Source organism: Streptomyces sp. NPDC047002 (assembly GCF_040704505.1).
Taxonomy (GTDB): Bacteria; Actinomycetota; Actinomycetes; order Streptomycetales; family Streptomycetaceae; genus Streptomyces.
In genome coordinates this window covers 1-113989 of the sequence record NZ_JBEYWC010000023.1, presented here as the reverse complement: position 1 = coordinate 113989, position 113989 = coordinate 1, and the positions used below count along the sequence as shown (strand labels likewise).

Below are 113989 nucleotides of genomic sequence, written 5' to 3'. Positions count from 1 at the left end.
GCCGGCCACCGGCCGCCCGCGCCCGACGCGGTGTCGGCCTTCATCCCTCCCGGGGTGCAGCGGCTGCTCGCCCGCCTCGGTGACCAGGCGCTGGCCGTGTTCACCGCCGACTGGACCCTGATCACCTGGACCCCGCTGTGGGCGGCCCTGATGGGCGACCCCTCGGGGCGGGCCGCGGACGACATGAACCTGCTGCGGGTGATCTTCCGCCGCGAGGACACCAACGCGAGCTTCGGGGACCATCCGGCCCATGTGCTCAGCGAGACCCGGCAGTACCGCGCCGACCTCGTCGCCGACCTGCGGGCCGCCGTCGGCCGCTATCCGAAGGACGCGAAGCTGGCGGCGCTGGTGTCCGACCTCAGGGCGGAGAGCCCGGAGTTCGCCGAACTCTGGGCACGCGGCACGGTCGCCCGCCACGACGCGACACGGAAGGTCGTCCACCATCCGGTCGGCGACATCACCGTGGACTGCGACACCCTGACGGTCCCCGGCGCCGACCTGCGCATCCTCACGTACACCGCGGCCGCGGGCTCACGGGACGCGGAACTCCTCGACTTCCTCCGCGTCACCCGCCCGACCAGCACCAGGGACCACCCCCGATGAGCGCACGACCGCGGCCCGCTCTCGTACGCCGCCACCAGGCATTTTGGTATGTCCTCAGGTGAGGACATACAGTTCGGGGAGACAGGCCGTCGCGCCGGGGCCACCGGCCCCTCGCGATGCCTCCTCCCTCCCAGGAAGGTGTTTCCCATGTCCGCAATCCTCCCCGTACGCCACCTCGGTCCCGGGGGACCCGCCGTCGGAGCCGTCGGCTACGGCGCGATGAGCTTCGGGGACTTCTACGGCCAGAGCGACTACGACAAGGACCTGGCGGCGCGCGGCATCCTCGACCGGGCGGCCGAGCTGGGCGTCACCCTCATCGACACCGCCGACGTCTACGGACCGAGCGAGGAGATCCTCGGCCGGGCGCTGAAGGGGCGGCGAGACGCCTTCGTGGTGGCCACCAAGTTCGGCATCGTGCCGCCGACGGACACCACCCCGGGCCGCATCGACGGCACCCGCGCCTACCTGCGCGGCCAGGTCGAGCAGTCGCTGCGCCGGCTCGGCACCGACCACATCGACCTGTACTACGCACACCGGATCGACCCCACGACCCCGATCGAGGACACCGTCGAGGCGATGGCCGAACTGGTGGCCGAGGGCAAGGTCCGCCACCTCGGCCTGTCCGAAGCGGGAGCCGACACGCTGCGCCGCGCCGCGGCCGTCCACCCGATCGCGGCGCTGCAGACCGAGTGGTCCCTGTGGCAGCGGGGCATCGAGGACGAGGTCCTGCCGACCGCCCGCGAGCACGGCATCGCGATCGTCCCCTACAGCCCGCTGGGCCGCGGCGCCCTGACCGCGACGCTCACCACCCGCGACGAGATGGCCGAGGGCGACCACCGCCGCCGGATGCCGTGGTTCTCCGAGGAGAACTTCGACGCCAATCAGCGCGCCCTCGCGCTCGTGTGCCGCATCGCCGCCGACGTCGGGGCCGAGCCGGGACAGGTCGCCCTCGCCTGGCTGCTCCACCAGGGCGACGACGTCGTGCCCATCCCGGGCACCCGCCGCGTCGCCTACCTGGAGAAGAACGCCGCGTCGGCCCATGTCCCCCTCACCGCGGGCCAGGTCGCGGAGCTGAGCACCATCCGCGTCGACGGCGCGCGGGAGGACGAGGAGTTCACCGCGCCCAACTGGTTCGACGGCGTCACCCCGCCCCGCCGCGCCTAGACCGCGCGCAGCATCGAACGCCTGACGGCTTCGGATCCCCCCGGTGGGCGACGGGCCTCGGGTCCTGCCGGCCGTCCGACTGTAGGCTTGCCGCAGGCGGCGGGCCCGGCGGGACGCCGGACCGTGCGAGGAGGCACTCGGTGGAGACGGCGGAACGGCCCCGGGTGCTCTTGGTGGACGCGGCACCCGGGGGCCTGCTGGGGTGCGAACTGGAGCGGTTCCTCGGCCACGGGCTGGCTGTCACACTGAATCTGCGGCGCGTCGCCGATCCGGGCGCGGTACGCCAGGAGTGGGGCGGCCGGGTGGAGTTCACCGACTTCGACCCGTTCGACGAGGCGGAGCTGACCGCGGCCGCGGTGCGGGCCGACGGGGCCGGGCACCACGCGGTCAAGTCCCGCGCGGGCGTGCCGATGCGGGAGGCGTTCCTCGCGGCGGCGGCGGGCCGGGCGCCGGCCGCGCGGCTGCGGGTGATCGGCAGGGCCGGGGCGGGCACGGACCATGTGGACCTGGCAGCCGCCGCCCGGCACGGCGTGGCGGTGACCCACACACCGGGCTCCAACGCGACCGCAGTGGCGGAGTTCGCCCTGTCCCAGCTCCTCGCCCTGGCCAGGAGGCTCCCCACGCTCAACGAGGCGTCGCACGGCGGGCGGTGGAGCGCCCCGGCGGGCGAGGTACCCGAACTGGCGGAGCTGACCCTTGGCCTGGTGGGCCTCGGCAGGACGGCACGCGCTCTGGCCGGGCGTGCGGCGGCTCTCGGGATGGCCGTGCGGGCCTGGACGCGGCGTCATGACCGGGCGTCGGGCGACCCCGTGGACAGGGCCGAGTCCCTCGCCGGGCTGCTGGCCACGAGTGATGTGGTCTCTCTGCACGTTCCGCTCGGCCCCGGGACGTACGGCCTGCTCGGAGGGGCCGAACTGGCGCTGATGCGGCCGGGATCGATCCTGCTGAACACCGCAAGGGGTGGCATCGTCGACGAAAGAGCCCTGGCCGACGCCTTCGCGGATCCGGCGCACCCGCTCGCCGCGGCGGCCGTCGACACCTTCGAGTACGAGCACGCGGCCTTCGCCTCGCCCCTCTTCGGGCTGCCGAACGCGCTGCTCACGCCGCACGTCGCGGGGATGACGCGCGGTGCGATGGCCGCCGCGGCGCGTGGCTGCGCCGACCATGTTGCGGCGCTGCTTGCGGACCGTGCGGAGCGGGTGCCCGTCGTGCGGGGCTGAGGACGTGTCCTGCGGTGTGGCGCGTCTAGGGTTGCGGCATGGAGATGTGGAGGGGCCGGCGGGGGTGGGGGCTTGTGGTGCTCGCCGTGCTCGTCGTGGTGGTGGCGGGGACGTGGACCGCGGTGGCCGCGGGCGGCGGGGAGGCCGCCGTGCAGCGTACGGACCGGGTCATGGAGATGCCGGGCGCGCGGATCGACACCTCCTTCTTCGTCGCGGGCGAGGACGCGGGCCGGCGGCCCGCCGTGCTGCTCGCGCACGGCTTCGGCGGCAGCAAGGACGATGTGCGGGCGCAGGCCGAGGGCCTCGCGCGAGGCGGGTACGCGGTCCTGACGTGGTCGTCGCGCGGCTTCGGCAGGTCGACGGGGAAGATCGGGCTCAACGACCCCGCGTACGAGGTGAAGGACGTCTCGCGGCTGATCGACTGGCTCGCCAGGCAGCCGCAGGTGCGGCTCGACGGGCCGGGGGACCCGCGGGTCGGCGTGACCGGCGCGTCGTACGGCGGCGCGATCTCGCTGCTGGCCGCGGGCCACGACAGGCGGGTCGACGCGATCGCGCCCGAGCTCACGTACGGGAACCTCGCCGACGCGCTGATGCCGGGCGGCGTCTTCAAGAAGCTGTGGGCCGGGATCTTCTTCTCCTCGGGCGGCGGCTGCACGCGCTTCGAGGCGAGCCTGTGCGCGCTGTACGACCGGGTCGCCGTCTCCGGCACGCCGACGGCCGCCGACCGTGCGCTGCTCGAACGGCGCAGCCCCTCGGCCGTCGCGGACCGCATCGACGTGCCCGCCCTGATCGTGCAGGGCCAGACGGACTCGCTGTTCCCGCTCGGCCAGGCCGACGCGATGGCGAAGGCGCTGCGCCGCAACGGGGCGCCGGTCGCCGTCGACTGGAGCGCGGGCGGCCACGACGGCGGCGACCAGGAGACGGGCCGCATCCAGGCGCGCGTGGCCTCCTGGTTCGACCGCTACCTGAAGCAGGACAAGGGCGCCGACCCGGGCCCCGCGTTCCGGGTCAGCAGGACCGGCGGGATCGACTCGACGGACGGCGCGGCGCGGCTGCGGGGCGCCGCGGCCGACCGCTATCCGGGCCTCGGCGGCGACCCGGTGCGGGTGCCGCTCGCCGGCGGGCCGCAGACGTTCGCCAACCCGGCGGGCGGCAACCCGCCGTCCGTCTCCGCGGTGCCGGGCCTCGGCGGCGGTCTCGGCGCGTTCGCCACCGGGGCAGGGACCGGGGCCGGGGGCGGTTCGGATGCCGGGGGCGGTTCTGACGGCGGGGAAGGCGGGGATGGCGGCGGAGGCTCCGGGGGCGGTTCGGACTCCGGGGACGGGTCCGGCGGTGGGGACGGGTCCGGCGGGGGCGGTGCGGGCGCGGCGAGCGGGCCGGCCGCTGCCGGGCTCGGGCTGTCGTTCGACTTCCCCGGCCAGTACGCCTAGTTCGTCTCCGCCCCGCTCGGGCACGCGCTGCGGATCACCGGCGCGCCGACCGTCCGGCTGCGCGTCGCGTCGAGCACGGGCAGCGCCGTCCTCTTCGGCAAGGTCTACGACGTCGCGCCCGGCGGCGGGCAGCAGGTGCTGCCCTCCCAACTCGTCGCGCCCGTACGGGCCGACGGCGCGCGCGACGGCAGGACGGTCGACGTGGCGCTGCCCGCGGTCGACCACCAGGTCGCCGCAGGGCACCGGCTGCGCGTCGTGTTCGCCGCCACCGACCTCGGCTACGCCTCGCCCGCCGAGCCCGCCACGTACCGGGTCTCGCTCCTCGGCGGCGGCATCGCCGTCCCCACGGACCCCGCGCTCACCACGGGCGCGGCCCCGCTGCCCCGGTGGGTGTGGGGCCTGCCGCTCGCAGGACTCGTCGCCGCGGCGGCCGTGCTGCTCGCCGGGCGGCGCGGGAGCGCGGCGCCGCCGCCGCTGCCTGAACTCGCCGGCGTACCGCTGCGGATCACCGGCCTGACGAAGCGCTACGCGCGCTCCGCCGACCGGTACGCCGTGCGCGACCTGTCGTTCCTGGTCGAGAGGGGCCAGGTCCTCGGCCTGCTCGGGCCCAACGGCGCGGGCAAGACCACCACGCTGCGCATGCTGATGGGCCTCATCACGCCCGACGCCGGCGAGATCCGGGTCTTCGGCCACGCGGTGCGGCCCGGTGCGCCGGTGCTCTCCCGGGTCGGCGCGTTCGTGGAGGGCGCGGGCTTCCTGCCGCACCTGACCGGCCGGGCCAACCTGGAGCTGTACTGGCGCGCCACGGGACGCCCCGCCGCGGACGCGCACCTCGACGAGGCGCTGGAGATCGCGGGCCTCGGGGACGCGCTCTCCCGCGCCGTGCGCACGTACTCGCAGGGCATGCGGCAGCGCCTCGCGATCGCGCAGGCCATGCTGGGCCTGCCGGAGCTGCTGATCCTCGACGAGCCGACCAACGGCCTCGACCCGCCGCAGATCCGCGAGATGCGCGACGTGATGACCCGGTACGCGGCGGGCGGGCGCACCGTCATCGTCTCGAGCCACCTGCTCTCCGAGGTGGAGCAGACCTGCACGCACCTGGTCGTGATGCACCGCGGGCGGCTCGTGCAGGCGGGCCCCGTCGCGGAGATCACCGGCTCGGGGGACACGCTGCTCGTCGGCGTGGCGGGCGAGGTGCCCGCTGCGGCCGTCGAGCGGATCGCCGCGCTGCCCGGGGTCGCATCCGCCGTGCGCGCCGACGGCGGCCTGCTCGTACGGCTCGACGGCGCGACGACGAACACACTGCTCGCCGAGGCGCTCGGGCTCGGCCTGCGGCTGACGGGCGTCGGGCCGTACCGGCGCCTTGAGGACGCGTTCCTCACCCTCATCTCCGAGGGCGCGGGCGAGTTCACCGCCCCAGGGCCCGAGCCCGTCGTCCGAGGAGGTTCCGCGTGAGCGCGCGGGGAGAGTCGGCCCCCGGGTACCTGGCCCGCCGCACGCTGCCCGTCGCGGTGGAGTCCGTACGGCAGTTGAGGCGCCGCAGGACGCTCGTGACGGGCCTGGTGCTGGGGCTGCTGCCGTTCGTGCTGGCCGCGGCGTTCGCGATCGGCGGCACGCCGGGGGCGGGCGGCCGGGTCACGCTGATGGACACGGCCACCAGGTCGGGCGCGAACTTCGCGGCGACCGCGCTGTTCGTGTCGGCGGGCTTCCTGCTGGTGGTGCCGGTCGCGCTGTTCTGCGGGGACACCGTCGCATCGGAGGCGGGCTGGTCCTCGCTGAGGTATCTGCTGGCGGCGCCCGTGCCCCGCGCGCGGCTGCTCGTCAGCAAGCTCGCCGTGGGCCTGTGGATGAGCGCGGCGGCGATCGTGCTGCTGCCGCTTGTCGCGCTCGCGGTCGGCACCGCGGCCTACGGCTGGGGCCCGCTCGAACTGCCCACCGGCGGTGCGCTGCCGCCGGGCCTCGCGCTGACCAGGCTCGCGCTGGTCGCCGCGTATGTGCTGGTGTCCCAACTGGTCACGGCGGGCCTCGCGTTCGCGCTGTCCACCCGGACCGACGCGCCGCTCGGCGCGGTCGGGGGTGCGGTCGGCCTGACCATCATCGGCAATGTGCTCGACGCCGTCACCGCGCTCGGCGACTGGCGCGCGTTCCTGCCCGCGCACTGGCAGTTCGCCTGGATCGACGCGCTCCAGCCGCAGCTGGAATGGTCCGGCATGCTGAAGGGTGCCGCGGTCTCCGTGGCGTACGCGCTGGTCCTGTTCGCGCTGGCGTTCCGCGGTTTCGCCCGCAAGGACATCATGTCCTGACCCGCGGGGTGGGGTGCGCCAGGCCCGGCGCGCCCCTCACGCGGACGCGCGGCTGAGATGGCGCAGCTGGATCTCGGCGAGCGCCCGGCGCTCGGCCTCCATGGTGGCGAGGCCCACCGCGGCGCGGCGCGCGTCGACTCCGTCGGGGTCGGCGACGGGGAAGGGCCGCCCGAGCGGTGAGTAGCGGGTGCCGTACGGCTGGGGCCTGCCCAGCTCGACCGCGCAGTGGTCCGTGGCGTACGCGGCGTGGATCGGCGGGCACTGGCCGCGCTCGACCGCCGTCGTGATCAGGTCGCGGCACCGCAGCTGGAGCGGCAGGTCGTCGGCGTGCAGCAGGATCATCAGGGCCGCCGTGGACGCCTCTGCGCCCACCAGGCGGGCCGTGGGCCAGCCGTGCTCGTCGAGGATCTCCCGCAGCGCCGCCGTGTTCGCCGCCCGGCACCGGGCGAGCCGTCTGCGCGTGTGCGCCCCCGGCAGCCGCTGGGCCGCCGCGGTCAGCGCGCCGTCCTGGGCGACCCGGTCGACGAGTTCCTCCGCGAGGCCGTCGTAGTCGGGTACGGGGTCGAGTCCCTCACGCCCGGGAGCGAGGTCCTCGCCGCCGTCCGCCGCCGCGCGCTCGCCCGCGAGCGCCGAGCAGTCGGGGCGCCCGGGCCGATCGGGGTGTCCGGGGCGCCCTGAGGAGTCGGGCCGATCGGGTTGCCCGGCTCGTTCCGGGCGGTCCCCGCGGTCGGGGCCCGGCGCGGATGCCCCGCCGCCGTCCCGCCCGTGCGTGCGCCGTGGGTGCGTCACCGGTCGCCTCCGCCCTTCACGTCACGGCCCCGGCCGGCGCCGGACCCGCGAGGCCGACGGTGGCCCAGACCGTGCGCCCCCGGCCGCCGGGTTCCGGTTCGGCGCCCCACGCCCTGGCCACCTTCTCGACGAGGAACATGCCGTGGCCCGCCGGCATCCCGGCGGCAGGACCCGCGTCCCGCACCTCCACGCGCACGCCTCTCGCGTACACCCGGGCCGTGCAGCTCACCTCGGAACCCTCCGTGCGCAGCACCGCGTTGGTGACCAGCTCGGACACCACGAGCTCCGCGAGCTCGCACAGCTCGCGCGGCACGCCGCCCTCCGCCAGCTGTGCGCGCACCCGGCGCCGCGCGGCGCCGACCGAGGCAGGTCTGCGCGGATACACGTGCGTGAGCGCACCCGGGCGGGCGTCGGATAACGCGGCGGGCGAGGACAACTCCACCGGTCGGCCCGCGCGTTGCTGCTGTGCACTGTGTTCCTTGATACGCACCACGCGCTCACTATGCGCGCTGACTCGGTCACGCCGCAACCGACTGTCTGATAATTTCAGAATGCTTGTCTGCTCCCTGGATTGCTCACGGAGCACCTGTCAGACTCGGACGGGTGAGGTGGTGTCAGGTGGTGACGGCGTGGTGAGCGATGTCCGGGCGGTCCCGGCCGTCTCCGGCTCCGCGGGCAGCGGCAGTTCGCCGACCGTCCTGCGGATCGTCCTGGGCAAGCGCCTGCTCGCGCTGCGGGAGGGCGCCGGCGTGTCCCGCGAGGCCGCGGCCGCCGTGCTCGACGTGACCCCGCTGACCATCCGGCGGATGGAGAACTCCGAGGTCGGCTTCAAACTCCCGTACGTACGGCTGCTCCTGGACGCGTACGGGGTGCGCGGCAGCGACGCGGAGCAGTTCGTGGAGCTGGTCAAGGCGGCCAACAAACCCGGCTGGTGGCACCGCTACCGGGACGCCGTGCCCGGCTGGTTCAGCGCCTACGTGAGCCTTGAGGACGAGGCCAGCCTGATCAGGACGTACGAACCGCACTACGTGCCGGGGCTGTTGCAGACCGAGGAGTACGCCCGCGGTGTGCTCGGCGCCGGTGTGCACCGCAGCCCCGAGGAGCTCGACCGGCGGGTCGCGCTGCGCGTCAAGCGGCAGCAGCTGCTGACGAAGGCCGGCGCGCCCGTGCTGTGGATCCTGCTGGAGGAGTCCGTGCTGCGGCGCCCGGTCGGCGACTCGCCCGAGGTGATGCGGGACCAGGTCGACCGGCTGCTCGACGCCATGGCCCTGCCGAACGTGACGCTCCAGCTGATGCCGTTCGCCATCGGGCCGCACCTGGGCGCGTTCGGCCCCTTCCACCTCTTCCGCTTCGACGTCACGGAGCTCCCCGACGTCGTCTACACCGAGAACCTGACCGGCGCCGTCTATCTGGACCGGCGCCCCGACAGCGCCGCCTACCTGGAAGTGCTCGACAGCCTGTCGGCGCGTGCGGCCTCCGTCGCCGAGACGAAGGCCTTCCTCCGGACCCTACGCAAGGAGCTGTGATGCGCGAGATCTACAACGGCATGCCGTCCGACGACCTGGGTGCCGACGGCTGGGAGAAGCCCTGGAGCGGTCCGAACGGCGGGAGTTGCGTCGAGACGAAGCAGCTCGCCGACGGCCGGGTGGCGGTGCGCCAGTCCACGGACCCGGACGGGCCCGCCCTGATTTGTTCGGACGATGCCATGGCGTGCTTCGTCGAAGGCGCGAAGAATGGCCTTGCCGACTTCCTGCTGTAGGCGCACCACCGGGGCATCACCAGAAACGGACGGACCAGATGACCGACCTCGACCAGGCGTCGCTCGACGACATCGACACCAGCAAGCCGCATCCGGCGCGGATGTACGACTTCTACCTCCAGGGCAAGGACTACTACGAGGCGGACGAGATCGCCGGGAACAAGGTTCTCGAGGTCTTTCCGACCATCAAGACCACTGCCCGGGTGAACAGGTCGTTCATGCACCGCGCCACGCGCTTCCTGGCGGGCGAGGCGGGCATCAGGCAGTTCCTCGACATCGGCACGGGCATCCCGACCCGCCCCAACCTGCACCAGGTGGCGCAGGAGGTGGCGCCCGACTCCCGGGTCGTGTACGCGGACTACGACCCGGTGGTGCTGCGGCACGCGGAGGCGCTGATGCGCAGCACGCCCGAGGGCCGCACGGCGTACATCCAGGCGGACGTGCGCACCCCCGAGTCGATCGTCGGGGCGGCCGAGCTGCACGAGACGCTCGACCTGTCGCAGCCGGTCGGCCTCTCGCTCAACGCGCTGCTGCACTTCGTGCCGGACGAGAACAAGCCGTACGAGATCGTGCGCCACCTCGTCGACCGGCTGGCCCCCGGCAGCTATCTGGCGATCTCGCACTGCACCGACCACTTCGCCCCCGAGATGTGGGCCGAGGTGGTCGAGGTCTACCGCAAGGGCGGCATACCCGCGCAGCTGCGCTCGCTCGACGAGGTGACCCGCTTCTTCGACGGGCTCGACGTGGTGGAGCCCGGCGTGGTGACCCCGCACAACTGGCGCCCGGACGGCACGACCGTGCCCGGCACCTCGGACGAGGCCGTGTCGATGTACGCGGCGGTGGCCCGCAAGCCGTGACGCCGTACGGCGTCACGGGCGGCGAAATCGGCACGGCCGGGCGAGATGCCCGGGCCTGAGGGGAGTTCACGGCCATGGCGCCGCACACGGATCCTTCGCGGCAGGACGGCGGGCGGCGGCCCTGTGCCGCGGCGGTGCCGCCCCTGGTGCGCGAGGTGGTGCGCGCCTACCTGTCGCTGGCCGACGCTGCGGCGCCAGGGCTGGTCCAGGGCCTGTACCTGACGGGTTCCGTCGCGCTCGACGACTTCGTGCGCCCGCGCGGGGACATCGACTTCGTCGCGGTCTCCGCCGTGCCGCCGTCGCCCGCGCAGACCGCGGCGCTCCAGCGGGCGCACGCGCACCTCGCCGCCCGGGTGCGGCGGCCGTTCTTCGAGGGGCCCTACGTCACCTGGGACCAGCTCGCCGACGACCCGTCAAACGCGGCGCCCGGCCCGTACGCGCACCGGGGCGGCCTGCTGCCCGCGGTCGGGCACGGCAGGCAGCCCGCCACCTGGCAGGTCCTCTCGCGGTACGGGGTGACGATGCGCGGCCCCGAGGCGCGGGACCTGACGGTGGACACGTCGCCGGGCGAACTCGCCCTGTGGGCGCGCGACAGCCTGGCGCGGTACTGGCGGCCGTGGTGGGAGCGCGGCTCGCGCCCGCTCGGCCAGGAGGGGCTCGCCTGCCTCGGCGCGCGGGCGGCCGCGTGGGGCGTGCTGGGCGTCAGCAGGGCCCATCTGGCGCTCGCCAGGGGCGAGGTGGCGTCGAAGACGGCGGCGGGGGAGTACGCGAGGACCGCGTTCGGGGCCGCGTGGCACCGGGTCGTCGACGAGTGCCTGCGCAGCCGGCGCGGCGAGGGGCGCGGCGGGCGCTACCCCACGCCGCTCGGGCGCCGAAGGGACGCGCTGGCCTTCGTGGACATGGTGATCGAGGACGCGCTCGCCCGGTTCTGAGCGCCCGGGGTCAGGGCTCCTGGGGTCCGGGCGCCCGGGGCGGGTGCGCCGCCCGGCTCAGACGCTGTCCTTCTCCGGCTTCTGCCGCGCCTCCCGCTCACCCGGCTGCTGCGGCTTCTGCTGCTCCGGCTCGGCGTCCCCGCCGGGCTCGTCCTGCCCGTCCTCTTCGAAGTACGCGTCGAGCACGGCGTCGAGCCGCTCGGCCCACTCCTTGAGCACGCCGCGGGCCGGGGCCTCGGCGTCGGCCTCGTACGACCGGTGGGTGCGGGTGTGGACGACCACGCTCAGCCGCTTGCCGAAGCGGGGGACGGCGACCTCGACCGCCCCGATCTCGTCCCAGCGGAAGTCGGCCTCCTGGTCGTCCAGGGTGAAGCGGACGCCGGCGCGGCCGGCCACGATGGAGGACCGGCGGTCGGCGGCTTCCAGGGACGGGCCGCCGTCCGGCCCGGGGGACGCGTCGGCGCCCGGCCCGTCCCGGTCCTCGGCGGCGGCCGGCTCGCCGTCCGCACCGGCCCCTTCGTCCGCGGCTCCGGCGGCCGCCTCCGGTCCTTGTGCGCGGGACGCGTCGGCGGGCCCCGTGCCGTCACCGGCCGCCGCGGCCCCGGGCGTGCTGCCGGGCTGCCCCGGGCCGGCGGCCTGCGCCTCCTGCCCGCTCTCCTCTGCCTCCGGGGCCGCCTCGGGGGCGCGGAGGTTCACGAGGCCGGGCACCTGGGCCGGGTCCGTGGCGGCCCCGGCCACCACGGGCTGGACGTTCGTATCGCTGCGCTGCTCCACGGCCGGAAGTATGGCGGAACAACCTGTGCGGGGAAAGCCGCGCAGGGCACGCCTCGGCAACGACTCCGGCGCCCGGAACACACCGCTCCGACGGATCCGTCGCGGAACACACCGCTCCGTCCGGATCGGTCCCGCGCCGCCGCGCTGCTACGGTGCGTCACCGAAGCGTCGCTCGATGTGAAACCGGGAGTGCGTGTGAAGGTCGTCTGCGTCGGCGGCGGGCCCGCCGGCCTCTACTTCTCGATCCTGATGAAACTGCGGGACGGTGGCCACGACATCACCGTGTACGAGCGCGACCCGGCGGGCTCCACCTACGGCTGGGGCGTCACCTACTGGGCGGGCCTGCTGGACAAGCTGCGCGCGGGCGACCCCGTCTCCGCGCGCGCCGTCGAGGACGCCTCGGTGCGCTGGAGCGACGGTGTCGCCCACCTCAGGGGGGCGACGACCAGGCACCACGGGGACGAGGGGTTCGGAATCGGCCGCCACCGGCTGCTCGACCTGCTCGCCGGGCGCGCCCGCGACCTGGGGGTCCGTGTCGTGCACGGGCGCGAGGCCGAGCCGGGCGAGATCGCGGACGGCGCGGCGGGCGCCGGCCTCGTCGTCGCGGCCGACGGGGTGCGCAGCGCGCTGCGCACCCGCTGGGCCGGGCATTTCGGCACGGAGGTGGCCATCGGCCGCAACCCCTACATCTGGCTGGGCACCACCCAGGTCTTCGACGCATTCACCTTCTCCTTCGTCGAGACGCCGCATGGCTGGATCTGGTGCTACGCGTACCGCTTCAGCGCGGACGCCAGCACGGTCGTCGTGGAGTGTGCGCCCGAGACCTGGCGCGGCCTCGGCCTCGACCGGCGCACGGAGGCCGAGGGCCTCGCCCTGCTCGGCGACCTCTTCTCCGACGTGCTCGAAGGGCACCCGCTGACCGGCAGGGGAGGCGGCGCGGGCGCCCCCGCGCAGTGGCTGGCCTTCCGCACCCTGACCAACCGCACCTGGCACCGGGGCAACGTCGTGCTGCTCGGCGACGCCGCCCACACGACCCACTACTCGATCGGCGCCGGCACCTCCCTCGCCCTGGAGGACGCCCTCGCGCTGACGGCGTCGCTGCACGCGGGAGGGGCGGCACCGGCCGCGGGCGGCGCCGGGCTCGACGCCGCGCTCACCCGCTACGAGAACGTCCGCAGGGCGGAGCTGCTCTCCGTGCAGAGCGCGGCGCGCTACAGCGCCCGCTGGTACGAGGAGCTGCCGCGCTATCTGCGGCTCCCGCCCGAGCGGATGTTCGCGCTGCTCGGCCAGCGGCACTCGCCGCTGCTGCCGTACGTCCCGCCGCAGCTCTACTACCGGCTGGACAGCGCGGCCGGGCGCATCGAGTCCCTGCGCAGGCTCAAGCGGTGGCTCGGCCCGCGGCTCGCCGGGTCGCTGCACGCCCGCGCGCGGAGCTGACGCGACGTCAAAACATCGTTTTCCGGCCGACTTTCGGGCGTCGGGAAACGGCCGGAGGCGGGAAGCGGCCGCGGGCCGCCCGCGCGCCAACCGACACCTTCGGCACGTACGGGCGCGCCCTGGCAATCGGTCACCGGGGGAGTGCACACTACCGATACGGCTCCGACACGTTTCTGACGCATCGTCGGACAATCGCTGACGGGCCGTCGCCGCACGATCACAGTGTGTTCGGCCGCTGTCGGAACCGTACGGGTCCCGGCCGTCGCGGAGACGCTCCGCCGGGTGCGTGAGAGGATCAACCTCCGTACACTGACGACCGTTTGACGTAGGGCATTCGAGGGTCCCCAGGAGTCCCCGCACTATGCCCGTCCGGGGCACACGACCTCATAGGACGCTCATATTGCGAAGGACACCTTGAGCGCTTGCCATCGAGGGAGCAGTGGCTCCGGACGCCTTGCGCCGTCGCCGACCGCTGCTTGGCCCCTGGTCAGGGACGACCGGAAGCTCAGCCCAACCCTCTAGGACCCTCACTAGTGAGCTCGATATCCGTAGCCGCCGTACTGCTCGGCGTCGCGACCGTCGTCATGGTCGTTGTCGCGCTGAGGCTCGCACGATCGCGCCGTAAGCAGACCCGCAGAGCGCAGGAACTCGCGTCGGCCGCCCAGGCCGCCGACGCCAGGGCCCTGGCCGCAGAAGCGCGGACCCGGGCGGTGGAAGCCCGCGTCCAGTCCGTGGAGACCCGGGGGAGGGGGTTCCACGAGGAACTCGACCACCTGGTCTCCCGCAGGCTCCCCGCCCTCGCGCTGCACCTGATCAGCTCCCACCACCCGGTCCCCGGGCCCCTGCACCCGCCGGCGGCCAAGGAGCAGGCCGGCGCGGGGGACGGCGGAGAAGGGGCAGCGGACCCGTTCGCCCCCGTCCTCGACCTGTTCAGGGAGACGGTGCTCAAGGAGCGCCGCCGCGTCGACGCCGCCGCCCGTGCCGCACTGCGCGGCGCGAGCCAGGACATGCAGGCGCTCTCGTACCGCCTCCAGACCGAGATCGACGCGCTCCAGCACGAGTTCAGCGCACCACGCAGCCTGACCCGCAGGCTGCTCGCCGCCGATCACCTCAACGAGCAGAACCTGCGCCTGATCCAGAAGGCCGCCATCGTCTGCGGCGCCTGGCCGGGGCACGTCCGCAAGGACACCTACGTCGCCGAGATCGTCACCGGCGCCTCCTCCCGCCTGCGCGGCTTCGACCGCGTGAAGATCAGCACGCGGATGCACGCGTCCAACATCGCCATCGTCGGCCGGGCCGCCGAGCCCGTCGCCGTCGCGGTGGCCGAGCTGATGGCCAACGCCCTCGAACACTCGCGCGACGACCTCGTCGTGGACGTCAGCCTGCTCCAGACGGAGAACGGCAGCGTCTGCGTGACCGTCGACGACGCGGGCAAGGGCATGACCGCGGAGGCGGTACGCCACGGCACCCGGATGATCTCGGGCGACGAGCAGCAGAACATCATGCTCACCGAACTCGGCGACCCGCCCTCGCAGGGCTTCGCCGCGATCGGCCGGCTGGTCGCCGACTACGGCTTCCACGTGTCCATCGACAACCCCTCCCCGTACGGCGGTGTCCGGGCCGTGCTCTCGATTCCCCCGAACCTGCTGACGACGATCGACGAGGAGGCGGAACCCCTCTCGGCCATGGCACCCCTGCCCGCAGTACCGCCACAGGTCCCCAAGCGGCCTGAACCCGCGGCGCCCGCCGCTCCCGCAGCCCCCGCCCCGGTGCCGACCGCGGCAGCCGCGGCCCCCGAACTGCCGCAGCGGCGCAGGCGTGAGCCCGCCCGCGCGGTGGAGAGCGAGGCCACAGCGCCCACCGCCCGCGATCTCGACCCCGAGCGCGTCCGCGACACCTGGAGCCAGTTCGAGGAAGGGCTGGCCAGCGGCCGAGCCCACACCGACCCGGAGGAGACTCTGTGAGCACCCCCCACCAGCAGGCCGAGCAATCCGCCTGGTACCTGAACCCGATCGCGGAGATCAAGGGCGTGCGGCACGCCCTGATCATGACCCTCGACGGCATGGTCGTGGCCAGGTCGTCCGAGCTCGCGAGGGACGAGGCCGACGGCATCGCCGCCATGACCTCCGCCCTGCACGCCGCCTCGCGCTCCGCCGCCAACACGGCGCTCGGCGCGCCCGAGCGGACCCCGGTGGAGACCGTCACGGTGCAGAACGCGTACGGCACCTACATGGTGATGCCGGCCGGGACCAGGACGAACACGCTGATCGCGGTCTCCGGTGACGCGGACATGCCGATGGGCGTCGTCGCGCACACCATGGCGCGGCAGGCCAAGAAGCTCGGCGAACAGCTCATGTCCGTGCCCCTGCGTTCCGATGACAGTGCGTCATGAGCCGGGGCCAGGAACAGCGAAGGCTGCTGCCCGCTTATCTGGCGACCGGGACCGGCGGCTCGCCCGTCGGTAGCACCATCGACACCCTGACCGCCCTCCGCGCGACCGGCATCCCCCTCGCCCCCTATCACACGGCGGTGCACCAGCGGGTCGTGGAGCTGCTGGAAGGCGGCTCACTCACCGTCATGGAGATCGCCGGATACCTCGGCCTCCCGGTGAGCGTCGGCATCGTCGTCGCAGAACAGCTCGTCACCGACGGTCAGCTCAAGGGCAGTGTCCCCGTGTCGGACGCCGCCACGGCCGCCGCGAACGCGGACCGCCCGTCCAAGGAAGTCATGGAAGAGGTTTTGAGTGGACTCCGAGCACTCCTGGTCTAGCCCACAGGCGACCGCGCCGGGGCAGACCACAGGGCCGGCGGGGACCGGGCACGGCGCGCACGCCGCCCCCTCGACGCTGCCCGGCGACCCGGGCGGCGCGACGCAGCGGCCCGTCTACCTTCCGGAGGGCGCGCACCGCCGGGTGAAGATCCTGGTGGCGGGGCACCTCGGTGTCGGCAAGACCACCGCCATCAGGACCCTGTCGGAGATCCCGACACTCCACACCGAAGAGGTCATGACGGACGCCGCGGCGGCCACCGACGACCTCAGCCTCGTCGGGCTGCGCAACAAGACCACGACGACCGTCGCCATCGACTTCGGCCGCCTCACCCTGCCGGGCGACAAGATCGTGCTGTACCTGTACGGCACCCCGGGCCAGCGCCGGTTCCTGCCGCTGTGGAAGGGCATAGCCCTCGGCGCGCTCGGCGCGCTTGTCCTCGTGGACACCCGCCGTCTCGACGCCTCCTTCGAAGTGATGGATCTCATCGAGGAGCGCGGTTTGCCGTACGCCGTCGCGGTGAATGTCTTCCCCGACTCACCCGATTACAGTCTGGAGATCCTCAGGGCAAAGCTCGACCTTGCCCCGGACACCCCGCTCGTCATGTGCGATGCCAGGCAGACCAACAGCAGCCTCAACGCCCTCATAGAGCTCACCGCCCATTCCATCGCGCGCGCCGGAGAACAGACCTCGTGACCAGCACAATTGACACAGCCCCCGTGTGCCTGTGGGGGCCCGAGCACGCGGCGGACCCGCAGCGCAGCTACGAACTGCTGCGGGCCCAGGGCCCGGTGGGCCTGGCGGAGGCGGCGCCCGGCTTCGTGGTGTACCTGGTCACCGACTACCGCGCGGCGCTCGACCTCCTGGGCGACACGGAGACCTGGTCCAAGGACACCCGTCCCTGGCAGTCCCGCGTCCCGGAGAACAGCTCGATCAGCCAGCCGGCCCAGTGGCGCCCCAACGTGACGTTCGCGGACGGCGACCACCACGCCTACCTGCGCAAGGTGATCACGGACTGCTTCGCGCTGCTCGACCCGCACGAAGTGCGCACCATGACGTTCCGTCACGCCGACACCCTGCTCAGCGGGTTCGCCGACGCCGGGCACGTCGACCTCGTCGGCCAGTACGCGCGGCAGCTGCCGCTCATGGTCTTCAACAGCCTGTTCGGCATGGACGACGTGTACGGGCCGCAACTGGTCGAGATGCTGGCCGCGATGGTGAGCTCCGACCCCGAGCGGATCGGCCAGGGCGCCCAGGCGTTCGGCATGTACCTCAACACGCTGTACGAGCTGAAGGCCGGCCGGCGCGGCCACGACCTCACGTCGTGGTTCATCGACCACCCCAACGGCCTGAGCAGGGAGGAGGCCACCAACCAGATCCTGCTCACGCTCGGTGCGGGCAACGAGCCCACCGCGAACCTGATCGCGAACACCTGCGTGCGCATGCTCAGCGACGACCGCTACTTCGGCACGCTCACCACCGGCAGCCTGCCGGTGCAGCACGCCATCGACGACGCCCTGTGGAACGACTCCCCCGTCGCCAACTACAGCTTCCACACGGCGCGCAGGGACACCGTCCTGCACGGGGTGCGGATCCCTGCGGGATCGCCCGTGATGGTCTCGTACGCCGCGGCCAACACCTGTCCCCACGCGGGCGTCTCCGCTGACGGCTACCGGTCGGGCAACAAGGCGCACCTGGCCTTCGCCGCGGGGCCGCACGCCTGCCCGGCGCGCGATCTCGCGCTGCTGATCGCCACCGCCGCGATCGAACGGCTCGCCACGTACCTGCCGGACATCTCGCTCGCCGTCCCCGTGGAGGAGCTGACCTACAGCGAGGGAACCATCCACAGGACCCTCACCGCACTGCCCGCACGTTTCACACCGCTGACGCCGGACGCCGACGGGGCAACCCCCTGGAGTCGCAGCGCCCAGGACAGCGGCAACGGGGCCACACCCACGGCGCCCACCCAGCTGTCGACCACTCCCTGAACTGCCCCGCTCGTCACGATGACGCGGTGCCGGCCGGTCCACACACCGGCCGGCACCCGCACGGCCATCTCTGGGAGAACGCATGCCCCGGCCTGTCCTCTGCGCGAGTGGGGAACCGCTACCCACGGTTCTTGACCGAAAGGGGATCGTTCCGTTGACCACCGACACACTGTCCGGTGAGCGAATACCGGAAGTCGCAGCGCTGAGACAACGGGTGGACGCCGTGCTGCGCGGCTTCCTCGACGCCAAGGAGCGTGGTGCTCCCGGTGGCGAACTGCCTTATCTGACCACCACGTTGCGCGATCTGCTCACGGGTGGGAAACGCATCAGATCAATACTCTGCGCCTACGGCTGGTACGCGGCGGGACCTGGGCGCGAAGCCCTCGAAACCGCCATACGCGCAGCCGCGAGCCTCGAACTCTTCCAGGTCTTCGCGCTTGTCCACGACGACGTGATGGACGACAGCGACACGCGTCGTGGCCAACCCTCCGCGCACCGGGCCCTGGCGGCAGCTTACACCGACAGTGGGGGCCCGGGTGCCAGGGCCGAGGCTCACGGCATGGGTGCCGCCGTGCTCCTCGGGGACCTGGCGCTCGTCTGGTCCGACGAACTCTTGCACACCGCGGGCCTCGAACCGGGCCGACTCGCCGAAGTCCTGCCGCTCGTCTCGGAGATGCGCAGCGAGGTGATGTACGGGCAGTTGCTCGACCTGTGCACCACGGGCCGCAGGCCGAGCGGTGACGTGGACGCCGCGCTGCACGTCATCCGCTACAAGACGGCCAAGTACACGATGGAGCGGCCCCTCCAGATCGGGGCGGCCCTGGCCGGCGGCTCGCCCGAAGTCCTCGACGCGTGCAGCGCGTTCGGGATTCCGCTCGGCGAGGCGTTCCAGCTGCGCGACGACCTGCTCGGTGTGTTCGGCGACCCCGGGACCACCGGGAAGCCGGCCCTCGACGACCTGCGCGAGGGCAAGGCGACGGTCCTGATGGCCCAGGCCGTACGGGCCGCGGATCAGGACCAGTTGGAGGTGCTGCACACCCTGGTGGGCGACCCGGGCCTGACGAAGCGCCAGGCCAAGGAGGTCCGGCGCGTCCTCAAGGAGACCGGGGCGCGCGAGGCCGTCGAGGAGATGATCGAGGAGCGCCGCGCGCAGGCGCTCAGGGCACTGGACGACGCCCCCTTCACCCGTCAGGCCATCGCGTGTCTACGCGAGTTGGCGCGGACGGCGACGGTTCGGCAGGTGTGAGCGTGCGGAAGGAGAGACGGATGGAGACGCACGGCGGCACAGCGGTCGCCCGGGGGGTCGACGGGCAGGCGGCCCGGCTGGTTGCCTCGGTCGACCAGGACGCGTGGGGTGCCGTGCGCCCCTCGCTGTACGAGACGGCTCGCGTCGTCTCGTACGCCCCCTGGCTGACGGGGGACGAGCGGCGCATCGCCTATCTGCTGGACGAGCAGGCGGACGACGGCAGTTGGGGCGAGGGCGCGGAGTCCTACCGGCTGGTGCCCACGCTCAGCGCGGTGGAGGCGCTGCTTGCGGTCGCCCGCAGGCAGACCGCTTCCGCCGAGCTGTCCGGTCGGGTGTGCGCGGCCGCCGCCCGCGGCCTCGGCGCCCTGCGGGGGCTGCCCAAGGCCGGGCCCTGGCCCGACACCGCGGCCGCCGAGATCCTGGTGCCCGCGCTGGTGGACCGGATCGGGGAGCACCTCGCGAGCCCCGAGGCCGCAGGTTCCGAGCACCTCGGGCCCTGGCACCGCGGGCCGGGGCTGCCGGTGCCGGGCGGCTACCACGCCCAGGCGCCGCAGTACGTCGCAGCGAAGTACGCGGCGGTGGGCGAGCTGCCGGTCAAGTTCCACCACACCTTCGAGGGCCTCGGCGCCCGGCTCGTGGATGCCCTCGTCCCCGAACCGGGTTCGCTGGACTGTCTGCTGGGCAGCTCGCCCGCGGCCACCGCGGCCTGGGCCGACCGGTCGTCGCCCGCGGTGCAGCGCCCGGGCGACCGGGTGCCGGCGCCCGGGGTGCTCGCCTCTGCCGCGGTGCGCGAACTGCGGGAAGTGGGGCGCAGATACGGCCACCTGTTCCCCGAGGCCGCGCCGATCACCGTCTTCGAGCGGCTCTGGGTGGCCGCCGCGCTCTCCCGCGCGGGGCTGCTGGACGGCGCGGGACGGTGGGCGGCCCGCGGCTGGGTGGAGCGCATCTGGGACGCCGCGGGCGTGCGCGGCGCCCCCGGCCTGATGATCGACGCCGACGACACCGCGATGGCGGTGCTGACGGCGGCCCGCCTCGGTCTCCCGTTCGGTCCCGAGCCGCTCGCACTGTTCCACAACGGGACCCACTACGACTGCTACCTCGGCGAGGACACCGGGTCCGTCACCGCCAACGCCCACGCGCTCCAGGCGCTCACCGCGGCAGCGGAGCGCGACCGGGGCGCGGTGGCCGCGGAACGGGCGGGCCTTGCCGACTGGTTGGTCTCGGTCCAGCAGCCCGACGGGCTCTGGCCCGACAAGTGGCACGCCTCCCCGTACTACGCCACGGAGCGGACCGTGACCGCGCTCGCCGGCCACGGCGGCGCGCACGCGGAAGCGGCGGTGGCACGGGCCGCGGCCCGGGTCGTCGCCGAGCAGCGCGAGGACGGCTCCTGGGGCGTGTGGGGCGGCACGGCGGAGGAGACCGCGTACGCGGTGAAGATCCTGCTGCGGGCCGAAGCACCGGACGGGCCCGCGCTCGCCGCGGCGCGCGCGTACCTGGACGCGGTGTGCGCGCCGGGCGCAGACCACCGCCACCCGCCGCTGTGGCACGACAAGACCCTGTATGCGCCGCTGGCCATGATCGAGGCCGAAGTGCTCTCGGCCCGGCACCTGTTGGGGCAGCGCCATGGCTGAGCTGCGGCGGCAGGGCACGGCGGCACGGCAGGACACGGCGGCAGCGGCACAGGAGAGGGGACACGACATGGGCACGAGGACCGGGGGTAGGACCGACGGCGCGGAGACGGCCGCCGAGGTGGTGCGCAGGGCGCCCGGCGGGCTGCCGCTGCTCGGACACGTGATGCCGCTCCTGCGGGACCGGCTCGCGTTCATCAGGCAGTTGCGGGCCTACGGGCCCGCGGTGCGGGTCACCTTCGGCCCGAAGAAGATGACGGTCATCAACTCGCCCGAGATGATCCACGAGATGCTCACGGTCAAGTCGGGCCAGTTCACCAAGGGTTTGCTGTTCGAGAAGCTCAAGCTGTTCGGGAAGGACGCGCTCCCGGTCGCCGAGGGCAAGCCGCACCTGGTGCGGCGGCGCCTGGTGCAGCCGAAGTTCCACCGGGAGAAGATCGCCGGCTATGTCGACACGATGCGCGAGACCGTCGAGCCTGCCGTCGGCGCCTGGGGCGAGGGCGAGACGCTCGACCTGAAGACCGAGATGCAGCTGATGACGCAGGGCGTCGTCATGGCCGCGCTGTTCTCCTCGCGGCCCGAGCGGCTGCCGGCCCTGAACATCCTGCACAGTGTGGACGCGGTGTTCATGGCGGCGCTGCGCCGCGCGCTGCTCCCCGTACCACTGCTCGAACGGCTGCCCACCCGGCGCAACCGGCAGGTGGAGGAGTCGAGCCGGGTGATGCGGCAGGCCGTCGCCGAGATCATCGAGGAGCACAGGGCCGACCCCGGGGCGTACGACGACGTGGTGTCGCTGCTGCTCGGCGAGCGGGACGAGGACGGCGAGCCGCTGGCCGAGGACGACATACTCTCCGAGGTCACCGGGGTGCTCGCCGCGGGTTCCGAGACCACGGCCGTCGTGATGGCGTGGATGTTCCACGAGCTGGGCCGCAACCCGGCGTTGGAGCGGCGGCTGCACGAGGAGGTCGACTCGGTGCTGGCGGGGGAGCGGATCACCTTCGATCACATCCCGCGCCTGGCCTTCACCAGGATGTGCGTCAACGAGACCCTGCGGATGTACAGCCCCGGCTGGCTCGTGACCCGGCAGGCCACCTCGGACGTGCGGCTCGGCGGGATCGAACTGCCCGCGGGCACGGACGTGATCTGGAGCCCCTACGCCCTCCACCGGGACCCGGCGGTCTACCCGGACCCGGACCGCTTCGACCCGGGCAGGTGGTCGCCCGAGCGCCCGCAGCCGCCGAAGAACGCGTTCATCCCGTTCGGCGCCGGCAAGCGGATGTGCATGGGCGACGCGTTCGCCGTGACGGAGGCGACGGTCATCGCCGCCGTGATCGCGTCGCGGTGGCGGCTGCGGCCCACGGCGGGGGAGGACGTGCGGCCGGTCGGCGAGATCACCGTGCACCCGTCGAGCCTGCACATGGTCGCCGAGGCCCGCGGGCCCGTGGCGGGGCGGCGGGCCGCGTGACGGCGGGGTCCTGGACCCGGCCGATGCCCGACCTCACGGCTTCGTTCCCCGGGCCCTTCCCGGTCAGCCCCCACGCGGCCGACACGGCGGGGCAGTTGGAGCGGTGGCTGGCGACGTACCCACTGGTCGCGTCGGAGCGCGCGCGGGTCGCGCTGTGCGACATCACCGGGCACGGGGTGGCGCGCACCTTCCCCGGCGCCGATCCTGCGGGGCTCGCACTCTGCGCCGACCTGCTGCTGTGGCTGACCGCCTTCGACGACGCGTACGGCGAGCAGACCGGCGCGGCCGACCCGGGGGCGCTCGTCGCACGGGTCGCGGACACGGTCCATGTGCTCAACGGGCGGCAACCGCCGGGCGGGGGCGACGTGTTCTGCGCGGCGCTCGCCGACGTGCTGGCGCGGCTCGGCGAACGGGCGGCGCCCGAGGGGTTCCTGCGCGTCGCCGCCGCCGTGCGGGACAGCCTGTACGGGCTGGTGTGGGAGGCGCACGCGCTGGCCGCCGGCGGGCGCACGGCCGTCCCCGAGTACCGCGCGATGCGCCCGCACACCGTGTTCGTCGCGACGGTCACGGCGCTGGCCGAGCCCGTACTCGGCTACGAACTGCCGTCCGCGGTGAGGGAGTCGGCCCCGGTGCGGGAGCTGGAGTCGGCGGTCGCCGACCTCGCGGGCTGGATCAACGACCTGGCGTCGTACGACCGGGAGAAGGCGCGGGCAGGCGGCGCCGAGCCGTTCGGGCTGCCCGCACTGCTCGCCGCGGCCGAGGGGTACGGGCTCGACGAGGCGTTCGCCGCGGTCTGCGCGCTGTGCGAGGCCCAGGCCGGGAAGGCGAGGGCCGGGATCGCCGGACTCGCCGCGGCGGGCGGGCCGGGGGCCGTGCACGCGCGGGCCGTCGAAGGGATCGCCGCGTCCTATGTGTGGCACATCGGCCACCGCAGATACGGCGGCGGCTGACGGACCGTGCCGTCCCGCCGGGGTCCCCTCACCCGGGACCCGGCGGGGCGCGTCCGCGGTGACGCCTGCTGGTAGGGAGGGTGCCTCCGGGCTAGGGTTTCGGCGTGTACCTGCCACCCCCAGGTCATGGACACGCCCACGCTGGAGGAACCTTCGTGCGCACGAGAGCCATCGCGTCCACCGCACTCACCCTCGGACTCTGCCTCGCCCTGCCCGCCACCGCGGCAGCGGCGGCGGGACCGGCGCCAGGACCGGGAGCGCCCGGCATCGGCGACCCGTACTACCCCACGTACGGCAACGGCGGCTACGACGTCTCGCACTACGACCTCGACCTCGACTACCGGCCCGCGGCCGACCGGCTCTCCGGCACCGCCGTCGTCACCGCGACCGCCACCCAGAGCCTCACCCGCTTCGACCTCGACTTCGCGCTCGACGTCAGCTCCGTGCGCGTCGACGGCCGCCCCGCCCGCTTCACCACGAGCGGCGAGCAGGAACTCGTCATCACCCCCGCGCACACCGTGCCGCGCGGCCACCGCATGACCGTCGCCGTCACCTACACCGGCGTGCCGTCCACCGTGCAGAAGTACGGCTTCACGTCCTGGCAGCGCACCCCGGACGGCGGTGTCGCCGCCAACGAGCCCGAGTCCGCCTGGTGGTGGTTCCCCAGCAACGACCACCCCCTCGACAAGGCGACCTACGACGTCACCGTCCGGGTGCCCAAGGGCGAACAGGCCATCAGCAACGGCCTGTTGCTCTCGACCAGGACCAAGGGCGGCAGCACGTCGTACCACTGGAGGCAGGACCGGCCGCAGGCCACCTACCTGGCCACCCTCGCCGTCGGGCACTTCGACATCACCCGCAGCCGCACCCGCACCGGGGTCCCGGTGCTCAACGCCTACAGCACCGCGCTCGACCCGGCCGTGCGGAAGTCGGCGCAGGCCAGTGTGGAGCGCACCGGCGAGATCATCGACTTCCTGAGCGGCTACTTCGGCCCGTACCCCTTCGACGCGGCGGGCGGCTACGTCCCGGACGTCACCTCGCGCTTCGCGCTGGAGTCGCAGACCCGCGTCTTCTACAGCCCGTCCTTCTTCGCCACCGCCCCCGACACCTCCGTCGTCGCCCACGAACTCGCCCACCAGTGGTGGGGCGACGACGTGTCCCTGGCCCGCTGGTCGGACATCTGGCTCAACGAGGGCTTCGCCGGGTACGCCGAGTACCTCTGGGCCGAGCACGAGGGCAAGGGCACCCCGCAGGAGCTGGCGCAGAAGGTGTACGACAGCCACCCGGCCGACGACCCCTTCTGGACGGTGAAGCCCGGCGACCCGGGCCCCGACAAGCAGTTCGACGACGCCGTCTACGACCGGGGCGCCGTCGCGATCCAGGCGCTGCGCGACACCATCGGCGACCACGCGTTCCGCGCGCTGCTGAAAGCGTGGCCCGCGCTGCACCGCTACGGCAACGGCACCATCGCCGAGTTCAGGCAGCTGGCCGAGCGCCTGTCGGGCCAGGATCTGAAGGGCTTCTTCGACACCTGGCTCTACACCCCGGCCAAGCCCGCGGTCTTCCCCGCGGGGCGCTGAGCGCACGGCCATGGCGGGGTGCGGGGAGCGCGCCCGCCCCCGCCGGTCGGTGCGTGCACGGCGCCGACGCGCAGGAGGGCCGCGGGGCGCGGCGCCGCAAGGGGTCGTTCCGTAAAGGTATTTTGGTCATTCCCTTTGAATGGCGGCCAGGGGTCTGTGGCAGGGATGTCCGCATGGCAACCTCACTCACCCGCCGCATCGCCGGCCTGCTCGCCGCGTTCGCCGCGGCGTTCGCCGCCGCATCGCCCGCCGTCGCCGCCGAGCCCGGCGCCGCATCGCCCCACCCCGGTACGAGCTGCCGCGACGTGTCCTTCCCCGTGACCCTGCCGGACGGCTCGGCGCAGAAGATCGCGGCGCAGTACTGCGCGCCGCGCACCGGCGCCGTCGACACCGTCCAACTCCTCGTGCACGGCGCCACGTACAACCACACGTACTGGGACTTCCCGTACAAGAACGGCACGTACTCGTATGTCGAGCGCGCAGGCCGGCTCGGCTACGCGACCCTCGCCATCGACGAGCTCGGCGACGGCGCGAGCTCGCGGCCCGCCTCGACCGAGCTGACCTTCCCCGCGATATCCGACAGCATCCACCAGGTCATCGGCCAGGTGCGCGCCGGTGCGCTCGGCCGCCACTACGCCTCCGTGATGGCGGTCGGCCACAGCTTCGGCTCCGCCCAGCTCATCGAGGAGACAGCCGAGCACGGCGACGTGGACGCCGTCGTCCTCACCGGCTCTGGCCACGCCACCAGCTCCATCGTCGCGGACGCCCAGCCCACCGTGTTCTACTCCGCGAACCACCTCTCCCGCTTCGCGTCGCTCGACGACGGCTACGTGACCAGCAAGCCGGGGCAGCGCGCCGCCATCCTCTACTACCCGCCGCTCGCCGACCCCCGGGTCGTCGCGGCCGACCAGGCCACCGAAGACGTCGTCAGCCAGACCGAGTTGACCACCCGCCCGGCCGACCTCGGCGCCCTGATGAAGAAGATCACCGTGCCGGTGCTGCTCGTCGACGGCAACAAGGACAACCACTACTGCACGCCCGACGTCGACGGCACCGCGGGCACGGACCTCGGCTGCACCTCGACCACCGAGTTCTACCAGCACGAGGCGGGCAACTTCACGGGCGCCTGCTTCAGCGCGATGCTGGTGCGCTCCGGGCACGACATCACCCTGCACAGGACCGCGCCGCAGTCCTACGCCTCCATCCTGGCCTGGGAGCAGGCCACCCTCCCCGCACGCGGCACCGCTGCCCGCTGCGCCACCCGCGGCCCCCTGCCCACCCCCGGCATCCCGCTGGCCTGACCCCGGCGCCCGCCGCCCGACCGTACGCCGCGCGGCGGCCGCCCGCGCCGCGCGGCCCGCGGTCAGCGGTTGCGCTGCCTGCGCCGGGGCCAGTCGTCGAGGGGGAGCGGGCCCCGGGACAGGACGGTGCGGATGGCGAACGTGCTGCGGGCGTCGACCACATGGGGGACGGCGAGGATCTCGTCGAGCAGCACGCGCTCGTAGGCGGCGAGGTCCGGAAGCACCGCCTCCACCAAGAAGTCGGCCTCGCCGGAGACCACATGGCAGGCCACCACCGCGGGTATGGCCGCCAGCCCCTCCTCCACCGCGCGGGAGGTGGCGCGCGAGTGTCCCGCCACCTTGAGCGCCACGAACGCGGTCAGCCCGAGGCCGAGCCGCTCGTGGTCGAGCTCGGCCCGGTAGCCGGTGATCAGCCCGGCCTCCTCCAGCGCCTTCGTGCGGCGCAGGCAGGCCGAGGGGGACAGCCCGACCGCCTCGGCCAGGTCGATGTTGGGCGTGCGCCCGAAGCGCTGGAGGTGGTCCAGGATCGCCCGGTCCACCCGGTCGTACTGAGGTGACGGCATGCGATGCAGCATACGGCCGCCCACGCCGCACTCCATTGCGTGCGGCCCGGCCCGTGCGGCCGAATCAGGCATCGCATGCCGCGCCTCCCGGTGCATGCTGCCACCATGAACGCAACGCCCGGCCGACCCCCCGCCCCCCGGCCGTACGCCGAGACAGCTCACGCGGCACGGGCCGCGCACCCGGGCGCCGCTTCGGCCGCGCACCCGGGCGCCGCTTCGGACGGGCGCGCCGGGACCGCGCCCGCCGCGCCCGCCGCGCACCCCGGGACCGCCAAGGCCGCGCCCGCCGCCGCCCCCCGGCCCGGCCGGGCGGCAGCGGGCGGGGGCGTGCTCACCGTGCCGCGTGCCACCGCCCTCTACGTCGGCGCGCTCCTCGGGCCGAGCCTGCTGCTCCTGCCGGGGCTCGCCGCGCGGCAGGCGGGCGCCGCGGCCGTCCTCGCCTGGGGCGTGCTGCTCGCCCTGTCCGCGCTGCTTGCCTTCGTCTTCAGCCGGCTCGGCACCGCCTTCGGCTCGCGCGCCGGGGTCGCGGGCTACGCGGCGGCGGGGCTCGGGCCCGCCGCAGGCCGCACCGCAGGCTGGGCGTTCTGCCTCGGTGTGATCACCGGCGCCCCGGTGGTCTGCCTGATCGGCGGCCAGTACCTGGCGGCGGCGGTCGGCCGCCCCGGCCTCGGCACCGCCTTCGCCGGTGCGCTGCTCGCCCTCGTCCTCGTCCTGCGGCTGACCGGCGCCTCCAGCGGGGCCCGTGTCCAACTCCCCCTGGTGGGGCTGCTGCTCGCGCTCCTCGTCGTCGCCGTCGCCGCGAGCGCCCACCGCGCGGACGCGGCCCACTGGCACCCGTTCCTCGCCCACGGCTTGGGCGGTGTGGCGGGCGCGGCGGGCCATCTGATGCTGGCGTTCGTCGGCTGGGAGGCCGCGGCCCCGCTGACCGCGCGGCTGAGGGACGCGCCCCGCAGGCTGCCGCGGGTCATCGCCGCCGCCTTCGTGATCACCTCGGCCGTCTATCTGTCCCTGGCCGTCGCGCTCCAGGCCGTACTGGGTCAGGGCGCCGCCACGGACACACCGCTCGCCGCGCTCCTCGCGGCCGGTGTGGGCCCCGCGGGCCCCTGGCTCACGGCGGGGACGGCGCTGCTGCTGACGCTCGGTGTCACCAACGCCTACCTGGCGGGCGCCGCCGCCACCGCCGAGCACCTGCTGCGCCCGGCCGACGGCGGCCACGCGCGCGGCTCGTCGGGGCCGCTGCTCACGGTCGGCGCCGCCGCCTTCGGCGCCGTCCTGCTCGGCCTCTCCGCGCTGCACCTGATGGACGTGTCGCTGCTCGTCGCCCTGCCGACCGCGTTCTTCCTCCTCGTCTACCTGGTCAGCTGCGCCGCGGCGACGCGCCTCCTGCGCGGCCCGGCCCGCTGGGCGGCCGCCGCGGCGGCCCTCGCCACCCTCGCCCTGCTGGCCGCCGACGGGCCCGTCGCCGCGGCGGCCCTCGCCGCCGCCCTCGCCGCGGGCCTGGCGCGCCGCCCCCGCGCGCCCGGCGCTACACGAACGCGGCGAGCAGGAGGGTCATGCCGAGGCCGAACACACTGACCAGGGTCTGCGTGGTCGTGTGGATCTTCGTGGCCTGGCCCATGTCCATGCCGAAGGACTCCTTGACCAGCCAGAATCCGGCGTGGTTCACGTAGTTGAGGCCGATCGAGCCCGCGCCGATGGCGAGGACGACCAGCGAGGTGTGCCAGCTGTCCGAGGAGGCCACCAGCGGGGCGACGATGCCGGTCGAGGAGACGATGCCCACCGTCGCGGATCCGGTGGACGCGGAGAGGAGCAGCGCGAGCAGCCAGCCGAGCAGCACCACGTTGAGGTGGGCGCCGCCGGCGGCGGTGGCGATGGCGTGGCTGATGCCCGTGTCCTCAAGCACCTGGTTGAAGGCGCCGCCGCCCCCGATGATCAGCAGGATGCCGACCACGGCCTTGAGGCTCTCCGTGAGGGACCGGCGCACGTCGTCCCCCGACCTGCCCCGGGCCAGCGCCAGCGCGAACAGCGCGACGAGGAAGCCGATGAGCATCGCGACGACGGGCTCGCCCACGAGGAGCGTCGCGTTGCGCACGTGGTTGCCCTCGGGCAGCGCCACCTCCGCGACGGTGCGCAGCAGCATCAGCGCCACGGGGACCAGGATGCAGGTGACCGCCCAGGCGACGGGCACGGGCCGCCGCCCTGCCGCGTCGCCGCCTGAGGACGGCGCGGGCCGCGCCGGGGCCGGGCCTTCGTCCTCGGCGCGGTGGCGGACGAACTGGTCGACCAGCGCCTGGTCGGGGTGCACGTCGATCCGCCGGGCCATCCAGGTCGCGAACAGCGGCCCGGCCAGAACGACGGTCGGCACCGCGCAGACGAGCCCGAGCAGGATCGTCTTGCCCAGGTCCGCGTGGAGCCCGGCCACGGCGGTCAGCGGGCCCGGGTGGGGCGGCACCACACCGTGCAGGGTCGCGAGCACGGCGATCGTGGGGATCACCAGCATGGTGTAGGGCGAGTAGCGGGTGTGCCCCTGCCTGCGCATCCGGTCGGCCACGCTGAACACCAGCGGCAGCAGCACGATCAGGCCGACCTCGAAGAACATGGGGATGCCGATGACGAACGCCGCGGCACTCATCAGCCACGGCACCGTGCGCGGTGTGGAGCGGCGCACCACCAGCGCGGCGATCACCTCCGTGGCACTGGAGTCCGCGAGGAGGCGCCCCAGCATGGCGCCGAGCGCCAGCGTGATGCCGACATTGCCGAGGATCCCGCCCGCACCCGACTCGATGGACCCGGCGATCCTGGCGACGGGTTCTCCCGCCGCCAGGCCGACCCCGACCGACACCACCAGCAGGGCGATGAAGGGGTGCAGCTTGAGCCGGGAGTTGATCAGGACTACGAGCAGGGCAACCGAGACGATGAGTACGGCTATGAGCCCCGGCGTCGACGTTGCCACCGCAGGACCTCCTCCAGATGTCCGGAACCGGTTCCGGAACGTTTCGGAAGTGTGTCGGACGCGGCGGCACAGGTCAAGGCCGGGCGGAGACGGATCCACCGGCGGCGGGCTGGGGGCGGTCGTGCGGGGCGCCGGGGACCAGCCGCACCGGCAGCTCGTGCACCTCCGCGGGCTCGGCCGCTCCCTCGATCGCGCGGACGAGCAACTGCACCGCGCGGGCGCCGAGTTCGGCCGCCGGGCGCGGTATCACGGCCAGTGAGGGACCGGCCTGCCCGGCGAGGCTCTCGTCGCCGAAGCAGACAAGGGCCACGTCGCCGGGGACGCGCAGGCCCGCGCGGCCGAGCGAGCCCAGCGCGGCCACGGCGGTCTCGTCGGTGCAGGCGAACACCCCGTCGGGGCGCACCCCCCGGCCGAGCGCCGCGTCGAGGCCCGCCCCCGGGTCCGCGTCCCGGCCGGCCTCGACGACCCGGCCGGAGGGGAGCTCCGCCCCGGCCTCGGCGAAGGCGGCCTGGCAGCCCGCCGCGCGCGCCTGGACGCCGCCCGCGCGGTGGTGCGGCACCAGGACAAGCGCCGACCTGCGCTGCTGCTCGATCAGATGGCGCCCCGCCTGGTAGCCGGCGCTCCAGTTGGCCGTCCGCACCACCGTCGCTCCGGCGTCAAAGAGGTCCTCGTCGACGACGACCACCGGCCGGGACGCGTCCCAGCCCGCAGGCACCCGCGCGGGGCCGACCAGCACGGCGCCGTCGACGGGCAGCCCCGACTGCTCCCGCGGGGCGTCGGCCCCGAGCGGCCGTACCAGCACCTGGTAGCCCCGGCGCTCCGCCTCTGCCATGGCCCCTGCGAGCACCTGCGCCCAGCCGGGCTCGGCCGCGGGGACGAACAGCACGATCAGGCGTACCCGCCCGGTGCTCAGCGCCTGCGCCACCGCGCTCGGCTGGTAGCCGAGCTCCGCGGCGATCTCCCTGATCCGCACCCGGGTGGCGGCGCCGACCTCCGGGTTGTCCGCCGACAGCGCCCGCGAGGCGGTGGCCTTCGCGACCCCCGCGGCACGCGCCACGTCGGCAAGCGTCACCCGTCGCATCGGTACACCCTCCACCCTGAGCCGCCGAAACCGGTTCCGGTACCACGGACACAGCACGCTACCGCACGGGGGGCGCCCGTCCGGTACGGCCAGGCCTCGCGGATGCCGGCCCCGGTGACGGCCGCGTGGGGTGTCAGACCTGGCCGTAACCGCCGTCGACCTGGTAGTCGGCGCCGTTGACGTGGGAGGCCGCGTCCGAGGCGACGAAGGCGATGACGGCGGCGACCTCTTCCGCGGTGCCGGCCCGGGTCATCGGGGTCCCGGTGCCCATCGTGGCGATGAGCGCCTCGCGTTCCTCGGCGGTGGCGGCCAGCTGTGCGACACCGGGCGTGTCCGTCGGGCCCGGGCTCACCACGTTCACCCGGATGCCGCGGGGGGTCAGCTCGAGGGCCCAGGTGCGGGCGAGGGCGCGGACCCCGGCCTTGGAGGCCGCGTAGAGGCTCCGCCCGCCCGACGCCTTGTGCGCGGCCATCGAGCCGGTGAGGACGATGACGCCACCGTCCGCCAGCAGCGGCAGCGCCTTCTGGACGGTCATGATCGTGCCGGTGATGTTGACGTCGAAGACCGTCCTGATGACGTCCTCGGTGATGGTTCCGAGCGGCGCGGTCGCGATCGCCGCCGCGTTGACGACCAGTGCGTCCAGCCGGCCGCTGCGCCGCTCCACCTGCGCGAAGAGCCGGTCGAGGTCGTCGGCCGAGCGCGAGTCGGCCCGCACCCCGACGGCATCACCCGGCAGGTCCGCGGCCGCCGCCGCCACGGCGTCCTGGTCCCGTCCCGTGATGTAGACGGTTCCGCTCCCCTCGGTGATCTTCCGTGCGGTGGCGTGCCCGATACCGGCACTTCCACCCGTCACGACCGCGACCTTGTTGTGGAATGCGTTGCTCATGGAACTCGTCGTCCGTTCGTCCGGGTGGCCGTTCCGCAGGGAACGCCCTGGGGAACCTGGGGAACACAGGCGGTACGAGCCTGCGCCCTGTGCGGACACCGGGGCCAAGAGCCTGCTGATACTGGTACTGACAGCACCGCGCCGGCGCCTTTCGGCTCTGGCACAGTGGACCTGTGCCGAGGACCACGAACCGGACCGAATTGCGGGAGTTCCTGCGCTCACGACGCGCGCGGGTCTCACCCGAGGACGTCGGCATCCTCCCGGGAGCCCGGCGGCGCACCCCCGGACTGCGCCGCGAGGAGGTCGCCCAGCTCGCGGGTGTCGGCATCACCTGGTACACGTGGCTGGAGCAGGGGCGGCCGATCAACGTCAGCTCCCAGGTGCTCGACGCGGTGGCCCGCACGCTGTTCCTGGACGCCGCCGAGCGCGACCACCTCTACCGTCTGGCGGAGGTCCCCCGGCCCCCGGTCACCGGCGCTCCGCCGTCCGAGCTCCCCGGCCACCTCGACACCGTCCTGGAGGCCCTGGACCCGTTGCCCGCCATGGTGGTCGACGCCCGCACCGACGTGCTGCGCTGGAACCGCGCATACGCGGCCCTGCACCCCGCTCTGGTCAGTGCCCCGCCCGGCAGGCGCAACACCCTCTGGCACCTCTTCGCGGCACCGGAGGGGGAGTACCACATCGCCAACCGCGACGAGCGGGCGCCCGAGGCCGTGGCAGGGTTCCGCTACCGCTACAGCCAGAACGCGGGCGACCCGCGATGGCAGGACCTCGTCACCCTTCTGTGCGCCGCCAGCCCGCTGTTCTCCCGGCTCTGGGCCACGCACGACGTCGCTCCACCGCGTCTGTGCGACAAGCGCTACGGCATCACAGGGATCGGCGAGGCGAGCCTGCGCGCCACCGGCATGGAACTGACCGACCACCCCGGCGTCCGCCTCGTCGTCCAGACCCCCACCGACACGCGCAGCCGCGAGAACATCGACCGCCTGCTGGGCCGGGCGACACGCCTGTGACGAAGGGACCGAGGCCCGGGTGCGGGCCGGGCCCCACCGCCTTGTCCCGCCGCGGGGACGGGCGCCGGCCCTCTTCCGGCCGCCTCACGCCGGCCGTCGCGGCCTGAGCCTGACCCGGCCGCCCCGGGCGGGGACGAGGGTGACGGACATCAGCCGCGCCCGCTCCTGGGGGCCCGCAGGTTCCGGCAGCGCCGCGGCGAGCACCTCGCGCACCACCGTCTCGGTTTCCAGCCGGGCGAGCGCCATCCCGATGCAGCGGCGCAGACCGCCGCCGAAGGGCGTCAGCGTGTACGGCGCGGGGTCGGCGCCCAGGTGCCGTTCGGGCCGGAAGGCGTCGGGCTCCGGCCACAGGTCAGGGTCGAGGTGCGTGAGGGGGAACAGCGCGGCGACGAACGCGTGGCGCGGCACCGGGTGCCCGCCGAGCTCCGTGTCGTGCGCGGCGGTGCGCATGGCGTTGTGCACGGCGGGCCGCAGCCGCTCGGACTCCCGGACGACCGCCTTGAGCAGCCGGTCCGAGCCCGCGTCGAGATCGTCGGCCAACGCGTCGCGTACGGCGGGGTGGTGGGCGAGCAGGTGCAGCGTCCAGGCGATGGTGGTCGCGGTGGTCTCGTACCCGGCGAGCACCAGCCCGGTCAGCTCGTCGAGCAGGTGCGCGTCGTCCGGTCCGCCGCCCGGCCCTTCCCCGCGCGCGCCGAGCAGCAGGGACAGCACGTCGTCGCGCTCGTCGCGGTCGGGCGCGGCCCGGCGCGCGGCGATCTCCGCGCCGATCAACTCCCGTACGGACGCGCGCAGCCGGTGGAAGCGGCCGCCGGGCGAGAGCGGCCCGAGGTCGCGCCGCAGCGGCGCGGGCAGGAACAGCACCGCGACGTTGTCCGAGGCGACGAACGCGTCCACCGCGCGCCGGAACGCGGCCGCCCTGACCGGGTCTTCGAGCCCGAACACCACCCGCAGCACCACGTCGAGCGTCAGCCGCTGCGCCCAGGGCCGCACCGGCACACCGCCGCCGGTGAGCAGCGCGGGCAGCCGGGCGTGCACCAGCTCGCGCACCCGCTCGGCCCAGCCCGCGATCCGCGCCCCGTGGAAGGGCGGCAGCAGCAGCCTGCGGTGGCGCAGGTGCGCGGGCGGCGGGGTGCAGATCAGCGAGCCGGCGCCGACCGCGGGCGCCAGCAGGGCCGCGGCGTCCCCGCCGGTGAACCGCTCGTGGTCGGTGAGCACCTCCCGGTTGGCCGCCGCGCCCGCCGCGCACACCAGGCCGCCGCGGTAGGGGTACGTACGCAGGCTGAACACCGGTCCGAACCGCCGGCGCAGCGCCCGCCCGTACCCCTGCGGGTCGAGCAGCAGCCGTACGGTCTGCACGGCGCGCGGCGCCCGTGCCGCGGGCGGGAAACGCCGCGGGTCCCACGGCGGCTCCCGGGTGAACGCGTCGCTCATGGCGCTCCTCGCCTCGGGCGGCCCATCGGTCAGCCGCGCCTGAGCCCCGGCGGGACGCCGTCGTCCGGCAGGGCGATGGGTGCCTGGAGCACGGCGTCGGGCACGGCGAACGCCTCCACCAGGGCGAGCGCGTGCGGGGCGAGTGCGGCGACGGCCCGGTCGGCCTCGGCGGCCAGGCCGTGTACGGCCGCGGCGTCGAGCAGCCCGTCCGCGAGCAGCGGCCCCGTGTGCGGGGCGAGCCGCTCCAGGGCGAACAGCCGGAACAGCAGCAGCAGGGTGTCCCGGGTGGGCTCGTCCGTCACCGCGCAGGCGGCGGCGAGGAACGCCTCTGCGGCCCGCCGGGTCGCGTACGCGTCGACGAGGGCGAGCGCGGGCTCCACCGCGTGGTTCCACCGGTCGAACGCGTCTGCGGCCGGTTCCCCGAGCCGCCTGCGCGCCTCGGCGAAGCACCGCAGCTCGCGGTGGACGAGCAGAGCGAGCAGCCGGTCGGGCCCACCCCACGGCCCGCCGCGCCCCGCCCCCTCTGGGGCGGGGCGCAGCGGCGGCCGGTAGCCGCGGCCCGTCAGCATGTCGGCTCCCGCCTTGGTCCAGACGACCAGGTTGTCGCCCTCGGCGGTGACCGTGCCCTCGATCGGCAGGATCAGGTCGGCGAGCCGGTTGGCGGAGAGCAGGCCCTGCGCGCCGCAGCGCTCCCGGCACTCGATCGCGATGTCCCTCGCCTGCCAGGTGATCCAGCCCTTCGCCGCGGCCACCAGCACCTCGGCCCCCGCCGCCCGTGTGCCGTCGGCGGCGTCGTCCTCCGCGTCCTCCGCCGCGGTGAGGGCGCGGGTCGCCGCGCGCAGCAGGAACGTCGCGGCGTACGCCCGCGCCGTCGCCCCGAGCAGCCTGCTCTGGTGGCAGCGGTGGGCGAACACCGGGACGTCGTACCGCCCGCCCGGCGCGAAGGTGCGCCGCCGGTGGGCGTGGCGCACGGCGATGACGAGACCGGAGCGCGCCCCGCCGAGCGCCGCCGCGCTCAGGCAGAGCTTGCCCGTGGTGACGCGCTGGACGGAGCGCAGGAACCGGCGGCGGCGACTGCCCGTCGGGCTGCGGAAGCCGCCGTCCGCCGCCAGCTCCCCGTGGTCGCCCGCGAGGAGTGCGGCGCGGCCGAGCACCACCCGGTCGAACGAGGTGAGGCAGTGGTCGACCGCCGAGCCCGGGCTCTCGGACAGCGGCCGGATCCGGACGCCGGGCAGCGGCCCCCGCTCGTCGCGCAGGGGCACGAGGAAGAGGAAGACCCCGCGGTCCTGGCCCCCGGCGAGCAGCCGCGCGGCGACCAGGCCGCTCTTGGGGCCGCCCGCGCGACCGGTGTTCGGCATGAACTTCGCCGCTGCTTGCGACGGCGTGTGCAGGACGAACGTGTCGCTCTCGGGGCGGTGGGTCGCCGTCGTCTCCAGGGCCGCCGCGTTGTTTCCGTAGCCGAGCTCGGTGATCAGGACCGTCCCGTACCTGGCCAGCCGGGTGTACGGCGTGCGGTCCACCGAGCCGCCGGGGTCGAGGCGCAGCAGGCTGCCGATGAACAGGTTGTAGTGGATGGTCGCCAGGGTGGCGAGCGTGCCGTCGACCGCGCCCAGCCACTCGTGCAGCGCCGTGAGGCGGTCCGTCGCCGCGACCATTTCCTCGACGGAATCGATTTCCGCATTGACGGCGCGTAAACGCTCGTAGGCGATTTCGGAGCGCTTTTCCGTGGACAGTCCTTCGCGGTAGCGGAATTCGTCGCGCGAGAACACCTTGGCCCAGGGCTCGTGCAGCTCTCCGAAACGCCCTTCGAAAAGGACGTCGATCAGCCGCGGAATGCCAGGGCCCGCGGCGGGCGGCGCGTCGGCGCCGCGCTCCGTGCTCATCGGGCGCCGCCGGACGCCTGGCGCCTCACAGGGCGCCGAAGAGGAGGTGGCCCGCGCCTGCCGAGGGCTCGGCGCCGCGGTAGTACTCGGCCGCGGCGGCCATCAGGGCGGCCCTGCTGAGCCGGCCCTCCGCGTCGGCCAGCGCGTCGAACGCGGTGTACGCGGCGTCCTCGGGGACGCCGACCGCGACCATGAACGTGCCGAAGTCCCGCTTGGCCACGAGGCCGTCGCCGTCCCGGTCGGCCAGCCGGAAGCCCGCCTCGTAGAGCGGCGCGACCAGGGTGTCGAAGTCGTCGCTGACCCGGCGCAGGGCCCGCCCGAACTCGCCCTCGTCGACCTGTCCTTCGCCGTCGGTGTCGGCGGCGGCGCGCAGGGCGCGCCAGTAGTGCGCCATCCGCTCCGCGTACTCCTCGCCCCTCACCGTGTCCTGCTCGCCGAAGGCGATGACGACGCGCTCGGCCATCAGCTCGAAATCGTCCTCGGCGATCACGCCGTCGCCGTCCGAGTCCAGCAGGAAGAAGAGTTTCGCGTATTTCTGGTCCAGCAGTGCGCTCATGGAGTCCTCCAGCTGAACAATGCCGACGGCCCGGTGGCTTCCGATATTCACCGAGGAGGCTGCAAGAATATCGAGGGGTGTCCCGGCGGATCCATGCGTTCCGGCATTCTCTTTCGGGTGAACGGCGCGCCACCCGTCCGGAGTCCCGGCCCCTTGACCCCGCGCGTCCCGCCTCCCCGCCCATGGTTCCGCCCCCGGTGATCACCAGGGGGTGCCGTAGCATCGGCCGACGATACGAGGAGCGTGGACGTGACCCCCGACGGTGAAGCACAACGGCTGGTGGACCTCCTGGGCGCGCAGGGCGACGCGTTCACCGCCCAATGGGTACGGACGGTGGGTGCGACGCTGGAGGGCCGCGTCAGCACGACCGAGCTCGAACAGGAGCTGACCGAGCTCTACGCGGCCGTGGTCGAGGGCATCAGGGCGGGCGGCCTGGCCTCACGCGGTGAGGCCTTCGCCGAGGTGCGCAGCCTCCTGGCGGAGCTGTCCCGCAACCGGGCGAGGGAGGGCTTCAGCCCGACCGAGACGGCCTTCAGCGTCTTCGCCCTGAAGGAGGTGCTCGAAGGGGCGCTGGCCGCGGGCACGGACGCCGGCCCCGACGACGTGCGGGCCTACCTCCAGTTCTCCCGGCTCCTCGACGACCTGGGCCTCTTCACCGTCGAGGCGCACGCGAGGACGCGCGAGGAGATCATCTCCTCGCAGGCCGACCAGCTGCTCGAACTGTCGACCCCGGTCGTCAAGCTGTGGGACGGCGTGGTCGCGGTGCCGCTCGTGGGCACCCTCGACTCGGCCCGTACGCAGGTGGTGATGGAGCGGCTGCTCCAGGCCCTGCTCGACTACGACTCGGCCCACGCGATCATCGACATCACCGGTGTGCCCGCCGTGGACACGCAGGTGGCGCAGCACCTGCTGAAGACGGTGGTGGCCGCCAGGATGATGGGCGCGGACTGCGTCATCTCCGGCATCAGGCCGCAGATCGCGCAGACCATTGTCGCGCTCGGCATCGAGTTCGGCGACATCCCGACCAAGGCGACCCTCGCGGACGCCCTGCGCCACGCGCTCTCCGCCATCGAGCGGGACAGGAAGCTCACCGAGAGGCACGGAGGTCTGCTGTGAGCGAGCGGGTGCCGATCCTGCGGATCGGGGACGTCCTCCTGGTCTCCATCCAGGTCGACCTGGAGGACACCGTCGTGCTCGACCTCCAGGAGGACCTGTCGACGCGGATCGTGGACACGGGTGCGCGCGGTGTGGTGATCGACATCTCGGGCCTGGAGATCGTCGACTCCTTCGTCGGCCGCATGCTGGCGACCGTCGCGGCGATGTCGAAGATCCTCGGCGCGCAGACCGTCGTCGTGGGCATGCGGCCCGCCGTGGCCATCACCCTCGTGGAGCTGGGGCTCTCCCTCGGCGGCGTGCGCACGGCGCTCAACCTGGAGGCGGGGCTCGCCGTCCTGCGCAGGGACGCGAACGCGGCACAGGACCCCGCGTGAGCGGCGGTGCCCCAGCAGGCACCCCCGAGCAGGGGGAGCGCGTCCCCCTCGACAGCAGCGCGGGGGTCGTCAGGGCGCGCCAGCTGGTCCGTGCCCTCGCGCAGCAGGCCGGGCTCTCCCTCGTCGATCAGACCAAGCTGGTGACGGCGACGAGCGAACTCGCGCGCAACACCCTGGTGCACGGCGGCGGCGGGCACATGGTCGCGGGGACCCTGGAGGCGCAGGGCCGCACCGGCATCAGGCTGCGCTTCAGCGACGAGGGCCCCGGCATCGCCGACGTGGACCTGGCGCTGACCGACGGCTGGAGCTCGGGCGACGGCATGGGCCTCGGGCTGAGCGGCGCCAAGCGGCTCGCCGACGAGTTCGAGCTCGACACCGCGGTCGGCGGCGGCACCCGCATCACGATCGTGAAGTGGGCCAGGTGACGGGCCGGATCCTGGCACAGGCCGAGGACATCACCTGGCTGCGGGTGGACGTCGGCCTGCCCATGGCCGCGCGGCGCGAGGCCGCGCGGCTCGCCCACCGGGTCGGCCTCGACGGGTCCAGGGGCTCCGCGGTGGAGCTTGCCGTGACCGAGGCGGCGACCAATCTGCAGAAGCACGCCACGGACGGCTCCGTCGCGCTGCGGGTGGTGCGCGCCGGGCCCCTGGCGGCCGTGGAGTTCGTGGCCACCGACACCGGTCCCGGTATCGCCGACGTGGCCCGTGTCATGGTGGACGGCACCTCGTCGACGGGCTCGCTCGGGCTCGGCCTCGGGTCGATCGTGCGGCTCGCCGACGTCTTCGACATCCACACCGTGCGGGGCCGGGGGACGACCGTACTCGCCCAGTTCTGGGCGGAAGGACGGGTGCCGTCGCCGCCGCCCGCCGGGATCGACACGGGCGGTCTCACCCGGCCCATCGGCGGCGAGGAGGTCTGCGGGGACACCTGGGCGATCCGCACGGCGGGGACGCGGCCCCCGGCCGAGGAGGCCGAGGAAGGGGCAGAGAAAGAGGCGGAGGCAGCGGACGCCCCAGAGCCCGTGGTCGCGATGATGTGCGACGGCCTCGGGCACGGACCCCAGGCGGCGCGCGCGGCGAACGCCGCGCGCGAGGCGTTCCGCGACAGCCCGCACACCCAGCCGGCGCGGATACTCGACGACCTGCACCGCGCGCTGCGGGGCACCAGGGGCGCCGCGGTCGCGGTGGCCGCTGTCGACCTCGCCGCGGGGCGTGTCGACTTCTGCGGCGTCGGCAACGTCAGCACCGTGCTGGTCCGCGACGACCGGCGTACCTCCCTGCTCTCCGCGCCGGGCATCGTCGGTCACCATCTGCCCCGGATGCGCCCGTTCACCGCCCCCTTCCCCGCGGGCAGTGTCCTCGTCCTGCACACGGACGGGCTGAGCGACCGCTGGGAGCCGCGCGCCTTCCCCGGCCTCTTCGCCCGCCGCGCGACCGTCGTCAGTGCCCAGATCCTGCGGGAGGCAGGGGGCCGCAGGGACGACGTCGGCGTGCTGGCCCTGAAAGCGGCCCGCAGGTGAGCAGCCCCGTGCGGGAGCGGAGCCTCGGCACGCTCGCGCTCGTCGCGCACGGCGACCTGTTTCGGCTGCGGCGGTACGGGCAGACGGTTTGCCGCGTCCTGGGAGTGGGGGAGGCGGAACGGGTCCGCCTCGTCACCCTCATGAGTGAGGCGGGCGCCGAGCTCCTCGCAGCCACCGGGCTGACCGCGGAGTTCGTCCACAGAAGCGGAGACCCGGGCGTCATCGGCGTCCGCCTCCGCTGGGAGGAGGATCGCGCGCCGAGCGCACACGTTCTGGCCGCCGCAGGCCGCCTCCTCGACGTGTGCGTACCGGAGCCGCGGCATCTGCTGCTCGGGCAGCACGCGCCGGCAGCCGCCGACCCCGTACGGGCGGCGGCCCGTGCGCGGGAGGAGTGTGCCGGGGTGCGCGACACCGATATGAGTGAAGAACTGAACGAACAGAACCGGGCACTGCTCGCGGCTCTCCAGGAGGTCCGCGCGCAGCGCGACCAGCTCCGGCGCCTCAACGAGGAGCTGGAGGAGACCAACAAGGGCGTGCTCGCGCTGTACTCCGAGCTCTCCACCGAGCTGGAGGAGACCAACCGCGGCGTCGTCGCGCTCTACGCGGACCTGGAGGACAGGAGCCGCAGGCTGCGCCTTGCGAGCGCGGCGAAGGGCCGCTTCTGGGCCAATGTCAGCCACGAGCTGCGCACCCCGGTCAACGCGGTGATCGCGCTCGCGCAGGTGCTGCTCGCCGCGGACGCCGAGCCGCTCTCCGAGGAGCAGAGCAAGCAGGTCTCCCTGATCGCGGGCTCGGGGAGCACCCTGCTCGCGCTCGTGGAGGAGCTGCTCGACACCGCGAAGGCCGAGTCGGGCCGGCTCGAACCGCAGCGCACCGAGGTGGACCTGCGCACCGTGCTGCACCAGCTGCGCGGGACGCTCGCGCCCGCCGCGACCGAGGGCGTGGCCCTCGACATCGAGGACGCCGCGTTCCCCGGGCGCCTCGTCACCGACGAGGTGATGCTGCTGCGGATCCTGCGGAACATACTGTCCAACGGCCTGAAGTTCACCGCGGAGGGCACCGTGCGGCTCTCCGTCGAGGCCCGCACCAGGGACGGCGCGCCCTGGGCCGTCTTCACCGTCACCGACACCGGTGTCGGCATCCCCGAGGACCAGCTCGACCAGGTCTTCGAGGAGTTCTACCAGGTGCGAGGGCCCCATCAGCGCGGCCGCTCCGGCACCGGGCTCGGCCTGCCCTACGCGCGTAGGCTGACGGAACTGCTCGGCGGGAGCCTCACGCTCGACAGCGAGGTCGGCCGCGGCACCCGGGTCACCGTCGCGCTCCCCGCCGACCTGCCGGCGCACGGCCTGCCCGCGGCCCTGCCCGAGGGGCCGCTGCTGCGCAGCGTCGTCCTCATCGACGACGACGCCGACTTCCTCCGGGTCCTCGTGTCCACCCTCGACCCGCTGGCCGAGCACACGACGACGGTGACCGACAGCAGGACGGCGCTGCGCACGATCCGCACCACCATGCCGGACGCCGTCCTCGTCGACCTCGCCATGCCCGCACCCGACGGCTACCAGCTGCTCGAACAGATCGCCGCGGTGCCCGCCCTCCACCAGGTCCCCGTCGTCGTGCTCACCTCGGCCAACCAGGAGGCCCTCGACCGCTCACGCCTGACCCGGGCCCGCGCCGTCCTGAGCAAGACCCATCTGACCGCCGTGCGGATCGCCGAGGCGCTCGGCCTCGCGCCGACAGCGGGCGGGGACGGAGCAGGCCGCGCGGCGGCGCCCGACGGCATCCCTGATGCCACGGCCGGAGACCGGGGGGAGCGATGACCATGCAGAGGATCCAGGACGAGCGCCCCGCGCTCGTACTCGTCGTCGACGACAACCCGACCAACCGCTACGTCCTCGGCACGACGCTGCGCAGGGCGGGGCACCGCGTCGTGGAGGCGGCGGACGGCGCCGAGGGGCTCGCCGTGCTCGCCGCCTGCGACCCGCGGCCCGAGGCCGCGCTCGTCGACGTGCGGCTGCCCGACATGACCGGCTACGAGGTCTGCGAGCGCATCAAGGCCGACCCGGGCACCGCCTACCTGCCGGTGATCCACATATCGGCCTCCGCGATCAGCGCGTCCGACCGCACCCAGGGCCTCAACCGGGGCGCCGACGCGTACCTCACCGAGCCGATCGCCCCCGACGAGCTCCTCGCCACCCTCACGGCCGCCCTGCGCTACACCCGCGCGCGGCACCGCGCCGAGGCGCTCGCGGCCAGGCTGGCCCGGCTCAACGAGACCACGCTCAGCCTGTACGGGGCGACCACCGCGGTCGGCCTCGCGCAGGCCGCGGCCGAGGGCGCCTCGCGCCTCCTCGACACCGCGGCCGACGCCTTCCTCACCGCGTCGGACGGCTCGGTGACCCACCTCGCCACGACCGCGTCGGGCGCCCCCGCGCGGGAGCTGCCGACCGTCCCCGAGGCGCCGGGTACCTGGCGGCACAGCCTCGCCGACCGGGTGGGCGCCGCCGTCGACACCGTCCCGCGCGCCGGATGGCCGCTGCCCGCGGCCGTACGGGAGGACGGCGGCGACCTCGCCGTCGCGTTCGCGCGCACCAAGCCGGGCCGGCCCCCGGCCGCCGTGGTGGTGCCCGCCGCGGCGGTCAGCACGCCGCACGACCGCGACCTGCTGACCCAGCTCACCCACACCACCGCGCTCGCGCTCGAAGCGCTGCGCGCCTACGACGAGGAGCGCACGCTCGCCCTGACGCTCCAGCGCAGCTTCCTGCCGGAGGCGCTGCCGCCCACGAGCCGCGCGCGGCTCGCCGTGCGGTACGCGCCGGCCAGCCGGCACGCCGAGATCGGCGGTGACTTCTACGAGGCGGTGCGGACGCCCACGGGCCTGGTGCTCGCGGTCGGCGACGTGGCGGGCCACTCTCTGGAGGCGGCCATGGTGATGGGCCAGGTGCGCCACGCCCTGCGGGCCTACGCGCTCGACGGGCACGCGCCCCACGAGATCCACCGGCGGCTGGAGCGCATCCTCGCCACCCACGACCCGCTGACCTCGGTGACGCTGTGCACGGTCCAGGTCCCCGACGGCTCCGACGTGCTGCGGATCGCCAACGCGGGCCACATCCCGCCGCTGCTGCGCGACCCGGACGGCACGGTGCGCGAGATCACCGACCACGGCCCGCTCCTCGGCCTCGCGCTGCCCAACCCGGAGCCCGTCGAGGTCGTCGCCGCACCCGGCACGGACCTCGTCCTGGTGACGGACGGCCTGATCGAGCGCAGGGACCAGAGCCTCGACGAGGGTCTCACCCGGCTCTCCGACGCGGTCGCCACGGCCCCGAAGGATCCCGAAGGCCTCTGCGACCACCTCCTGACAACGTTCCCCCCCGACGGCCGCGACGACGTCGCCATCCTGGCCGCGAACCTGCGGGGGCGGTGACCGCGCGCGTGCGGTGACGCGCCCGCGCGGTGGCCCCGCGCGTCACCGCACGCGGGTCACCGCGCGGGCGCGAGGTAGCGCGTCAGCATGGTGACGAGTTCGTCCTCGAAGACGCGCAGGTCCACGGCCTCGCCCAAGGCGATGACCTTGTGCACGACGAGTTCGACCGTGCTCACGGCGATGCGTGCGGCCATCTCCGGGTCGGCGACGCGCACTTCGGGGTAGCCGGTGAGCAGGTCGCGGGTGTAGGCGACCCTGGCCTCCTCGTACTCCCTTACCTTGCGCAAAAGTTCGGGGGCGCGAGGAGCCTCCTCGGCCATCACGCGCAGGAGTTGGGGGTCGTCGAGGTGGTTGTCCACGGCGATCCGTACGAAGAGGCGCATCGCGCCCTCCAGGGTGTCGGGCAGCGTCTGCTCCTGGCCGCGGCGCAGGGCGTCCTCCCCGGCGTCGAGGTGCCGTACGACGAGCTCGACCAGGATGGCGTCCTTGTTCGGGTAGTACTGGTACAGCGACCCGATCGAGACGCACGCCCGTTCGGCGATGCGGTTGGTGGTCCCCGCGGCGAAGCCGTACTCGGCGAAAACCTGAGCAGCCGCGGTGAGGATGCGCTGCCGGGTGAGTTCCCCGCGCGCCTGCTTCGGCTGTTTGCGCGGGTGCAGCGGCTGTCGTGCCGGCATGGCGCCTGTCCCTTCCCGGTCCGCGCAAAGCGAGTACCGAATCTGCGAGCTATTGCTCACAATAGCTGTCTGAGCAGGGAAGAACCTCCTGTGCGTTGCCGGAGGTCTGCCCTGGGAGCCCGAGGGAAAGGAGAACGCGATGTCCCGTACCGCGCTGAGGCCGCGCCGGCTGCCGCCGGACGAGGTACGCGCCAGGCTCGGCGAGCCCGACCCGATGGTGGCGAACAAGATCATCGACCATGTGGACGACCAGATCCGCATGTTCATCGCGCACTCGCCGTTCGCCGCGCTCGCCACGTCCGACGCCTCGGGGCGCGCGGACTGCTCGCCCCGCGGCGACTACCCGGGGTTCGTGAAGGTGCTCGACGAGCACACGCTCGCCCTCCCCGACCGGCCGGGCAACAAGATCGCCGACTCGTTCCGCAACCTCGCGGAGAACGACGGCGTCGGCCTCCTCTTCCTCGTCCCGGGCGTGCGCGAGACGCTCCGCGTCAACGGCAGGGCGTACCCCACCGACGAGCCCGAGGTGCTCGCGCGGATGCAGACCGAGGCGAGCGAGCCGCTGCTGGCGATCGTGGTCGAGGTCGAGGAGGCGTACTTCCACTGCGGGCGCGCGCTGGTGCGCTCCCGGCTGTGGGACCCGGCGAGCCAGGCGCTCGCCGCCGAACTGCCCTCCGCGGGGGAGATGGCGGCGGCCCAGCTGAAGGTCGACGTCCCGCCCGAGGTGCTCGGAGAGGCACTCGAAGCCTCCTACCGCACGCTGTACTGAACGGATCGCCATGCCCACCACCCAGCAGGCCGTCCTCGACCGCGTCGAGCCCGTCGCGGACGGCGTGGTCGCCCTCACTCTCAGCGGCGCGCTCGCGCCCTGGGAGCCCGGGGCCCACATCGACCTGCCGCTGCCCAACTGGCTCACCCGGCAGTACTCCCTGTGCGGCGACCCCGCGGACCGCGGCCGCTACCGCCTCGCCGTGCGGCACGAGCGCCTGAGCCGCGGCGGCTCCGACTACATCCACCGATACCTGCGGCCCGGCCGCACGCTCGACATCTCCCTGCCGCGCAACAACTTCCCGCTCCTGCCCGCCCGGGAGTACGTCTTCCTCGCGGGCGGCATCGGCATCACCGCCGTCCTGCCGATGCTCCGCGCGGCCGTCGCGGCCGGCGTCCCCGCGCGCCTCGTGTACACGGGACGCTCCCGCGCGGCGATGCCGTTCCTCGACGAGGTGCGCGCCGTGGGCGGGGACGCGGCCACCGTGGTCGAGACCCGGCGGGAGCCGCGCCCCGACCTGGCCGCGCTCGCCGCCGCGCTGGGCCCGGGCGGTGCCGTCTACTGCTGCGGCCCCGCCGCCATGCTGGCCGCGGCCGAGGCGGTCTTCGACCCGGTGGCGCTGCACACCGAGCGCTTCCGGCCCGCGCGCCGGGAGTTCGCCCCCGATGCGCCGTTCACCGCGGTGTGCGCGAGGTCGGGGCAGTCCTTCGAGGTGCCGGCGGGCGAGTCCCTGCTGGACGCGCTCACCCGCACCGGCCATCCGGTGCCGTCCGGCTGCCGTGAGGGCGTCTGCGGCAGCTGCGAGGTCAGGGTCCTGGAGGGGGAGCCCGAGCACCGCGACGACGTCGGCGCCGGGCCCGGCGTGCTCTACCCCTGTGTCTCGCGCGCCCGGTCGCCGCGCCTGGTCCTCGACGTCTGAGGCCGCGCCTTTCGGGACGGGGGCTGCGTTTCCGCGCGGGGCCGGGGCGGGGGCCGGCATGTCCCTGCGCGGCGTCGGGCCGGGACGTCCCCGCGCGGTGCCGGGGCGCCGGGCCGGTACGCGGCTGTGTTCGTCCTATTGACTGACCATAAGGCCAATAGGAGACTCGATCCGCCCGCCGCACGACCCCTTCGACCGCGGCAGCCCACCGCGCCACCGGGAGCCGCACACGCCACGGAGGTGCACCCCATGACCGCCCATGACGCCCGCCACGTCAGGCGCAGAGCGCGCAGGTTCGTCCTCGCGGCCGTCGCCGCCTGTGCCCTGCTCGTCGCGCCGCTGCTCGTCTCGTCCGCGCAGGCCGTGCCGAGTGCCCCGGCCGCCGCAAGGACCGTCCCGTACACCACCTCGACCGTACTGCTCGGCAAGGAGCAGGTGATCGGCGCGCTGTACCGGCCCACCTCGCCCGACCCGCACGAGTCCACCGCGCTCTTCCTCACCCACGAGAACGACGACTTCATCGGCAGCGTCCCCTGCGTGCAGCTCGCCCGGCGCGGCTTCACCGTCCTGTGCGTCAAGTCGCAGTACGCGGACCAGGCGGCTGCCGACTGGGACGGGCTCGCCCTCGACACCTCGGCGAGCGTCAGCTACCTGCGCGGCCTGCCCGGCGTGCACAAGGTCGTGCTCGTCGGCTGGAGCGGCGGCGGCGCGATCATGTCGTACTACCAGAACGTGGCGCAGAACGGGCTCGCCGCGTGCCAGGCGGCCGCCAGGCTCGACCCCTGCGGCGACGACCTGGCGCATCTGCCGCCCGCTGACGGCGTGGTGCTGCTCGACGCCATCCCCGGCATCGCCTTCTCCGACCTCACCGCCCTCGACGCGTCCGTGGTCAGCGAGCGCGACCTGCGCGTGCGTGACGCGTCCCGCGACATGTTCGACCCGCGCAACGGCTACGCGGCCACCGGCTCTTCGCACTACGGTGCCGCCTTCACCGGCCGCTACCTGACGGGCCAGGCCCGGCGCGAGGCGGGCCTCGTCGCGCAGGCCGAGAAGCTGCGGGCGCGGGTCGCCGCGGGCACGGGCCAGTACAGCGACGACACGCCGATGCCGGTCGGCAGGGACGGCGCGCGCCTGTGGGAGGCCGACACCTCCCTGCTCGCGCACACCAGGGGCAGGTACCCGGTGATCTCGCCGCAGCACCCGGACGGCGGCGCCCCCCAGGTCGTGCGCTCGCTGCGGGTCCCCACCGCGGACCCCGCGGGCAACGAGGCCTGGGACGCGAGCAAGGGCGGCTTCACCGCCGACTCGTTCCTCTCCGTCGCGGCGATCCGCGCCCCGGCGCCGAAGCTGACGGCCGACTCCATCAGCGGCATCGACTGGTCTTCCACCAACACCGCGACCGTCTCCAACGTCAGGGGCATCGCGAGCCCCCTGCTGATCATGTCGATGACCGGCCACTACTGGCTCGTGCCGTCCGAGATGTACTACGACAACGCCACGCACGCGAAGGACAGGACCCTGGTCTTCGTCAAGGGCGCCTCCCACGGCTTCACCCCGTGCACGGCCTGCGCGAGCACCCCGGGCGAGTTCGGGGACACCGTCTCCGAGACCTTCACCTATGTCGCCCACTGGCTCACCGACCGCTTCGGTGGCTGAGGAGCCGCCGTGACCAGGGGAGTTCCCCGGTCACCCCGGGCGGGGCGTCCGGCCCCGTCAGGCGCCGTCCTCGATGTACTCGAAGACGGCGCCGTCGGCGTGCCGGGCGATGAGCCGCCGCCCGTTCGGGGCGGGTGAGGGGCCTTCGACGATCTCGCCCCCGGTCCTCAGGACCTCCCGCACGACCGGTTCGAGCTCTCGCACCAGCAGAGTCGCCACCCGGTCGCCGTAGGCCGCCGTGTCGCCGCTGAGCAGCAGGAACGGCCCTACGCGCGCCAGTTCGACCGTCCGGAAGCGAAAGCGCACCGGCTCCTCGCCGCCCGCCAGGGCGCGGTAGAGCACGAGCGCGGAGTCGAGGTCGTCCACGACGACCCGGGCGAGCACACCGGTGATGTTGGGCATGCAGGTGCAACCGCCGGGACGCCGCGCGTATGCCGGGGCGCGGCATCCCGGCGTGCCGGGGGGCCCGCAGGGGCCGGGCCCTCGCCGCCCCGGACGGTGTGCCCGGGGCCGCCTCGTCCTGCGGGCGGAGGCCGCGCCGGCCGAAAGGCCAGTGTGGTCCACGGGTGGCACACCTCAGGATGAGATCCGCCGGGCGAGGGAACCCGCGCCCCAAGTCACCGTTTGCACACGGGGCTTGGGGGCACCGGCCTCATCGTCCAGCCGCCGGTGGGCGGCCAGAACACAGCACGCGCGGTCCGCGAGAGCCGTGCGGCGACATGACGGAGGTCGTCCGATGCACTGGTATGTCGAGGTCCTCGGGAAGTACGCGGTCTTCAGCGGCCGGGCGAGCCGCGCGGAGTACTGGATGTTCGTCCTGTTCAACGTGCTCGCGGGGATCGTGCTCGGCCTGATCGACCTGGCGATCCACCACCAGTACCTCACCATGCTGTACGGCCTCGCCACCCTCGTCCCCAGCCTGGCGGTGTGTGCCCGCAGGCTGCACGACACCGACCGCAGCGGATGGTGGCAGCTGCTGCTGCTCATCCCGTTCATCGGCGCCGTCGTGCTGATCGTGATGTGCGCCCTCGACGGCACACACGGCGACAACCGCTTCGGCCCCCGCCCCGTCCCCGTGCCCGCCCGCGCCGTACCGTCCGGGGCCTGAACCACTCGGGGCGCGGGACGGCCTCGCGGTCGCCCCCGGGCCCCGGCCGCGAGACAGCAGGCAGGGAAGGGGACGCATGGACACGTCGAGAGGTCTCGCACGCCAGGGCCCGCTGGCCGCCGAGATCGGCGCCCTCGTGCTGGCTGCCGTGGCCGACGCCCTGCTGACGACGCGGCTCACGGCGCCACCGACCGGCGGGTGGCGGCAGCCGCTGGTCGCGCTGCTGCCCTCGGTCGGCCCCGCGATCGGCCTGCTCGCGCTGGTGCGCAGGCGCTTCCCCGAGCGGCTCGCGCGCCTCGCGGCCTGGGCCGCGGGCGCCTCCCTCGCGAGCACCGCCCTCCTGGCAGCCGCCGACCGGTCCTTCGCCTCGGGCCACCGGTCGTGCGCGTGCGAGGTCGTCGCGCTCGCGCTGTTCGCGGGCGCCGCCGCCCGCAGGCTCCCGGCCGGGCCGTGCGCGGCCCTGGTCACCGCGTGCGGCACGGCCGCAGGACTCGCCGCGTTCGCCGATCCCGGCGGGGACGCGGGGCGGCCGGCGGCAGCGGGCGCCGCGGTGCTCTGGGCGGCCGCCGCGGGGATCGGGCTGCTCCTGCGCGACGCGGACCGGCGCAGGGACACGGACCTGGCCGGGGCCGTGGCGGCGCAGCGCGCAGCGCTCGCCCGCGACCTGCACGACGTCGTCGCCCACCATGTGACGGGCATCGTCGTGCTCGCCAAGGCCGCCCGGCTCTCCGCGCGGGACGCGGGGGCCGACGAGGGGCAGTCGAAGCCCGACGTCTCCGGGTACGCGCAGATCGAGGGGGCGGGCGCCGAGGCCCTGCGCGCCATGCGGCAGTTGGTGGGCCTGCTCAAGACGGAGCCCGCGCCCGGCACCCTGCGCGACGCCGTGGCGGCGCCCGCGCGCACCGAGCCGCGCGCCCGCCTCCTGCTCGACCAGGACCTGGACGCGGGGCCCGAGGAGACCAGGCCCGTCGCCGCCGTGGTCCGGCGCGTCACCGTGGAGGCGCTCACCAACGTGCGGCGGCACGCACCCGGCGCCACGGAGGTGACCCTCACCGCCCGCGTGGTCCGCTCCCGCGGCCGCGCGGTCCTGCGGCTCGACATCGCCAACGACGGTGTGGCCGACGAGGCTGTGGCCGACGGCGCTGTGGCCGACGACGGTGCGCGGGGGCCGGGTCGCGGCGGGGATTTCGGGCACACGGGACACGGGCTCTCCGGCATGGCGGAGCGGGTGGCGGCATTCGGCGGGAGCTGCACGGCAGGGCCGCGCGACGGCGGCCGATGGCGGGTGGAGGTCCGCATCCCGCTGGCACCGCCCCGCGAGGGGCCGCTGTTCCCGACCGGACCGAGAGGCCGACCATGACACTGAGGATCATCATCGCCGACGACCAGGCGATGGTGTGCGCAGGCTTCCGCATGATCCTCTCCCGGGAGAGCGACATCGACGTCGTGGGCGAGGCGGCCAACGGCGAGGAGGCCGTGCGGCTCGCCAGGGAACTCCGTCCCGACGTGGCGCTCGTGGACATCAGGATGCCCGTGATGGACGGCCTGCGCGTGACGGAGCTGCTCGCGCAGGACGAGCCGCCGACGCGGGTCGTCATCGTCACCACGTTCGACGACGACGAGACGGTGTACGCCGCGATCGGCGCGGGGGCGAGCGGGATCGTCCTCAAGGACGCCGAGCCGCAGTTCCTCGTCGACGCCGTGCGCACGGCGGCCGGCGACGGCGCCCTGATCTCCCCGTCCGTGGCCGCGCGGCTGCTGCGGTCGGCGGCGGGGCACCCGAGGCGCCGTGCGCCCGCGGGCCCGCCCGACCTCCCGGAACGGGAGGCGGCCGTCGTACGTGCCGTGGCGCGCGGCCTGACGAACGCGGAGATCGCCGACGCCCTCGGCCTCTCCCTGTCCAGCGTGAAGGCCGTGCTCACCGAGGCCAGGAGCCGCCGCGGGCTGCGCAACAGGACGGAACTCGCCATCTGGGCCTGGGAGTCCGGCCTCGTCGACTGAGCGCGGCAGCGACGGGACGCGCCGCCGTGCGCACCGGTGACCGACCGTGCGCTGCGGTGTGAGGCATGTCACCGCGGGCGTCTTTCCACTCCTCCACGGGCATGACGCCCGAGGACCCGCGGGAATTCTTCCGGCTGCCTTCTCCGCCCTGAGGATGAGGAATTCCGGACATGCGCGAGCCGAAAGCAGAGCGGATTTCGGACTCCGTCACACCCCGTGGCCTCCCGTGCGGAAAAAGGGTTCCCGCGAGTGGTTCCTGGGGCCTGGACGTGCTTGTATGGCCGCGATCGAGAGGTAGCGCCGCCTGTCGGAAAGTGATGTCGGCTGACCGGTGGGGGACGTGGCCCGACGGTTTTCCATGGGCGGGCCCGGAATTCCCTTTCGGAAAATGGGTCTCCTTCTCGTGGGAGCACCATAAAACCATCCGATTCTTCACACGAAGGAGGAGCCATGGCGGAATCGACGTCACAGCTTCGTACCCAGGAGATCTCCGACGCCGACCTGGACCAGGTGTCCGGCGGCCTCGGCGGTCTGAGCCTCGGCGACACCGTCCAGGGCGTCGTCGCCACCGTCAGCGGCGTGGCCTCGGTGGCCGGCCCGCTCGTCAACACCTCCGGTGTCATAACGGCACCGGTCGTCGTCGACACCAGCGCGGTCTCCGGGCTGTTCTAGCCCGCGCCGTTCCGTGGAGCGCGTGGCACGGCCCGGTCTCTACCGGGGCCGTGCCCGTGCAACGGGGGGCCGCGGCGGGGGAGTTGTGCGGGAGCCGGCGACGGTGCGGCGCGCGGCCCGCGTGCGGTGGTCCGCCCAGAGCCTGCCCGGCGGTTCTCCGGGCGGGGCGCGCGCCGCGCGGCCCCGCGGCCTTCGCGCGGGGACCTGTGCCGCCGTCAGTAGTGGGCGCGGTGGAGCACCAGGCTCGCGCCGCCGCCGACCGCGAACGCGGCGATCAGGAAGGCGAACGCGCTGTCGAAGCCGCCCTCGTCCACGAGGAAGCCCATGACGGTGGAGCCGAAGGCTCCGACGAAGTTGCCGATGCCGATCATCAGCCCCGCCGCCCTGCCCATCGAGCGCGCGGGGGCGATGTTGTGGAGCACGCCCTGCGCCGCGAGGGTGGTGAACCCCTCGATGCCGATAATGGCCACGATCACCGCGCACAGCTGCACCGGCAGGACGGTGACCGTGCTCGCCACCACCAGGCACAGCGCCGCGGTGACGAACCCGCCGAGCGTCCAGACCGCCTTGCGGCCCGTCCTGTCCATCCCGAGGCCCACCACGGGGCCCGCGGCGATGCACAGCGCGAAGGCCAGCGCGATGCAGGCGCTCGCACTGCCGGATGCGAGGTGCTGCTCGTCCTTGAGGTAGGTGGGGAACCAGCTGGCGAGGCCGTACACACCGATGTTGTTGGTGATCCATACGCCGGCGCTCACCCAGAAGGGCCACAGCCGCAGTTCGCTGCGGGCGGCCCGCCCCGGCGCGGCGCCGCAGGGGACGTCGGCCTCCGCGTTTGCCCCGCCGCCGCCCCGGATGATGAACGCGCGCTCCTGCGGGCTGAGTCGGGGCTCGTGCGCCGGGTCGTCGTGCAGCAGGAACCACGCCACGGGCACGCACACCACGAGCGCGAGGAGCGTCAGCAGGAGGAACGCGCCGCGCCACGAGCTCACCGCGATCGCACCGGTCACCACGAAGCCGGACAGCGCGAAACCCGCGTTGATGCCCCCGATCCACACGGCCTTGGCTCTGCTGCGCTCGGAGTGCGGGAACCAACGGGCCGTCAGGGCATTGGACATGGGCCACAGGAAGCCCTCGGCGACCCCGAGCGCGGCCCGCGCGACAAGGAGCAGCGCCACATCGGTGGACAGCCCGGCCGCCAGCGTGGCCAGGCCCCAGAACACCATGCCGACCAGGGCGCACCTGCGCGGCCCGAACCGGTCGATCAGCAGGCCCCACACCGGCATCGACGCCCCGTAGAACAGCAGGGTCACCGTGGTGAGCAGGCCGATCAGACCGTGTCTTCCCGCGAGGTGCATGTCCGAGAGGAACCGGTCGTCGGCCACGATGATGCCGACGCCCGTCTTGTCGAGCATCCCGACGATCCAGATGACGACGACAGCCGGCGAGAACAGCCACCACCGTCTGCCGGGCACCCGGCTGCCGGTGCCCGGTGCGCTGCCCACCGGGCGCTGCACGCTGGTCATACGGGCCTCCGCTCGGCCGTGTCCTCCGGGTCTTCGAGCAGTGCGCTGCTCTCCGGGTAGGGCAGGTCGCGGTAGGGGGTCTCCAGCACCCGGGCGAAGAAGTCGGCCGCCGCGTCGAGCGTCCCGGTGGGCACCCCGGTGCGCCGGGCCATCCCGCGCGCCAGCGCCATGTCCTTGGCGATGGTGGTGGCGGGCGCCCGGGTGGCCACGAACCGGGTGTCACCCCTGAAGTACGCGGCGGCCGTGCCGAGCCCCGACTCGCCGCCGCTGCACTGCCCGACCGCGTCCGCGGCGGCCGCCGGGTCGAGCCCGAGACCCCGTGCGACGGCGAGGGCTTCGACGGACGCGAGGTACCAGGCGTACTTGACGTGCTGGTTGAGCAGCTTGACCGCGTACCCCGCGCCCGGCCTCCCGCAGTGCACGACGGTGCGGGACACGGCCCGCAGCACCTCCTCGGCCGGGCCGAGCACGCCGGGAGCGCCGCCGACGAGCACCGTCATGTCCGGCGCCTTCCTGCTCACCGGGCAGTCCACGAAGCGCCGTCCCGCACGGGCGAACCGCGGGCCCAACTCCTCGGCCGTCGCGGGCCCGCACGTCGACATGTCCAGCATCAGGCCGCCGGGCGGCAGCCCCGCGAGCACCCCGCGGGAAGGGCCGAGCGCGACCTCGCGCACCTGCTCGGGGCCCGGCAGGAAGGTGAGGACGAGGCCGCTGCGCGCGGCGAGTTCCGCGGCGTCGGACGCGGGCTCCGCGCCCGCTTCCCCGGCCCGCGCCAGGGCGTCGGGGCGCAGGTCGTGGCAGTCGACGCGGTACCCGGCGCGGACGAGGTGGGTGATGAGGGCGGTGCCCATGGGGCCCGCGCCGACCACGCCGACCCGGGCGGGCCGCGGGGCGGGCGAGGGGGAACGGCCGGGTGAGGATGACGGTGCCGTGGACTGCATCGGGGGAGTCCCTTCTGCGCGACGACTGAGGGATCACTTCATGACCGTGCAGTTCGCGCGCGGGGAGCGGGTCGACCCACACACTCTTCTGCTCTGAAGAATTTTCTTCTTCCGGTCGGCCACCGTGCCACCGGGCCTTCCGGGCCGTCAATAAGCGCGAGACGCCTTTTCCTCGGCGGCGGTGTCACCGCGCCACCGCGCGCGCCCCGGTGCCGGGCCCTCAGTCGGAGACGGCGTCGGCCGTCCGCTGGAGGTGGTCGGCGAGTACCCGGCGCACGAGCCGCTGGTCGCGCCGCTCGACCGCGTCGACGTACGCGCGGTGCTCCGCGACGCCCTGGGTGCCCTCGTGGTGGGCCTCGCGCATGGACATCAGGATCGCCTCGCGGAAGGACTCCATCAGCATCCCGACCGCCGGGTTGTGGGTCGCGCCCGCCACCCGGAGGTGGAATCCGAAGGACATCTCCACGCTGTAGCTGCCGAGGTGCCGGGCCTCCTCGGCCTCGTCGCACAGGCGCCGCAGCTCGTCCAGGTCGTCCTGGGTGGCGCGGGCGCACACGAGCGGGACGATGCCGAGTTCGAAGGCGATGCGGGCCTCGGTGACCTGCGCGGCGGACAGCCCCGACGTGCTGAGCAGGTCGGTGATGCCGGCGCCGGCGCGGTCCGCCGTGGGGGCCGTGACGAAGGCGCCGCCGTAGGCCCCTGTCCGCACCTCGACCAGGCCGTTGACCTCCAGCGCGCGCAGCGCCTCGCGCAGGGTCAGCCGGCTCACGCTCAGCCGGTCGCACAGGTCGCGCTCCGCCGGAAGGCGCGCGCCGACGGGCAGTTCGCCGCTGCGGATCAGCGCACGGATCTGCTGGACGATCCTCGTCGAGGTCCTGCCCGTGCCCGGCACCGGCCGGAAGGCGTCGATCGCCGCCGTCGCGGGGCCCTGAGCCTGCTGCCCCTTCGGTCTGGCGGCCACGGCCCCTCCTTCGTCGGCTCCTGGCCACAGCCTATGCGGCAGTACGCGCCCGGGGCGCGCCAACCCCCTCGGCCCGTCGGCCGGTCCGCCACCGGTCCGTGCGCGAACCGTTGACACCCCGGACGAGCGTTCCTAAGGTGCACTGCGGTTCAACCACTGAACCATTGAACCGATGCCGGGAAACGAGGAGGTCGTCCTCTTGCGCATCACGGTGGATGTGGGCAGGTGTCAGGGCTACGGCAACTGCGTCATGGCCGACGCGGACCACTTCGACCTCGACGACGACGGTCTCGTGGTCGTCCTGCGTGACGACGTGTCCGCCGGGGAGCAGGCCGACGCGGCGGAGGCCGCCCGCAGTTGCCCCGCCGAAGCGATCCGGCTGGTCGACGATGACGGGTGACTCGGGGCCCTGGGCCCTCGGCCGCGTGGTCGTCGTCGGCGCCTCGGTGGGCGGCGTCCGCACCGCCCAGGCGCTGCGCTCCTGCGGCTTCACCGGCGAACTGACCGTCGTGGGCGCCGAGTCGGGGGACCCGTACGACAAGCCGCCCCTGTCCAAGGAGCTGTTGACCGGCACGCGCGACCGCGACGACATCGGCCTGCTCAGACCGGAGGACGCCGGGGCGTTCACGCTGCGCTCCGCCACACGGGCCACCGCGCTCGACACCGGCCGCCGGGTGCTCGCCCTGTCCGACGGCGACGAGCTGCCCTACGACGCGCTGGTGATCGCGACGGGAGTGCGCCCCCGCACCCTGCCGGGGGCCGCGGGCCGCCTCGTGCACACCGTGCGCGAGGCGGGCGACAGCGCCGCGCTGCGCGAGCGGTTCGCGGCCCGCGAGCCCGTGGTGGTCGTGGGCGGCGGCTTCGTGGGCGCCGAGGTGGCCGCTTCTGCGGCCGCGGTCGGCTGCCCTGTCACCCTGGTGGAGGCCGACGCGGCCCCGTTCGCCCGGGTGCTCGGCCCGCGCGTCGGCGCGCTGCTCGCGGACCTGCACGAGCGCAACGGCGTACGGGTGCGCACGGGCTCCGCCGTCGCGCGCGTCGAGGGTGCGCAGGGCGACGTGCGCGTCACCCTGGCCGACGGCACCGCCCACGAGGCGGGCACCGTGGTCGCCGGCATCGGCTGCGTCCCCGACACCGCGTGGCTCGACGGCTCGGGCGTGCAGCTCGTCGACGGCGTCGTCACCGACGAGCACTGCGCGGTCGTGGGCCATGGCCGCACGTACGCCGTGGGCGACGTGGCCCGCTGGTACGACAGGCGCACCGGGGCGCACCGGCGGGCCGAGCACTGGACCAACGCGACCGAGCAGGCCGAGCTGGTCGCCCGCGACCTGCTGCGTACCGGGGACGGCGGGCCGCGCCCCCACCACGACACGGCCCCGTACTTCTGGTCCGACCAGCACGGCGTCAGGGTGCAGATGGTCGGCTCCGTCTCCCCCGGCGACCGCGTCGAGGTGCTGCGCTGCGCCACCCGCGCGGGCGACCGCGACATCGCCGTCTACGAGCGGGACGGATCCTTCCGCGCCGCGGTCTCGTTCGGCTGGCCGCGCGCCTGCCTCGCCGCACGCCGGGCATGGCGCGCCGCCGATACGGCCGAGGCGTTCCGCGGCGAACTCGCGCGCCTCGCCGCTTCGGTGACGCCGCTGCCGGCCGACCGTACGGCGCTGTACGCATCCGCCCAGGCCCGCGCGGGCGGCCCCGCGTCGGCCGCAACCGAGGAGGGGCACCGTTGAGTACCGTCTTCCCCGAGGACTTCGGCCGGGTCGGCGACCTGGTCGACACCGCGAACGGCGAGATCAGCCGCGAGATCTTCATCAACGAGGAGATCCACCGCAGGGAGTTGGAACACCTCTTCCCCCGTGCCTGGCTGTTCGTCGGCCACGCCACCCAGGTGCCCGAGCCGGGCGACTACTTCTCCTCGTGGATGGGTTCCGACCCGGTCCTGCTCACCCGGGACGACAAGGGCGGGCTCCATGTCCTGCTCAACTCCTGCCGCCACCGCGGCATGCGGGTGTGCCGCTACGACGAGGGCAACACCATGCAGTTCACCTGCCCCTACCACGCCTGGTCGTACTCGATCGACGGCTCGCTCGTCTCGACGCCGGGCGACCTGCACGGCGTGCCGCAGATGAAGGCCGCCTACAGCAACAAGCTCCGCAAGGAGCAGTGGGGCCTCGTGCACTGCCCGCACGTGCGCGACTACAAGGGTCTCATCTTCGCCAACTGGGACCCGGACGCCGTCTCCTTCGACGAGTACGTCGGCGACTTCCACTGGTGGCTCGACAACCTCGCCGACGCCTTCGACGGCACCGAGGCCGGCACCGAGGTCTACCGGGGCGTGCTGAAGTGGCGGATCAAGTCCAACTGGAAGTTCGTCTCGGAGAACTTCCTCGGCGACACCTACCACGGAGCCTCCACCCACGCCTCCGTCGAGGCCGTCGGCATCGGTCCTGGAGGGCGCGGCAAGCGCAGGCACGGCGAACGCCAGAACGAGGGCGGCTTCTCCAAGGGCCGCATGAAGACCTCGTTCAGGACGGGCCACGGAGCATCCGACAACCTCGGCTACGAGATCGCCTACCCGGAGTTCGAGGAGCCCGAGCTGCACGCGTACTTCGTGCGCGCCTGGGAGACGCGGAAGGCCAGGCTGCGGGCGCAGGGCAGGCAGCTCGGCGGCCGCGGGCCGGCCACCCTCTTCCCCAACATGTCCTTCGCCGCGGGCTTCCCGCGCTCCGTCCTGGTCGCCCACCCGCTCAGTGCCACCGAGACCGAGGTCTGGCGGTGGTTCCTCGTGGACAAGGACGCGCCCGACCACGTGCGGGACTGGCTGCGCCGCTACTACATGCGCTACAGCGGGCCCGCCGGGATGACCGAGCAGGACGACATGGAGAACTGGGACTACGCCACCAGCGCGAGCAGCGGTGTGGTGGCCCGCCGCTACCCGTACAACTACCAGCAAGGACTGGGAGAGGAGAGGCCGAGCCGCCTCGAACGCGCCGTGCACTCACACCACGCCATCGCGGGCGAGGTCAACGCGCGTGCCTTTTACCGGCGTTGGGCCGAGTTCGTGGACAACCTGCCGTGGCGGGAGCTCGCGGAGCTCGCCGAAACCGACGACCGCGCCACCACCGCACCCGGGGAGGCGGGCGATGTCCGTTGACGGGAGGTCCCTGGAACGCGTGCTGCTCACCGCCGAGGTCACCGACTTCCTCACCCTTGAGGCCGACCTGCTCGACGAGCGCAGGTACGAGGAGTGGCTCGACCTGCTCGCCGACGACTTCCGGTACGCCGTGCCGCTGCGCATGAACGTCCCGTACGACGACGTCGAGCGGCGCGAGAACACGCGCGACGGCTCCGAGGTGTGCTGGTTCGACGAGGACAAGGAGACCGTGCGGCTGCGCGTGGCGCAGCTCGCGACCGGAAAGCACTGGGCGGAGGAGCCGGTGTCCCGGGTGTCGCACCTCGTGACCAACGTGCGCCTCGCCACCGACGTGCTGCCCGAGGTCGACGTCAGCTGCCGCTTCCTCGTCTACCGCAACAGGGTCGCCGACGAGACCGACTTCCTGGTCGGGCGCCGGCGCGACCGGCTGCGCAGGACCGGCGCGGGCGGCTGGCAGGTCGTGGAGCGCAGACTGCTGATCGACCAGTCGGTGCTGACGGCGAAGAACCTCTCGGTCTTCGTCTGACGGGCTCACGGGCCGGCGCGGTGGGCCGTCAGCACGCGGAGCCGAGGCACGTGCTGCGGAACACCACCTTTCCGTCGGCCGTCCCGACGATGTGCTCGGCGGTGACGCGCTCGTCCCCGCCGGGCGACACGCTCTGCCTGCGGTCCGCCTCCACGGTGAGCCGCAGGGGCCTGCCCGAGGTGTCGCTGCCCGTACAGCTGACGCCGTACGCGTGCCCCTTCGCGGCCTTGCACGTCAACCCGCCTTTCACCGGGTGGTGTTCGGACTTGAACATCCCGGCTCCCAGCTTCGCCACCAGGGTGCGCAGGGAGGCGTCCCCGACGTCCTTGGCGCTGACGTCGCAGGCCGACACCGCGAGCAGTGCGGCGAGTGTGCCCAGGGCGAGTGTGCTGCGGTGTTTCGGCATGGGGTCTCCTTCTGGCGTCCGCGGCGCGCGGGCTCGGCCGCACTGTGTGAGCCGGTGTGCCCGAGCGGCCGGGCCCGCACACCGGTGACACCGCGCCGACCGGGCCCGCGCGCGGTAAATCCGCCCGCGGGACCACGCGCCGCGCGGCCCCGTGACCCATCGGCCACCGTCCTTCTCGTCCGCGGGGACGATGCGCCCCGGGTGCGTCCCGCGGGCTGACAGTGCGGTGTGCCCCTGGGATACTCGGTGCGTGAGTGAACAGCAGGACCCCACGCGGCTCGTGGGCCGTCGCTGTGCGCAATTCGTCCTCGACAGGCTGATCCTGACGGCGGGGGGCTTCGTGCTCGCCGCCGCAAGTGCGGCCTGCATCGTCCTCGCCGTGCACACCGGTGTCCTCCGGGGCGGCCACCACCTGGCGCTCTGGCTCGCCTACGGCATCCTGCTTCCGTTCATCGGGGTGCCGCTGCTCGGCGGCCTCGCCAACGAGGTCTGGCTGCTGCGGCGCAAGGGCGCCACGATGGCCATGCGCGTCCTGCGCCTGAGGGTGGTGGACCGCTACGGCGTGCGGCCCACGCTGGGTGCCTGCCTGCTCCGTTGGGTGGCGTGGGTGGTCGACGGCGCGCTTTTCGGCCTCGTCGGACTCGCCTGCATGCTGGCGACCCGCCACCACCAGCGGCTCGGCGACCTCGTCGCCCGTACGTACGTGGTGCGCGCCGAGGCCGTCGCCCCGGAGGCGGACGCCGAGCCGGGCGCGGAGGCGGGGCACGAGGGCGCGGAGCACGAGGGCGGGGACGGCGCCACGGCCGCCGCCGCGCCCCTGCTGCCGGAGCCCGCCCCCGGCCAGGAGCGCTGACCGCGCGGCCAAACGCCCCAGGGGCGCCGGGCGCGCAGGTCACGGGGCGGCCCCGGCCCCGCCCGGGTCCGCAGCGCCCCCGTGCGCCCGGGCCCCGGCGTTCGGCCTGCCGGGCACCGCGGTCAGGTGGTGCAGCACGTGCGTGGGGTACAGCATGCGTTCGAGCACCTGGGGGCGGTTGCCCAGGTGCAGGGCGACCCCGGCCGCTCCGGTGCGACGGCGGACGGCGAGCAGTGCCGCGGGACCGGACGACTCGATCCACACCAGGTCCCTGAAGTCCAGCCGCACCTCGCGCAGCCGCGCGTTGGCGCTCAGGGACGCGGCGAGGACGTGGACCAGCTCGTCCGCGGTGTCGCAGACGAGCTCCCCGGAGACCCGCACGGTCAGTACGGCCGGACCCATGAAGGTGACGAGGGCGAACTCCGGCACGGTCGGACGGGCCTCGAAGGAGACAATGGGGGCAAGAAAGGCAGGGGGGGACCACGGGGGCGACCACCGGCCACCACGCACAGCGAGGACACCACGCACATGACAGCCGCAGAGAAGGTATGGCTCATCACCGGCACGTCCAGGGGCTTCGGCCGCGAGTGGGCCCAGGCCGCGCTGGAGCGCGGCGACCGGGTGGCCGCGACCGCCCGGGACAGCGCGAGCCTGAAGGCCCTGACCGACGCGTACGGCGACCGGGTGCTCCCCCTCGTGCTCGACGTCACCGACAAGGCGGCCGTGGACGCGGCGGTCGCCCGCGCGCACGACCACTTCGGCCGCCTCGACGTCGTCGTCAACAACGCCGGATACGGCCACTTCGGCACCATCGAGGAGGTCAGCGAGGAGGAGGCGCGCGCCCAGATCGAGACCAACCTCTTCGGCGCGCTGTGGGTCACCAAGGCGGCCCTGCCCCACCTGCGGGCCCGGGGCAGCGGCCACTTCCTCCAGGTCTCCTCCATCGGGGGCCAGATGGCCTTCCCCAACCTCGGTCTGTACCACGCCTCCAAGTGGGGACTGGAGGCGTTCAGCCAGTCACTGGCCCAGGAGGTGGCGCCGTTCGGCGTGCACGTCACCATCGTCGAGCCCACCGGCTACAGCACCGACTGGGGCGGCAGCTCCGCCGTGCACTCCACCCCGATCGACGTCTACGAGCCGGCCCGCGCCGCCCGCGCCGCCAGGACGCGCCCCGGCATGGTCGGCGACCCCGCCGCGACCCGCGGCCCCATTCTGGAGATCGTCGACTCCGCGAACCCCCCGCTGCGCTTCTTCCTCGGCCGCGGCCAGGTCGACAGGATCAGCGCCGAGTACGACAGCCGCGTCGAGACCTGGCGCGCCTGGGAGTCCCTCTCGGAGCAGGCGCACGGCGACCCGCGCTGACCGCGCCCCGCGCGCGGTCGGTGCCCCGCCGCGTAACCACTACAGTGAGGTGGCCATGCGATGACGAGCAGATGAGCGGCCGGTGCACCGGCTGTTGGGGGCCCTGTGGAAGCCGGTGCGGTCCGTCCCTCGGTCGGGGCGGTGGTGCTGACCATGAACGATCGCCCCGAGGAGTTCCCGCGGGCGCTGTCCTCGCTGCTCGGCCAGCGGGGCGTCGCACTCGACACCGTGGTCGTCGGCAACGGGTGCGAGCCCGCGGGCGTCCCCGACGGCGTGCGCACGGTCGCCCTGCCGGAGAACATCGGCATCCCCGCGGGCCGCAACGTCGGCGCGGACGAGGTCAAGGGCGACTACCTGATCTTCTTCGACAACGACGCCGTGCTGCCCGACGACGACGCGCTCGCCCGGCTCGCCGAGCGGCTCGAACGCGACCCGGGCCTCGCCTACGTGCAGCCCCGCATCGTCGACCCGGACACCGGGGCCACCGCGCGCCGCTGGGTGCCGCGGCTGCGCGCATCCGACCCGGCGCGGCCCGGCGTCGTCACCGTGATGGCCGAGGGCGTCGTCCTCGTACGGCGGGCCGCCTTCGACGCCGCAGGCGGCTGGCCCGGCCACTTCTTCCTCTTCCACGAGGGCGTGGACCTGGCCTGGCGCATGTGGGACCTCGGGTACACCGGCCGCTACGCCCCCGACGTCGTCGTCCACCATCCGGCCACCGACCCCGCGCGCCACGACGCCTTCTACCGGCTGGCCGCCCGCAACCGCGTCTGGCTGGCCCGCCGCAACCTCCCGCGCGTCCTGATCCCGCTCAACCTCGCGGCCTGGGCCGCCCTGACGCTCGCCCGGGTCCGCGGCCGGCACGCGCTCCGCGTCAGCGCCGCCGGGGTGCGGGAGGGACTGCGCGGCGGCCACGGGGAGCGCAGGCCGATGCGCTGGCGCACCGTACTGCGCCTGACCAGGGCCGGGCGGCCGCCGGTCCTGTGAGGGACGGCGGCCCCGCGGCCCCGCGAAGGACGGAGCGCCTGCGGTCCTGTGACGGACGGCGGCCCCGCGGCCCTGTGACGGGCGGGCCCGGTGCGCCGGTGTACCCCCGGCGGACCCGGGGTGTCCTGCGGGTGCGGGGGCGGGGGGACGGGGTTCACGCGGCATTGACAGTGTGTCCCGGGCGTCACCATCATGTGCGCGTCGCCCCTGTCAGAACACGCCGGAAAACCCTGCTCGGCGCGCCACTTCGCGCAGGCAGTCCCACTGCCTCGGCCGCCCCCAACGGACCGTCAGGAGAAGCATCCGTGCCCAACGTCGACCGTCGAAGGTTCCTCCAGCTCGTGGGAGGCACCGCCGCCGCCTCCATGATCACCGGTGGCATCGCAAGGGCGGCCGCCATCCCGGCCGCCGCGGGAACCGGAACGCTCAAGGATGTCGAGCACGTCGTCGTCCTGATGCAGGAGAACCGTTCCTTCGACCACTACTTCGGCACCCTGCGGGGCGTCCGCGGCTTCGGCGACCCCCGCCCCGCCACCCTGCCGAGCGGCAAGGACGTCTTCCACCAGACGGACTCCTCGGGGCACGAGACGCTGCCCTTCCGGCCGGACGCCGACAACCTCGGCCTGCAGTTCATCCAGGACCTCGACCACAGCTGGTCGGGCACCCACCAGGCGTTCGACGGCGGCGACTACGACCGTTGGATCCCCGCGAAGACCACCACCACGATGGCGTACCTCACCCGCGAGGACATCCCCTTCCACTACGCGCTCGCCGACGCGTTCACCGTCTGCGACGCGTACCACTGCTCGATGCTCAGCTCCACCGACCCCAACCGCTACTACATGTACACGGGCTGGGCGGGCAACGACGGCACGGGCGGCGGCCCGGTCCTCGGCAACGAGGAGGCGGGCTACGGCTGGACCACCTTCCCGGAGATCCTGGAGAAGGCGGGCGTCTCCTGGAAGGTCTACCAGGACACCGGCACGGGCCTCGACGCGAACGGCGGCTGGGGCTGGACGAGCGACGCCTTCATCGGCAACTACGGCGACAACTCGCTGCTCTACTTCAACCAGTACCGCAACGCCCAACCGGGCAGCCCCCTCTACGAGAAGGCCCGCACCGGCACCCACGCACAGGGCGGCGACGGCTACTTCGACCGGCTCAAGGCCGACGTGCTGGCGGGCGACCTGCCCCAGGTCTCCTGGATCGCCGCCCCCGAGGCCTTCTGCGAACACCCCAACTGGCCCGCGAACTACGGCGCCTGGTACGTCTCGCAGGTGCTCGACGCGCTCACGGCCGACCCCGACGTGTGGAGCCGCACCGCCGTCTTCCTCACCTACGACGAGAACGACGGCTTCTTCGACCACGTCGTACCGCCGTTCCCGCCCGCCTCCGCGGCCCGCGGCCTGTCCACCGCCGACGTCACCAGGGACCTCTACACCGGCGGCCTCTCCGGATACGCCGCCGGGCCCTACGGGCTCGGGCCGCGCGTGCCGATGCTGGTCCTCTCGCCGTGGAGCACCGGCGGCTGGGTGTGCTCCCAGACCTTCGACCACACCTCGATCGTGCAGTTCATCGAGAAGCGGTTCGGCGTGCACAACCCCAACGTCACCCCCTGGCGCCGCGCGGTCTGCGGCGACCTCACCGCCGCCTTCGACTTCTCCCGCGGAGGCGCCGCCGCCCCCACGCTCCCCGGCACCGGCGGCTACGCCCCGCCCGACCACAAGAACCCCGGCGACTACGTGCCCCAGCCGCCCGCCAAGGGCGCCCTGCCCCCGCAGGAGCCGGGGCTGCGGGGCGCCCGCCCCCTGCCGTACGACCTGGCCGTCGACACCGAACCGGCCGACGGGCGGATGCGGTTCACCTTCAGCAGCCTCGGCGCGGCGGGCGCAGCCTTCCTCGTCACGTCCGCGGTGCGCTCCGACGGCCCCTGGCCGTACACCGTCGAGGCGGGCAAGACCCTCACCGACACCTGGGCGATGCCCGCGGCCACCGCGCGCTACGACTTCTCCGTGCAGGGCCCGAACGGCTTCCTGCGCCGCATGGCCGGCACGGCGGGTTCGGTGGGGCCCGAGGTGACCGCGCGGCACGACGCGGCGACCGGCCACGCCACGCTGGTGTTCAGCAACCCCGGCAGCGGCCAGGTCACCTTCACCGCCACCGACGCGTACGCGCCGACCGAGCACTACACGTACACACTGAAGGCGGGCGCCTCGCGCACCGTGCCCAACTGGGGCGTCGCCGCGGGCAACCGCTGGTACGACGTGACGGTCACGTCGAGCGCCGACCCCGCGTACGTGCGCCGCTTCGCCGGCCATGTGGAGACCGGCGCCGCGAGCACCAACGACCCGGCGACCACCACCGCCTGAGCGGCGCGACGGCCACTCAGGCGCCGAACGGGCCCGCGGCCGCAGGGGCGGCGCGGTGCCCTACGACCGCCAGTACGTCCTCGACGGGGCGGCGCGGCGTCGCCGCCCCCGAGGGGCCGTAGCCGAGGCGCAGCACCATCTGCACCGCGCCCATCGGGGAGAGCGGGTCGCGCACCAGCCACCGCAGGTCCCGCCACTCCAGCGCCTGCGAGGTGAGAGAGGTGGCGAGCCCCCGCGCCGTGGCTTCGAGGAGCACGCGGCCGAGCGCCTCACCCGCCACGAGCCAGTCGCGCGGGGTGTCGCCGTGCGTGCCGAGGAGCGCGAGCTGCGGGGAGCGCTCGAACTCGGCCCGCGCGCGCCCCGGTACGGGCGCGCCGTCGGCGAAGTCCCGTACGGGCGCCCGGCCGTACCAGCGGGCGGGGCCGAACGCGGAGGCGGGCACCCCGTCGTCCGCGCCGCCGCGGGGCCGCGTCCACCGGGCGATCTCCGCCCTGGCCCGCGGGTCCTCGTGCTGCTTGCGCTCGGCGTCCTCGACGAGGTCCAGCACGGACTCGGTGTGCCACGGGTCGGGAAAGAGCAGTCGGGCCCCCTCGGCGTCCGCGGCGCCCGCGAGGACCCGCCGCACGTCGTCGGGGACCGGCCGGTCCGAGAACGGCTCGCGGCTCGTGTGGCGGCGCGCGACGGCCGGGTGGAGCCGCTCGCACAGCGGATCGCGGCCGGCCGCCGACCGGGTCAGCCGCACGCGCGCGAGCAGGTCCTGGTCGCCGGGCTCGGGCAGCAGCAGCCGCCGGGCGTCCCAGCCCGCGTGGCCCGCCGCCACCCGCAGTGTGAACAGGGCGGCGCCGCAGCCGATCCGGGCGCCCCTGCCCCGCGGGTCGGCGACCGGCAGCGCACGGCCGGGATCGGCGCGCAGGTCGAGCACCCCCTCGGACGCGTCGAACGCGAAGCGCCAGGGCTGTGCGTTGTGCATCGAAGGCGCGAGGGTCGCGGCGGCCACCAGGGCGCGCACCTCGTCGGTCCGCGGGACGGTCATGGCGTTCTCCCTCCGGAGCACCTGTGCAGCCCGCCCCCGCCGTGCGGGGACCGGCACCTCCAGCGTGCCGCCGGACGCGCGGCGGCGCATGAGCCCACAGGTCCGGGCCTGGGACCGGACGGCCCTTGCGCGGCCGGGCCCCGCGCCCGGTCCGCGCACCCGGCCGCGGGGTCCGGCCGGCCTGGGGGAGGGGACTCTTCGGCCCTGCCGCGCCCGCCGCCCCGCCCGGCACGCTGGAGGTCCGGTGAACACGGAGGTGTACCCATGGGGAGCGGAACCCCGCAGGAGCGTCGTGTCGTCGTGGGGGTGGACGGCTCTCCGTCCTCCAAAGAGGCGCTGAGGTGGGCGGTCTCCCAGGCGAAGGACACGGGCGCCGTGGTCGAGGCGGTCATCGCGTGGGACGTCCCGGTGACCGGGTGGCCCGCGGCCGTTCCGAGCCGGCAGTTCGCCGCGTGGGCCGCGGGGACGCTGGACGAGACCGTCGAGGACGTGCTCGGCGCCGAGGTGCCCGTGACCGTCCGCAGGGCGGCGCGCGGCGGCCACCCCGCGAAGGTGCTCGTCGACGCGGCGCGCGGCGCCGACCTGCTGGTCGTGGGCAGCCGCGGTCACGGCGGCTTCGCCGGCGCGCTCCTCGGCTCCGTGGGACTGCACTGCGCGCGGCACGCGCCGTGCCCGGTCGTCGTCGTCCGCGCGGCGGCGGGGGACGGGGGCGCCTGATGTCCGCGAAGGTCCCGCGCCCCGGGGCGGGAGAGCGCCGGATCGTGGTCGGCTACGACGGCTCGCGGTCCGCGCTGCGGGCGCTGGAGTGGGCGAAGAACCGGGCGGCGGCGACCGGCACGGCCGTGGACGCCGTCATCGCCTGGCAGCTGCCCGCCACCTACGGATGGGCCGGGTACGCAACGGAGCGCGAACTCGCACGCTGGGCCGACCGGGAGCTGAGCGAGGCGGTCGCGCGGGTGCTGGACACCGGTCCCTACGCACCGGTACACGAGCACGTGCGCTGCGGCAACGCCGCCCGGGTGCTGCTCGACATGGCCGAAGGCGCCGAGCTCCTGGTGCTCGGCAGCCACGGCCGCGGCGGCTTCGCGCGGGTGCTCATCGGCTCGGTCGCCGCGCACTGCGTACGGCACGCGCCGTGCCCCGTGGTGGTCGTCAGGGCCGGCAGGGACGCGGCGCGTACGGCAGCGCCGAGCGCGGCGTCCGGCTGAGCAGGGCCGCGTGGCCGGCCCGTGCGCGAGCTGTCGGACCGGCGCTGACCCCGGGACGGGCACAGATCCCTGGACCGGCCCGGCATACGGCGGGCACGGATCCCTGGACGGGCACGGCATACGGCGGGCACGGACACGACACACAGCGGTCGGACACACTGGAGGCGTTGGGCATGCCGGGAGGGCACGCGACGAGGCCGGTCCCACGGCGCTGGCACAGCGGCCCGCTGCGCCGCACAACGGATGTCGTGGAGGCGTGGACGGTGCTGCTCGCCTGGCTGATCGGTGTGGTCGGCGCCTGCGTCTGCGGGGTCCTCGCCGCCCAGGGCGTGGCGGAGGCCGGCGCCCACCAGCGCGGTGAACGCCGGCGCGTGGAGGCCCGGTTGACGGCGGACACGCCCAAGGACACGGCGTCGGCACCCGAGGCGGGGGAGGGCCGGGTGTCCGCCCCCGTGCGCTGGACGGACGCGCACGGCCGCCCGCACAGCGGCACCACGCTCGTCGACGCGGGCCTGCGGGCCGGGGCGAGGCTGGAGGTGTGGACGGGCCCCCGGGGCGAGTTGGAGCCCCGCCCGGTGAACCACGGCGAGTCCCTCGTCGGCGCGGGCGTCGGCGCCACCGTCGCCTCCCTCGGCTGGTGCCTGGTGGTCGTGGGCGGCACCCACCTGGTCGGGCTGCGGATAGACCGCGGCAGGATGCGCGCGTGGGAGCGCGACTGGGAGGAGTTCGACCGCGCCCACCGCGGCACGCCCTGACGGGGCCTGCCACCCGCCCGCGGCCGCCCGCGTCGGCGCGGGCGCGCGCGGGTGCGCGGGAGACCCGGCGGTGCACCGCGCACTACCCGGCGTGGACGCGGCGGCCCGTGACGCGGTCCGGCACGACGACGACCCAGTGGCGCCGGTTTCCCCCGGCCAAGGGCAGGGCGTACGCGCGGTCGTCGAGCGCCCGGGCCTCCGCGCGGGAGACGGCCCGCGCCCTGCCGGTGACATTGACGCTCCAGCCCTGCCGCCAGACGTCGTCGATGTGGTCGGTCTCGAAGGCGATCTGCTCGCCCTCGGCGAGCGCGAGCACACCGGCCGGTGTGGTCCGGTAGGCCAACGCCTCACCGAACACCAGGTAGTTGACCGGCACGATCACCGGACCCCGGTCCGTGGCGACGGAGACGCGGCCCACCCCGTGGGTCGACAGCAGGGACCTGCACTCCTGCTCGGTCAGTGTTTCCAGCGCGGTGTCGCGGGCCGCGGCGGCCGCGCCCGGCGGCTGATCGGCACCGGCGCCCGGGAGGCGCTGCGCTCCCTGCCCCGACGGGGGCGCCGCGGTCGGTGACCGCTTCCTCGCGGCGGGTTGGGCCGTACGCCGCCCCACCGGGCGCGGACTCGGCATCACCGGCGAGGGGCACGCCCTCCTCGGCACCTGGGGTGTCGGCCTGTGGGCGGGGGATCAGTGGTCTACCGGCGCGGTGCGCGGGTAGTCGGGTGGCACCCCGCCAGGCGGCGCAGGCCGCGGCGCGGGTGCGGTGCCGCCGCGTACGGGTACGGCGTGGCGGCGGGGTACGTCCCCGGCGGCGCCGGCCGAGGAGGCCGGTGCGCGCGGGGGCCCGGCTTGGCGAGGAGTGGCGCGTTGCGCAGTGTCGGTGTGGAAGAGGAACTGCTCCTGGTGGACGCGGAGTCGGGAGAGCCGCGGGCGCTGTCCACCGCCGTGCTCGCCGCCGCGGAGGGCGAAGAGCCGGACGACGACGGCTCCGACGATGTGTTCGAGCGCGAACTCCACGGCCAGCAGGTCGAGTTCGCCACCCGCCCGCACACCGACATGGACCGGCTCGGGGCCGAGCTCGTCAGGTGGCGGCGGGCTGCCGACACCCACGCGCGGCGCTTCGGTGCCAGGGCGGCGGCCCTCGCGACCTCGCCGCTCCCGGTCAGCCCCGTGGTGAACGACGGCGGCCGCTACCGGTGGCTGAGCGAGAAGTTCGGCCTCACCACCCGGGAGCAGCTGACCTGCGGGTGCCATGTCCACGTGGCGGTCGAGGACGACGAGGAGGGCGTGGCCGTCCTCGACCGGATGCGCCCCTGGCTGCCGGTGCTCCTCGCGCTGAGCGCCAACTCGCCTTTCTGGCAAGGGAAGGACACGGAGTACGGCAGCTACCGCAGCCGGGTCTGGCTGCGCTGGCCTTCGGCGGGGCCGACCGAGACGTTCGGCTCGCCCGACGCGTACCACCGCACGGTGGCGGCCATGGTGGAGTCGGGGGTCCTGCGCGACGAGGGCATGCTCTACTTCGACGCCAGGCTCTCGCACCGCTATCCGACCGTCGAGATCCGCGTCGCCGACGTGTGCCTCAGCGCGTCGACCACGACGACCCTCGCTGCCCTGGCCAGGGCCCTGGTCGAGACGGAGGCCCGCGCCCGGCGCTCCCGCGGCCCCGCGCCCGACCACGGCGTCGCGCTGCTGCGCCTCGCGAGCTGGCAGGCCGCGCGCTCGGGCCTCGAAGGGCCGCTGCTGCACCCGCGCACCATGCGCCCGGCCCCGGCGCGCACCGTGGTGGAGGCCCTCTTCGACCACGTACGGGACGCCCTGGCGGACCCCGGCGACACGGACCTCGTGCGCGGCGGCCTCGACCGCCTGCTCGACGGGGAAACCGGCGCCGCCAGGCAGCGCGCCGTCCTGCGCCGCACGGACAGCCTCCGCGAGGTGGCGGCGGAGTGCGCGGCCCTCACCGTCGCGGGCTCGGCCTGAGCAGATCGCTGAGCCCGAGCCGCCCGAGGAAGGCGACGCGGGCGCGGTCGGCGACCATGGCTCATCGCCTCGGGAAACGCGATCGGGTTCTCGCTGCGGGAGATCCTCGACCTCACAGGAGAGCCGGCGGAGGGCGCGCTCGACCACGCGGGGGCCCAGGAGAGCCTGCACGTCAAGCTGGACGCGGTCGACGCGCGGATCGCCTCGTTGGCGAAGGCCGGAGTGCTCGTCCGCGAGGAGATCGACCGCTGCCGCGAGGCCGAGGCCAGGAGGGGCCCGCACGGCCTGTCGTCCCGGCGGACTGCGGGCACTGGCCGACGCGTTGAGACGGCGACGCCCTGTCCCGCGGGGCCGCCGGCGCATGCCGCGCAGCGCGTCGGCTCGTCGCCTGCGGGAAGCCGCCCGATACGGACGCCGGCGAACTCGACAAGAACGGCCGCTGCTCGCCCGTCAGTTCCTTCCCCGTGATTCCCTGGGGCGGCAGAACGAGGTTGTCCTGGCCGGCACCGGAGAGATGAGGAACACCGGGGCGAGGCCGGAGTGTTCTCAGGCGAGTGCCACTGCCTTCCGGACGCCGGACGCGTACTGGAGGGGGCATTCCCAGGCGGCGAAGTGTCCTCCGCGCGGCTCCTCCACCCATGAGCGGATGTCGAAGAAGCGCGCCGCGAACTCGCGTGGGGCGTTGACGAGATCGCGGGGGAAGAGGGTGAACACCGTCGGTGCGACGATCCGCGCCCGCGGGGTGGCTCCGCTTTCCGCGTAGGGGGAGAAGGAGGTGCCGATCGCGCCGGTGACCCAGTAGGCGGTGATCCAGGTCAGGAGCTCGTCGTGGGTGAACACCGTCGAGACGTCGCCCCCGCAGTCGGACCACGAGCGCAGCTTCTCCAGCAGCCAGGCGGCAAGACCCGCCGGAGAGTCGCCGAGACCCACCGCCAGAGTGTGCGGCCGGGTCGCCTGCTCCCGCATGTAGCCGCCCTCTGTCGCCTGCCAGTGGTGCCCGCGGTGCACGTAGGCCCGTTCGGCTCGGGAGAGGTCGTCGGGAGGGTCGATGAGGTAGCGGTGCTGTGAGACGTCGGTCAGGTGCAGGGCCGCCACCCGGTCCGGGTGTTCCGCGGCGAGAACCTCGGCCACGTCACAGCCGACGTCTCCCGCAGAGACGACGTAGCGGTCGTAGCCCAGTTCGGCCATCATATCCGCCACCGCCCCCGCCATTCCGGCGGCCGACATGCCGCGGCGGGCGCACGGTGCTGCGAAGGGGAAGCCGGGCAGGGCGGGGACGACCAGGGGCAGGTCGGACAGCAGCGGCATGAGCTTCTCGAAGCGCAGAACCGAGTCGGGCCAGCCGTGCAGGAGGACCACCGGTGCCGCACCGGGGGCGGCGGGCCGGTGGACGAGCCGCACGGGGGTGCCCGTCAGCTGCCAGGGCAGTGCCCGGATGCGCGCTTCGTGCACCCGCCAGTCGTAGCCGTCTGCCCAGTACGCGATCAGGTCGGCGAGGAAGTCGCCGTCGACGCCGCGCTCCCAGCCGAGCCCGGGCGGCAGTGCCACCCGCCGGTAGGCGCGAAGCCGGGCGCGCAGGTCGTCGAGGTCCCGGTCGCGGGCCGGGGCGGGTGCGGCATCGGTCATGGTCCATCCCTGCTGCGGCAGTGGCGACGGCCGGGGGGTCCCGGGCCGGCGGTTTTGACGGGTGCGGCGCACGCGGCGCTACGCCGGCGCCCGGAAGAAGGCGGCGATGTCGTCGGCCAGAAGGCCGGGTTCTTCATGGGCGGCGAAGTGGCCGCCGCGAGGCATCAGGGTGCAGCGGGTGACGTTGTACACGCGCTCGACCCAACTGCGGGGCTGCCGGCCCCCGATGTCGGCGGGGAACAACGCGAGCGCGGTCGGCACCTCGACCCGCTCGACGGGCCCGACGAGACCGTGATGGCGTTCGTAGTACGGACGGAAGGACGTCGAGATCGTGTTTGTGAACCAGTACAACGATGCCTGGGTGAGGAGGAAGTCGTCGCTGAACCGTGCGCTCACGTCCCCGTCGCAGTCGCTCCACGCCCGGTACTTCTCCAGCATCCAGGCGAGCAGTCCAGAAGGGGAGTCGGACAGGCCCTGGGCGAGGGTCAGCGGGCGGGTCTCCTGCTGGTGGGAGTACCCGCGCTCGGCGGTGGTCCACGCCTCCTCCGCCGCCAGGTAGGCGCGTTCCTCCTCGCTCAGCCCCGCCGGGTCGAACGCCGACGGGTCGGCGGCGTCCAGCAGGTGGAGGCCGGTCAGCGCCTCCGGGTGGGCCTGCGCGAGGCGGCTGACGTCTCCCGCGCCGATGTCGGAACCGTGCGCGCCGTACCGGTCGAAGCCCAACTCGTCGTGCATGAGGGCGTGCCAGAGGTCGTGCGTGTGCGGCTTCCCGCGGAGCGAGGGCCGCTGCCCGGAGAGGCCGTACCCCGGCAGGGACGGCACGACGACGGTGAACGCGTCCTGCGCGTCGCGGCCGTGCCGCGACGGGGCCGACAGGCGCTCGGCCAGCCCGACGAGTTCGAGGAACGAACTGGGCCAGCCGTTGGCGAGCAGGATCGGCGGCGCTCCCTCGCGTTCGGCGTCGAAGCGCAGGTAGTGGACGGTCGTACCGTCGATGTCGGCGCATGCGGAGGGCAGGGCGTTGATGGCGGCCTCCTGTGTGCGCCAGTCGTACGCCGAGGCCCAGTAGGCCACCAGCCGGCGCAACTCGGCACCGTCGGCCCCCGCCGCCCAGGCATCGGCCGGCCAGGGCCGCGCCCACCTGGTGCCGCGCAGACGGGCCCGCAGGTCTTCGAGGTCCGCTTCGGGAACATCGAGCACGCCCTGCCCACCGGCCATCTGTTTCTCCCATTCCCTGGTCGACTCTCCCCGTGCGACACCGTTGAAAGGTAGTAGCGGTGTCGACGATGGTCAACACCGCTGCCGTGCCACACTGGTGTCGTGGCGACCTTGCGGGTGATCGAAGAGTTCCTCAACACCGTGGACGAGAGGACGTTCAGACGGCACGGCGAAAACCATGTGCCGGGCGAGCGGCTCACCTCCCCGCAGGCGCTGGAGGAGTGGCTGAGGGCCCAGGGCCTGGCAGCCGCCGACACCCGGCTGCGGGCAACCGACCTGGACGCCGCCGTCGAGCTGCGCACGGCGCTGAGGCGGGCACTCGGCGCCGACGCCGGTGCCACGGCAGCCCTGCGCAATTACCCGCTGCACCTCGCGCTCGACACGTCGGGCGCCCTGCTCGTCACCGCCCGGAGCGGCAGGCCGTGGCTCGACGCGATCACCGAAGAGGTGGCTCGCAGCACGGCGCGGGGAGACTGGACGCGCCTCAAGCTGTGCGCCGCGCCGGACTGCCGCTGGGCGTTCTACGACGCTTCCCGCAGCGGCCGCGGCCGCTGGTGCGACATGGAGATCTGCGGCAATCGCCACAAGACCCGCGCCTACCGCGAACGCCGCCAGCACCCCGCCGCCGACCGCACACCGTAGGCGAGCGCGTCCACGACTGCCGCAGCGCCTGGTTCACGAGGCGGCTCGACCGGGCCATACCCCTGGCCCGGGCCGCCGAACGGGCCCATGGTCCGGCCGGGCAGAAAAGGGAGACCTGACGTGATGTCGGTGGCGCCCCCGGCAGGACTCGAACCTGCGGCCAAGCGCTTAGAAGGTGTTCGAGGTTTAGCGGTGTGCCTGCCAGGGTTTTTGCAGGAGGCCGCAGACCAAAGTAAGCAAAGGCGCTTGGCCTAAATCTCTTGGGAGATTGACGCGGAACGTACCTCGAAACGGAGCTGCTCCGCAGCCCGCCGTGGGCTGCGGAGCAGTCCTGCACCGCGGCTCCACCATGTGGATCGAAACGACCTCGCGCAGAGGAACGTACCGCGGTGCCCCCGGCCGCTCCAGCGGCTGGGGAGCCGCATGGCCAAGATCATAAAATGCCAGGTGCAGAATGCATACATTCGATCATGAAGCGGCAACCGTGGACCGGAGCCACCGCTCTCACCCGATCGTCGACGCGCCCGGCGCCACGCCATCGGCGAGCAGATGCGCCAAGCCCGCCTCCACGCGAACCTCACGCAGCAGACGGTCGCCGAGCGCGCTGGCATCGAGCGGGACTCGTACGGCCGTATCGAGCGTGGCCAGGTCTCCCCGAAGCTCGACACTCTCCTCGACATCGCCGACGCGATCGGCGCTCCGCTCGCGCACCTCCTACGAGACTGAGCCCCGGCCACTACGGTGGCGTGATCAGCGGCGGACCGGAGCGAGGGAGCGGGTGAGCAGGGCGCGGAACCTGGCGTTGCTCGGCTCGGCCGCGTGCTCGCCGATGCGTCCGGTCCAGTCCCGGCAGACCACGCCGACGAACGCCGTGACTGCGGCGGCCGGCGCGTGCCGCCACGACGGGACCTGGTCGAGCCACGCCAGCGCGGCCGCGGGTGTCTGGTCGCTCTCCATGAGGCGGATCGCGGTGAGGGCGGGGTCGATCCAGGCGGGGCCGAGGGCGGGCATGGCCCAGTCGACGAGCCGGGCCGTGCCGTCGTGCACGAGGAGGTTGTGCGGGTTGGTGTCCGTGTGGAGCAGGTGCTCGCCGTGCAGCAGCTCGGCGTCGCCGGGCAGGAGGTGGGCGGCGTACCGGTCGGCGAACTGCGGCAGTTCGGCGGGCACGGGCGGGAGGTCGGCGAGGCGCCGCATCAGGGCAGCCACGGCGTCGACGTCCGGCGACCCGGCGGAGAGGTCCGCGGTCCGGCCCGGCGCCAGGTCGAAGACGAGCGCGTGCCAGCCGGCCTCGCGTACGGCCAGGCGCAGGGCGGGGCTGACGGCGTCGACGAGCGGCGCGACGCGCTGCTCCTGCGCGAGGCCGGCCAGGCCCTCGGTGTGCTTGCCCCGCACGGCCTTGACGAAGAACGCGCCGGCGGCCGCGGTGAGCCGCACGGCGGCGGAGCAGTTCAGTCCCTGCTCGATGGACTCGGCGGACGTCACGACGCCTGTGTGCTGCTGGACCGCGGCCCGGAGCGGGGCGGGCAGGTCGACCCACGGTAGGTGTTGCTCGATCACGATGTCTCCTCGTGCGGGGAGGGGCGCCGGGTGCCGTCGCCCCTCCGATGATGGCGTAGGTCAGCCCTGCGTCTGGCCGCACTTGCGGCAGCGCATCTTGCCGGACCAGCCGACCCAGTCGTGATCGCAGTCGTCCGCGCTGAGGGTGTGCCACATGGTGATGTCCTTCTTTCGGTGGTGGGTTGTCTCGCCTGGCGGTCCAAGGGGGTTGAAGCCCTCGGTGGCGGGCCGCTCGTCGGCCGCAGGCGATCCGGCGGACGGCCGTGGTTCACCCCGAGGGGTGAGCCTCACCAGAGGAGCGGGGTTCCGCAGGTGGTGCAGGGCAAGGTGTTGGCGACCCAGAGGTGGAAGCTCTTGTCCTTTGGGTCGCACTCCCAGATGCGGGTGGCCACGCCGGGGCAGCCGGGTTTCGAGCAGGGCACGTACTCGGTGTCGGTGGTGTCCACTCCGCTTCTCTCCTGGTCGCTTGTCGTGAGGACCCCGCCCCGGGCGGCGACTGCCGTGCAGACGCCCGGGGCGGGGGTGTTGGGTGCTCCGGCTGAGAGCGGGGCGCGCGGTCGGCCGGAGCAGGGCCCCGCGCGCGTCCGATCCGTCGGCGGGCGCGCGCGAGGCGGTCAGGGGCCTACCGGCCGGCGTACGGCGAGTAGGAGTACGAGCGCGGAGGGCGCGGCCTGGTCGGGCAGCCGTCCCGGTGGACGGTCGCGGAGCCGTCGGCGCCGCTACCGCCGTCGACCTGGACGGCCTCGGCCTGCCCGTGGGGGATGAGGCCCCCGCACCGGTCGCAGCGGGTTGGCGGCCGTGCGCGGCCCATCTGGATGTCGAGCCAGTCCTGCAACGGCATCTCGGACGCAGCGACGAGGCGGTGCTCCTCGCGGCATGCCTTGCAGGTATACAGGCCGAGGCCGGGTGGCTCCACCACGTGGATGAGCTCGGCGTCGTCCGCGGGGCCCTTGTGCCAGGAGCACCAGGTCGGGCACTCGATCACGAGTCGGCCCTCACACACGCGGGGTGGGCCCGGAGGAAGAGGCGCACACCGTTGGCGTCGTGACGGGGCTCGATGGGGACAGCGGTGCGCGTCGACACCTGCCGGTCGCAGTACGCGCAGGAGCCGCCACGGCGCTGCTCGCTGGTCAGGTCCTTCAGCAGCAGGGGCGGTGCTGCTCTCATGTCTCCACTCCCACCAGCCGTGGTGAGAGCAGCGCTGCCAGGCGGTCTCGGAGGTTCTCTGCCTCGTCGCGGGAGAGGACGAGCGGGACGCCGGCCTGCGGCTGGTCCAGGGAGTACAGCACGACCGGCACTCGCACTTCGCCGGTCTGCTGCTCGATGCTCGGTAAGGCACCGCGCTGCGGTGAGACGTGCGATGCGGGCGACACAGTGACGGCCCCTTTCGTTGACGGGCCGTCACCGTAGGCGTCTTCCCCGCGGGGAAGAGGGACAGCTTGTCCCCCTGTCCCAGCCTGTCCCTCTTACGCGGTGGAGACGCCGACCGCTTCGCCGAGCCGTGCCGCCTCGCCGCGCAGCGCGCGGGGGGCGTTGCGCCACAGGTCTGCCGCGACGGTGCGCGCCGAGGGGGTGTAGGCCACGGTCTCGGCGCCGATGCGGTGGGCGAGCTGCATCACGTGTAGGGCGGCCGTTCGGTCGCCGCGCTGGAGGTGCCCGCGGGCGACCTCCACCCACAGGCGGGCTCGGCGCTCGGTTGAGGGCATGGTGTCGGGGTCGATGTCGTCGGCGAGCGAGAGCGCGCGCTGCGAGCGCTGGAGGTCTGTCGCGACGCTGACCGCGTGGAAGTCGACGTTCGCTCGTCCGAAGACCGTGGACGGGTGGACGTAGGCGGCGGGCAGGGACTTCGCGACCTGGTCGCCGCGGTCCCAGTACCGCCATGCCTCGCCATCGCGGCCGTCGCGCGCGCAGGTGACGGCGGCGTGCAGCTGGAGCGCGCCGTACACGCCGCGCCAGTCGTCCGGCGCGCCGTCGAGATGCGGGCGGATGAGGTCGGCGGCCTCGGTCACCACGCGCAGCGTCAGCTGTTGCCGATGACGAACGTTCGAAGCTCATGGCCGCCCACCGGAAGCGCGAGCCCTTCGATATCGAACTGGGTTTGCCAATATCGTGGTCCTCGAAGGCAGCCGAGGTGAATTGGTTCCAGTTCGCGGTCGAGTGCGTCGACTGGAAATGGCCGCGCGCTTCCGGCAACACCCGCAAGAACATGGCGAAGGCGTTGACGCCCGCGATCATCGCCTTGCTGCGTACGCCTCCGCCGGCCTACTTCGAGCCTGTGAACGTCCGCACGGCACTGCGGGAGTACGCCTTCAACGCCAACCGGCGCAACAAGCCCGTCCCCGATGAGGTCCAGACGATTCTCGACTGGATCGAGCGCAACTCCCTCCCGATGAGCGCCTGGAAGAAGACCGAGAACGTCGACAAGGTCGTCACGGCGCTCAGTACCCGCCTGGACGGCACCGCGGCGGCCGCCAGCTCGGTCGCCCGCAACGACCGGATCATGAACCTGGTCATGGGATACGCGATCAGGCACAACTACCTGAAGGTCAATCCGTTCCCGAAGGGTAAGGGAGTGCGCACCGCTCTGAAGGTGGCTCAGGCCATCGACAAGCGATGCCTCCTCAACCGTGACCTGGTCGCAGAAATGCTGGACTGGATAGGTAAGCGTCCACGACGAGGACGTTTGTACCGGGCCTTTTTCGCGACCCTCTACTTCGCGGGTCTGCGCCCCGAAGAAGCTGTCGGCCTCCGGGTCGGGGACGCGACGCTGCCGGAAGCGGGCTGGGGTGAGTTCGTCGTCCATGAGGCCCAGCCTGAAGTCGGCAGCCAGTGGACCGACACGGGCGAGGTTCACAAGGAACGGGATCTCAAGGGCCGAGGCGAAGGCGACACGCGTACCGTCCCCATCCACCCCACCCTCGTCGCGATCCTCCGAGAGATCATCGAGGAGTACGACCTCAAGCCGGCCGACCTCCTCTTTCCTGGGGAGAAGGGCGGCATGCTCGCGGGATCCGTCTTCCGGCGCGTCTGGGTTAAGGCCCGCGAGGCGATCCTGTCCGAGCACGAATTCAGGACGCCGACCGGCAAGCGCGTGTACGACCTGCGTCACACCTGCCTCACAACCTGGCTCAACAGCGGCATCCCGCCAGCCCAGGTCGCCGAATGGGCGGGCAACAGCGTCCCCGTCCTGTTGGCGATCTATGCGCGCTGCATCGTCGGCCAACTGGACAACTACCTCAAACGGATCGAAGGTGTCCAAGACCTCCCGAAGGTGGTTGCGTGAAGAGCGGCCCCGGAACCCGGCGAAGAACGGGTTCCGGGGCCGCTTCGCTGTGCACGGGAGGGTCTGGAGGTGCTCCCCAGGGCCCTCATTCTGTGGGACGTATGTGGGATGATCACCCGTAGAGAGCCGGTTTTGACCGGTGCCAGCCGGACTCGGGCCCCAGCGGAGGGGGAGAGTCCGGTTTACCTCGGATGATCATAAAGTGCAGTCTGACCTGCGGAAACGTCGTGCATCTGACGTGATGTCGGTGGCGCCCCCGGCAGGACTCGAACCTGCGGCCAAGCGCTTAGAAGGCGCCTGCTCTATCCACTGAGCTACGGGGGCCGGGTCGTGCTCGGCCGGTCCTGGGACCGGCCGGGTCAAGGATAGGGGTGACCCCGCCTTGGCCCGAGTGCTTCACCTGCGTGGCACGTTGTGGAGGTTCAGTGAAGCGAACCGATAATCGCAGGCGATTCCCGATCGCGCAGCGGTTTTTGCCGTCCCTGCCCCGGCTGTTGTGCACTCGTTATGCCTGCGCCACCCCCGCCCCTTCTGTCCCTCCGGGTGACCCGTACGGTACTCCGTCGCATCCTATCGGCGCGCAGAGAGGGGTATACGCTTCAAAAACTGCACCAAATTGGGCATTCTTCGCATGTGGTGACCTTGGATGTACGGCCTGAGCTGATCGACGCACTCTCCGCACTGCGCGACCGTGTCGCCGCCGTGCGTCTCCCGCTTCCGCTGCCGGGCGCGCCCCGCGCCCGGCAGAGCAGGAGCGAGCTGCTCGCGCAGCTGGACGACTACCTGCTGCCCCGCCTCAAGGACCCGGAAGCCCCGCTGCTCGCCGTGGTCGGCGGGTCGACGGGCGGCGGGAAGTCCACGCTGGTCAACTCCCTGGCGGGGCGTCAGGTCAGCGAGGCGGGTGTGCTGCGGCCCACCACGCGTACGCCCGTGCTCGTCTGCCACCCCGACGACCATCACTGGTTCGCGGGAACGCGCGTCCTGCCGGGCTTCACCCGTGTGTGGCTGCCCGAGGACCGCGAGCAGATCCCGGCCCCGGCGCGCGGCGGCGACGCGCGGGGGGTGCTCGTCGTGGAGACCGAGCCGGGGCTGCCGCGCGGCCTCGCCCTCCTCGACGCGCCCGACGTCGACTCCCTCGTCGTCGAGAACCGGCTGCTCGCCGCCGAGTTGATCTGCGCGGCCGACGTCTGGGTGATGGTCACCACCGCCTCGCGCTACGCCGACGCCATCCCCTGGCACCTGCTGCGCGCGGCCAAGGAGTACGACGCGACGCTCGTCACCGTCCTCGACCGGGTGCCGCACCAGATGATCGGCGAGGTCTCCCGGCAGTACGCGGCGCTGCTGACGCGCGCGGGGCTCGGCGAGGTACCCCGCTTCACCATCCCCGAGCTGCCGGAGTCGACCGGTGGCGGCAGCGGGCTGCTGCCGACGACCGCCGTGGCGCCGCTGCTCGGCTGGCTCACGCACCTGGCGAGCGACCCGGCGGCCCGGCAGCAGACCGTGGTGCGCACGGCGACCGGCGTGGTGCGCTCACTCAACGCGCGCATGCCGGAACTCGCCTCCGCCGTCGCCTCCCAGCACGCCGCCACCGGACGTCTGATGAGCGCGGTGGACGACGCGTACGGCACACAGGGCGAGCGGGTGCGGCGGCAGCTCAAGCAGGGCGCGGTGCTCGCGGGGGACGCCCGTACGCGCTGGCGAGGCCATCCGCGCGACAGCACGGCGCGCGAACTGCTCGACTCGCTCGCGGAGAGCCTCGGCACGCTCCTCCAGTGCGCCGTGGCAGCCGCGGACGAGCAGATCGCCGGGGTCTGGGACCGGGAACCCGCGGCCAAGGCGCTGCTCGCGCCGGGCCGGGACGTGGAGGCCGGCGAGCGGATCGCCATGCGGGCCCGGCGCTGGCGTCGTGAGCTGGACGAACTCGCCGAGGAAGAGGTACGGGAACTCGACCGCAACGCAGCCCCCGAGCCCGAGACGGTCTCCGCGCTGCTCGCCGCGTCCCTGCTCGGCGGGCGGCGCACCCGCACCGCGGGCGAGCGGCTCGCCGAGCTGCTGGGCGCGCAGAGCGCGCTGCGGCTGCGCGACCGGGGCGCCGAGCTGCTCGCCGCGTACATCGACCGGGTCCTGCACGGGGAGCGCGACCGGCGGCTCGCCCCCCTTGAGGCGCTCGGTGTGGCGCCGGAACCGCAGGCGGAACTGATCGCCGCGCTGTCCGTACTCCAGAAGGAGACGAGGTAACCCCTGTGAGTGATCTGGTGGATGTGGCCGACGCGAACGGCCAGAACGGCGAACCGGAGCGCGGCTCCAGGCGTTCAGGCGCGGCCCGGGGAGCGGCACGCGGGGACGGGCGGCGGCGGGCAGGCGCCGGGGCGGCGCGCCGGGCCGACGGCTCGGCCCAGGCGCGGACGGCGCAGGGCGGGCCTACCGGGGGCGGCGCGGTGCCCGGGCCGGGCGCGCCGGGCTGGGACGACGGGTTGATCGCGCGCAGGGCCCGTACGCGGTCCGGTGAGAGCGGCCCCGAGGGGCTGCTCACCGGTGGCGGCGGGCACGTCCCCATCGGCAGCCCGTACGCGGGGCCCCTGCGCACGCGGCTCGACGCGCTGGGCGAGCTGGTCGGACTCTCCCGCACCCGGGTCGACGCGACCGTGCTGGCCGAGGCGGGCAGGGTGCTCGACGAGGCGTCGACGCGGCAGCGGCTCTCCTCACGCCACACCGTCGTCGCGATCGCGGGCGCCACGGGCAGCGGGAAGTCCACGCTGTTCAACGCCCTGGCGGGGGTGCCGATCTCCGAGACCGGCCTGCGCAGGCCGACCACGGCGGCGCCCATCGCCTGCGTCTGGTCCGACGGCGCGGCCGGACTGCTCGACCGGCTCGCCATCCCCGGCAGGCTGCGCCGCAAGCCCCTCGCGGGCGGCGACGGCGACGAGGAGCTGCACGGGCTCGTCCTCGTCGACCTGCCCGACCACGACTCCGCGGTCACCGCGCACCGCGACCAGGTCGACCGCGTGCTCGGCCTGGTCGACGCGGTGATCTGGGTCGTCGACCCGGAGAAGTACGCGGACGCCGCGCTGCACGAGCGCTACCTGCGGCCGCTCGCCGGCCACGCCGAGGTCACCTTCGTCGTGCTCAACCAGGTCGACAGGCTGCCGGGCGAGGCCGCGGAGCAGGTGCTCGACGACCTGCGCAGGCTGCTCGACGAGGACGGCATGGCGCTCGGCGAGTACGACGAGCCGGGCGCGACCGTGCTCGCCGTCTCCGCGCTCGGCGGCCAGGGCATCGGCGAACTGCGCGAACTGCTCGGCCGCTTCGTGCAGGAGCGCACGGCCGCGGAGCGGCGGCTGGCCGCCGACGTCGCGGCCGCGGCGGGCCGGCTGCGGCCGAGCTACCTCGCGGACGGGCGCCCCGGCCTCGGCGAGCGCTCGCGCGAGCAGTTCAACGACCGGCTCGCCTGGGCCGTGGGCGCGGTCGCCGCGGGCGAGGCGGCGGAGCGCGAGTGGCGCAGGAACGCGGGGCGCGCCTGCGGGACGCCGTGGCTGCGGCTGTGGCGGTGGTACGAGCGCACGCGCACGCCGGGCGCCGAGGCGCCGCAGGAGCCGCTGGTGGTCGAGGAGGAGGCCACGGCGCGCCAGCGGGTCGAGCAGGCGGTGCGTACCGTCGCCGACGAGGCGTCCACCGGGCTTCCCGCGCCGTGGGCGCACGCCGTGCGCGAGGCGGCGGTGCGCGGCGCCGACGGGCTGCCGGAGGCGCTCGACGACCTTGCGGCCACGGCGGCGGCGCCGAGTGCCCGGCCGCCGCGGCCCGCGTGGTGGCCCGCAGCGGTGCTGGCGCAGGCGTCGATGACGCTGCTCCAGATCTTCGGGGCGCTGTGGCTGCTCGGCCAGATCGTGGGCGTCGTACCGCCCGGGCTGCTGCCGCCCGCGCTGATCATGCTCGCGGGCATCGTCGGCGGCCCGGTGGTCGAGTGGGCGTGCGCTGCCGCGGCGAAGGGGCCCGCGCGGCGGTACGGGCAGGACGTCGAGCGGCGGCTGCGGGAGACCGCCGCGGGCTGCGGGCGTGCCCGGGTGCTCGATCCGATCTCGGCGGAGCTGATGCGCTACCGGGAGGTACGGGAGCAGTTCGCCGCGGTCTCGGGCGTGGGGACCCTGCCGGGGAACGGGTTCGCGGGCGGCGCGCTGCCGGGCGCCGGGCTCGCAGGGACGCGTGGCGCGGGCGCGGGCAGGCGGGGGTCTCGCTCGTCCGGGTGACGGGGTTTTCCACAGATGAGGTCCCGTCGGGGCGGGTGGCGGCAGGTTGTCCACAGGCCCCGGCGGGATCGCGGCGTCTGGGCCACTCTGAGTGCGGGAGCCGGCGGTGGTGCCGGTGCCGGTTTCTGTTCCGGTGCTGGTTCCTGCTCCGGTATCGGGCAGGGCTGACCGCCGGTCGGTGGCAGCCGAGGTGTGCATCAAGGGGAGTTCGGGGGAGGGGCCGACATGACGGAGACGACGGTGACCCTGGTGGGGAACGTGGCGACCGGGGTGGAGTTCAGGGAGTCGCCGACGGGCGGTGTGGCGCGTTTCCGCTTCGCCGTTCCGGTACGGCGGTGGGACAGGGCCAAGGGGGACTGGACGGACGGGCCGACGAGCTTCTACACGGTCTGGGCCTGGCGGGCGCTCGCCGCCAACCTCGCGGCATCCGTGTCGGTCGGCGAGCCCCTCGTCGTCCAGGGCAGGCTGCGGGTCAGGGAAGAGGAGAGGGAGGGCAGGCGCAGGACGTTCGTGGACATCGAGGCAGCGGCCGCGGGCCACGACCTCGCCCGGGGCACCTCGATGTTCCGCAGGGTCGCCCGCGGCGGCCCGGGCCGGGTGGCGCCCAGTCAGGGTGAGGCGGTGGCGGGCCTGCTGGCGAGGGCGGGCGGAACGCGCGAGCAGGGGCACGACCCCTGGGCCGCGCCCGCAGGCGCGGGGGCCGCTGTCGCCGCGGGCGCCGGCTGGGGGGCCGCCCGTGCGGAGCCGGTCCGGGAGCCGCGGGAGGAGGCCGTTCGGGAACGGGAGCGGGAACCCGCGCGGGAGCGGGAGCGCGTGCCGGCGCGGGTGCGGCAGGGAGGGCAGCGACAGGAGCAGTTGTGGCCGGAGCCCGGCTCCGAGCCGGAGTCCGCGTCGGAGCCGGGGGCGTTGGCGCCGGCGCAGGAGAGCGCACACCCGAGAGCGGGGGCCGAGCCCGCACCGGGGCCGGAGGACGAGCCGCGACCCGGGGCGGAGGGACCACCCAGACCCGGGGCGGTGGGGCCGCCAAGAGCGCGGGCGCGGGGGCGGGGCAAGCGGGCGGTGGCGGAGGAGCCGGCGGTCGGCGTGGCGGCGGGCTGACGCCGGGGCGCGCGGAGCGGTGCGAGGGAGGGGAGCACGAGGGGAGGGGGAGCGCGGAGACGCGGGACGCGCGAACGACGGCCGCGAAACATCGACTTGCCGACAAAACCAGGGCGTTCGCGCTGGTCATTCCTGTGACACGCCGCTCGGCCGGTAACGATTGCGATTCGGTACGGCCGCCCGGACACGGGAGAGTCATTCGCCGGATTCGCCCTCCCTAGGATTCCAGTGGTCCACGAGCCCGCACCAAGGGGTTCCGGGCGAAGGGGAATTCGGTGCTCTCTGTCATACCGGCCGCATCCGCCATATCGGCCGCATCCGCGCGAAGGTCCGGCCCGGCCGGTGCGTACGGCCCGTCCCGTCTCGCCAGGCGCGGCGCGGTACGCCCGGCCTCGGCTGCCCTCGTCGCGGGACTGCTCGCACTGGGTGCCGTGGCCGGCGCAGGAAGCGCCGCCGCGGACGACTACGCCCTCCAGCGCACCGGCGGCGCGTCGGCCACGCTCGACGGCCTCGACGTGCACGCGGGCGCCGTCCTGCACACGAAGGACGCCGACGGGCGGGCGGTCGACCAGCCGCTCGACGCCGGCCTCTCCGAGATGAACGTGGACGGCGGCGGCAAGCTCAAGACGTACGGCGTCGACATCGACAACCCCGTCCAGGACGAGGCGAAGTACGTGGAGACGCCCTGGGCGCAGACCTCGCTCGGGGCCAACCGGAGCGCGGGGAAGATCCTCTGGATACTGCACCACTCCTATCCGCAGGTCGATGACCTCTCCGCGCTGGCCGGCTCCGCCAGGACCGGCGCCCTGACCGCGCAGACCGCAGCGGCGGGGACGCAGGTGGCCATCTGGCGCCTCTCGGACGGCGCCGACGTGGACGCGGCCGACCCGCAGGCCGAGCGGCTGGCCGACTGGCTGGGGAAGCACGCCCGCACGATGGCAGAGCCGCAGGCGTCGCTCACCCTCACACCGGGCGCGGTCTCCGGCCCCGCGGGGCAGCCGATCGGCCCGGTCACGGTCAGCACAGGCGCGCAGAGCGTGACGGTGGCGCCGCCCGCCGACGAGAGCGGGAGCGGGAGCGGGGTCAGGGTCACCGACGCGAAGGGCCGGACGCTCACCACGGCGAAGAACGGCACCAAGCTGTACTTCGACGTGCCGGTCCGCACCGGGCCCGGCGCCCAGAACGCCGGTACGGCGCGGCTGACCGTGCAGGCCACGGCGTCCGTGCCGGTCGGCAGGGCGTTCGCGGGCGTCGACAAGAGCCAGACGCAGATCCTCGCGGGCGCGAGCGACTCGACGGTCTCCGCGACGGCGTCCGGCACCTGGGCGCCGGACGGCGCGGCGGCGACGCTCACGGCGCGCAAGGACTGCGACAAGGGCGGCGTGGACATCACGGCGGCCAACATGGGCAAGGGAGTGTTCCGCTTCACGGCGGGCGGCGAGCCGGAGACCGTGGCGGCGGGCCGGGCGAGGACGGTGACGCTGCCGGTCTCCGAGGACCAGCGGTACGACCTCGCGGTCACCGGCGACCACGGGTTCCTCCAGCAGTTCTCCGGCACGCTCGACTGCCGGACCACCAGCGCGGCCCCGGACGCCGACCAGGGCGTCTCCACCATGAGCGCGGCGTCCGTCGGCGGGACGGCGGGCGGCGACACCACGGACCTCGCGAGCGAGGGCCTCGCGGAGACCGGCTCGTCCAGCGCGACCCCGGTGTTCGCGGGCATCGCCATCGCGCTCGTGGTGATCGGCGGCGGCGTGATCTTCGCGGTCCGCACCCGCAGGACGGGCCTCGGCACGGCCGACTGACGCGGCCGGCCACCGGTCCCGCCGGGCGGCCTCGCGGGCCCCTGGGGGCGTCCGCGGGCCGTGCCGGAGGTGGGCGTGGGCCGTACGCGGGCGGTTCCGGGGCCGTACGCGGACCGTACGCAGGCCGTGCCGGGGGCGGGCGCGGGCCGCAGGCGGGGGCGGGTGCCGGGAAAAATCTCGGAGAAAATCTCCGCGGCGTTGAACGGCGGCCGCCGTCCGTCCGTATTTCTGGGCGGAACGGGTGGCCTGGCGGGGCCACCCGTTCCGCCTTTGCCCGGGCCCGGCGGGGGTCAGGTACCGGCCCCGGCGCAGGCCCGGTGCGAGCCCCGGCAAGGGTGGGCGCAGGTCAGGCGGGGGCCCGGCGCGCGGGCGCGGGGGAGTGGCCGAAGCGTGGGCGTACTGGTTTTCGCCGGGGGATGGACGGCTGGCAAGATGGGGTGTATCTGCCCTCACGCGGCGGAGCCGCACATTGGCCCTTCTCGATTGCCGGACGGTTTCTCTTGGCTGAGTACATCTACACGATGCGCAAGGCGCGCAAGGCGCACGGCGACAAGGTCATCCTCGATGACGTGACGCTGAGCTTCCTGCCGGGCGCGAAGATCGGTGTGGTCGGTCCGAACGGCGCCGGCAAGTCCACCGTGCTGAAGATCATGGCGGGCCTCGAGCAGCCCTCGAACGGCGACGCGTTCCTCGCGCCGGGGTACAGCGTCGGCATGCTGCTCCAGGAGCCCCCGCTGGACGACTCCAAGACGGTCCTCGAGAACGTCCAGATGGGCGCGGCGGAGATCATGGGCAAGCTCCACCGCTTCAACGAGGTGGCCGAGCTGATGGCGACGGACTACTCCGACGCCCTCATGGAGGAGATGGGCAAGCTCCAGGAGGACCTCGACCACGCCAACGCGTGGGACCTGGACACCCAGCTCGAACAGGCGATGGACGCGCTGGGCTGCCCGCCGGGCGACTGGCCCGTCACCAACCTCTCCGGTGGCGAGCGCCGCCGTGTCGCGCTCTGCAAGCTGCTGCTCGAAGCCCCCGACCTGCTGCTCCTGGACGAGCCCACCAACCACCTGGACGCCGAGTCCGTGCAGTGGCTGGAGCAGCACCTCGCGAAGTACGCGGGCACCGTCGTCGCCGTCACCCACGACCGGTACTTCCTGGACAACGTCGCCGGCTGGATCCTGGAGCTCGACCGCGGCCGCGCCATCGGGTACGAGGGCAACTACTCCACCTACCTGGAGACCAAGCAGACCCGCCTCAAGGTCGAGGGCCAGAAGGACGCCAAGCGGGCCAAGCGCCTCAAGGAGGAGCTGGAGTGGGTCCGCTCCAACGCCAAGGGCCGGCAGGCCAAGTCGAAGGCGCGCCTCGCCCGGTACGAGGAGATGGCGGCCGAGGCCGACAAGATGCGGAAGCTGGACTTCGAGGAGATCCAGATTCCGCCGGGCCCGCGCCTGGGCAACGTCGTCGTCGAGGTCGAGCACCTGGCGAAGGCGTTCGGTGAGAAGGTCCTCATCGACGACCTGTCGTTCACGCTGCCGCGCAACGGCATCGTCGGCGTCATCGGTCCCAACGGCGCGGGCAAGACCACGCTGTTCAAGATGATCCAGGGCCTGGAGACGCCGGACTCCGGCTCGATCAAGGTCGGCGACACGGTCAAGATCAGCTACGTCGACCAGGGCCGCGCCAACATCGACCCGAAGAAGACGCTGTGGGCGGTCGTCTCCGACGAGCTCGACTACATCAACGTCGGCCAGGTCGAGATGCCGTCCCGTGCGTACGTGTCCGCGTTCGGCTTCAAGGGTCCGGACCAGCAGAAGCCGGCAGGCGTGCTCTCCGGCGGCGAGCGCAACCGGCTGAACCTCGCGCTCACCCTCAAGCAGGGCGGCAATCTGCTGCTCCTCGACGAGCCCACCAACGACCTCGACGTCGAGACGCTCTCCTCCCTGGAGAACGCGCTCCTCGACTTCCCCGGCTGCGCCGTCGTGGTCTCCCACGACCGGTGGTTCCTCGACCGGGTCGCGACGCACATCCTCGCCTACGAGGGCAACTCGAAGTGGTTCTGGTTCGAGGGAAACTACGAGTCGTACGAGAAGAACAAGGTGGAGCGGCTCGGCGCGGACGCGGCCAGGCCGCACCGCGCCACGTACCGGAAGCTGACGCGCGACTGACATGGCACGCTTCCTGTACCGCTGCCCGCTGCGCTGGGCGGACATGGACGCCTTCGGGCACGTCAACAACGTGGTCTTCCTCCGGTATCTGGAGGAGGCGCGCATCGACTTCATGTTCCGCCTGGCGCCGGGCGACGGCTCGGCGTCGTTCTCCGGCGGGTCCGTCGTCGCCCGCCACGAGATCGACTACAAGCTGCCGCTCGTCCACCGCTACGAGCCGGTCCCCATCGAGCTGTGGGTGACCGCGATCAGGGCGGCGTCGCTGACCGTCGCCTACGAGGTGAAGGACCCGGCGACCGAGGAGACGCCGGAGCGCCTGTACGTGCGGGCGTCGACCGTCGTCGTCCCGTACGACCTCGATGCGCAGCGGCCGCGGCGGATCACCGCGGAGGAGCGGTACTTCCTCCAGAAGTACCTGGACGACGAGTGACGAGCAGGGACGGGGTGGGAGCCCTCGTGGGAGTGTCCGGTGACGACGCGGGCGCCGCGCCAGGCGGTGGGGCGCTCGGCACGCTGCGCCTGGCCGACGCGGGGGAGGCGGCGGACCTCGCCGCCTTCCTCGGGCGCCTGCTGCACTACGACAAGGCGGCCGCTGTACGGCTCCAGAGCGGGAGCGGCGCGCTCGCCGTGTTCGGGCGGCCGCCCTCGTTCGAGGTCATCGCGGTCCGTACGGTCAGGCTGCGCGCGCCGCGCGCTGCGGACGGCGCCGCCGCTGCGCGGGACGCGCTCGATGCGACGGTGTCCGCGGGCGACCTGCTGGAGGGCGTCGCCGAGGGGCCGGCCGAGGTGGCCGTGCCCGCGCCTGTCACGGGCCCGCCGTGGGCCGGGGTGCTGCCGCCGCGCGGCGGCTGGCGGCCCGTGCCCGGACTGCCGGGCGTCGCGCAGATGGCGCGGGCGGTGGCGGGCGCGGTCGCCGAGTTCAGGCGGCGCGACGAGGAGTTGCCCGCCGACCGGCGCACCCGGGGCGAGCGCGACCGCATCGGCCACGAGATCTGGTCGAGGACCCTCGGCGACACGGGCCTGCCGCTGCGCGCGGTGCACGCCGCAAGGTCCGTCGGCTTCCTGCGCCCGCCGGGCACGGCGGAGGGCGCGGGCGAGGCCGCGCTGTTCGCCGCGGGCGCGTGGCTGAGGCTGCGCACCGCATACGGCTCCGTCGCGGTCCGCGTGGGCGGCGCCGGCCTGAGCGCCCTCCCCGGCCTCAACATCACCCCCGCCTGACCCCCGGCTCGCCCTGGGCGTCATCCGCGCGACGCCTCCCGCCCGCACGCCCCCCGCCCGACCCGGTGGGACACGCCCGTAAGGGGGACGCGGCCAGGGGGCAGGGGCTGGGGGAACCGGTGCCCGCCTCCTGCGCGTGCTCGGGAGAGGAGGCCATACCGTACGCTTCTGCGGATGTCGGGCGGACAAGATCCAGTCAAGGCCGGTGCGCGCCGCCGGTCCTGACGGCCATACTGCTGACCGGGGTGCGCCCCGGCGTCCGCCGGGGGGCGGGCCGACACCAGGACCTGAGGGGGAAGGTCGCGTGACACAACTGCCGGACACGGCGGCGCCGCCCGCGCCGCCCGTTCAGCCGCCGCCCAGGACGCCCGCGCAGCCGCCCGGCGCGGCGCCCGGGGGCGGCCGCCGCGAGGCGTGGCGCGAGGCCGCGGTCCGCGTGCGCCGTGCGGCCCGTACGGAGCCCGGCAGGCTGCGCATCATCGGCGCCGCGCTCGCGCTCGCCGTCGTCGTGTTCGGCGCGGCCGCCGCCTGGCAGAGCGCCGACCGGTACGCCTCGGCCGACGCGGTCGTCAGCCGCGGCCAGACCGTCAAGGACACCGCCGACCTGTACGGCGCGCTCGCGGACGCCGACACGCAGGCCGCCACCGGCTTCCTCGCAGGGGCCACCGAGCCCGCCTCCGTGCAGGGCGCCTACCGCGACGACATCGCCCGTGCCGCCGGGCTGCTCTCCGACGTCGCGGAGAACACCGAGCCAGGCAGCCGCTCCGCCGACCTGATCGCCGGCATCACCAGGCAACTGCCCGTCTACACCGGCCTGATCGAGCGGGCCCGCGCGGAGAACCGCCGCGGCCTGCCCCTCGGCGGCGCCTACCTGCGGTACGCCAACGACCGGATGACCAGGCCCGGCGGCATCCTCCCGGACGCCGAGGCGCTCTACGAGGAGGAGAGCGGCCAGTTGCGCGCCGAGTCGGGCGACGCGCAGACCTGGCCGTACGCGGCGCTCGCGCTCGGCGTGCTCGCCCTGGTGGCGCTGGCCGCCGCGCAGCGGCGCAACTACCGGCACACGCACCGCGTGTTCAACCGGGGCCTGCTCACCGCGACCGCCGCCTGCACGGCCGCCGTGCTGTGGCTGGTCGCCGCGCAGGCGGTCGGCGGCCTCGGCCTCGACAACGCCGACCGGCACGGCCAGCGCTCGCTGACCGCGCTCAACGCCGCCCGGATCAACGCCCTCAAGGCCCGCGCCGACGAGAGCCTGACGCTGGTCTCCCGCGGCTCCGTCGTCGCAGCCGACGGCAGGACCGACAAGTACGAGGTCGACTTCGGCGCCAAGACGAAGGCGCTGGCCGCCGAGTTGGACCGTGCGAGGGCGCTGGCCGCGGGCACCGGGGGCGCCGGCCCCGTCACCGACGCCGTCGCCGCCGTCACCACCTGGCAGGAGCGCCACAGGCGCGGCAGCGCCGACGGGGCAGCCGGCAGGTTCCAGGACGCCCGCGACGCGCTCGACGGCCCCGGCGCCACGAGCGAGCAGGCGTTCGACGACGTCAACACCGGGATCGCCAGGGCGATCGGCTACGAGCAGCGCGAGTTCACCACGTCGGCGCGCGACGGCAGGGGCGCGCTCACCCTGGTCTGGCTCGGTGCCGCGCTGCTCGCGGTGCTCGCTGCGGTGAGCGCGATCCTCGGAGTGGGCCGCAGGCTTTCGGAGTTCAGGTGAGAGGGGGAACCATGGGTTCCGCGTCCGGCAGGTCCCGTGCGAGGGGCCGCCTCACCGCGGTCGGCGCCGCCTGCGCCGTGACCGCCGCGCTCGTCGCCGTCCCCCTCGTGCAGCACGAGACCCGGCACGAGACCCGGCACGAGGCACAGCACACGGCCCGGCGCGGGGCCCCGCACACGGCGGCGGATCCGTCGCAGGCCCAGGCCGAGCCGCAGGCGCCCCCCACCGCGCCGCACGGCCCCGGCGGCGCCCGGCAGGCCACAGCGAGCACCGAGCCCGCCGCGCCCTCCCAGGAGGAGACGTGCCCGAGCACCGGGCAGCCGGCCCAGGCCAGCGTCCCGGCGTCCAAGGCAGGGGGGCCGACCATCGACGCGATGCTCGCGCGCAAGGGCGACGACCGCAAACTCGTCGTCGGCGTCGACCAGAACAGCTACCGGTGGGGCTATCTGAACCCGGCGACCGACCAGTTCGAGGGGTTCGACATCGACCTGGCGCACGCCATAGCGAAGAACATCTTCGGGGACGCCGACGCCGTCACCTTCAAACCGGTGTCCACGGCGGAGCGCACCACCGCCCTCGCCAACGGCTCCGTCGACCTCGTCGTGCGCACCATGACGATCGCCTGCAACCGCCTGGACCAGGCCGAGTTCTCCACGGCCTACTTCACCGCGGGCCAGCAGGTGCTGGCGCCCAAGGACGACTCGGGCATCACCGGCTACAACAGCTCGCTCAGCGGCAGGCGCGTGTGCACGGCGACCGGTTCGACGGCCGTGCAGGAGCTGGAGAAGGCCGACCCGTACCACGTCGTCTTCTGGGACAGGTCCAACGGCAAGGGCTACAACCCGCACCACGTCGACACCGACGACCTCAGCGTCGCCAACCAGCTCGACTGCCTGGTACGGCTGCAACTCGGCCTGGTCGACGCGGTCATCACCGACAACGCGCTGGCCGCCGCGCAGGCCGCGCAGGACCCCGCGGTCGAGCTGAAGGGCAGGAAGCCCTTCACCACGGAGTACTACGGCGTCGCGGCGAAGCCCGGCGCCGACGACCTGGTCGCCCGCGTCAACTCCGTACTGGAGCAGTACCGTTCCGGTGGGGCAGCGAGCCCCTGGCGCAGGTCGTACGACAAGTGGCTGAAGGCGGAGCTCGGCCCCTCGGCGGGACCGCCCGCCCCCCTCTACCTGGCCGGGCACTGACCCGGGCGGGCAGCGCGGCCGGCCGGCGCCGGAAGCGCGCGAACCACCCAGCACCACGAGCGGAGAGGTGATCGATGGGCGCCACGGGCCCCTTCCCCGACCCTTCGGGGACATCGCCGGGACCGGTGTTCGACCGGGACGAGGCGGACCGTGCCCTCGCTCGCCTGCACGCCGAGCACGAGGCGATAGAGACCTCACTGCTCTCCCTCCAGGACCACGCGGGCCGCAGGCTGCTCGAAGGCGCGGAGCTCACCGGCATCACCAAGACCCGCTGGGCGGCGACCGAGCAGTCGATCACCGTGCTGTGGACGTACTACGACGCCTACACCAAGGCGCTCGACGAGGCGGCCGCGCTGCGCGCCAGGCGCCGCTGGCCCGGCAGGGACGACCTGGCGGAGCTCACGGAGCGGCTGCGCGGCCCCTCCGTCACGGTCGGCGGCACGGGCGGCAGGCTCGCCGAGCACTTCACGCTCGCCCGCCTGGTCGACCGGATGAACGAGCTGTACGCCGCGTCACTCGACCTGATCGTGGCGGCGGACGCGGTGTGGTCGGCGCTGCCCGCGCGGATCGACCTGCTCGCGGCCGAGCTGCGCCGCACCCGCTCCCTCGCGCACTCCGTCGGGGTGCGCCCGGGCGAGCACCCGGCGGGCGACGACCTCGCGGAGATCACCGACGAGCTCACCGCGCTGCGCGCCGAGGTGGTGTCCGACCCGCTCGCGTACTGGCGTCCCGCGCAGGGCAGTTCGGCGCCCGGTGGCGGCACGCCCGACACCCGGCGCTACGACCGGGCGGCCCGCGCCCTGGAAGACGTGCGGCGCGAGATCGAGGCGGTGCTCGAAGTCCGCAAGGACTCCGAGGAGCGGCTGCTGCGGCTGCGCGACGTCATCTCGCGCGCGGACCGCACGCTCACCGAGGCGCGCGCGGCCCGCGGCGAGGTGCTCGCCAAGATCGCGGCGACGGAGGTGCCCGCGGTCAGCGGGCCCTCCTCGGTGCTGCACGAGCGCCTCTCGACGGCCGCCGGGTACCGCAGGAACGCGCAGTGGCACAGGCTCTCGCCCCTGCTGGAGGCGCTCGAACGGGACGCGGAGGACGAACTGCTGCGGGCCCGTGAGTCGTTGACCGCGGTCACCGCGCCGCTCGCGGTCCGCGCCGAGCTGCGCGGCCGGCTCGACGCGTACCGGGCGAAGGTGGCGCGGCTCGGCCTCGCGGAGGACACGCTGCTCGCCGAGCGGTACGACGCCGCCCGCAGGATGCTGTGGAGCGCGCCCTGCGACCTGCGGGTGGCCGAGCAGGCGGTGCTGCGCTACCAGCACCTCGCCGCCGACCTCGCGGAACAGGCGCGGGGCCGGGCGGCGGGCCAGGCGCCCGGGCAGGTGCCGGGCCAGCGGGGGCCCGCCGAGCAGTACGGGCACGACGGGGAACGCGACGGACGGGGGCAGCGGGGATGACGACGGGGGAGACGGGAGGCGCGGCGCGGGTACCGTGCCAGCGGCCTGACTGCGACGGCGCGTACGAGGACGTGGGCGGGGGCGAGCTCTACTGCGACATCTGCGGCCTCGCGCCCGTCGTCTCGCCCACGGGCGCCCTCTCCTCCCCGCCGACCGGCCTCGCCGCCGCAGGCGCGGGCGGCCCCACGGCGGGCGGTCCCACGGCGGGACAGGCAGGACCCGCGGGGCCGCCGGCGGCCGGATCGGCGGGCGCTTCCGGATCCGCAGGGTCCGGCGGACCCACCAGGCCCACCGGACCGACCGGTTCGGCCGGTTCGACCGGTTCGCCCGGGTCCGCGGGCAGCGGCTCCTCGTCCCGGTCGGCGACCTCGCACAGGTCGGTCTCTGGGCGGCTCTCCCGGGGGCTCACGGGCGAGGCCTCGGCCAGGTCGCTCTCCGTGCTCAGCTCGGGCAGCTCGGGCGCCGTGTCGGGCCGCGGCGGGCTCGGCGCCGGCCTCGTCGCCGTGCCCGCGGTGCCCAGGCCCGACCCGCGCGACGCCGTCATGGAGCACGCCGAGGTCCCCGAGCGGAAGCGGTTCTGCTCGCGCTCCGACTGCGGCGCGCCGGTGGGCCGTTCGCGCGGCGGGCGGCCCGGCCGCACCGAGGGGTTCTGCACCAAGTGCGGCCACCCGTACTCGTTCGTGCCGAAGCTGCGCGCGGGCGACGTCGTGCACGGCCAGTACGAGATCGCCGGGTGCCTCGCGCACGGCGGCCTCGGCTGGATCTACCTCGCCGTCGACCGGGCGGTCGACGGCCGCTGGGTGGTGCTCAAGGGCCTGCTCGACACGGGCGACGCCGACGCGATGGCGGCCGCCATGTCCGAGCGCAGGTTCCTCGCCGAGATCGAGCACTCCAACATCGTCCGCATCTACAACTTCGTCGAGCACCTCGATCCGCGCACGGGCTCGCTCGACGGCTACATCGTCATGGAGTACGTCGGCGGCAAGTCCCTCAAGGAGATCGCCAACGACCGGCGCTCCCCCGAGACCGGCCGCCGCGACCCGCTGCCGGTCGAGCAGGCGTGCGCGTACGGCATCGAGGCGCTCGGCGCCCTCGGCCACCTGCACAGCCGCCACCTGCTCTACTGCGACTTCAAGGTCGACAACGCCCTCCAGACCGAGGACCAGCTCAAGCTCATAGACATGGGCGCGGTGCGGCGGATGGACGACGACGAGTCCGCGATCTACGGCACCGTCGGCTACCAGGCGCCCGAGGTCGCCGAGGTCGGCCCGTCCGTCGCCTCCGACCTGTACACGGTCGCGCGCACGCTCGCCGTGCTCACGTTCGACTTCCAGGGCTACACCAACGTGTTCGCGGACTCGCTGCCCGACCCCGAGCACATCGAGGTGTTCCGGCGCTACGAGTCCTTCTACCGGCTGCTGGTCCGCGCCACCGACCCCGACCCGGCCCGCAGGTTCTCCTCGGCGGAGGAGATGGCCGAGCAGTTGACCGGGGTGCTGCGGGAGGTCGTCGCGCTCCAGACGGGCCGGCCGAGGCCCGCGCTGTCCACGCTGTTCGGGCCCGAGGTGCGGGTCGCGGACACCCGGCTGTTCGCCGAGCTCAAGGACGACGTGTCGCTGCTCGGCGCCCGCAGCGCGGTCTCCCGCAGGGCCCGCAGGGCGGCCCGGGCGCAGGCCCCCGCACCGGCCGCGCACGCCGGGTCCTCGGGCGTCGCGTGGGCGGACCCCGCGATCGCGGCGCTGCCGCCCGCAGGGGCGGGTCCCGGCGTGCCCGCGCAGCGCGGCCCGCTGCCCGCGCCGTACGCGGGCGAGGCGCGGGGCGGCGCGCGCGGCGCGGTCGCCGAGGCGCTGCGGCTCGTCCCCCTCGACGTGCGGGCGACCGTCCTCGCCCTGCCCGTGCCCCGGGTCGACCCTGGCGACCCGGACGCCGGGTTCATCGCGGGCCTGCTCGCCACGTCCGCGTACGGCGAGCTGATCGCCGCGCTCGACGTGGCGAAGCGGCAGACCTCGGGCGACGCGACGGAGGTGCGGCTGCGGGAGGTGCGCGCCCATCTGGAGCACGGCGACACCGCCGCGGCGGGCGCCGCGCTCGGGGCGGTGGAGTCCCGCCACCCCGACGCCTGGCGCGTCGTCTGGTACCGGGGCCTGATGGCGCTGGCGACCGGCGACCACGCCACCGCCGCGCTCGCCTTCGACGCGGTCTACGACGCTTTCCCCGGCGAGCCCGCGCCGAAGCTGGCGCTCGGCCTGTGCGCCGAGGTGCTCGGCCAGCTCGACAACGCGGCGGAGTACTACCGACTCGTATGGGCGACGGACCCGAGCTATGTGAGCGCCGCGTTCGGGCTCGCCCGGGTGCAGCTGTCGGCGGGGGACAGGGACGGCGCCGTGGCGACCCTGGAGTCGGTGCCCGAGGCGTCCATCCACTACACGGCGGCGCGGGTCGCGGCCGTTAGGGCGCGGCTGCGCAGAAGGATCGCGGCCGAGCCGCTGCTGCCCGATCTGACCGCGGGGGCCGGGCAGGTGGAGGCGCTGCGGCAGCTCGGGCTCGACGCGGTGCGCAGGGAGCAGTTGTCGGCCGAGGTACTCGGCACGGCCCTCGACTGGGTAATCTCCGGGGGCCGGGGCGCGCGGCCCGACACGGCGGCGACCCTCCTCGGCAGCAGTCTCGACGAGCGGGGCCTGCGCTTCGGCCTCGAACGCTCGTACCGGGCACTCGCCCGGCTCGCCCAGCGCGGCGAGGAGAGGATCGAACTGGTGGAGCGGGCCAACCGTTTCCGCCCCAGGACGTGGGTGTGAAAGATGGCGCAGAAGCACCAGCGGGACGTCAGCACCTCGCCCTGCCCCAACCCCGCCTGCCGTGAACCGGTGGAGCCGGGCGACCTGTTCTGCGGCGCCTGCGGGTACGACCTGACGTCGGCGCCGCTGCCCGACGAGGCGCAGGGCCGCGCGCCGGCGGAGCCGGGCGGCGGCGCGGGCCCGGCCCCGGTCTCCTGGCCCCAGGCCCAGGCGGGCGGCGGGCCGGACGCCTCCGTCAGCACCCAGCACCCGGGCGACCTGCCGGGCGTCGACTCGCACGGCGCCAGGCTCTCCGCCGAGAGCGGCGACTTCGTGCTCCCCTCGCCCGGCGGGGGCGCCCCGGCCGGCGGGCGGCCCGAGGCCCCGGCGGGGCCCGTGCGGGAAGCGCACGCCGCCGACCCGGCTGCCGTGCGCGCCGACCTGCCGCAGGACCCGCGCGCCGCAGGACCTGGCGGGTCGCCGCAGCCGGGCGAGGCGCTCTGCGTGGCGTGCAGGGCGGGCCGGGTCGACAGCGACGGCTACTGCGAGAACTGCGGGCACGCCCAGCCCCGCGAGCGCGACCACGTCGAGCGCGACCTCGGGGCCGTCGCCGCGGTCAGCGACCGCGGGCTGCGCCACCACCGCAACGAGGACGCGTTCGCCGTGTCCACGGCGGCGGCGGGCGACGGCACCCCCGCGGTGATCGCCGTGGTCTGCGACGGCGTCTCCTCGGCCGCGCGGCCCGACGAGGCCTCGGCCGCGGCGTCGTCGGCCGCCGAGGCCGCGCTGCTCGCGGCCCTGCCGCGCGGCACCCACCCGCAGCAGGCCATGCACGAGGCGATCGTCACCGCTGCGCAGGCCGTCGACGACCTGGTCGGCAGCGTCTCAGCCGCGGGGGAGCCGGGGCCCGTCAGGAACGCGCCTGCCTGCACCATCGTCGGCGCGGTCGCGCTCGGCGGCCTGCTGGCGGTCGGCTGGGTCGGCGACAGCCGCGCGTACTGGGTGCCCGACGACCGTACGGGTCCGGCGGCGCGGCTCACCGAGGACGACTCCTGGGCCGCGCAGATGGTGGCCGCCGGGCTGATGAGCGAGGCGGAGGCGTACGCCGACGAGCGGGCGCACGCCATCACCGGCTGGCTCGGCGCGGACGCGTACGAACTGGAGCCGCACACCGTCTCGTTCAAGCCGGACCGGCCGGGCACCGTCGTCGTCTGCACGGACGGGCTGTGGAACTACGCGGAAGGCGTGGAGGAGATGGCCCGCGCCGTGCCCGCGGACGCCTCGGCCAGGCCCCTGCACGCGGCGCGTGTCCTGGTCGGACACGCCCTCGACGGCGGGGGCCACGACAACGTAACAGTGGCGGTCCTGCCGTTCGCCCCGCCGGTGGCGGGGGCAGAATCCGCCTGCGCCGCGACCTGACCGCTCCGCCCCGATCTCCGCCCTTTGGTCCGGCGCCGCCGCGCGGCCCGTACGGCATCGCCGCCGGCGCCCGGCACGGCCGCGCCCACCCCCCCGGCGGGCGGGACCGCGCAGCCGTCCGCCGCCGCGCCCCGGCACGACCGACGCAACCGACAGGAACAGCGCGACCAGCGTGAACAGCGCAGGCGACGCGACCGACACGACCGGCACCACACGAGAGACCGACGCCAGCACCGACACGGCAAGTACCCGGCCGACCCGTACGACCGACACCGTCTCCCCCCGGACGCGCCCCCGCCCCACTCCACCAGACCCACGCCCGATCCCACCGATTGCGCCCCAGCGGGCCCAGTGCCGAGGAGCCGACCCATGGCGAACTTCTCCAAGCCGAACGCGCCGCAGTTCAGAGTCGACGTGTACCAGAACGAGTACCTCCCCGAGGGTGCCCGCGAGGTCAACGCGATCGCCACGGTGACCGCCACCGGCGGCGGCACAAGCGGCGGCCCGTCGGGCCGCGGCTCCGAAGCGGCCGTGGTGATCATGGTGGACTGCTCGGGCTCCATGGACTACCCGTCGGCGAAGATGCGCAACGCCCGCGAGGCGACCGCCGCCGCGGTCGCGACCCTGCGCGACGGCGTCTCCTTCGCCGTCGTCGCCGGCACCCACGTCGCCAAGGAGGTCTACCCCGGGGGCGGCCGGCTCGCCGTCGCCGACGCGGAGACCCGCTCGCGCGCCACCTACGCGCTGCGCTCGCTCAGCGCGGCGGGCGGCACCGCCATCGGCAGCTGGCTCCGGCTCGCCGACCGGCTGCTCGCCACCGCCGACGTGCCGATCCGCCACGGCATCCTGCTCACCGACGGCCGCAACGAGCACGAGTCCCCGAAGGACCTGCGTGCTGCGCTCGACGCCTGTACGGGCCGCTTCACCTGCGACGCGCGGGGCGTCGGCACCGACTGGGAGGTCAAGGAGGTCACCGCGGTCGCCTCCGCGCTGCTCGGCACCGCCGACATCGTCGCCGACCCGGGCCGGCTCGCCGCGGACTTCACGCAGATGATGGAGACCGCGATGGGCAAGGAGGTCGCGGACGTCGCGCTGCGGCTGTGGACGCCGATGGGCGCGCGGGTCCGCTTCGTCAAGCAGGTCGCGCCGGCCGTGGAGGACCTGACCGGCAGGCGCACCGAGTCGGGGCCGCGCTCCGGCGACTACCCGACCGGGTCCTGGGGTGACGAATCTCGTGATTACCACGTCTGTGTAGAGGTGCCGGAGGCCGCGGTCGGCCGGGAGATGCTGGCGGCCCGGGTCTCCCTCGTGCTGCCTGCGGCGCCCGGCGCGGCCCCCGAGGTCCTCTCCCAGGGCCTGGTGCGCGCGGTGTGGACGGACGACATGGCGGCGTCCACGGCGATCAATCCGCAGGTCGCGCACTACACGGGCCAGGCCGAGCTGGCCCAGGCGATCCAACAGGGCCTGGACGCGCGCAAAGCGGGAGATTTCGACCGCGCCACGGCGAAACTCGGCCGCGCCGTGCAGCTCGCGGAGTCGTCGGGAAACGCCGATACGGCGAAATTGCTTTCGAAGGTGGTGGACGTGGTCGATGCCGCGACGGGTACTGTGCGACTGAAGGCGAAGGTTACGGAAGCGGACGAGATGACCCTGGAGACGCGCTCCACCAAGACCGTACGGGTCAAGAAGTAGCCCGGCGGGGGAGCCGCAGGGGGAGGCCGCACGCCGCGGCCGAGCACACCGCACGCACGACAGAGCGACGGCCACGAGGCCGGTGGAGAGAGGGGGAAGCGCAGCCATGCCGACCTGCCCCAACGGACATCAGTCGGGCTCCGACGACTGGTGCGAGGTCTGCGGCCATCGCATGGGCGGCGCCGCGGTACCACCCCCCTCGGCGCCACCCGCCTACGGCTACCCGCCGCCCGCGGCGGCGCCCGAGCTCTGCCCGCAGTGCCGCACGCCGCGCGAGGCCAACGCGCCGTACTGCGAGGAGTGCCGCTGGAACTTCCTCACCAACACCGCGACCTCGTACACGCCGCTCGCGCCGCGCACCACCCCCGGCCAGGGCCCGGGCGTCACGCTGCCGCCCGGCTTCCAGACCCCGCCGCCCGGCCAGGCGCCGCAGCAGGGCCCGCCCCCGCAGGGCGGCCCGCACGAGCCGCCGTACGGCACGAGACCGCCGGGACCGCCCTACGAGCCGTCCGGCACGCGGCCCTCGCAGATCAACCGGCCCGCCGAGCCCCTGCTCTCCGAGCCCGCGCCGGGACCCGGCCCCTCGGGCGAGCGGCCCGGCGGCCCCGACGACGGCTGGGGCGCTCCGCCGCCCCGCCCGCCGCGCTTCGAGCGGGTGTCGCCCCCGCAGGCCCCCGGCCGCACGGGCGACGACTGGCCGCCCGCGCAGACCCCCGGCCGCCCCGCCGACGACGACTGGCCGCTCCCGCAGGCCCCCGGCCGTACGGGCGACGACTGGCCGCCCACGCCGCCGCCGCCCGCACCGCCGTCCTTCGACGGCGGCGCGCCCCGGCCGTCCGCGCCGCCGGCGGCGGACGACGACTGGATGCTGCCGCCGCCCTCGCTGGACCGGCCGTTCCCGCCGCCGCCCGGTATGGAGCACCAGGCTCCTGGGCAGGACGCGCGCGAGGGCTCCGTGCCGCAGCAGCCCGGATACGCGGCACCGGTCAGGTGGGCCGTGGTGATCGGGCCCGACCGCGAGTACTTCATGGCGATGATGCACCGCAGCGGCCCCGAGGCGGCGGGCCTCAACCTGCCCGCGTACTCGCCGGAGCAGCACATGCCGCTCACCGGCAACCAGGTCACCATCGGCCGCCGCAGGCACTCCACGGGCGAGTCGCCCGACATCGACCTCGCGGTGCCGCCCGAGGACCCGGGCGTCTCGCACCAGCACGCGATCCTCGTCCAGCAGCCGGACGGCGGCTGGGCCGTGGTCGACCAGAACTCGACCAACGGCACCACCCTCAACGGCGGCGAGGAGCCCATACAGCCCTATGTGCCGGTCCCCCTGAACGAGGGCGACCGGGTGCACGTCGGCGCCTGGACGACCCTCAGGATCGTCCGGGACTGACGTGCCGCGCGCTCAGACCTCGGGCAGCGGCCAGACGTGCGGTCCGCGGGGGTCGTCGAGCCAGGCCCACTGGCCCCTTTCGGTGACGGTGACGCCGTAGCGGTCCCTGCGCGGCCGGTGCTCGTGGCGCCACAGCCGGTACGCCTCCTCGGGCGTGAGCGCCCCGGCGCTCAGCGCGAGCAGGAAGCGGAACAGGTCGTTCGAGAGGGCGTGCCGCGGCAGGCCCTCGGCACGCTCCGCCAGGTCCCCCGCCGCAGGCGCGCCCCGCAGCGCCACGAAGAACGCCGAGGTCGCGAGGAACGGCCCCCGGGCCACCCGCCCTTCGGGCGTGTCCGCGACCCGCAGGCGCACGAGTCCTGTGGCGAGCGGCGCGACGATCCGGGCGCCGGGCGCGGCCTGGCCGACCCAGGCGCGCGGCACGGACGGCAGCGCGCAGGTCGCCAGGATCCCGTCGAACGGCGCGCGCTCCCGGCAGCCGCGTGCGCCGTCGCCTGTGACGACGGCGGGCCGGTACCCGGCCGCCGCCAGGTGGTTGCGCGCGGACTCGGTGATCTCCGGATCCAGGTCGACGGTGGTGACCAGGTCGCCGCCGAGCCGGTGGGCGAGCAGCGCCGCGTTGTAGCCGGTGCCCGCGCCGATCTCCAGCACCCGGTCGCCTTCGCGCACGTCGAGCGCGGTGAGCATCAGCGCCATCAGCGACGGCTGGCTGCTCGACGAGATCAGCCGCCCGTCGCGCATCCGCGTGCCGAGCGCGGTGTCGGCGTACGCGCCGTTCAGCCAGCGCCACCTGGCCTCCGGGTCCCGGTCTCCCGACCACAGCCGCCTGCTCCCGCCGCTGCCCTCGACGTAGTAGTACGGCACGAACAGGTGGCGCGGCACCGCCGCGAAGGCGGCGCGCCACGCGGGGTCGGGCAGCGCCCCGGCCGCGGCCATGCCGCGCACCATCGCCGCCCGCGCCTGCGCGGCGTGCGCCTCCTCGTCGTATCCCGTTCCCGCCACCCCTCCACTGTCGGCCCTGGAGCGCGCGGCGGCGAGCGAGCGCGCGCCCCCGGGGGCGGTCCTAGGACCAGGGCCCTGGGACCTGCCGTCTGCGACCATGGAGAGGTGACAGAGATCAGGCGCGGCACGGTGAGCGAGCAGACGTTCTACGAGCAGGTGGGCGGCGAGGAGACCTTCCGCCGCCTCGTGCACCGCTTCTACGAGGGGGTGGCGGAGGACCCGCTGCTGCGGCCCATGTACCCGGAGGAGGACCTCGGGCCCGCAGAGGAGCGCTTCCGGCTGTTCCTGATCCAGTACTGGGGCGGCCCGCGCACCTACAGCGAGCGCCGCGGCCACCCCCGGCTGCGGATGCGGCACGCGCCGTTCCCGGTGGACAGCGCCGCCCGCGACGCCTGGCTCGCCAGGATGCGGGTCGCGGTCGACGAGCTCGGCCTCTCGGACGAGCACGCGCAGCAGCTCTGGCAGTACTTCACGTTCGCCGCCCAGTCGATGGTCAACACCCCGGGCTGAGGCCCGCCGCAGGGAACATGGCCGGGCCCCGGCCGCGCCTCGGGGCTGCGACCGGGGCCCGGGTCTTCGGGCCGCGCGCCTCAGCGCGCGTAGTGCGCCGCGAGGCGTGCGTGCGCGGCGGCGGGCGCGCCGACGTGGTCGAGGCCGAGCAGCCCCGCACCCAGCACGGGCGGGGCCTTCACCACGTCGATGACCGCCTTCGGCGCGCGTTCGGCGAGCAGTTCGGCGATCCGGGCGTCGAGCCGCGGGTGGCGGGCGGCGAGCACCCCGCCGCCGAGCAGCACGGGCGCCGGCTCGTCCAGCAGGTCGAGCCTGCCGAGCGCCACGGCCGCCATCACCACGACCTCCTCGGCCAGCCGGTCCACCAGCGAGACGGCGACCGCGTCGCCCGCGGCGGCCGTCGCGAACAGCACGGGCGTCAGCTCGTGCCGGCGCGCGCCCTCGATGCGCCCCAGGTGCAGCGCCTCGATCAGCTCGTACATCGTGGCGAGGCCGAAGTGGGCGGGGAGCGTACGGGCCAGCTCGGTGGGGCCGCCCCTGCCGTCCTCCGCGCGCGCCGCGTGCCACAGCGCCGCGAGCGCGAGGCCGCTGCCGCCGCCCCAGTCGCCGGAGATCTGGCCGATCGCGGGGAAGCGCGCCGTGCGGCCGTCGGGCCGCATGCCCACGCAGTTGATGCCGGCGCCGCACACCACGGCGACGCCGCGCGGCGCGTCGCCGCTCGGCAGCCCCGCCCGCAGGATCGCGAAGGTGTCGTTGCGCACGTCGGTGGTGGCGCTCCAGCCGCGCTCCTGGATCGCCGCGGCCAACTGCTCCTCCTCCACGGGGAGATCGGCGTTGGCGAGGCACGCCGACATGTGCCCCGCCACGCCGGAGGCGGGCAGCCCCGCGTCCGCCGCGGCGGCGGCCACCGCCACCGCGAGGGTGTCGATGGCCGCCCGTACGCCGACGACCGGCGGCTGGAAGCCGCCGCCGCGCGCCGCGCCGAGCACCGACCCGTCGGCGCCGACGACGGCCACGTCGGTCTTGCTGTTCCCCGCGTCGACCGCGAGGACGGCCGGCGGGGACGTGTCGCTCATGCCCACGCCAGGTGCTCCCGGTTGTGGGCGATCAGCTCGTCGGTGAGCTTCTCCGCGTACGCGAACTGCCCGACGAGCGGGTTGGCGAGCAGCGCGTCGTAGACCCGGTCGCGGCCGCCGCGCAGCGCGGCGTCGAGCGCCAGGTCCTCGTACGCCGTGGCGTGCGCGATCAGGCCCGCGTACAGCGGCTCGACGGGCGGGACCGGCAGCGGCCGCGCGCCCTCTGCGGTGATCTCGGCCTGCACCTCGATCACCGCGTCGTCCGGCAGGAACGGCAGCGTGCCGCGGTTGTGGGTGTTGACGACCTGCACCGCGCTCCCCCGGCCGCGCAACAGCGACGCCGCGAGGTCCACGGCCGCCTCCGAGTAGTACGCGCCGCCGCGCTTGGCGAGCAGTGCGGGCTTCTCGTCCAGCGCGGGGTCCCCGTACATCCCGAGGAGCTGCTTCTCCATCGCCGCCACCTCGGAGGCGCGCGACGGCTTGGTGCGCAGTTCGCGCACCACCTCGTCGTGCGCGTAGTAGTAGCGCAGGTAGTACGAGGGGACGACGCCGAGCCGCTCGATCACGGCGCGCGGCATGTGCAGGTCGTCCGCGATCGCGGCGCCGTGCTCGGCGAGCAGCTTCGGCAGCACGTCCTCGCCCCCGGGGCCGCCGAGGCGCACCGCGCGCTCCCAGGTGAGGTGGTTGAGGCCGATGTGCTCCAGGTGCACCTCGGACGGCGAGACGCCCAGGTGCCCGGCGAACTTGCGCTGGAAGCCGATGGCGACGTTGCACAGACCGACGGCCTTGTGGCCCGCCTGGAGCAGCGCGCGGGTCACGATGCCGACCGGGTTGGTGAAGTCGATGATCCACGCGTCCGGGTTGCTGCGGCGCACCCGCTCCGCGATGTCGAGCACCACGGGCACCGTGCGCAGCGCCTTCGCGAGCCCGCCGGCGCCGGTGGTCTCCTGGCCGACGCAGCCGCAGGTCAGCGGCCAGGTCTCGTCCTGGTTGCGGGCGGCCTGGCCGCCGACGCGCAGCTGGAGCAGGACGGCGTCGGCGCCGTCCACGCCCGCGTCCAGGTCGTCCGTCGTGGTGATGCGGCCCGGGTGGCCCTGCTTGGCGAAGATGCGGCGGGCGAGCCCGCCCACCAGGTCGAGGCGGTCGGCCGCCGGGTCGACGAGCACCAGCTCCCCGATCGGCAGGGTGTCCCTCAACCGCGCGAATCCGTCGATGAGTTCAGGTGTGTAGGTGGAGCCTCCGCCTACCACTGCGAGCTTCATGGTTCCCTAGCCCTTTACTCCGGTGAGGGTGACGCCTTCGACGAAGGCCTTCTGTGCGAAGAAGAACACGACGATGACGGGGGCCATGACGAGCAGGGTCGCGGCCATCGTGATGTTCCAGTTGACGCTGTGGGCGCTCTTGAAGGATTCCAGGCCGTAGCTGAGGGTCCAGGCGCCGGGGTTCTGGGAGGCGTAGATCTGCGGGCCGAAGTAGTCGTTCCAGCAGTAGAAGAACTGGAACAGCGCGACGGCCGCGATGCCGGGCTTCGCCATCGGCACCACCACCCGCAGCAGCGTGCGCAGTTCGCCGCAGCCGTCGACCTTCGCCGACTCGATGTACTCGTTGGGGATGGTCAGCAGGAACTGCCGCAGCAGGAAGATCGAGTACGCGTCGCCGAACGCCATCGGGATGATCAGCGGCCACAGCGAGCCCGACAGGTGGAACTGCTGCGCCCACACCAGGTACATGGGGATCACGATGACCTGCGGCGGCAGCATCATCGTCGAGATGACGAGGACCATCGCCATCCTGCGGCCCTTGAAGCGGAACTTGGCGAGCGCGTAGGCGACGGGCGTGGACGACAGCACCGTGAAGGCCGTGCCGAGGACCGCGTACAGCAGGGAGTTCTTCCACCAGCCGAGGAAGCCGGGGGTGTTCCACACCGTCGCGTAGTTCGACCAGTGCCAGGAGCGCGGCCACAGGTCGCTGGTGAGGGCCTGCTGGTCGCTCATGACCGAGGTGAGGAAGACGAACACGAACGGCAGGACGAAGAACAGCGCGGCGGCGATCGCCAGCGCGTGCACGCCGATCCAGTGCAGGACCTTCTTGCGGCGGTGCGCGGTGGCGCCGCCCGGGTCGGCGCCGCGTGCGGGCGCGGTGCGCGGCGGGTTCAGTGTGGTGGTGGTCATCTCTCAGTCCTCCGCCGGGATCAGGCCCGCGTTCTTGCGCATCAGGAGCAGGGTCACGGCCATCGCGATGACGAACAGCACCAGCGAGAGCACACACGCGGCGCCGGTGTTGAAGTTCTGGAAGCCCAGCTGGTAGACGAGCTGGGGCACGGTCAGCGTGGAGTGGTCGGGGTAGCCGGGCTGGACGACCGAGCCAGGGCCGATCGAGACGCCGGAGGCGATCTTCCCGGCGACGAGGGCCTGCGTGTAGTACTGCATCGTCTGCACGACGCCCGTGACCACGGCGAACAGCACGATCGGGGTGATCGAAGGCCAGGTCACGTAGCGGAACTTGGACCAGGCGCCCGCGCCGTCGAGGTCGGCCGCCTCGTACTGCTCGCGCGGCACGTCGAGCAGTGAGGCCATGAAGATCACCATCAGGTCGCCGACGCCCCACAGGCCGAGCAGCACCAGCGAGGGCTTCGCCCAGGCCGGGTCGTTGAACCAGGTGGGGCCGTGGATGCCGACCAGGCCGAGCACCCGGTCGACCGGTCCTGTCGACGGGTTGAGCAGGAAGACGAAGGCGACGGTCGCGGCGACGGGCGGCGCGAGGTACGGCAGGTAGAAGGCGGTGCGGAAGAACCCGACCCCCGTCTTGATCTTGGTGATGAGCAGGCCGATGCCGAGGCCGAACACGACCCGCAGCGCCACCATCACGACGACCAGCCAGAGGGTGTTCCACAGGGCGGGGCCGAACAGCGGCATCTGCGTGAGCACGTACTTCCAGTTGCGCAGGCCCACGAAGGACGGCTGCTCGATCTGGTTGTAGTGCATGAACGAGAAGTAGACGGTCGCGATCAGCGGATATCCGAAGAAGACGGAGAAGCCGATCAGCCAGGGCGAGAGGAAGCCGAGCACCTTGAGCCGGTGCTTCGTGCGCTTGCGCCGCAGTGCCGTGTCCGGCCGGCCGCCGGTGCCGGTCCGCGCGGACGCGCCGGACGCGGACGGGAGGGAGACTGCCATGTCCTGCTCCTCAGCTCTCCGACTGGAGGTTGTCGGCGTCGATCTGCCGGTCGAGCTTCTTCAGACCCGCGTGGAGGTTCTTCACGCCGCCCTCCTCCTCGGAGTACGAGAAGTCCTGGAAGGAGGTGATGTACATGCCGCCGTTCTCGGACGGCGGGATCGCGGAGCTGTACTTGTTCTGCGCGATCTTGATGAACGCCCGGAAGTTCGGGTCGGGCGTCAGCTTCGGGGAGGCCAGCGCGGCGTTGGTCGACGGCACGTTGTGGATGTCGTTGGCGAAGTCCACCACCTGGTCGGTGTCGGTCGTCAGGAACTTCACCAGCTCCCACGCCGCGTTCTGGTGCGTGCTGCTGTGCGCGATGCCGGTGACGGTGCCGGTCAGGTAGCCGCGCCCGTAGGTGTCGGCCTGGTCGTCGGGGACCGGCAGCGGCGCCACGCCCCAGTGGAACTTCGCGCCCGCGTCCTTGAGCATCAGGCCGCGCCACTCGCCGTCCATGTGCATCGCGAGCCTGCCCTGGAGGAAGGCGTTGCCGTCGGAGTACTCGTCGCCGAAGCCGGCCCGCAGGTTCTCCAGCTTCTGATGGCCGCCCTCCGCCGAGGAGATGTCGTTCATCGTCGTGAAGAACTGCGTGACCTTGGGGTCGTCGGCGAGCTGCGCCTTGCCCTGCTTGTCGAAGTACGTGGGGCCCCACTGCGCCAGCATCCGGTCGGGGCTGTTCTGGTACAGGCGGAAGTTCGGCATGAACCCGGCGCGGGTGATCGCGCCGTTCTTGGCGTGCACCGTCAGCTTCACCGCGTCGGCCCGGAACTCGGACATCGTCTTCGGCGGGGAGGCGATGCCGGCCGCCTTGAAGTCGTCCTTGTTGTAGTAGAGCCCGTACGCGTCCGCCAGCAGCGGCAGCGCGCACTGGTCGCCCTCGTACTGGGTGTAGTCCAGCAGGGTCCTCGGGAAGACCTTGGCCTTGTCGATCCCGTCCTTCTTCATGAACGGGTCGAGGTCGGCCCACATCCCGGACGAGCAGTACTGGCCGACGTTGTTCGTGGTGAAGGACGTCACCACGTCGGGGGTGTCGGAGCCACCCGCGCGCAGCGCCTGGTTGATGGTGTCGTCCGAGACGTTCCCGGTGGACTGCACCTTGATGTTGGGGTGGAGCTTCTCGAAGCGGGCGATGCTCGCGTCGATCGCCTTGACCTCGTTGGCGTCCGACCAGCCGTGCCAGAACTTCAGCGTGACCGGCTTGCTCGGATCGTCGGTGGCGCTGCCCGTGCTCGGATTGGCGCATCCGGCGAGCAGCAGTGCCGCGGCGGCGCCGAGTGCCACGGGCACGCAGGAGCGTATACGCCAACCTGCCATGTCGGACTTCCTTTGCGAGGAGGGGTGAACGGGAGGTATGCGCCGGTGACGGGGCCTGTCGGCACAGTGCGCGGCCGTGGGGGCGGCGGGGACCGCCGGCGGCCCCGTGGAGGGCGCGTCGGGCGGCTGTCGTTGGGGGCGCGGGCCTGCCGCGCCGGGTCGGGCGGGGCGCGGGGCCTACCGCGCGGTGTCGAAGCGGCTCGTGTCGAAGACGGCGTCCCGTGCCTGGTGGAGCGCCGTGCGCAGCGCCCCCGTCAGGATCGGGTCGCCGTCGATGTCACTGATCCGCAGCAGGGGTCTCGGCAGTGCGAGCCCGGACAGTTCTTCGTGCACCGCCGCGCGCAGGGCCTCGCCGCCCGCCTGGGCGACGGAGCCGGAGAGCACGACGAGTTCGGGGTCGACCACGGCGACGACGGCGGCGATGCCGGTGGCGAGGCGCTCGGCGACGGTCTTCAGCACCGCGGGGTCGGCGAGCGCTTCGGCCAGCGGCGCGCCGCCCGCGAGCGCCCGCACGGCGACGGCGGAAACCTGGCTCTGGAAGCCGCCGCCCGCGTCGTCCTCGGCCCAGGCCGCCGAGCCGCCACGGGCCAGCGGGGCGCCGGGCAGGGGCATGTAGCCGATCTCGCCTGCGCCGCCCGTGGCGCCGCGCAGCAGGGTGCCGCCGAGCACGATCGCCGCGCCGACGCCCCGGTCGAGCCAGGTCAGCACGTAGTCGTCGAAGTCCTGGGCGGCGCCCTCGTCCTGTTCGGCGAGCGCGGCGAGGTTCACGTCGTTCTCGATGACGACGGGCGTGCCGAGCACCTCGGCGAGGTCGCCGAGGAGGGTGCGGGAGTGCCAGCCCGGCAGGTGCGGCGCGTACCGCAGCTCGCCGGTGGCGCGGTCCAGCGAGCCGGGGGTGCCGATCACCGCGCAGTGCAGGTCGCCGTGGCCGAGCCCGGCCTCGGCGAGCGCGCCGTCCACGGCCTCGGCGACCAGCTGGGCCGTCCTGCCGCGCACGTCCTCCGCGACGGCCTCGGCCTCGACCCTGCTGGCGCCGACCACGGTGCCGGTGATGTCGGCCACCTGGGCGCTGATGCCGGTGTGCCCCACGGCGAGCGCGGCGACGTGCGCCGCGGTCGGCTCGATCTCGTACAGGGCCGCGTTGGGCCCGGGGCGGCCGCTGACCCGGCCGGTGGTGCGCACCAGGCCCGCGGCCTCCAGGCGGTTCAGCAGCTGGGAGGCGGTGGGCTTGGACAGGCCCGTCAGCTCGCCGATCCTGGTCCTGGTCAGCGGGCCGTGCGCGACGAGCAGGTCGAGCGCGGCGCGGTCGTTCATCGCCCGCAGCACCCGGGGAGTGCCCGGAGAAGGTGTCGTCGTGCTCACGCCCGGACCCTGTTTCCTCGACTGATGGTTGAACCGATCACTGTTAGGAAGGTTTCCTAATCGGTTGCGAGGAACGTATGACCCACGTAAGGGTGACGTCAATACCCCAAACCATCAGCTTTTCCCGCGGCAACCAAAGCGTTACGCAGCGGCCGCGCGCTCCGGACCAGCGGTTACTGCGGGCCGGCCGGCGGCGGCGCGGCCGCGGACTCCGCGGGCCCCGCGGCGCTCTCGGCCGCCGCGGGCGCGGCCTCCTGGGCCGCAGCCGGCGCGGTGCCGCCCACGAGGCGGATACCGGCCGCGTCGAACGCCCGCTTGATGCGCCAGCGCAGCTCGCGCTCCACCCCGAACGACTTCCCCGGCATCGTCTTCGCCGAGACGCTTATCACCATCGAGTCGAGCTGCACGGAGTCGAGGCCGAGCACCTCGATCGGACCCCACAGGCGCTCGGCCCAGGGCTCCTCCTTGGCCAGCTGCTCGGCGGTCGCCAGGATCACCGACTTCACCCGGTCCAGGTCCTCGCTCGGCCGCACGGCCACGTCGACGCCTGCGGTCGCCCACCCCTGGCTGAGGTTGCCTATCCGCTTGACCTCGCCGTTGCGCACGTACCAGATCTCGCCACCCTCGCCGCGCAGCTTCGTCACCCGCAGCCCGACCTCGATGACCTCGCCCGAGGCCACCCCCGCGTCGATGGTGTCGCCGACGCCGTACTGGTCCTCCAGGATCATGAAGACGCCGGAGAGGAAGTCCGTCACCAGGTTGCGCGCGCCGAAGCCGAGCGCCACGCCCGCCACCCCCGCGGAGGCGAGCAGCGGCGCCAGGTTGATGTTGAGCGCCCCCAGCACCATCAGCGCCGCCGTGCCGAGGATCAGGAACGACGTGACGGAGCGCAGCACGGAGCCGATCGCCTCCGAGCGCTGCCTGCGCCGCTCCGCGTTGACCAGCAGGCCGCCGAGCGCGGTGCCCTCGACCGCCTGCACGCTCCGGTTCATCCGGGCGATCAGCCTGGTCAGGGCCCTGCGCACCAGATGTCTCAGCACCAGCGCGATCAGGATGATCAGGATGATGCGCAGCCCGACGCTCAGCCACGTCGACCAGTTCTGCCCGACCCAGCTCGCCGCGTCGTTCGCCCGCTGCGCGGCCTCGCCGATGCCGTCGGCCGTCGGGCTCGGACCGGGGGTCGGGGCGGCGAGCGGAACGCCGGTCGGCGCGGACCAGAACACGACGAAACCTCCAGAAAACGCCGGGCGGCGGGGTCCCCCACACTAACGGCCGACCGGGGCCGCCCCCCTCCCGCACGGGAGGGGAGAGACACGGCTCACGCGGGAAGGAATGGCCTGTGGTCGAAAACACGGTGCGCCCGTTACCCGGTCGTAGTGGCGTTCCGGCCAGGCATGAGGAGAGACTGAGAGCAGATCGTCCCGGCGCGAGCCACGCGTCGCCGGCGTTATAGGAGGCATCCGTGCCGCATGTCCTGGTCCTCAACGCGTCGTACGAGCCGCTCGGCGTCGTACCGCTCCGCCGCGCGCTCGTCCTCGTCCTGGAGAACAAGGCGATCTCCATGGAGGAATCCGGCGCCTTCCTGCACAGCGCGACACGGGTCGTGTCCGCGCCCAGCGTGATCCGGCTCAAGCGCTTCGTGCGGGTCCCCTACCGGGGGCCCGTGCCGCTCACCCGACGCGCCCTGTTCGCGCGCGACGGCGGGCGCTGCATGTACTGCGGTGGCGTCGCAACCAGCGTCGACCACGTCATCCCCCGCAGCAGGGGCGGCCGGCACGCGTGGGACAACGTGGTGGCCGCGTGCCGCCGCTGCAACCACGTCAAGGCCGACCGGCATCTGCGCGAACTCGGCTGGCGGCTGCACCAGCAACCCGCCCCGCCCTCCGGCCTCGCCTGGCGCATCATCGGCACAGGCCACAGGGATCCGCGCTGGCTGCCGTACTTGCAGCCGTACGGCGCGGAGGCAGCGATGGCCCGGATCGACGGCGTTTCCGCCTGAGACCGGGCCACTGTCGTACCCGGCCCCGCCCAGGGCCGGGTACGCCTCAGGCATGGGGCCGCACGGCCCCCGGGCGCCCCGCCACCACCGCCCGCGCCCCTGCCGCGCCGGCGCACTCCGCGTGCCGCCGCGCGCCCCGCGAGCGTGAGACGCTGCACCTTCACCATCAGGACACGTCTGCGGACGCGCCCGCTGGGTAGGGCTCACGAGGTCCGGATACCGCACCCTCTGGAGGCACCCCGTGGCCGTCGTCGTCCGCAAGCCCGCCCGCTCGTCCGCCAAGTCGTCCAAAGCGGCAGGCCAGCCCTCCAAACGGCGGGCGCTGTGCGCACCCGCCGTACCGGCGCAGAGCCGCACAGTGCCCGCCTCCGCCCACCTGTCCGCCGCCCCCCTCACCAGCGAACCGCCGCTCGCCGACGCCGCCCCGCTGACCAGCGAGCCGCCGCTCGCCGAGACCGCCCCCCTCACCAGCGAACCGACAGCGCCGGGCCCGGCCGTCGGCACGGAGCCCGCAGGAGTCTGAATGGGCCTGGCCCGCCTGGCCGAGCTGTACGGCGTCGCCACGGGGTACGCCCCGTCCCCCGACACCGAGGTGCCCGTCGCCGAGGCGACCGTGGTCGAGGTGCTCGCCGCCCTCGGGGTGGACGCGTCCACGCCCGCCGCGGTGGCCGCGGCGACCGCGGCCGCCGAGCGGGACGCCGCCGTACGCCTGCTGCCGCCCACCGTCGTGCTCTGGTCGGACGGGCCCGCCCCCGCCTGGGCCGCCGCCCTGCCGCGTGACACCGAGCTCACCGTCGACTTCGAGGACGGCGGCGCGGTACAGCTGGCGGCGGACGGCGCGGGCGGGCTGCGCGAGGCCGGGGCCGCGGCGCCTGCGGCCCCAGCCGCCCTGCCGCTCGGCGTGCACCGCCTCGCGGCCCGCGCGCCCGACGGCCGCGGCGCCGGGGCAACCCTCGTCGTCGCCCCGCCGCGCGCCCCGCAGCCCGCCGAGCGCTCCTACGGGTTCCTCGTCCAGCTCTACTCCCTGCTGTCCGCGCGCTCCTGGGGCATGGGGGACCTCGGCGACCTCGCCGAGCTGGCGTCCTGGGCCGGGCGGAGCCTCGGCGCCGGCTTCGTCCAGATCAACCCGCTGCACGCGGCCGTGCCGGGGGACCCCACCGACCCCTCCCCCTACCGCCCCTCGTCGCGCCGCTTCCCCGACCCGGTCCACCTGCGGATCGAGGACGTCCCCGAGTACGCGTACGCCGCCGGCGCCGACCGGGAGCGCCTCGACGCGCTCGCCGCGCGCGCCGCCGCCCTGCGCGACGCCGTGCTCGGCGCGGACGCCCTGATCGACCGCGACGCCGTCTGGGCGCTCAAGCGCGCGGCGCTCGACGTGCTCTGCGCCGCGGAGCTCGGGCCCGGCCGCCGCGCCGCCTACGAGGACTTCAGGGCCTGGCAGGGCGCGGCCCTCGACGACCACGCCACCTGGTGCGCCCTCGCCGAGGCCCACGGCACCGACCGCGCCGCCTGGCCCGAGGGGCTGCGCGACCCGCGCTCGCCGCAGACCGCGGCCGCCCGCGAGAAGCTCGCGGACCGCGTCGAGTTCCACCGCCGCGCCGCCTGGCTCACCGACGAGCAGTTGGCCCGCGCGAGCCGCGCCGCGCGCGAGGCGGGCATGGGCGTCGGCATCGTGCACGACCTCGCCGTCGGCGTGCATCCGGACGGCGCCGACACCTGGGCGCAGCACGACGTGTTCGCGGCGGGCATGTCCGTGGGCGCGCCGCCCGACGCCTTCAACTCCCTCGGCCAGGACTGGGGGCTGCCGCCCTGGCGGCCCGACGCGCTCGCCGCCACCGGCTACGCCGCCTACCGCGGCCTGCTGCGCGGCCTGCTGCGGCACGCGGGGGCGCTGCGCATCGACCATGTGATGGGCCTGTTCAGGCTCTGGTGGATCCCGGCGGGCGGCGACCCGACCCGCGGCACCTATGTGCGCTACGACGCCGAGGCGATGCTCGCCGTCCTCGTGCTCGAAGCGCACCGCGCGGGCGCCGCCGTCGTCGGCGAGGACCTCGGCACGGTCGAGCCCGGCGTACGGGAGCGGCTCGCGCTGCACGGCGTGCTCGGCACGTCCGTCCTGTGGTTCGAGCGCCACTGGGACCGCGCGGGGCAGCCGCCGCTCGACCCCGCGGAGTGGCGGCCCGGGTGCGTGGCCACGGCCACCACCCACGACCTGCCGTCCACCGCGGCCCGCCTCACCGGCGAGCACGTCGCCCTGCGCCACCGCCTCGGCCTGCTGACCCGGCCGCTCGAACAGGAACTCGCCGACGACCGCGCCGAGGTGGCCGCCTGGCTGCGGGACCTCGTACGGCTCGGCCTGCTGCCCGCCGGCGCGGCGGACGGCGGCGCGCGGGACGAGGAGGAGGAGATCCGCGCGGTCCACCGCTTCCTGCTGGCCACGCCCGCGCGGATGGTGGGCATCTGGCTGCCCGACGCGGTCGGCGACCGCCGCCCGCAGAACCTGCCGGGCACCTGGGACCAGTACCCCAACTGGCGGCTGCCGGTCGCGGACGCGGCCGGCCGCCCCGTGACCCTCGAACAACTCGCCGCCTCGCCGCGCCTGCGTCGCCTGATGGAGGGAGTGCGGCCGCGCTGAACGGCGCGTACGGCACCCCGGCCGCGCGCGCTCCGCGGGCGTTCGCTACGTTGGCACCGTGGACAAGAAGAACGCTCTGCGCGCCGGCGCCGTCGCGGCCGGTACGACGCTGATGATGCTGCTGATGTCGTCCCCGGCGCTGGCCCTCACCCGGGACGACGGTGACGACCCGGGCCCCGGTCTGAGCGTGATCCAGACGGTCGGCCTCTTCGTGCTGTGCCCGCTGGCGCTGTTCGCCGTCATCGCCGGGCTTGTCATGCTGCTGGACAAGTCCCGCAAGACGGACGCGCCCACCGCGGTGGTCAAGCCCAAGAAGAAGGCCAAGGCGGGCGTCTGACGCCCCCCCCGTCGGAACCGGCCGCCGCCGCGCGGCCGGTTCCGTGCGTCCCGCCCCGGCCGGACGCCGGGCCTCGGGCCGCCGTCGCGTGCCTCAGGCCGCCGCGCGCAGGACCCGCTCCACGCATTCGAGGGCCGCGTCGACGCCGTCCGCCACGTTCATCAGCTCCACGAACGCGTGCTCCACGCCCGCCGCGCGCTCCGCGGTCCGCAGCGCCCCCAGCGCCGCGTCGAGGCCCGCGCCGCCCTGCGGGTAGACCCGCAGCACCACGCCCAGCTCCTCCGGGTCCCTGCCGTACCCGGCCGCCAGCTCCCTGACCCGGCCGAAGGGCACCGTCACGGACGCGGGGTCGAACTCCGCGCGCCCCGGCGCCGCCACCGGCAGCCACCCGGCCGCCCTGCGGGCCGTGCGGTCGAGAGCCGCGGGGGAGTAGCCGCCGAGGTGCACCGGCGGATGCGGCCGCTGCGCCGGCCGCAGCTCCACATGGGTCGCGGGCACCGTCACGTACCGCCCCTCGTACGCGGCGGGGCTCGGCCCCCACCACGCCTCCAGCGCGTCGAGGCACTCGTCGAGGCGCGCCCCGCGCTCCCGCATCGGCACCCCGGCGGCCGCGTACTCCTCGGGCGACCAGCCGATCCCGAAGCCGGGCAGCAGGCGGCCGCCGCTGAGCGCGTCGACCGTGGTGAGCTGGCGCGCCAGCAGCGCGGGCTGATACCAGGGCGCGTTGAGCACATTGCTGCCGATCAGCGCCGTACGGGTCGCGGACGCCGCGACCGCCATCAGCGCGAACGGGTCGAGCACGGCCCGGAAGTTCTCCGGGATCGTGTCCGTGCCCGCGTACCCCACGGACGGCTCGACCGGCGCGAGCAGCCGGTCGCCGACCCACAGGCTCGCCGCCCCGAGCCGCTCCGCCTCCGCGGCGAACCGCGCCACCTCGCCCGACTGCCGGGCCATCGCCCCGAACTGGGGGAGCGTGAAACCGATGCGCACCGGACTCTCCTCTCGACGGGCCGCTGCCAGGGCGCCGCGGCTGCCGCGCAGCACGCTACGTCCGCGCGCCCGCCGCCTCCAGTACGCGTCCCGCGCGCCGGGCGCCCCCGGCGCAGACGGCACCGGCCCCGCCCGCTCGACCGGACACAGGCGACGGCGATACTCGACCAGTACGCGAGGACACCCGGCGTCTTCCTGCACCATGCGGGCCACACCCACCGCAACCACCG

At 74.1% G+C, this 113989-nt stretch carries 104 protein-coding genes, 1 tRNA gene and 2 pseudogenes (1 of these 107 cut by a window edge); 70 read left to right on the top strand and 37 right to left on the bottom strand.

Translation table 11 applies throughout. From position 1 onward, the window contains the following. The 5 genes and pseudogenes from AB0910_RS21520 to AB0910_RS21500 form a co-directional block, all read left to right on the top strand. Nucleotides 1-603 carry the 3' portion of a helix-turn-helix domain-containing protein gene (locus AB0910_RS21520; protein ID WP_366746212.1) on the top strand. Its footprint begins 264 nt before the window's first position, so only the last 603 of its 867 coding nucleotides appear in the window; its start codon lies off the left edge, out of view; its stop codon occupies nt 601-603. Between the two features lie 147 nt (nt 604-750). Continuing rightward, on the top strand, nt 751-1767 hold the full coding sequence (locus tag AB0910_RS21515) for an aldo/keto reductase (RefSeq protein WP_366746211.1): 1017 nt from the start codon (nt 751-753) through the stop codon (nt 1765-1767). A 140-nt stretch (nt 1768-1907) separates the two neighbouring features. Next, nucleotides 1908-2987: an NAD(P)-dependent oxidoreductase gene (locus AB0910_RS21510; RefSeq protein WP_366746210.1), complete on the top strand. Its 1080-nt coding sequence runs from the start codon at nt 1908-1910 to the stop codon at nt 2985-2987. Between the two features lie 38 nt (nt 2988-3025). Continuing rightward, nucleotides 3026-5872 (top strand): annotated as a pseudogene (locus AB0910_RS21505) (alpha/beta fold hydrolase). Then, nucleotides 5869-6720 (top strand): ABC transporter permease, encoded by an 852-nt coding sequence (locus AB0910_RS21500; protein WP_366746209.1) that lies wholly within the window; start codon nt 5869-5871, stop codon nt 6718-6720. Before AB0910_RS21505 ends, AB0910_RS21500 begins: the two are co-directional and overlap by 4 nt. 36 nt (nt 6721-6756) lie before the next feature. On the opposite strand, the gene AB0910_RS21495 is transcribed toward AB0910_RS21500, so the two are convergent. Beyond that, nucleotides 6757-7509: a DUF6624 domain-containing protein gene (locus tag AB0910_RS21495; protein ID WP_366746208.1), complete on the bottom strand. Its 753-nt coding sequence runs from the start codon at nt 7507-7509 to the stop codon at nt 6757-6759. A 16-nt stretch (nt 7510-7525) separates the two neighbouring features. Further along, complete coding sequence (locus AB0910_RS21490; RefSeq protein ID WP_366746207.1) at nt 7526-8002, bottom strand: ATP-binding protein; 477 nt, start codon at nt 8000-8002, stop codon at nt 7526-7528. 139 nt (nt 8003-8141) lie between these two features. Between AB0910_RS21490 and AB0910_RS21485 the strand changes: the two genes are divergently transcribed. The 4 genes from AB0910_RS21485 to AB0910_RS21470 all read left to right on the top strand — a co-directional run bounded on the left by AB0910_RS21485 (nt 8142) and on the right by AB0910_RS21470 (nt 11057). After that, nucleotides 8142-9035, top strand: a complete 894-nt coding sequence (locus tag AB0910_RS21485; protein WP_366746206.1) for a helix-turn-helix transcriptional regulator — start codon at nt 8142-8144, stop codon at nt 9033-9035. Then, nucleotides 9035-9268, top strand: coding sequence for a DUF397 domain-containing protein (locus AB0910_RS21480; protein WP_366746205.1), 234 nt, complete (start codon nt 9035-9037; stop codon nt 9266-9268). Before AB0910_RS21485 ends, AB0910_RS21480 begins: the two co-directional genes overlap by 1 nt. 38 nt (nt 9269-9306) lie before the next feature. Then, on the top strand, nt 9307-10125 hold the full coding sequence (locus tag AB0910_RS21475; RefSeq protein ID WP_366746204.1) for an SAM-dependent methyltransferase: 819 nt from the start codon (nt 9307-9309) through the stop codon (nt 10123-10125). 74 nt (nt 10126-10199) lie between these two features. Beyond that, the gene (locus tag AB0910_RS21470) at nt 10200-11057 is read left to right on the top strand and encodes an aminoglycoside adenylyltransferase domain-containing protein (RefSeq protein WP_366746203.1); all 858 of its coding nucleotides are present in this window, start codon (nt 10200-10202) and stop codon (nt 11055-11057) included. Nucleotides 11058-11114: 57 nt separating this feature from the next. On the opposite strand, the gene AB0910_RS21465 is transcribed toward AB0910_RS21470, so the two are convergent. Then, a complete protein-coding gene (locus tag AB0910_RS21465; protein ID WP_366746202.1) occupies nt 11115-11831 on the bottom strand; it encodes a hypothetical protein in 717 nt (238 codons plus the stop codon). A gap of 195 nt (nt 11832-12026) precedes the next feature. On the opposite strand from AB0910_RS21465, the gene AB0910_RS21460 reads away from it, so the two are divergent. The 12 genes from AB0910_RS21460 to AB0910_RS21405 all read left to right on the top strand — a co-directional run bounded on the left by AB0910_RS21460 (nt 12027) and on the right by AB0910_RS21405 (nt 26193). Further along, complete coding sequence (locus tag AB0910_RS21460; protein WP_366746201.1) at nt 12027-13268, top strand: FAD-dependent monooxygenase; 1242 nt, start codon at nt 12027-12029, stop codon at nt 13266-13268. A 533-nt stretch (nt 13269-13801) separates the two neighbouring features. Next, nucleotides 13802-15232, top strand: a complete 1431-nt coding sequence (locus AB0910_RS21455; protein ID WP_366746200.1) for an ATP-binding protein — start codon at nt 13802-13804, stop codon at nt 15230-15232. After that, on the top strand, nt 15229-15660 hold the full coding sequence (locus AB0910_RS21450; RefSeq protein ID WP_366746199.1) for a roadblock/LC7 domain-containing protein: 432 nt from the start codon (nt 15229-15231) through the stop codon (nt 15658-15660). Before AB0910_RS21455 ends, AB0910_RS21450 begins: the two co-directional genes overlap by 4 nt. Beyond that, complete coding sequence (locus AB0910_RS21445) at nt 15657-16037, top strand: DUF742 domain-containing protein (protein ID WP_366746198.1); 381 nt, start codon at nt 15657-15659, stop codon at nt 16035-16037. The genes AB0910_RS21450 and AB0910_RS21445 overlap by 4 nt, the downstream gene beginning before the upstream one ends. 142 nt (nt 16038-16179) lie before the next feature. Further along, complete coding sequence (locus tag AB0910_RS21440; RefSeq protein ID WP_366746219.1) at nt 16180-16731, top strand: ATP/GTP-binding protein; 552 nt, start codon at nt 16180-16182, stop codon at nt 16729-16731. Continuing rightward, on the top strand, nt 16728-18023 hold the full coding sequence (locus AB0910_RS21435) for a cytochrome P450 (protein ID WP_366746197.1): 1296 nt from the start codon (nt 16728-16730) through the stop codon (nt 18021-18023). The genes AB0910_RS21440 and AB0910_RS21435 overlap by 4 nt, the downstream gene beginning before the upstream one ends. A gap of 214 nt (nt 18024-18237) precedes the next feature. Then, nucleotides 18238-19269, top strand: coding sequence for a polyprenyl synthetase family protein (locus AB0910_RS21430; RefSeq protein WP_366746196.1), 1032 nt, complete (start codon nt 18238-18240; stop codon nt 19267-19269). A 20-nt stretch (nt 19270-19289) separates the two neighbouring features. Next, on the top strand, nt 19290-20900 hold the full coding sequence (locus AB0910_RS21425) for a prenyltransferase/squalene oxidase repeat-containing protein (protein ID WP_366746195.1): 1611 nt from the start codon (nt 19290-19292) through the stop codon (nt 20898-20900). Then, nucleotides 20893-22362 (top strand): cytochrome P450, encoded by a 1470-nt coding sequence (locus tag AB0910_RS21420; protein WP_366746194.1) that lies wholly within the window; start codon nt 20893-20895, stop codon nt 22360-22362. Before AB0910_RS21425 ends, AB0910_RS21420 begins: the two co-directional genes overlap by 8 nt. Before the next feature lie 23 nt (nt 22363-22385). Then, the gene (locus AB0910_RS21415) at nt 22386-23312 is read left to right on the top strand and encodes a hypothetical protein (RefSeq protein WP_366746193.1); all 927 of its coding nucleotides are present in this window, start codon (nt 22386-22388) and stop codon (nt 23310-23312) included. Between the two features lie 155 nt (nt 23313-23467). Continuing rightward, complete coding sequence (locus AB0910_RS21410) at nt 23468-24892, top strand: M1 family metallopeptidase (protein WP_366746192.1); 1425 nt, start codon at nt 23468-23470, stop codon at nt 24890-24892. 173 nt (nt 24893-25065) lie between these two features. After that, a complete protein-coding gene (locus AB0910_RS21405) occupies nt 25066-26193 on the top strand; it encodes an alpha/beta hydrolase (RefSeq protein WP_366746191.1) in 1128 nt (375 codons plus the stop codon). 62 nt (nt 26194-26255) lie between these two features. On the opposite strand, the gene AB0910_RS21400 is transcribed toward AB0910_RS21405, so the two are convergent. Continuing rightward, on the bottom strand, nt 26256-26756 hold the full coding sequence (locus tag AB0910_RS21400) for an Lrp/AsnC family transcriptional regulator (protein WP_366746190.1): 501 nt from the start codon (nt 26754-26756) through the stop codon (nt 26256-26258). A 105-nt stretch (nt 26757-26861) separates the two neighbouring features. On the opposite strand from AB0910_RS21400, the gene AB0910_RS21395 reads away from it, so the two are divergent. Beyond that, complete coding sequence (locus AB0910_RS21395; protein ID WP_366746189.1) at nt 26862-28331, top strand: amino acid permease; 1470 nt, start codon at nt 26862-26864, stop codon at nt 28329-28331. Here the strand turns inward: AB0910_RS21395 and AB0910_RS21390 are convergent. The 3 genes from AB0910_RS21390 to AB0910_RS21380 all read right to left on the bottom strand — a co-directional run bounded on the left by AB0910_RS21390 (nt 28282) and on the right by AB0910_RS21380 (nt 31676). Next, nucleotides 28282-29709: a gluconate:H+ symporter gene (locus AB0910_RS21390; RefSeq protein WP_366746188.1), complete on the bottom strand. Its 1428-nt coding sequence runs from the start codon at nt 29707-29709 to the stop codon at nt 28282-28284. The two genes, AB0910_RS21395 and AB0910_RS21390, sit on opposite strands and share 50 nt — an antisense overlap. Before the next feature lie 73 nt (nt 29710-29782). Then, nucleotides 29783-30790 (bottom strand): LacI family DNA-binding transcriptional regulator, encoded by a 1008-nt coding sequence (locus AB0910_RS21385; protein WP_366746187.1) that lies wholly within the window; start codon nt 30788-30790, stop codon nt 29783-29785. A gap of 133 nt (nt 30791-30923) precedes the next feature. Further along, nucleotides 30924-31676 carry an SDR family oxidoreductase gene (locus AB0910_RS21380; RefSeq protein WP_366746186.1) on the bottom strand — a complete coding sequence of 251 codons (753 nt, stop codon included), beginning with the start codon at nt 31674-31676 and terminating at the stop codon, nt 30924-30926. Nucleotides 31677-31849: 173 nt separating this feature from the next. Here AB0910_RS21380 and AB0910_RS21375 point away from each other — a divergent pair, with 173 nt between their 5' ends. Further along, nucleotides 31850-32689, top strand: coding sequence for a helix-turn-helix transcriptional regulator (locus AB0910_RS21375; RefSeq protein ID WP_366746185.1), 840 nt, complete (start codon nt 31850-31852; stop codon nt 32687-32689). Nucleotides 32690-32773: 84 nt separating this feature from the next. Here AB0910_RS21375 and AB0910_RS21370 read toward each other — a convergent pair whose 3' ends face one another. From AB0910_RS21370 to AB0910_RS21360, 3 genes are read right to left on the bottom strand one after another with little or no spacing between them, the layout of a single operon-like run. Then, the gene (locus AB0910_RS21370; protein WP_366746184.1) at nt 32774-34120 is read right to left on the bottom strand and encodes a cytochrome P450; all 1347 of its coding nucleotides are present in this window, start codon (nt 34118-34120) and stop codon (nt 32774-32776) included. 29 nt (nt 34121-34149) lie between these two features. Further along, nucleotides 34150-36003 (bottom strand): acyl-CoA dehydrogenase, encoded by a 1854-nt coding sequence (locus AB0910_RS21365; protein ID WP_366746183.1) that lies wholly within the window; start codon nt 36001-36003, stop codon nt 34150-34152. A gap of 25 nt (nt 36004-36028) precedes the next feature. Continuing rightward, nucleotides 36029-36559 (bottom strand): calcium-binding protein, encoded by a 531-nt coding sequence (locus AB0910_RS21360; protein ID WP_366746182.1) that lies wholly within the window; start codon nt 36557-36559, stop codon nt 36029-36031. A gap of 249 nt (nt 36560-36808) precedes the next feature. Between AB0910_RS21360 and AB0910_RS21355 the strand changes: the two genes are divergently transcribed. The 6 genes from AB0910_RS21355 to AB0910_RS21330 are packed head-to-tail and all read left to right on the top strand — an operon-like array spanning nt 36809 to nt 42989. Then, nucleotides 36809-37675: an STAS domain-containing protein gene (locus tag AB0910_RS21355; RefSeq protein WP_366746181.1), complete on the top strand. Its 867-nt coding sequence runs from the start codon at nt 36809-36811 to the stop codon at nt 37673-37675. After that, the gene (locus AB0910_RS21350) at nt 37672-38049 is read left to right on the top strand and encodes an STAS domain-containing protein (RefSeq protein WP_366746180.1); all 378 of its coding nucleotides are present in this window, start codon (nt 37672-37674) and stop codon (nt 38047-38049) included. The genes AB0910_RS21355 and AB0910_RS21350 overlap by 4 nt, the downstream gene beginning before the upstream one ends. Then, the gene (locus AB0910_RS21345) at nt 38046-38474 is read left to right on the top strand and encodes an anti-sigma regulatory factor (RefSeq protein ID WP_366746179.1); all 429 of its coding nucleotides are present in this window, start codon (nt 38046-38048) and stop codon (nt 38472-38474) included. Before AB0910_RS21350 ends, AB0910_RS21345 begins: the two co-directional genes overlap by 4 nt. Next, a complete protein-coding gene (locus AB0910_RS21340; RefSeq protein ID WP_366746178.1) occupies nt 38462-39568 on the top strand; it encodes a SpoIIE family protein phosphatase in 1107 nt (368 codons plus the stop codon). Before AB0910_RS21345 ends, AB0910_RS21340 begins: the two co-directional genes overlap by 13 nt. Before the next feature lie 8 nt (nt 39569-39576). Continuing rightward, nucleotides 39577-41385 (top strand): ATP-binding protein, encoded by a 1809-nt coding sequence (locus AB0910_RS21335; RefSeq protein ID WP_366746177.1) that lies wholly within the window; start codon nt 39577-39579, stop codon nt 41383-41385. Next, on the top strand, nt 41382-42989 hold the full coding sequence (locus AB0910_RS21330; RefSeq protein WP_366746176.1) for a fused response regulator/phosphatase: 1608 nt from the start codon (nt 41382-41384) through the stop codon (nt 42987-42989). Before AB0910_RS21335 ends, AB0910_RS21330 begins: the two co-directional genes overlap by 4 nt. Before the next feature lie 56 nt (nt 42990-43045). On the opposite strand, the gene AB0910_RS21325 is transcribed toward AB0910_RS21330, so the two are convergent. After that, complete coding sequence (locus tag AB0910_RS21325; RefSeq protein WP_366746175.1) at nt 43046-43666, bottom strand: TetR/AcrR family transcriptional regulator; 621 nt, start codon at nt 43664-43666, stop codon at nt 43046-43048. Nucleotides 43667-43805: 139 nt separating this feature from the next. On the opposite strand from AB0910_RS21325, the gene AB0910_RS21320 reads away from it, so the two are divergent. The 3 genes from AB0910_RS21320 (at nt 43806) to AB0910_RS21310 (ending at nt 47010) form a co-directional block, all read left to right on the top strand. After that, on the top strand, nt 43806-44435 hold the full coding sequence (locus AB0910_RS21320; protein WP_366746174.1) for an MSMEG_1061 family FMN-dependent PPOX-type flavoprotein: 630 nt from the start codon (nt 43806-43808) through the stop codon (nt 44433-44435). 10 nt (nt 44436-44445) lie between these two features. Continuing rightward, complete coding sequence (locus tag AB0910_RS21315; protein ID WP_366746173.1) at nt 44446-45354, top strand: PDR/VanB family oxidoreductase; 909 nt, start codon at nt 44446-44448, stop codon at nt 45352-45354. A gap of 249 nt (nt 45355-45603) precedes the next feature. Then, nucleotides 45604-47010 (top strand): hypothetical protein, encoded by a 1407-nt coding sequence (locus AB0910_RS21310; protein ID WP_366746172.1) that lies wholly within the window; start codon nt 45604-45606, stop codon nt 47008-47010. 57 nt (nt 47011-47067) lie between these two features. Here the strand turns inward: AB0910_RS21310 and AB0910_RS21305 are convergent, their stop codons facing one another. After that, on the bottom strand, nt 47068-47412 hold the full coding sequence (locus tag AB0910_RS21305; RefSeq protein ID WP_366746171.1) for a VOC family protein: 345 nt from the start codon (nt 47410-47412) through the stop codon (nt 47068-47070). Between the two features lie 334 nt (nt 47413-47746). On the opposite strand from AB0910_RS21305, the gene AB0910_RS21300 reads away from it, so the two are divergent. The 4 genes from AB0910_RS21300 to AB0910_RS21285 all read left to right on the top strand — a co-directional run bounded on the left by AB0910_RS21300 (nt 47747) and on the right by AB0910_RS21285 (nt 50791). Then, nucleotides 47747-48118, top strand: coding sequence for a DUF805 domain-containing protein (locus AB0910_RS21300; RefSeq protein ID WP_366746170.1), 372 nt, complete (start codon nt 47747-47749; stop codon nt 48116-48118). A 76-nt stretch (nt 48119-48194) separates the two neighbouring features. Then, the gene (locus AB0910_RS21295) at nt 48195-49478 is read left to right on the top strand and encodes a histidine kinase (RefSeq protein WP_366746169.1); all 1284 of its coding nucleotides are present in this window, start codon (nt 48195-48197) and stop codon (nt 49476-49478) included. Continuing rightward, entirely contained in the window at nt 49475-50119 is a 645-nt protein-coding gene (locus AB0910_RS21290; RefSeq protein ID WP_366746168.1) for a response regulator transcription factor, read from the top strand. The genes AB0910_RS21295 and AB0910_RS21290 overlap by 4 nt, the downstream gene beginning before the upstream one ends. Before the next feature lie 450 nt (nt 50120-50569). Continuing rightward, nucleotides 50570-50791, top strand: a complete 222-nt coding sequence (locus AB0910_RS21285; RefSeq protein ID WP_366746167.1) for a type A2 lantipeptide — start codon at nt 50570-50572, stop codon at nt 50789-50791. 215 nt (nt 50792-51006) lie between these two features. Here the strand turns inward: AB0910_RS21285 and AB0910_RS21280 are convergent, their stop codons facing one another. The 3 genes from AB0910_RS21280 to AB0910_RS21270 all read right to left on the bottom strand — a co-directional run bounded on the left by AB0910_RS21280 (nt 51007) and on the right by AB0910_RS21270 (nt 54216). Continuing rightward, nucleotides 51007-52314, bottom strand: coding sequence for an MFS transporter (locus tag AB0910_RS21280; protein ID WP_366746166.1), 1308 nt, complete (start codon nt 52312-52314; stop codon nt 51007-51009). Beyond that, the gene (locus AB0910_RS21275) at nt 52311-53255 is read right to left on the bottom strand and encodes an NAD(P)-dependent oxidoreductase (RefSeq protein ID WP_366746165.1); all 945 of its coding nucleotides are present in this window, start codon (nt 53253-53255) and stop codon (nt 52311-52313) included. The genes AB0910_RS21280 and AB0910_RS21275 overlap by 4 nt, the downstream gene beginning before the upstream one ends. Before the next feature lie 220 nt (nt 53256-53475). Continuing rightward, a complete protein-coding gene (locus tag AB0910_RS21270; protein WP_366746164.1) occupies nt 53476-54216 on the bottom strand; it encodes a FadR/GntR family transcriptional regulator in 741 nt (246 codons plus the stop codon). A gap of 172 nt (nt 54217-54388) precedes the next feature. Here AB0910_RS21270 and AB0910_RS21265 point away from each other — a divergent pair, with 172 nt between their 5' ends. From AB0910_RS21265 to AB0910_RS21250, 4 genes are read left to right on the top strand one after another with little or no spacing between them, the layout of a single operon-like run. Continuing rightward, nucleotides 54389-54616, top strand: a complete 228-nt coding sequence (locus tag AB0910_RS21265) for a ferredoxin (RefSeq protein ID WP_366746163.1) — start codon at nt 54389-54391, stop codon at nt 54614-54616. Then, complete coding sequence (locus AB0910_RS21260) at nt 54606-55943, top strand: FAD/NAD(P)-binding oxidoreductase (protein ID WP_366746162.1); 1338 nt, start codon at nt 54606-54608, stop codon at nt 55941-55943. Before AB0910_RS21265 ends, AB0910_RS21260 begins: the two co-directional genes overlap by 11 nt. Further along, nucleotides 55940-57367, top strand: a complete 1428-nt coding sequence (locus tag AB0910_RS21255) for an aromatic ring-hydroxylating dioxygenase subunit alpha (RefSeq protein ID WP_366746161.1) — start codon at nt 55940-55942, stop codon at nt 57365-57367. The genes AB0910_RS21260 and AB0910_RS21255 overlap by 4 nt, the downstream gene beginning before the upstream one ends. Then, the gene (locus tag AB0910_RS21250; protein ID WP_366746160.1) at nt 57357-57893 is read left to right on the top strand and encodes a 3-phenylpropionate/cinnamic acid dioxygenase subunit beta; all 537 of its coding nucleotides are present in this window, start codon (nt 57357-57359) and stop codon (nt 57891-57893) included. Before AB0910_RS21255 ends, AB0910_RS21250 begins: the two co-directional genes overlap by 11 nt. Nucleotides 57894-57921: 28 nt before the next feature. On the opposite strand, the gene AB0910_RS21245 is transcribed toward AB0910_RS21250, so the two are convergent. Then, nucleotides 57922-58299 (bottom strand): hypothetical protein, encoded by a 378-nt coding sequence (locus tag AB0910_RS21245; RefSeq protein ID WP_366746159.1) that lies wholly within the window; start codon nt 58297-58299, stop codon nt 57922-57924. 250 nt (nt 58300-58549) lie between these two features. On the opposite strand from AB0910_RS21245, the gene AB0910_RS21240 reads away from it, so the two are divergent. Continuing rightward, complete coding sequence (locus AB0910_RS21240) at nt 58550-59152, top strand: RDD family protein (RefSeq protein WP_366746158.1); 603 nt, start codon at nt 58550-58552, stop codon at nt 59150-59152. 39 nt (nt 59153-59191) lie between these two features. Here AB0910_RS21240 and AB0910_RS21235 read toward each other — a convergent pair whose 3' ends face one another. Beyond that, nucleotides 59192-59581, bottom strand: coding sequence for an STAS domain-containing protein (locus AB0910_RS21235; protein WP_366746157.1), 390 nt, complete (start codon nt 59579-59581; stop codon nt 59192-59194). A gap of 99 nt (nt 59582-59680) precedes the next feature. On the opposite strand from AB0910_RS21235, the gene AB0910_RS21230 reads away from it, so the two are divergent. The 3 genes from AB0910_RS21230 to AB0910_RS21220 all read left to right on the top strand — a co-directional run bounded on the left by AB0910_RS21230 (nt 59681) and on the right by AB0910_RS21220 (nt 63867). Then, nucleotides 59681-60514 carry an SDR family NAD(P)-dependent oxidoreductase gene (locus AB0910_RS21230; RefSeq protein ID WP_366746156.1) on the top strand — a complete coding sequence of 278 codons (834 nt, stop codon included), beginning with the start codon at nt 59681-59683 and terminating at the stop codon, nt 60512-60514. Between the two features lie 105 nt (nt 60515-60619). Next, nucleotides 60620-61498 (top strand): glycosyltransferase family 2 protein, encoded by an 879-nt coding sequence (locus AB0910_RS21225; protein ID WP_366746155.1) that lies wholly within the window; start codon nt 60620-60622, stop codon nt 61496-61498. A gap of 305 nt (nt 61499-61803) precedes the next feature. After that, nucleotides 61804-63867 carry a phosphocholine-specific phospholipase C gene (locus AB0910_RS21220; RefSeq protein ID WP_366746154.1) on the top strand — a complete coding sequence of 688 codons (2064 nt, stop codon included), beginning with the start codon at nt 61804-61806 and terminating at the stop codon, nt 63865-63867. Between the two features lie 16 nt (nt 63868-63883). Here AB0910_RS21220 and AB0910_RS21215 read toward each other — a convergent pair whose 3' ends face one another. Continuing rightward, complete coding sequence (locus AB0910_RS21215) at nt 63884-64900, bottom strand: nitroreductase (RefSeq protein WP_366746153.1); 1017 nt, start codon at nt 64898-64900, stop codon at nt 63884-63886. A 264-nt stretch (nt 64901-65164) separates the two neighbouring features. On the opposite strand from AB0910_RS21215, the gene AB0910_RS21210 reads away from it, so the two are divergent. The 3 genes from AB0910_RS21210 to AB0910_RS21200 all read left to right on the top strand — a co-directional run bounded on the left by AB0910_RS21210 (nt 65165) and on the right by AB0910_RS21200 (nt 66863). Then, nucleotides 65165-65617 (top strand): universal stress protein, encoded by a 453-nt coding sequence (locus AB0910_RS21210; RefSeq protein WP_366746152.1) that lies wholly within the window; start codon nt 65165-65167, stop codon nt 65615-65617. Continuing rightward, on the top strand, nt 65617-66108 hold the full coding sequence (locus AB0910_RS21205; RefSeq protein ID WP_366746151.1) for a universal stress protein: 492 nt from the start codon (nt 65617-65619) through the stop codon (nt 66106-66108). The genes AB0910_RS21210 and AB0910_RS21205 overlap by 1 nt, the downstream gene beginning before the upstream one ends. A gap of 248 nt (nt 66109-66356) precedes the next feature. Continuing rightward, entirely contained in the window at nt 66357-66863 is a 507-nt protein-coding gene (locus AB0910_RS21200; protein WP_366746150.1) for a hypothetical protein, read from the top strand. Nucleotides 66864-66945: 82 nt separating this feature from the next. Here AB0910_RS21200 and AB0910_RS21195 read toward each other — a convergent pair whose 3' ends face one another. Continuing rightward, on the bottom strand, nt 66946-67491 hold the full coding sequence (locus AB0910_RS21195) for a pyridoxamine 5'-phosphate oxidase family protein (protein WP_366746149.1): 546 nt from the start codon (nt 67489-67491) through the stop codon (nt 66946-66948). 237 nt (nt 67492-67728) lie between these two features. Between AB0910_RS21195 and AB0910_RS21190 the strand changes: the two genes are divergently transcribed. Then, nucleotides 67729-68838 carry a glutamate--cysteine ligase gene (locus AB0910_RS21190; protein ID WP_366746148.1) on the top strand — a complete coding sequence of 370 codons (1110 nt, stop codon included), beginning with the start codon at nt 67729-67731 and terminating at the stop codon, nt 68836-68838. A 546-nt stretch (nt 68839-69384) separates the two neighbouring features. Here AB0910_RS21190 and AB0910_RS21185 read toward each other — a convergent pair. Together AB0910_RS21185 and AB0910_RS21180 are read right to left on the bottom strand one after the other, a co-directional pair. After that, nucleotides 69385-70464, bottom strand: coding sequence for an epoxide hydrolase family protein (locus AB0910_RS21185; RefSeq protein WP_366746147.1), 1080 nt, complete (start codon nt 70462-70464; stop codon nt 69385-69387). Nucleotides 70465-70542: 78 nt separating this feature from the next. Continuing rightward, nucleotides 70543-71679, bottom strand: coding sequence for an epoxide hydrolase family protein (locus AB0910_RS21180; RefSeq protein WP_366746146.1), 1137 nt, complete (start codon nt 71677-71679; stop codon nt 70543-70545). A gap of 102 nt (nt 71680-71781) precedes the next feature. Between AB0910_RS21180 and AB0910_RS21175 the strand changes: the two genes are divergently transcribed. Together AB0910_RS21175 and AB0910_RS21170 are read left to right on the top strand one after the other, a co-directional pair. Then, nucleotides 71782-72321, top strand: a complete 540-nt coding sequence (locus AB0910_RS21175; protein ID WP_366746145.1) for a CGNR zinc finger domain-containing protein — start codon at nt 71782-71784, stop codon at nt 72319-72321. Nucleotides 72322-72870: 549 nt separating this feature from the next. Then, nucleotides 72871-73047 (top strand): helix-turn-helix transcriptional regulator, encoded by a 177-nt coding sequence (locus AB0910_RS21170; RefSeq protein ID WP_366746144.1) that lies wholly within the window; start codon nt 72871-72873, stop codon nt 73045-73047. Nucleotides 73048-73071: 24 nt separating this feature from the next. Here the strand turns inward: AB0910_RS21170 and AB0910_RS21165 are convergent, their stop codons facing one another. From AB0910_RS21165 to AB0910_RS21140, 6 genes are all read right to left on the bottom strand, one after another. Beyond that, entirely contained in the window at nt 73072-73878 is an 807-nt protein-coding gene (locus AB0910_RS21165; protein WP_366746143.1) for a phosphotransferase, read from the bottom strand. Between the two features lie 287 nt (nt 73879-74165). Next, nucleotides 74166-74324, bottom strand: coding sequence for a hypothetical protein (locus AB0910_RS21160; protein ID WP_366746142.1), 159 nt, complete (start codon nt 74322-74324; stop codon nt 74166-74168). Between the two features lie 176 nt (nt 74325-74500). Then, on the bottom strand, nt 74501-74863 hold the full coding sequence (locus AB0910_RS21155) for a hypothetical protein (RefSeq protein WP_366746141.1): 363 nt from the start codon (nt 74861-74863) through the stop codon (nt 74501-74503). Then, the gene (locus AB0910_RS21150) at nt 74860-75045 is read right to left on the bottom strand and encodes a hypothetical protein (protein WP_366746140.1); all 186 of its coding nucleotides are present in this window, start codon (nt 75043-75045) and stop codon (nt 74860-74862) included. Before AB0910_RS21150 ends, AB0910_RS21155 begins: the two co-directional genes overlap by 4 nt. Continuing rightward, nucleotides 75042-75176, bottom strand: a complete 135-nt coding sequence (locus AB0910_RS21145; RefSeq protein WP_366746139.1) for a hypothetical protein — start codon at nt 75174-75176, stop codon at nt 75042-75044. The genes AB0910_RS21150 and AB0910_RS21145 overlap by 4 nt, the downstream gene beginning before the upstream one ends. Nucleotides 75177-75344: 168 nt before the next feature. Next, a complete protein-coding gene (locus AB0910_RS21140; protein WP_366746138.1) occupies nt 75345-75887 on the bottom strand; it encodes a hypothetical protein in 543 nt (180 codons plus the stop codon). A 44-nt stretch (nt 75888-75931) separates the two neighbouring features. Between AB0910_RS21140 and AB0910_RS21135 the strand changes: the two genes are divergently transcribed. Beyond that, nucleotides 75932-77161, top strand: coding sequence for a tyrosine-type recombinase/integrase (locus AB0910_RS21135; RefSeq protein WP_366746137.1), 1230 nt, complete (start codon nt 75932-75934; stop codon nt 77159-77161). Nucleotides 77162-77409: 248 nt separating this feature from the next. On the opposite strand, the gene AB0910_RS21130 is transcribed toward AB0910_RS21135, so the two are convergent. Further along, nucleotides 77410-77485 (bottom strand) — tRNA-Arg (locus AB0910_RS21130). Between the two features lie 318 nt (nt 77486-77803). Between AB0910_RS21130 and AB0910_RS21125 the strand changes: the two genes are divergently transcribed. The 14 genes and pseudogenes from AB0910_RS21125 (at nt 77804) to AB0910_RS21060 (ending at nt 99324) form a co-directional block, all read left to right on the top strand. Next, on the top strand, nt 77804-79399 hold the full coding sequence (locus tag AB0910_RS21125; RefSeq protein ID WP_366746218.1) for a dynamin family protein: 1596 nt from the start codon (nt 77804-77806) through the stop codon (nt 79397-79399). Between the two features lie 200 nt (nt 79400-79599). Beyond that, nucleotides 79600-81405, top strand: coding sequence for a GTPase (locus tag AB0910_RS21120; protein ID WP_366746217.1), 1806 nt, complete (start codon nt 79600-79602; stop codon nt 81403-81405). A gap of 225 nt (nt 81406-81630) precedes the next feature. Next, nucleotides 81631-81987 (top strand): annotated as a pseudogene (locus AB0910_RS21115) (single-stranded DNA-binding protein); the annotation flags it as partial. Between the two features lie 947 nt (nt 81988-82934). Beyond that, complete coding sequence (locus AB0910_RS21110; RefSeq protein ID WP_366746136.1) at nt 82935-84308, top strand: LAETG motif-containing sortase-dependent surface protein; 1374 nt, start codon at nt 82935-82937, stop codon at nt 84306-84308. Between the two features lie 500 nt (nt 84309-84808). Continuing rightward, nucleotides 84809-86473: an energy-dependent translational throttle protein EttA gene (gene ettA, locus AB0910_RS21105; protein ID WP_366746135.1), complete on the top strand. Its 1665-nt coding sequence runs from the start codon at nt 84809-84811 to the stop codon at nt 86471-86473. 1 nt (nt 86474) lies between these two features. After that, entirely contained in the window at nt 86475-86903 is a 429-nt protein-coding gene (locus AB0910_RS21100) for a thioesterase family protein (protein WP_366746134.1), read from the top strand. Between the two features lie 32 nt (nt 86904-86935). Next, entirely contained in the window at nt 86936-87691 is a 756-nt protein-coding gene (locus AB0910_RS21095; protein WP_366746216.1) for a hypothetical protein, read from the top strand. 304 nt (nt 87692-87995) lie between these two features. Beyond that, entirely contained in the window at nt 87996-89405 is a 1410-nt protein-coding gene (locus AB0910_RS21090; RefSeq protein ID WP_366746133.1) for a hypothetical protein, read from the top strand. A gap of 11 nt (nt 89406-89416) precedes the next feature. Next, entirely contained in the window at nt 89417-90601 is a 1185-nt protein-coding gene (locus AB0910_RS21085; protein ID WP_366746132.1) for a transporter substrate-binding domain-containing protein, read from the top strand. Between the two features lie 74 nt (nt 90602-90675). Further along, nucleotides 90676-92049, top strand: coding sequence for a hypothetical protein (locus AB0910_RS21080; RefSeq protein WP_366746131.1), 1374 nt, complete (start codon nt 90676-90678; stop codon nt 92047-92049). After that, nucleotides 92046-94844, top strand: coding sequence for a tetratricopeptide repeat protein (locus AB0910_RS21075; protein WP_366746130.1), 2799 nt, complete (start codon nt 92046-92048; stop codon nt 94842-94844). The genes AB0910_RS21080 and AB0910_RS21075 overlap by 4 nt, the downstream gene beginning before the upstream one ends. Nucleotides 94845-94847: 3 nt before the next feature. Continuing rightward, nucleotides 94848-96242: a protein phosphatase 2C domain-containing protein gene (locus tag AB0910_RS21070; protein WP_366746129.1), complete on the top strand. Its 1395-nt coding sequence runs from the start codon at nt 94848-94850 to the stop codon at nt 96240-96242. A gap of 369 nt (nt 96243-96611) precedes the next feature. Beyond that, nucleotides 96612-97934 carry a VWA domain-containing protein gene (locus AB0910_RS21065; RefSeq protein ID WP_366746128.1) on the top strand — a complete coding sequence of 441 codons (1323 nt, stop codon included), beginning with the start codon at nt 96612-96614 and terminating at the stop codon, nt 97932-97934. A gap of 106 nt (nt 97935-98040) precedes the next feature. Then, nucleotides 98041-99324, top strand: a complete 1284-nt coding sequence (locus tag AB0910_RS21060) for an FHA domain-containing protein (RefSeq protein WP_366746127.1) — start codon at nt 98041-98043, stop codon at nt 99322-99324. A gap of 12 nt (nt 99325-99336) precedes the next feature. Here AB0910_RS21060 and AB0910_RS21055 read toward each other — a convergent pair whose 3' ends face one another. After that, nucleotides 99337-100269: a methyltransferase domain-containing protein gene (locus AB0910_RS21055; RefSeq protein ID WP_366746215.1), complete on the bottom strand. Its 933-nt coding sequence runs from the start codon at nt 100267-100269 to the stop codon at nt 99337-99339. Nucleotides 100270-100428: 159 nt separating this feature from the next. Here AB0910_RS21055 and AB0910_RS21050 point away from each other — a divergent pair, with 159 nt between their 5' ends. Continuing rightward, complete coding sequence (locus AB0910_RS21050; protein WP_366746126.1) at nt 100429-100833, top strand: globin; 405 nt, start codon at nt 100429-100431, stop codon at nt 100831-100833. A gap of 80 nt (nt 100834-100913) precedes the next feature. Here the strand turns inward: AB0910_RS21050 and AB0910_RS21045 are convergent, their stop codons facing one another. The 7 genes from AB0910_RS21045 to AB0910_RS21015 form a co-directional block, all read right to left on the bottom strand. Continuing rightward, the gene (locus AB0910_RS21045; protein WP_366746125.1) at nt 100914-101909 is read right to left on the bottom strand and encodes a BadF/BadG/BcrA/BcrD ATPase family protein; all 996 of its coding nucleotides are present in this window, start codon (nt 101907-101909) and stop codon (nt 100914-100916) included. Further along, on the bottom strand, nt 101906-103171 hold the full coding sequence (locus AB0910_RS21040; protein ID WP_366746124.1) for a 6-phospho-beta-glucosidase: 1266 nt from the start codon (nt 103169-103171) through the stop codon (nt 101906-101908). The genes AB0910_RS21045 and AB0910_RS21040 overlap by 4 nt, the downstream gene beginning before the upstream one ends. Before the next feature lie 6 nt (nt 103172-103177). Further along, a complete protein-coding gene (locus AB0910_RS21035) occupies nt 103178-104080 on the bottom strand; it encodes a carbohydrate ABC transporter permease (protein WP_366746123.1) in 903 nt (300 codons plus the stop codon). 3 nt (nt 104081-104083) lie between these two features. Further along, nucleotides 104084-105082, bottom strand: coding sequence for a sugar ABC transporter permease (locus tag AB0910_RS21030; RefSeq protein WP_366746122.1), 999 nt, complete (start codon nt 105080-105082; stop codon nt 104084-104086). A 10-nt stretch (nt 105083-105092) separates the two neighbouring features. Next, complete coding sequence (locus tag AB0910_RS21025; protein WP_366746121.1) at nt 105093-106436, bottom strand: ABC transporter substrate-binding protein; 1344 nt, start codon at nt 106434-106436, stop codon at nt 105093-105095. Nucleotides 106437-106613: 177 nt separating this feature from the next. Further along, nucleotides 106614-107750 carry an ROK family transcriptional regulator gene (locus AB0910_RS21020; RefSeq protein WP_366746214.1) on the bottom strand — a complete coding sequence of 379 codons (1137 nt, stop codon included), beginning with the start codon at nt 107748-107750 and terminating at the stop codon, nt 106614-106616. 221 nt (nt 107751-107971) lie between these two features. Then, the gene (locus tag AB0910_RS21015) at nt 107972-108949 is read right to left on the bottom strand and encodes a mechanosensitive ion channel family protein (RefSeq protein ID WP_366746213.1); all 978 of its coding nucleotides are present in this window, start codon (nt 108947-108949) and stop codon (nt 107972-107974) included. 311 nt (nt 108950-109260) lie between these two features. Here AB0910_RS21015 and AB0910_RS21010 point away from each other — a divergent pair, with 311 nt between their 5' ends. From AB0910_RS21010 to AB0910_RS20995, 4 genes are all read left to right on the top strand, one after another. Continuing rightward, nucleotides 109261-109797, top strand: coding sequence for an HNH endonuclease (locus AB0910_RS21010; protein WP_366746120.1), 537 nt, complete (start codon nt 109261-109263; stop codon nt 109795-109797). A gap of 322 nt (nt 109798-110119) precedes the next feature. Beyond that, a complete protein-coding gene (locus AB0910_RS21005; RefSeq protein WP_345652686.1) occupies nt 110120-110320 on the top strand; it encodes a hypothetical protein in 201 nt (66 codons plus the stop codon). Then, nucleotides 110321-112432: a 4-alpha-glucanotransferase gene (gene malQ, locus AB0910_RS21000; protein ID WP_366746119.1), complete on the top strand. Its 2112-nt coding sequence runs from the start codon at nt 110321-110323 to the stop codon at nt 112430-112432. A gap of 58 nt (nt 112433-112490) precedes the next feature. Continuing rightward, entirely contained in the window at nt 112491-112769 is a 279-nt protein-coding gene (locus AB0910_RS20995; protein WP_366746118.1) for a hypothetical protein, read from the top strand. A gap of 93 nt (nt 112770-112862) precedes the next feature. Here AB0910_RS20995 and AB0910_RS20990 read toward each other — a convergent pair whose 3' ends face one another. After that, entirely contained in the window at nt 112863-113759 is an 897-nt protein-coding gene (locus tag AB0910_RS20990) for a TIGR03619 family F420-dependent LLM class oxidoreductase (RefSeq protein ID WP_366746117.1), read from the bottom strand. Between the last annotated feature and the right edge of the window lie 230 nt (nt 113760-113989).

Excerpts from the sequence above, each read along its gene's own strand:
- AB0910_RS21515 (WP_366746211.1), top strand. The coding sequence starts at position 751 with ATGTCCGCAATCCTCCCCGTACGCCACCTCGGTCCCGGGGGACCCGCC.
- AB0910_RS21480 (WP_366746205.1), top strand. The coding sequence starts at position 9,035 with ATGCGCGAGATCTACAACGGCATGCCGTCCGACGACCTGGGTGCCGAC.
- AB0910_RS21475 (WP_366746204.1), top strand. The coding sequence starts at position 9,307 with ATGACCGACCTCGACCAGGCGTCGCTCGACGACATCGACACCAGCAAG.
- AB0910_RS21470 (WP_366746203.1), top strand. The coding sequence starts at position 10,200 with ATGGCGCCGCACACGGATCCTTCGCGGCAGGACGGCGGGCGGCGGCCC.
- AB0910_RS21445 (WP_366746198.1), top strand. The coding sequence starts at position 15,657 with ATGAGCCGGGGCCAGGAACAGCGAAGGCTGCTGCCCGCTTATCTGGCG.
- AB0910_RS21425 (WP_366746195.1), top strand. The coding sequence starts at position 19,290 with ATGGAGACGCACGGCGGCACAGCGGTCGCCCGGGGGGTCGACGGGCAG.
- AB0910_RS21420 (WP_366746194.1), top strand. The coding sequence starts at position 20,893 with ATGGCTGAGCTGCGGCGGCAGGGCACGGCGGCACGGCAGGACACGGCG.
- AB0910_RS21415 (WP_366746193.1), top strand. The coding sequence starts at position 22,386 with ATGCCCGACCTCACGGCTTCGTTCCCCGGGCCCTTCCCGGTCAGCCCC.
- AB0910_RS21405 (WP_366746191.1), top strand. The coding sequence starts at position 25,066 with ATGGCAACCTCACTCACCCGCCGCATCGCCGGCCTGCTCGCCGCGTTC.
- AB0910_RS21400 (WP_366746190.1), bottom strand. The coding sequence starts at position 26,756 with ATGCCGTCACCTCAGTACGACCGGGTGGACCGGGCGATCCTGGACCAC.
- AB0910_RS21395 (WP_366746189.1), top strand. The coding sequence starts at position 26,862 with ATGAACGCAACGCCCGGCCGACCCCCCGCCCCCCGGCCGTACGCCGAG.
- AB0910_RS21385 (WP_366746187.1), bottom strand. The coding sequence starts at position 30,790 with ATGCGACGGGTGACGCTTGCCGACGTGGCGCGTGCCGCGGGGGTCGCG.
- AB0910_RS21380 (WP_366746186.1), bottom strand. The coding sequence starts at position 31,676 with ATGAGCAACGCATTCCACAACAAGGTCGCGGTCGTGACGGGTGGAAGT.
- AB0910_RS21370 (WP_366746184.1), bottom strand. The coding sequence starts at position 34,120 with ATGAGCGACGCGTTCACCCGGGAGCCGCCGTGGGACCCGCGGCGTTTC.
- AB0910_RS21365 (WP_366746183.1), bottom strand. The coding sequence starts at position 36,003 with ATGAGCACGGAGCGCGGCGCCGACGCGCCGCCCGCCGCGGGCCCTGGC.
- AB0910_RS21360 (WP_366746182.1), bottom strand. The coding sequence starts at position 36,559 with ATGAGCGCACTGCTGGACCAGAAATACGCGAAACTCTTCTTCCTGCTG.
- AB0910_RS21330 (WP_366746176.1), top strand. The coding sequence starts at position 41,382 with ATGACCATGCAGAGGATCCAGGACGAGCGCCCCGCGCTCGTACTCGTC.
- AB0910_RS21325 (WP_366746175.1), bottom strand. The coding sequence starts at position 43,666 with ATGCCGGCACGACAGCCGCTGCACCCGCGCAAACAGCCGAAGCAGGCG.
- AB0910_RS21320 (WP_366746174.1), top strand. The coding sequence starts at position 43,806 with ATGTCCCGTACCGCGCTGAGGCCGCGCCGGCTGCCGCCGGACGAGGTA.
- AB0910_RS21315 (WP_366746173.1), top strand. The coding sequence starts at position 44,446 with ATGCCCACCACCCAGCAGGCCGTCCTCGACCGCGTCGAGCCCGTCGCG.
- AB0910_RS21310 (WP_366746172.1), top strand. The coding sequence starts at position 45,604 with ATGACCGCCCATGACGCCCGCCACGTCAGGCGCAGAGCGCGCAGGTTC.
- AB0910_RS21305 (WP_366746171.1), bottom strand. The coding sequence starts at position 47,412 with ATGCCCAACATCACCGGTGTGCTCGCCCGGGTCGTCGTGGACGACCTC.
- AB0910_RS21300 (WP_366746170.1), top strand. The coding sequence starts at position 47,747 with ATGCACTGGTATGTCGAGGTCCTCGGGAAGTACGCGGTCTTCAGCGGC.
- AB0910_RS21295 (WP_366746169.1), top strand. The coding sequence starts at position 48,195 with ATGGACACGTCGAGAGGTCTCGCACGCCAGGGCCCGCTGGCCGCCGAG.
- AB0910_RS21290 (WP_366746168.1), top strand. The coding sequence starts at position 49,475 with ATGACACTGAGGATCATCATCGCCGACGACCAGGCGATGGTGTGCGCA.
- AB0910_RS21285 (WP_366746167.1), top strand. The coding sequence starts at position 50,570 with ATGGCGGAATCGACGTCACAGCTTCGTACCCAGGAGATCTCCGACGCC.
- AB0910_RS21280 (WP_366746166.1), bottom strand. The coding sequence starts at position 52,314 with ATGACCAGCGTGCAGCGCCCGGTGGGCAGCGCACCGGGCACCGGCAGC.
- AB0910_RS21275 (WP_366746165.1), bottom strand. The coding sequence starts at position 53,255 with ATGCAGTCCACGGCACCGTCATCCTCACCCGGCCGTTCCCCCTCGCCC.
- AB0910_RS21265 (WP_366746163.1), top strand. The coding sequence starts at position 54,389 with ATGCCGGGAAACGAGGAGGTCGTCCTCTTGCGCATCACGGTGGATGTG.
- AB0910_RS21260 (WP_366746162.1), top strand. The coding sequence starts at position 54,606 with ATGACGGGTGACTCGGGGCCCTGGGCCCTCGGCCGCGTGGTCGTCGTC.
- AB0910_RS21250 (WP_366746160.1), top strand. The coding sequence starts at position 57,357 with ATGTCCGTTGACGGGAGGTCCCTGGAACGCGTGCTGCTCACCGCCGAG.
- AB0910_RS21245 (WP_366746159.1), bottom strand. The coding sequence starts at position 58,299 with ATGCCGAAACACCGCAGCACACTCGCCCTGGGCACACTCGCCGCACTG.
- AB0910_RS21230 (WP_366746156.1), top strand. The coding sequence starts at position 59,681 with ATGACAGCCGCAGAGAAGGTATGGCTCATCACCGGCACGTCCAGGGGC.
- AB0910_RS21215 (WP_366746153.1), bottom strand. The coding sequence starts at position 64,900 with ATGACCGTCCCGCGGACCGACGAGGTGCGCGCCCTGGTGGCCGCCGCG.
- AB0910_RS21210 (WP_366746152.1), top strand. The coding sequence starts at position 65,165 with ATGGGGAGCGGAACCCCGCAGGAGCGTCGTGTCGTCGTGGGGGTGGAC.
- AB0910_RS21205 (WP_366746151.1), top strand. The coding sequence starts at position 65,617 with ATGTCCGCGAAGGTCCCGCGCCCCGGGGCGGGAGAGCGCCGGATCGTG.
- AB0910_RS21195 (WP_366746149.1), bottom strand. The coding sequence starts at position 67,491 with ATGCCGAGTCCGCGCCCGGTGGGGCGGCGTACGGCCCAACCCGCCGCG.
- AB0910_RS21185 (WP_366746147.1), bottom strand. The coding sequence starts at position 70,464 with ATGACCGATGCCGCACCCGCCCCGGCCCGCGACCGGGACCTCGACGAC.
- AB0910_RS21180 (WP_366746146.1), bottom strand. The coding sequence starts at position 71,679 with ATGGCCGGTGGGCAGGGCGTGCTCGATGTTCCCGAAGCGGACCTCGAA.
- AB0910_RS21170 (WP_366746144.1), top strand. The coding sequence starts at position 72,871 with ATGCGCCAAGCCCGCCTCCACGCGAACCTCACGCAGCAGACGGTCGCC.
- AB0910_RS21150 (WP_366746140.1), bottom strand. The coding sequence starts at position 75,045 with ATGAGAGCAGCACCGCCCCTGCTGCTGAAGGACCTGACCAGCGAGCAG.
- AB0910_RS21135 (WP_366746137.1), top strand. The coding sequence starts at position 75,932 with ATGGCCGCCCACCGGAAGCGCGAGCCCTTCGATATCGAACTGGGTTTG.
- AB0910_RS21100 (WP_366746134.1), top strand. The coding sequence starts at position 86,475 with ATGGCACGCTTCCTGTACCGCTGCCCGCTGCGCTGGGCGGACATGGAC.
- AB0910_RS21085 (WP_366746132.1), top strand. The coding sequence starts at position 89,417 with ATGGGTTCCGCGTCCGGCAGGTCCCGTGCGAGGGGCCGCCTCACCGCG.
- AB0910_RS21080 (WP_366746131.1), top strand. The coding sequence starts at position 90,676 with ATGGGCGCCACGGGCCCCTTCCCCGACCCTTCGGGGACATCGCCGGGA.
- AB0910_RS21075 (WP_366746130.1), top strand. The coding sequence starts at position 92,046 with ATGACGACGGGGGAGACGGGAGGCGCGGCGCGGGTACCGTGCCAGCGG.
- AB0910_RS21070 (WP_366746129.1), top strand. The coding sequence starts at position 94,848 with ATGGCGCAGAAGCACCAGCGGGACGTCAGCACCTCGCCCTGCCCCAAC.
- AB0910_RS21065 (WP_366746128.1), top strand. The coding sequence starts at position 96,612 with ATGGCGAACTTCTCCAAGCCGAACGCGCCGCAGTTCAGAGTCGACGTG.
- AB0910_RS21060 (WP_366746127.1), top strand. The coding sequence starts at position 98,041 with ATGCCGACCTGCCCCAACGGACATCAGTCGGGCTCCGACGACTGGTGC.
- AB0910_RS21055 (WP_366746215.1), bottom strand. The coding sequence starts at position 100,269 with ATGGTGCGCGGCATGGCCGCGGCCGGGGCGCTGCCCGACCCCGCGTGG.
- AB0910_RS21045 (WP_366746125.1), bottom strand. The coding sequence starts at position 101,909 with ATGAGCGACACGTCCCCGCCGGCCGTCCTCGCGGTCGACGCGGGGAAC.
- AB0910_RS21040 (WP_366746124.1), bottom strand. The coding sequence starts at position 103,171 with ATGAAGCTCGCAGTGGTAGGCGGAGGCTCCACCTACACACCTGAACTC.
- AB0910_RS21035 (WP_366746123.1), bottom strand. The coding sequence starts at position 104,080 with ATGACCACCACCACACTGAACCCGCCGCGCACCGCGCCCGCACGCGGC.
- AB0910_RS21030 (WP_366746122.1), bottom strand. The coding sequence starts at position 105,082 with ATGGCAGTCTCCCTCCCGTCCGCGTCCGGCGCGTCCGCGCGGACCGGC.
- AB0910_RS21025 (WP_366746121.1), bottom strand. The coding sequence starts at position 106,436 with ATGGCAGGTTGGCGTATACGCTCCTGCGTGCCCGTGGCACTCGGCGCC.
- AB0910_RS21020 (WP_366746214.1), bottom strand. The coding sequence starts at position 107,750 with ATGAACGACCGCGCCGCGCTCGACCTGCTCGTCGCGCACGGCCCGCTG.
- malQ (WP_366746119.1), top strand. The coding sequence starts at position 110,321 with ATGGGCCTGGCCCGCCTGGCCGAGCTGTACGGCGTCGCCACGGGGTAC.